General features: G+C 68.3%; 51 protein-coding genes (1 of these 51 running past the window's edge). 16 read left to right on the top strand and 35 right to left on the bottom strand.

Annotated elements, in window-relative coordinates; all coding sequences use genetic code 11:
• The 4 genes from F8M74_RS08070 to F8M74_RS08055 form a co-directional block, all read right to left on the bottom strand.
• Positions 1–565 carry the 5' portion of a hypothetical protein gene (locus F8M74_RS08070; protein ID WP_141252999.1) on the bottom strand. The gene continues 320 nt to the left of window position 1, outside the view, so only the first 565 of its 885 coding nucleotides appear in the window; its start codon is at positions 563–565; the stop codon falls past the left edge of the window.
• Positions 541–1059 (bottom strand): NUDIX domain-containing protein, encoded by a 519-nt coding sequence (locus tag F8M74_RS08065; protein ID WP_141253000.1) that lies wholly within the window; start codon positions 1057–1059, stop codon positions 541–543. The genes F8M74_RS08070 and F8M74_RS08065 overlap by 25 nt, the downstream gene beginning before the upstream one ends.
• A 12-nt stretch (positions 1060–1071) precedes the next feature.
• Positions 1072–2070, bottom strand: coding sequence for a radical SAM protein (locus tag F8M74_RS08060; protein WP_141253001.1), 999 nt, complete (start codon positions 2068–2070; stop codon positions 1072–1074).
• A 511-nt stretch (positions 2071–2581) separates the two neighbouring features.
• Positions 2582–3163, bottom strand: a complete 582-nt coding sequence (locus tag F8M74_RS08055) for a tRNA-uridine aminocarboxypropyltransferase (RefSeq protein ID WP_141253002.1) — start codon at positions 3161–3163, stop codon at positions 2582–2584.
• Between the two features lie 116 nt (positions 3164–3279).
• On the opposite strand from F8M74_RS08055, the gene F8M74_RS08050 reads away from it, so the two are divergent.
• Positions 3280–3951: a hypothetical protein gene (locus tag F8M74_RS08050; protein WP_141253003.1), complete on the top strand. Its 672-nt coding sequence runs from the start codon at positions 3280–3282 to the stop codon at positions 3949–3951.
• 98 nt (positions 3952–4049) lie between these two features.
• Positions 4050–4577: a signal peptidase II gene (gene lspA / locus F8M74_RS08045; RefSeq protein ID WP_141253004.1), complete on the top strand. Its 528-nt coding sequence runs from the start codon at positions 4050–4052 to the stop codon at positions 4575–4577.
• A gap of 73 nt (positions 4578–4650) precedes the next feature.
• Here the strand turns inward: lspA (F8M74_RS08045) and F8M74_RS08040 are convergent, their stop codons facing one another.
• The 20 genes from F8M74_RS08040 to F8M74_RS07945 form a co-directional block, all read right to left on the bottom strand.
• Positions 4651–5556, bottom strand: coding sequence for a class I SAM-dependent methyltransferase (locus F8M74_RS08040; RefSeq protein ID WP_141253005.1), 906 nt, complete (start codon positions 5554–5556; stop codon positions 4651–4653).
• A gap of 22 nt (positions 5557–5578) precedes the next feature.
• Positions 5579–14692 (bottom strand): SDR family NAD(P)-dependent oxidoreductase, encoded by a 9114-nt coding sequence (locus F8M74_RS08035; protein ID WP_141253006.1) that lies wholly within the window; start codon positions 14690–14692, stop codon positions 5579–5581.
• Complete coding sequence (locus tag F8M74_RS08030) at positions 14689–30003, bottom strand: SDR family NAD(P)-dependent oxidoreductase (RefSeq protein ID WP_216619756.1); 15315 nt, start codon at positions 30001–30003, stop codon at positions 14689–14691. The genes F8M74_RS08035 and F8M74_RS08030 overlap by 4 nt, the downstream gene beginning before the upstream one ends.
• Complete coding sequence (locus tag F8M74_RS08025; RefSeq protein WP_141253008.1) at positions 30000–31403, bottom strand: PfaD family polyunsaturated fatty acid/polyketide biosynthesis protein; 1404 nt, start codon at positions 31401–31403, stop codon at positions 30000–30002. Before F8M74_RS08025 ends, F8M74_RS08030 begins: the two co-directional genes overlap by 4 nt.
• Before the next feature lie 111 nt (positions 31404–31514).
• Entirely contained in the window at positions 31515–58466 is a 26952-nt protein-coding gene (locus F8M74_RS08020; RefSeq protein ID WP_141253009.1) for a non-ribosomal peptide synthetase, read from the bottom strand.
• Entirely contained in the window at positions 58453–65001 is a 6549-nt protein-coding gene (locus F8M74_RS08015) for a beta-ketoacyl synthase N-terminal-like domain-containing protein (protein WP_141253010.1), read from the bottom strand. Before F8M74_RS08015 ends, F8M74_RS08020 begins: the two co-directional genes overlap by 14 nt.
• 3 nt (positions 65002–65004) lie before the next feature.
• On the bottom strand, positions 65005–66111 hold the full coding sequence (locus F8M74_RS08010; protein ID WP_141253011.1) for an LLM class flavin-dependent oxidoreductase: 1107 nt from the start codon (positions 66109–66111) through the stop codon (positions 65005–65007).
• Positions 66108–72374 carry a GNAT family N-acetyltransferase gene (locus tag F8M74_RS08005; RefSeq protein ID WP_141253012.1) on the bottom strand — a complete coding sequence of 2089 codons (6267 nt, stop codon included), beginning with the start codon at positions 72372–72374 and terminating at the stop codon, positions 66108–66110. The genes F8M74_RS08010 and F8M74_RS08005 overlap by 4 nt, the downstream gene beginning before the upstream one ends.
• A gap of 11 nt (positions 72375–72385) precedes the next feature.
• Positions 72386–73129: a polyketide synthase gene (locus F8M74_RS08000; RefSeq protein WP_141253030.1), complete on the bottom strand. Its 744-nt coding sequence runs from the start codon at positions 73127–73129 to the stop codon at positions 72386–72388.
• A gap of 14 nt (positions 73130–73143) precedes the next feature.
• Positions 73144–73932, bottom strand: coding sequence for an enoyl-CoA hydratase/isomerase (locus F8M74_RS07995; protein WP_141253013.1), 789 nt, complete (start codon positions 73930–73932; stop codon positions 73144–73146).
• Between the two features lie 7 nt (positions 73933–73939).
• Entirely contained in the window at positions 73940–75193 is a 1254-nt protein-coding gene (locus F8M74_RS07990) for a beta-ketoacyl synthase N-terminal-like domain-containing protein (protein ID WP_141253014.1), read from the bottom strand.
• Between the two features lie 61 nt (positions 75194–75254).
• Positions 75255–77216 carry an ACP S-malonyltransferase gene (gene fabD, locus F8M74_RS07985; protein ID WP_216619757.1) on the bottom strand — a complete coding sequence of 654 codons (1962 nt, stop codon included), beginning with the start codon at positions 77214–77216 and terminating at the stop codon, positions 75255–75257.
• A gap of 37 nt (positions 77217–77253) precedes the next feature.
• On the bottom strand, positions 77254–78585 hold the full coding sequence (locus F8M74_RS07980; protein ID WP_141253016.1) for a cytochrome P450: 1332 nt from the start codon (positions 78583–78585) through the stop codon (positions 77254–77256).
• A gap of 144 nt (positions 78586–78729) precedes the next feature.
• Positions 78730–79230: a signal peptidase II gene (gene lspA, locus F8M74_RS07975; RefSeq protein WP_228559562.1), complete on the bottom strand. Its 501-nt coding sequence runs from the start codon at positions 79228–79230 to the stop codon at positions 78730–78732.
• A gap of 42 nt (positions 79231–79272) precedes the next feature.
• Positions 79273–80523, bottom strand: a complete 1251-nt coding sequence (locus F8M74_RS07970) for a hydroxymethylglutaryl-CoA synthase family protein (RefSeq protein WP_011553955.1) — start codon at positions 80521–80523, stop codon at positions 79273–79275.
• Entirely contained in the window at positions 80516–80767 is a 252-nt protein-coding gene (locus F8M74_RS07965) for a phosphopantetheine-binding protein (protein WP_141253031.1), read from the bottom strand. Before F8M74_RS07965 ends, F8M74_RS07970 begins: the two co-directional genes overlap by 8 nt.
• Positions 80768–80771: 4 nt before the next feature.
• Positions 80772–81749: an LnmK family bifunctional acyltransferase/decarboxylase gene (locus tag F8M74_RS07960; protein WP_141253018.1), complete on the bottom strand. Its 978-nt coding sequence runs from the start codon at positions 81747–81749 to the stop codon at positions 80772–80774.
• Positions 81750–81771: 22 nt separating this feature from the next.
• Positions 81772–83010: a hydroxymethylglutaryl-CoA synthase family protein gene (locus tag F8M74_RS07955; RefSeq protein ID WP_141253019.1), complete on the bottom strand. Its 1239-nt coding sequence runs from the start codon at positions 83008–83010 to the stop codon at positions 81772–81774.
• 33 nt (positions 83011–83043) lie between these two features.
• Entirely contained in the window at positions 83044–83295 is a 252-nt protein-coding gene (locus F8M74_RS07950) for an acyl carrier protein (protein ID WP_228559566.1), read from the bottom strand.
• 61 nt (positions 83296–83356) lie between these two features.
• Positions 83357–83863: a transcription termination/antitermination NusG family protein gene (locus tag F8M74_RS07945; RefSeq protein ID WP_141253020.1), complete on the bottom strand. Its 507-nt coding sequence runs from the start codon at positions 83861–83863 to the stop codon at positions 83357–83359.
• 741 nt (positions 83864–84604) lie between these two features.
• Here F8M74_RS07945 and F8M74_RS07940 point away from each other — a divergent pair.
• The 3 genes from F8M74_RS07940 (at position 84605) to F8M74_RS07930 (ending at position 89565) form a co-directional block, all read left to right on the top strand.
• Positions 84605–85438 (top strand): MBL fold metallo-hydrolase, encoded by an 834-nt coding sequence (locus F8M74_RS07940; RefSeq protein ID WP_141253021.1) that lies wholly within the window; start codon positions 84605–84607, stop codon positions 85436–85438.
• Positions 85439–85451: 13 nt separating this feature from the next.
• Complete coding sequence (locus tag F8M74_RS07935; protein ID WP_141253022.1) at positions 85452–87041, top strand: sigma-54-dependent Fis family transcriptional regulator; 1590 nt, start codon at positions 85452–85454, stop codon at positions 87039–87041.
• A gap of 157 nt (positions 87042–87198) precedes the next feature.
• Complete coding sequence (locus F8M74_RS07930; protein ID WP_228559568.1) at positions 87199–89565, top strand: hypothetical protein; 2367 nt, start codon at positions 87199–87201, stop codon at positions 89563–89565.
• A gap of 95 nt (positions 89566–89660) precedes the next feature.
• Here the strand turns inward: F8M74_RS07930 and F8M74_RS07925 are convergent, their stop codons facing one another.
• The 4 genes from F8M74_RS07925 to F8M74_RS07910 all read right to left on the bottom strand — a co-directional run bounded on the left by F8M74_RS07925 (position 89661) and on the right by F8M74_RS07910 (position 95724).
• The gene (locus F8M74_RS07925) at positions 89661–90695 is read right to left on the bottom strand and encodes a hypothetical protein (protein ID WP_141253024.1); all 1035 of its coding nucleotides are present in this window, start codon (positions 90693–90695) and stop codon (positions 89661–89663) included.
• A 105-nt stretch (positions 90696–90800) separates the two neighbouring features.
• Positions 90801–93044: a serine/threonine-protein kinase gene (locus tag F8M74_RS07920; protein ID WP_141253025.1), complete on the bottom strand. Its 2244-nt coding sequence runs from the start codon at positions 93042–93044 to the stop codon at positions 90801–90803.
• Positions 93041–94705: an adenylate/guanylate cyclase domain-containing protein gene (locus F8M74_RS07915; protein ID WP_171410135.1), complete on the bottom strand. Its 1665-nt coding sequence runs from the start codon at positions 94703–94705 to the stop codon at positions 93041–93043. Before F8M74_RS07915 ends, F8M74_RS07920 begins: the two co-directional genes overlap by 4 nt.
• A gap of 107 nt (positions 94706–94812) precedes the next feature.
• Positions 94813–95724 (bottom strand): hypothetical protein, encoded by a 912-nt coding sequence (locus F8M74_RS07910; protein WP_141279469.1) that lies wholly within the window; start codon positions 95722–95724, stop codon positions 94813–94815.
• A gap of 70 nt (positions 95725–95794) precedes the next feature.
• Here F8M74_RS07910 and truD point away from each other — a divergent pair, with 70 nt between their 5' ends.
• The 7 genes from truD to F8M74_RS07875 all read left to right on the top strand — a co-directional run bounded on the left by truD (position 95795) and on the right by F8M74_RS07875 (position 104304).
• Positions 95795–97432, top strand: a complete 1638-nt coding sequence (gene truD, locus F8M74_RS07905) for a tRNA pseudouridine(13) synthase TruD (protein ID WP_141259137.1) — start codon at positions 95795–95797, stop codon at positions 97430–97432.
• Positions 97433–97543: 111 nt separating this feature from the next.
• On the top strand, positions 97544–98113 hold the full coding sequence (locus F8M74_RS07900) for an RNA polymerase sigma factor (protein WP_225909977.1): 570 nt from the start codon (positions 97544–97546) through the stop codon (positions 98111–98113).
• A complete protein-coding gene (locus F8M74_RS07895) occupies positions 98110–98613 on the top strand; it encodes a hypothetical protein (protein WP_141279471.1) in 504 nt (167 codons plus the stop codon). Before F8M74_RS07900 ends, F8M74_RS07895 begins: the two co-directional genes overlap by 4 nt.
• A gap of 7 nt (positions 98614–98620) precedes the next feature.
• The gene (locus tag F8M74_RS07890; RefSeq protein WP_171410136.1) at positions 98621–100066 is read left to right on the top strand and encodes a polymer-forming cytoskeletal protein; all 1446 of its coding nucleotides are present in this window, start codon (positions 98621–98623) and stop codon (positions 100064–100066) included.
• 233 nt (positions 100067–100299) lie between these two features.
• Complete coding sequence (locus F8M74_RS07885; RefSeq protein ID WP_141258249.1) at positions 100300–101646, top strand: 2Fe-2S iron-sulfur cluster-binding protein; 1347 nt, start codon at positions 100300–100302, stop codon at positions 101644–101646.
• On the top strand, positions 101643–103160 hold the full coding sequence (locus F8M74_RS07880) for an FAD-dependent oxidoreductase (protein WP_141258250.1): 1518 nt from the start codon (positions 101643–101645) through the stop codon (positions 103158–103160). Before F8M74_RS07885 ends, F8M74_RS07880 begins: the two co-directional genes overlap by 4 nt.
• Positions 103161–103509: 349 nt before the next feature.
• Positions 103510–104304 (top strand): serine protease, encoded by a 795-nt coding sequence (locus F8M74_RS07875; protein ID WP_140792189.1) that lies wholly within the window; start codon positions 103510–103512, stop codon positions 104302–104304.
• Positions 104305–104319: 15 nt separating this feature from the next.
• On the opposite strand, the gene F8M74_RS07870 is transcribed toward F8M74_RS07875, so the two are convergent.
• Complete coding sequence (locus tag F8M74_RS07870) at positions 104320–105180, bottom strand: SDR family oxidoreductase (protein ID WP_141258251.1); 861 nt, start codon at positions 105178–105180, stop codon at positions 104320–104322.
• A 155-nt stretch (positions 105181–105335) separates the two neighbouring features.
• On the opposite strand from F8M74_RS07870, the gene F8M74_RS07865 reads away from it, so the two are divergent.
• Positions 105336–105797 (top strand): universal stress protein, encoded by a 462-nt coding sequence (locus F8M74_RS07865; protein ID WP_141258252.1) that lies wholly within the window; start codon positions 105336–105338, stop codon positions 105795–105797.
• 12 nt (positions 105798–105809) lie between these two features.
• Here the strand turns inward: F8M74_RS07865 and F8M74_RS07860 are convergent, their stop codons facing one another.
• Positions 105810–106928 carry a hypothetical protein gene (locus F8M74_RS07860; protein ID WP_228559572.1) on the bottom strand — a complete coding sequence of 373 codons (1119 nt, stop codon included), beginning with the start codon at positions 106926–106928 and terminating at the stop codon, positions 105810–105812.
• Positions 106929–107015: 87 nt separating this feature from the next.
• Between F8M74_RS07860 and F8M74_RS07855 the strand changes: the two genes are divergently transcribed.
• Positions 107016–107540, top strand: coding sequence for a polymer-forming cytoskeletal protein (locus tag F8M74_RS07855; protein WP_141258253.1), 525 nt, complete (start codon positions 107016–107018; stop codon positions 107538–107540).
• Between the two features lies 1 nt (position 107541).
• Here F8M74_RS07855 and F8M74_RS07850 read toward each other — a convergent pair whose 3' ends face one another.
• From F8M74_RS07850 to F8M74_RS07835, 4 genes are all read right to left on the bottom strand, one after another.
• The gene (locus tag F8M74_RS07850; RefSeq protein ID WP_171410137.1) at positions 107542–108324 is read right to left on the bottom strand and encodes a 1-acyl-sn-glycerol-3-phosphate acyltransferase; all 783 of its coding nucleotides are present in this window, start codon (positions 108322–108324) and stop codon (positions 107542–107544) included.
• Positions 108325–108342: 18 nt separating this feature from the next.
• Positions 108343–109125, bottom strand: a complete 783-nt coding sequence (locus tag F8M74_RS07845; protein WP_090495363.1) for an exodeoxyribonuclease III — start codon at positions 109123–109125, stop codon at positions 108343–108345.
• Positions 109126–109206: 81 nt separating this feature from the next.
• A complete protein-coding gene (locus F8M74_RS07840; RefSeq protein WP_171410138.1) occupies positions 109207–110946 on the bottom strand; it encodes a lamin tail domain-containing protein in 1740 nt (579 codons plus the stop codon).
• Positions 110947–111077: 131 nt separating this feature from the next.
• Positions 111078–112046 carry an alpha/beta fold hydrolase gene (locus F8M74_RS07835; RefSeq protein WP_141258254.1) on the bottom strand — a complete coding sequence of 323 codons (969 nt, stop codon included), beginning with the start codon at positions 112044–112046 and terminating at the stop codon, positions 111078–111080.
• An 87-nt stretch (positions 112047–112133) separates the two neighbouring features.
• Here F8M74_RS07835 and F8M74_RS07830 point away from each other — a divergent pair, with 87 nt between their 5' ends.
• Positions 112134–112916, top strand: a complete 783-nt coding sequence (locus tag F8M74_RS07830) for a phytanoyl-CoA dioxygenase family protein (RefSeq protein WP_141258255.1) — start codon at positions 112134–112136, stop codon at positions 112914–112916.
• A 2-nt stretch (positions 112917–112918) separates the two neighbouring features.
• On the opposite strand, the gene F8M74_RS07825 is transcribed toward F8M74_RS07830, so the two are convergent.
• Positions 112919–114991 (bottom strand): ATP-binding protein, encoded by a 2073-nt coding sequence (locus F8M74_RS07825; protein ID WP_141258256.1) that lies wholly within the window; start codon positions 114989–114991, stop codon positions 112919–112921.
• 185 nt (positions 114992–115176) lie between these two features.
• On the opposite strand from F8M74_RS07825, the gene F8M74_RS07820 reads away from it, so the two are divergent.
• Positions 115177–115343 (top strand): WbqC family protein (locus tag F8M74_RS07820; RefSeq protein ID WP_240462280.1); only part of this gene is annotated, 167 nt, incomplete at its 3' end.

Here is a 115343-nt window from a genome sequence, read left to right as displayed (position 1 = left end):
AGAACATCAAGGCGGTGCTCACCTCCAGGTTGGACGCCACGCCCGAAGGCTGGCCCTGGAAGAAGAGTTCCCCGCAGAGGCTCTGCACGAGGACGGCCACGGTAATGAAGAACGCCGGCAGCCACAGAGCGCGGCGGCTGTCCGAGGCACCTCCCGCGGCCAGCAACGAGCAGCCGGACACGGCGAGGGCGAACAGATACTCGGTCCAGTGCACCGTGCGGCCGGACAGCATGAGCGCCAGGGGGATGAGCACATCCCCGATGCGCGAGGCGATGTTCACCCGGGCGACCGTGAGGTGCCGGAAGCCGTAGGAGAAGGCGAAGGCCACCCCCTGGACGCTCACCGCGAACAGCGCGAGCCTCGCGTTGCCATAGAGCGCCCACCCCGCCCTGTCCGTCATGGGCAGCAGCGGCGTCAGCGCCGCCAGCAAGAGGAACGGGACGAAGTTGTTGGCGAAGTTGAGGACGAGGATGGACTGGCGGCGGAGCCCGTAGCTGAGCCGGTCGAAGACGCTGTTTCCCGACCGCAACAGGACGGACGTCAGCGAGTAGAGGACGGTTTCCATCGCGTCCGCGCGTCGGCGCTCGGCTCGGGGAAGAGGCGCTCCAAACAGGGCCACAACTGGGGATGACAGGGCTCATCCAGCAGGCGCCCCAACTCCTCCGGCGCCAGGAACATGCCCCCATCCACCTCCCGCTCGGAGAAGCGCAGCGGGCCTTCCATTCGGGCGCGGTAGAGGAAGATGCGCCGGTGGTGCCCATCGTCAAAGACGAACTCGGCCACGGGCACCAGTGGCCCCTCCAAGCCCAGCTCCTCTAGGAGCTCCCGCTGGGCGGCCTCCAGGGGCGCCTCGCCCGCGCTCACGTGGCCTCCCGCGGACGTGCACAGGTGGCCGGGCATGAAGGTCATGTGCCGGGAGCGCCGCTGCAGGAAGACCTTGCCGTCGCGCTCCACCATCACATGCACGATGCGATGGGGCAGCTTCTGGCCGTAGATCTGGTCGCGGGGCGCGCTCCCCACCACCTGCCCCTGGGTGTCGATGACGTCAATCAGCTCCATGTCACGGACATCCTATGCGACCAGGGGCTTCCGGCCTTCCATGGGAATGACCTCGATGCGGTCCCCCACCCACTTCCGGAAGTGTGCGTCCAGGTCGTAGTTCTCTTGCTTCCAACCGTCCTGGACGGAGCCCGTCACCAACGAGCTGAAGAAGAGCTTCTTGCCGGTGACGATTTCCTCGGTGCCCATGATGCCGTCTGGCCAGATGAGGAAGTAGTAGCGGCTGTAGTTGACGGTGCGGTCCGACAGGCGAATCTGCATGTCCGGGTAGCGCTCCCGCAGCCGCTCCACGGCCGCGGTGACATGCGACGTCTCCTCGGGCATCAACTCGCCGTAGATGTGATAGGCGCGACCGGCGGAGAGCGTCCAGGAGATGGCCCAGTCGCGGATGCCCCGCTCGTAGATGAACTGGGCCAGTTCCTCGACATGCTGGCTGTTGTGGCGGTTGAGACAGGTCAGGATTCGCGGCGCCACGCCATTGTCCACGCACAGGCCCATGGCCCGGAGCGTCTCCTGGTAGGTGTTACCCTTGGCGTTGCGGCTGGGGCGAATCTCGTTGTTGACCCGCTCGTCCATGGAATCGAGGCTGATTTCCACGCGCGTGCAGCGAGACACCGTCTTCATCATCTGTGGCGTCAGGAAGGTGCCGTTGGTGCCGAGGATGGTGGCGACACCATGGTCCGTGAGCTTGTCGATGACGTTCAGCGTGTCTCGACGCATCAACGGCTCACCGCCGGAGAGAATCTGTCGCATGATTCCCGCGCGAATGATCTCATCGGCCACCTTGAGCTGCTGGGGCGTGGAGAGCCGCTTCGACGGCAGGTCCTCGACGTTCCCGTAGCAGTGGATACACTTGAGGTTGCACGGCGCGGTGACCAGCCATCCACAACCGATGGGACTCCGCGGCACAGGCACGCAGCCCTCGAACACCTTCGCCGAGAACTCATCGCGGAGGTTGTCGTAGATGATGGTGCCCCAGCTCTCCTGACGCTCTCTGATGCGTGCGGACATGGCGAAGAATTAAGAACAGCCCCGCAGCCGGCAATGGGCCGCAGAGCCTTGGTTGATGAATCTGAGCCGCCCAATCGAAAGACACACCACACCCAGGAGGACGCCCATGCCGCCTTGGGCACGGGTACAGTCACATCCACCCAGCAGTGCCCCCGAATCTCCCGGGGATCTCCCTCATGACTTCTTGAAATAGAAGAGCCAGCCTACGCTGACGTCACAGGGATGTTACGTGGGTTTCATTTTATCCGCAAGAGCGAGTTTTTCTGTTTCTTCACGAGGTCCCTGGAAGAGGCTCATCTGCCGCGACATTCTCTTTAACTCACGCCACTGACATCGCGGTGTCGGGCGCCGCCGCGAACCAGCGTCGGCTCCGCGCTCCGCCCGCATCGCTGCCGGGGGAAGCGGTGAATCCCCCTGGCAACGCAATCACAGACATCTCGAATCCATCAAGACCGGCTCAAGCGCGTGTCAACTCACGAAGACACGAAGCTGCGCACGGGCACCGGGGGACTCAATACAAGGTCCCACACTCGGCGATCCGTTGGACCCGGAGCGCGGCGAGCCGCGCCAGGGGCTGGGCCACGTCGGCCCCTTCCAACGCGGCCACCGCACGAGCCACGGCATCCAGGGTGGACATCCCGGAGGGGTGCGAGGGTTCGCGGAGCCGGAGCAGTCCTTGCTCCGGTGGCGGCAGCGCCAGGCGAGGCAGCGTCCGTAGCGCGGCGACCCGTTGTGTCATCCGCCGCGCCTGGGACCAGCTCGCATCCAGCACCACCAGCTGCCGCGGTGGCGGTGCATCGGGCGGCGCGCGCGGCCCATCGGGATAGAGCAGCCACGTCCCGGGCTCGGAGAGCAGTTCCAGCTCCGCGCTCCCGCTGGGGGATCCGTGGATGAGGCGCTTCGAGTTCACCAGCGCCAGCGCGGCCACGCCGCCGGTGTTGCTCTTCTTCGCGATCTCCATCACGTGCTGCAGGAGGAGGATTCGCGTCCGCGTGTGGACCTGGGGAATCTCGTCACACAGGCACAGGTGAAGCGCCAGGTTGCAGCGGGAACAACGCGGGCGACTGGCGAGACGGGAAGACACTGCCCCCATCTTGGTCCGGCCCTTGGACGAACAGAAGCACTCGTTTCCCCCTGGCCCTCGTGCTGGGATGCTTCGCCATGGGTGATTGGGCGGTGACGACGCACTGGGCCTGGACACGGCCGCGAATGCCTGAAGCCAGGGACTTTCCGAGCGACCGCTGGGCCGCCCGCCTTGGCCGGGTGGGCCCGGGGCTCTGGCAGTTGGAAACGCTCCAGAAGTACGGCTACTACCGTGCCCCCGAAGGGACGGCCGCCGTGGGGGTCCAAGCTCCCGACGGCTATCTGGTGGAACACGGCGGCGGCCCCTTCTCCGCGGCCTGGAACTATCTCGTCGCGACAGAGCCCGCCGATGCAAGCCGCTTCGCGCGAGCCGCGGCGCTGCTGGGTGAAGACGCCTCCCTCCCGCCCGCGGTTCAACACGCGGTGCTGTGCCTGCGCACCCCCATCCGCTTCGAGCGCCCTCTTGCATCCTGGAGTCTGAGCGAGAGCCATCTGGACTCAGCCCCCGCCGCCCGCGTCGCCGAGGCGCTCATCGCCGGAGGCCCCTCTCCTCGCCGGGGGCGGATGGAATGCGTGGTGGGACTCTTCACTTTCGAGTTCGGCTGGGTCCACACAGGCGTCCTGACGCTGTTCATCGACAATTCGATGGAGCGAAGTGGGGCCGAACTCGAAATGACAGGCCGGTTCAACGCACTCTCCGAGACAAAGGAGGTCGGCCCGTTCGCGCACTCCCTGTACATGGAGCGGCCCACACCGGTACCGGTGCCCCTCGTCGCTTGGCCCTTCCCCACGCGGTAACTCGGTCTGCCAGTGGCCCTGCGAGCACGATGAGCATCCGCTCGCTGACACTCCCGGTGGTTGTCCGGCCACCTCATTTGTAGGAGGCTGCGCCGCAAATGACTCCGGAGCGTCGAAAGTACCTTGTCGTGGGCGGGCTGGCCACGCTGTTGCTCATCCTCGACCAATGGACGAAGGTCCTGGTCCGCGAGCACGTGAAGCCCCTGGGCTACACCGGCATGAGCGTCTTCGGCGACGTCATCCGCTTCCAGTACGTGGAGAACACCGGCATCACCTTCGGCATGTTCCGGTCGCTGCCCTACGCCCAGCTCATCCTCAGCGCGGTGGCCATCCCCGTCTTCCTGCTGGTCATCCACCTGGTCCGCCAGACGCCCGCGGACCACTACCGGCTGCACGTCGCGCTCGGCCTCGTCGGCGCCGGCATCGGCAACCTGATTGACCGCGTCCGCCTGGGCAGCGTGACGGACTTCGTCGTCGCTGACTTCGGGTTCTGGCCGCTGAACCCCTGGTATGCCTTCAACGTCGCGGACGCCGCGCTCGTCGTCGGCGCCATCTTGATGGCCTTCGACTCCCGTCGTCCGCAACCGGCCCCTGCGCCCGTGCCCGCGCCGGGCCAGGGCGACTAGCCAGGGCGACTAGCCAGGGCGTGGGCGCGAGAGCGGGCCACCGCTCGCGCGCCCCCTTGGCGCACCATCCGCATCACGCCATGGCAGCGGCGGCCCGCGCCTGCTCGCCAGCAACCGGGCGCTCGGTCGCCTCCTCGCGGCGCACCACCCAGCGCTGGTACTCCTTGCCCGAGTTCAGGTCCTTCAGCGTCCCGTTGATGACCATCAAGGGGACCTTCATGTTGCCCTTCTTGTTCGGCGACTCCCAGCGCTCGAAGGCCTCGGTGAACTGAGGCGTTTCCTTCACCACGTTCAACGCCTTCACCACGTTCGCCGTGATGTTCTCATGGTGGACCACCGTGAAGCCCAGCGCCTTGAACTCTTCGTTGATGCGGGCGGTGTGCTCGGCGGACTCGGTGATGTCCGCGAAGCAGAAAGCGCCCCCGGGCTTGAGCACCCGCTTGACCTCCTCGAAGAACGTCAACTGCGAGGGGTAGCAGTGCGACGACTCGATATTCACCACCACGTCGAAGCGCCTGTCCTCGAACGGGAGCGCGCAGGCATTGCCCACCTGGAAGGACAGCCCGTCCAGCCGGTAGTTCTCCTTGCAGCGCGCGATGGCCACGTCGGAGAGGTCCACCGCCGTCAGTGAGCGAGGCTTCAGCCGCGTCATCAGGTATTCACTGCCACCGCCGCGGCCGCAGCCGACCTCCAGCACTTCGCGACCGGCAAGCTCCGCCTGCCCCACCACGCGCTGGTACAGGCTTTCCCACAACACATACACATTCTCCGGCCGGTTGAAATCCACCGCCTTGTGGTCGCCCTCCATGTCCGCGTAGCCACAGTTGATGAACTTGTAGCCCTGGTGTGAGTACATCTTCGACGCCATGTTGTATTGGAACCGGGCGACCGCCAGACGGAATGATGGCACCACTTTGTGGATGACGATGCCCACCGACCGCGTCACCGCCGCCTGAACCTGAACCAGTGTCTTCTTCACTTCGAACGCCCTTTCGTAGCAACTATTTCCCGTAGAACCGGGCACAGAACCCGGCAATCACCCGTTGAACAGCGGGCTCCGCGAGCAACATGAGATGGTTTGACGAAGCGACTTCCAGAATCTGCATCCGGGGCAGGAACCGCTCCCACTCCGCCCAGTAGTTGGTTCCGTCGAACGTCAACTCGCCGGGCATCAGGGTGAGATACGGCTCCAGGTTGCCGAAGAAGCTGCAACTGCCATTGCGCAGATAGAACACCGCCACCTCCTCCGGACGAAGCAGGGGCTTGAGCCGGAACCGGCCCACGTCGTACGCCGCATGGACCCGAGCGTTCTGCTCGACCATGAAACGCACCTGGTTCTCGTCCTTGCTCAGGCCTCGGGACTGCGCGAGCCCCATCAACTGATGCAACAGGGCCGCATCATCCAGGTCCGCCTCCACCTCATCGCGGTGGATGAGCGTCTGCTCCAGCCGTTCCGGGTGATGGGCAATGGAGGCGAACAGGGCCGTGTTGACTGCCTGGAACGTCGCCGTGCGCCGTGAGAACTGGAACACATCCAGATGGGTGCTGTCGGGTGCATCCAGCATGACGATGGATGCCACCCGCGCCCCGCGCTCCTGCAACTGGCGAGTCACCTCGTAGGCCAGCATTCCGCCCAGGGAGTAGCCCCCCAGCTCATAGGGCCCCTCGGGCTGGGCCGCCAGGAGGATGTCCACGTAGTAGGACGCCATGGCCTCGATGCCGGCGATGGGCGCCTCTTGGCTCATCCAGCCGCGCGCTTGAATCCCCAGGAAGGGACGGCGGATCTCCTGGGACAGGGCGCGGTAGACCTCGACGCCGCCCATGCCGCCGTGGAACCAGAAGATGGGCCGGCCCTCGGTGCTGCCGTTGAGACGGACCAGTTCCTGGAAGCGGGTGAACGCGCCGAGGTCCAGGGGCTCCGTCGAACGGCCCACCGCGGCCGGCGCGCTCACGTCCTGTGTATCCAGATGCGGCGGGTCGATGGTGACGACAATCTTCCCGATGTTCTTCCGGTCCTCCAGGGCCTTGTACGCGCTCTGCACGTCGCTGAAGGGGAACGTGCGGTGAATGGTCGCCCGGAGCTTGCCCTCCTCCACCAGTCTGACGAACTCCTGTTGATGCCGGGCAATGACATCCGGCCGCGAGCGCGCCAGCTTCCTCAGGTCGAGACTGAAGAACGTCTGATTGTCATTGAGCACGGACAAGTCGAACGACTTCTCGGACTTGAGCGCGGTCATCGCCAGCTCGATGTACCGGCCTCCCGGCCGCAGGCACCTCACGCCCTTCTGGATGGCGGCCCCCGACAGGGTGTTGATGACCACGTCCACCCCCTCGCCATGGGTGAGTTGCTTCACCGCCGCCTCGAAGTCCTCCTCCAGGTAGTTGATGCAGTGAGGGACGCCCAGACGCTTCAAGTACTCGAGCTTCTCGGCCGAGCCCGCGGTGGCGAAGATCTCCGCGCCCTGAAGCTGCGCGAGCTGGACGGCAATCAAGCCCGTGCCGCCCGTGGCCGTCTGAATCAGGATGCGCTCGCCCGGCTGGAGGTCCGCCTTCTTGAAGGCGTCAATCATGGTGATCGACACGGCGGGCAACGCGCACGCTTCCTCGAAGCTCAGGTTCGCGGGCTTGAGGAACACCCGCGACTCGGAGCACACGATGGACGTGGCATGCGCGCCCAGCACCTCTCCCATGCCGGCGACCACCGCGTCTCCCGGCTTGAGCGAGCGCACCGCCGCCCCTATCTCCACCACCACGCCGCTCGCATCGAAGCCCGGGGTGAAGGGATAGGGAGGCATCGTGGGATAGAGGCCCTTGATGCACAGCAGGTCGCCGAAGTTGAGCGAGAACGCCCTCACCGCCACGCGGACCTCGCGGTCTCCCAGTGGCTGCGCGGTGTTCATGATGCGCTTGACGTCATCCACCTGCCCCGGCCGCTCCAACAGCACCCTGCACACCAGGGGCGCCTCGGCGGAGGGCGTGAGCCCCGGCGCCGCGGGAACCTCAGGCCGCGGCGCGGGCGCCGCCTGCTTCGCCAGGGGACGCGACACCTGGAGCTGAGCGCCATACCGGGCCACCAGCGCGTCCGCGAGCTCGTCGACGGTGCCGTGGTCGAACAGCAGCGTGGTCTCCAGCACCAGTCCCAGCCGCTGGCCAATCGCGTTGACCAGCTTGACGGCGATGATGGAGTCCACGCCGTATTCGGTGAACTTGCGGTCGTTCGCAACCGCCGCTGGCGCCATCTCCACGCACGCGGCCAGGCAGTCCCGGATGACTGCCCGCAGCTCGCCTCCCGACATGCCCGAGGACTTCGGCGACGCGACGGCCGGCGCGGCCACGGTGTGACGCGCGCCTTCCACCCGCCCGGCGAGTGCCTTCGTCGGAGCGGCCCGAGGCTGCCGGACGACGCCGTCGCTCTCCGCCAGGACAATCTGCTGCCCCAGGTGATGCGCGTCCTCCACGGGGAACGCGACCGAGCGGTAGCCCTCGCGCTCCAGTGCGCGCTTCCACAGCGAAGGAGAGAGCGCCGGTCCGCCTGGCAGCCGCGAGGCCTTGTCCGCGAACGCCCACCACCCGTCGAGCAACCCGAACGTGAGGTGCGCCATCAACGTGTTGGCCGTGAGTTCGTTGAGTGCCAGCACGCCACCCTGGGCCAGCGCCGCCTTTGCGTTCCGCAGGCTCTCCCGGACATCGGAAGTGGCGTGAATCACGTTGCTGGCAATCACGATGTCGTAGGCGCCCTGCTCCAGGTCCTGCGCCGCCAGCGGACGAGACACGTCGAACAACTGGAACCGCATGAACGAATGGGCCGCGCCATAGGCTTCTCGCGCGTGCAGCAGGAAGGCCTTCGACACGTCCGTGAAGCAATACTCCGCGACGTGCGTCCGGTATGGCGCCAGCGCCGCCAGCACCGAGGCCGTCGTGCTGCCCGTGCCCGCGCCGATTTCGAGCACGCGAAGCCCAGCGGAAGGCGCGCTCCGCACGCGCTCGGCGACGCAGTCAGCGACGGCCGCCGACGTCGCCTGGTTGAAGAAGTCGGAGACGGGGTTGTGCTTGTAGAGGTCCTCGACCAACGTCATCCGGCCGCCCGGGAAAATCACGTCCGTGGTGCGGCGCTTGCCGGTGATGATGTCAGGGAGCGCCCGCAGTGCCGGTTCGAGCAGCCCGACGACGGCTCGCAACGTGGGTACCTGCCGCCACTCGGCACTCGACTGCGTCCACCGTGCCCACGCCTGTTCCCGGTCCGGCACCTTTCCTTCGAGGAAGCGGGTGCCGTCAGCGGCCACGTAGCCACGACGCGCCAGGATGGCCATGCTTTCGTCGAACCAGTGGCGATGGCTGGAGGCCACACCGGGCCCCATGTCGTGCAACTGGGCGGCCAGCAGGTCCACCAGAAGCGACTCGACCGCCGCCAGCCGTTCTGCCTCGAGCCCCACCGCGGCCTTCGTCTCCGCGATTCCCGCGGCGCGGGCGGCGGCGCCCCGGGTCGCCGATGCGACGAGTGACGCGCGCGCAGGGCCACGCTGAACACTGAGCCGGTCATCCGTGCTGACGCCAGCCAGCGCCGTGGGCCGGGTGGTCTTCAGCATCCCCACCTGCTCCAGCGGCGAGCACAGATGGGTTTCCAGCGCCTTCATCGCCTCGGCGGGAGCCAGGGAGCCGATGCCGAACTGCTCCATCCGGCGGCGATACTCCTCCGTGGCCACGATGCCCACGTTGCCCCAGTAGCCCCAGTTGAGCGTCTTGACCGCGCACCGCGACGTCTGCGCCATGTGCGAAGCCAACGCGTCAACGAAGGTGCACCCGGCCGCGTAGTTGCTCTGCCCCGGCGCCTTCGTGAAGCTGTTGATGGATGAGAAGAACACGATGAAGTCCAGCGGCTCCTGCTGGAACACCCGGGCCATATGGATGCTGGTCTCCACCTTGGCGGCCAGGCTCGCGCGGAAGCGGTCCTCGTCCATCGCCGCCAGGCTCTGGTCCCTCAAGACGATGGCCGAGTGCACGACGCCATGGATGGCGGAGTGCTGCTCCCGAATCTTCCGGTAGGCCTCTCGCAGCGCGCCTTCGTCCGCGGCATCCGCGCAGAGGTACGTCGGCCGAGGGCCCAGTGCCCCCAACTCTCGCAGCCTGGCTTCGATGTCCGCATCCACCGGCCGCCGGCCCAGCCAATAGACGTGGGCCCGGTGCTTGCGAATCATGAACTCGGTCCACACGCCGCCGAGTCCGCCCGCCCCGCCAATGACGACGTACACGCCGCCATCCCGGTAGACGGAGGGCGTGCTCGCGGCGAACGCGTCCCAGTCGACCGGTAGCAGCTTCTGCCGGTGCCACTGCCCCTGCCGGTACACGACGGCATTGCCCTGGGCATCGAACGGGAGATCCCAGAGCGCGGCGTCCCGCCAGGCGCCCGCATCTGGCAGGTCGACGAGCCGGACCTTCCAATGCCCGTACTCCTTGGCCATCGAGCCGATCAGCCCGTGCACCGCGGCATGCGTGGGGTCCACCTCATCGCCCCGGCCCGTGGACTGCGCGCGATACGTCACCACCGTCCACTCCAGGCGTGAGCTTCCGTGCCCAGCGCTTAGGAGTGCCTTCACCAAGCGGAACAGCGACAGCACGCCCTTCGACTGCCGGGGAGCCACCTCGTTGAACGCCAGGGGTTCCTCGGGCGCGACCCACACCACGTGGTCGATTCGAGCCAGCCCGCGCAGCCGGTCGCGGATGCGCTCGATGCTGTCACCTTCGTCGATGACCAGGCGTTCGACACGTCCACACCGGCCTGCGAGACCTGCCGCGATTTCATCCGTGGCACCAACGGCCAGCACGTGCTGCGTGGCAGAAGGCGTGGCCACTTCCGGCTCGATGACAGCGGCCTCCCACACCGGGGCGACCAGGACATCGCCGACCAGGGTGTCGACACTGTCGCGCGCTGGCGCCGCCAGCACGGGCCGCGTCGAGAACCCCCGCAGCACCACCGCGACGCGGCCCTGGTCATCACAGAGGTCCAGGTCATAGCGCTGCGTCATGCCTTCCCGTCGTCCGGAAGGGGCCTCGTTGTCGGGGCTGCGGCGAATCCAGGCCCAGGTGGGTCTGGCGCATGCGGAGAAGACCTGGAGTTCCTTCAGAGCGAAGGGCAGCTCACCGCGGTCACCGCCAGGATGCAGGCACATGATGGCCTGCAGCGCCCCGTCGAGCACACTGGGATGCAGGATGTAGGCGTCGCTCTCCGCCACGCCGTCGGGCAGCACGACCTCCGCGAGCACCTGCCCGTCACCGACGTACACCTGACGAACGCTCTGATGCGCGGGACCGTACTGCAGGCCCAGCCGCTGGTAGTTCGTGTAGAGGGTGCCGCCCGCGACGACCTTGCGGCCGCACGCCGCCCGAAGGGCACCGAGGTCGACACGCTGTGGACGTGGCAACGCTATGCGCTGCGCCTGCCCCTGGCTGTGGAGCACCGCCCTGTTGCCCTGTCCCGCGCCTGCCGTCTGCACTTCGAAGGAGAACGCACCGCCGCCCTCACTGGTTCCGTCGAGCGTGAGGTGGACCTCCTGGTTGACGCCGTTGACGACGATGGGCTGCGACCAGACGACGTTGCTCAGGCGGATGTCGCCCGTGCTCGTGGCGCCCGTCCGGTGGACGACGGCGGCCCGGGCCATCTCCAGATAGGCGACGGCGGGGAGCACCCTGTTGCCGTTGACCTGGTGATCGGCCAGGAACGGCTCGTTTCCGCTCAGCGTGGAGACGTACCCCGTTCCATCCCGTCCGGCCCCGTTCCGATGGAGCATGGGATGCAGCCGCTGCGGCGCTGGTGGAGGCTGGCGCTCGGCGAGCGGGGTTTCACCCGCCACCCAATACGACTCACGCGCAAAGGGGTAGCTCGGCAGGGGAACCCGCCGCGAGCGGCCAGCGCGGAACAATCCCTCCAGCTCCAAGGTGTACCCCTGGAGATGAAGGTCCGCGATGGCGGCCAGCTTCTCCAGGTACTCGGCGGTGGGAGCGCCTTCCGCGCACTGCTGGATGCATGCATTGCCGTACCGCCGGAATTCGGCCTGCTCCCGCCGGGTGTTCTCGTTGACCTCCGAGACGTGCACCCCGGTCGCCCTCCCCTTCGCCAGCCACGTCTCCAACGCGGCCGACAACTCCCGCTCATCACGGACCACACACGCCAGACGGTGGGCCAGGTGGCGCCGTCCCAGCAGCAGCGTCTGGCTGATGTCACCGCAGTCGATCCGCTCGGACTTGAGGTGCGCGGCGAGCCGCTCCACCAACGCCTTCAGCTGGGCCGCGGTGTGCGCCGACAAGGCGATGAGGTATCCCGGCGCCTGTCCCGAGATGCGTCGTTCCTGAAAGGGCGCCTCTTCGAGGATGACGTGCCCGTTGGTGCCACTGAATCCGAACGAGCTCACCGCCGCGCAACGCGGCTTTCCCGGCTCCACGTCCCAGCTCCGGGTCTGGGTGTTGACGAAGAACGGACTGCGCTCGAGGTCGATCGCCGGGTTGGTCGCATTGCAGTGCAGCGACGCGGGGATCTTCCGGTGCTGCATCGACAGCAGCACCTTGATGATGCCCGCCACGCCCGCGGCGGTCGCGGTGTGGCCCAGGTTCGTCTTGATGGAACCCAAGGCGCAGTAGCCCCGCTTGCGGGTATAGGCGCCGAAGGACTTCGTCAGCGCATCGAACTCGATGGGGTCGCCCAGCCGGGTGCCCGTCCCATGGGCCTCCACCATCTGGATGTCCTCCGGGTTCACCCCGAAGCGCTCGTAGACCTCCCGCTCCAGCCGCTCCTGTGACTTGCCGCTGGGCGCGGTGAGCCCATTGGTGGTGCCGTCCTGGTTGACGCCGGTGCCACGAATCACGCCGCGGACGTGGTCTCCATCCGCGATGGCATCCGACAGCCGCTTCAGCACCACCACGCCCACGCCCTCCCCTGGCACGAAGCCGTCGGCCTCGTCGGAGAAGGTGCCGCAGCGCCCCTTGCGCGACAGCATGCCGCCTCGGCTGGAGAGCACGTAGAACGTGGGCGTCGAGTTCAGATGGACGCCACCGGCCAGCGCCATGTTCGTCTCCCGCCGCCACAGGCCCTGGCATGCCAGGTGGATGGCGATGAGAGAACTGGAGCAGGCGGTGTCCACGGCCAGCGCCGGGCCCTGCAGATTCAGGAAGTAGGCGATGCGTGCGGGGATGACGGAGCTGGCATTGCCCCAGAACGCCTGCGCCGGAGCCTGACGTGGGAGCAGCGTCGCGTAGTCACCGTTCGCGCACCCGACGTACACGCCGCAGCGCTGATGGTACGGCGTGCTCCCCGCGTACCCGGCATCCTCCAGCGCCTTGTAGGACTCCTCCAGGAACAGCCGCTGCTGCGGGTCCATGCATCGGGCCTCCAGCGCGGAGATGTTGAAGAAGGACGGGTCGAAGTGGTCGATGCCTTCGATGAAGCTGCCCCGCATGCACCGGTCGCCCTCGCCCGACAGCGTGGAGGCGTAGTGGCTCGCCAGGTCCCAGCGGCGCACGTCCTCCACCAGGTCGCGTCCCGCCTCCAGGTGCCGCCACAGCGCCTCCACGGAGTCGGACTGGGCGAAGCGGGCGCTCATTCCCACGATGGCGATGGGCTCCTCCGCCGTCGCGACCGCCACCGTCTTCCGGAGGGAACTCACGGCGGCGGGCAGCGGCGCCTCCCTGTCATCACGAAGGACTTCGCGCGGGGGCACGGGCGCCTCTCGCGGCTTGTCGTCCAACAGCCGCGACGCCTCGGCGCCGTGATTCTGGGCAATGAACTGACTCAGCGCCGCGACGCTGTTGTAGTCGAAAAGCGTCGTCGTCGGCAGCGACGTGCCACAGGCGTCGTTGATCGCGTTGCTCAGGTTCACGGCGATGATCGAATCCACGCCGTAGTCCGCGAAGCTGTAGTCGACCTGGATCTGCGACTCCGGAACCTTGAGGGATTTCGCGACGCACGCCTTGATGACGTCCCGGACCCGCTCCTCGATGGACGTGGCATCCGTGATGACGGGTCGAGGCTCCGGGGCCCGCTGTCGCTGGGCGCGTGGGCTGATGGGCTGGATGACGCCATCGCTCTCCGCGATGATGACCTGCTGGCCACGCTCGTGAGCATCGGCCGCCGGGAAGAAGACCGAGCTGAATCCTTCCGATTCGAGCACTGCCTTCCACGTCTCGGGAGCCAGCGCCGGGCAGCCAGGAATCCGCAGGTCCTCGTCCTCGTAGCTCCACCATCCGTCGAGCAACCCGAAGGTGAGATGCGCGAAGAGGGTGTTGTGGCTGATCTCATTGAGGATGAGCAGCCCGTTCTGGGCCAGCGCGGCCTTGGCGTTGCGCAGGGTCCGGCGGATGTCCGGCGTTGCGTGCAACACGTTGCTGGCCAGGACGATGTCGAAGTGCGCGCGGGGAATCCCCTGCGCCTCCAGAGGGACATCGATGTCCAGCAGCCGGCGCGTCAGGAACGGGTTACCGGGGCTGTACGTCTTCTCCGCGTGCTGGAGGAACGCCGGTGAGACGTCGGTGAAGCAGTACTCCTCGACGTCCAGCGCGCAGGTGCGAAGCATGGCCAGGACGTGCGCGGTGGCGCCGCCCGTGCCCGCCCCGATCTCCAGGATGCGGACGCGTGCCCCCGGGGACTGTTCGCGCAGGAGCTCGGCGTACGCCACCACACTCCGGGCGAGCGCGTCGTTGAAGAAGTCGGCCACCGGGTTGTGCTTGTAGACCCCCTCGACCAGGCTCATCGAGCCACGCGAGAAGAGCACATCCGTGGCCAGCTGCCTGCCCACGAGGATGTCGGGGAGCGCCTTGATGGTGGTCTCCGCCAACGTGGTCAGCGCGCGCGTGTTCGGGTCCTGCGTCCACCGCGAGCGCGCCCCTTCCCACTCCTGCCAGACCTCATCGGGCCGCGACGGAGGTCCGGACCGGGTGTACGTCTTTCCATCACGCGTGGAGAGGACGCCGTGCCGGACCAGCGCCGCGACACTCTCACTGAACCAGCGCGCGTACCGCGGCGAAATTCCAGACGAGGCCTGCATCTCGTCGAGGCGCGCGGGCAGCCGCGTGAAGCAGCCCATGGCTTCGAGCTGCGCTCCGAGGAGGCGCGGAAGCGACTCAATCATTGACGGTTTTCTCCCTCGATAGCGGACGCGCCGATGCGCGTCCGCAGCTGTCCGATCAGCGATGGGCGTGTCTGAGCAACCGGCTTTTCAAACGTCTGTGTTTCCTGCGGGGGCGCGGGGGCAATCCAGTAACGCTCCCGCGCGAACGGGTACGCGGGGACGTGGGCGCGGCTCAACGGCGCCGCGTAGAGCTGTGTCCAGTCAACCGTCGTACCTGTTGACCACAGCTTGAGCAGCGGAGATGCGTCCCCCGCCTTCCACGCCGTCACCGCGTCTCGTACGGCGGCTTCTACCTCGGCCGAGCCTTTCCCGGACGGGTGCGCCCTGCTTGCGCGGCCCCCCACGAAGAGCCCCTCCCCACCTCCCGTGAGGAACACCTGCAGCCGGGCCTCCAGCGCCGCCAGGGAGTCGACCACCATGGCCAACCGCTCCTCCATGGCCTCGCGCCCGACCTGGAGCGTGTAGGCCAGCGAGGGAAGCTCCGCGTCCGACCAGCGCCCGCTCCGAGCCGCCTCCAGCAACTGCGCGGCCTGCTCCCGAAGCCGCTCGGCGTTCTTCGCGGAGAGGACGATGGCCGCAGGCCCTCGGGGTACATCCGTCCCGGCCGCCTTGGCCCGAGCGTTCCCCTGGTACTCCTCCATGACGACGTGTGCATTGACGCCACCGAAGCCGAACGAGCTGACGCCCGCGCGCCGGGGCAGCGGCTGCCCGCGCTCGTCCATCATGGCCGGCCAGTCCTGCGTCTGCTGCACGATGAAGAACGGGCTGTCCTCCAGCTTGATGTACGGGTTCAAGCGCTCGCAGTGCAGCGTCTTGACCAGCTTCCGGTGCTTCATCTGGAGCAGCACCTTGATGACGCCCGCCATGCCAGCGGCCAGCTCCAGGTGCCCGATGTTGCTCTTCACCGAGCCGAGCCCACAGTGCTTCTCGAGGCTCGTGCCGCCACCCCGGGCCTCGATTTGCGCCGCGAAGGCGTTCTTCAGGCCATTCACCTCCACCGGGTCTCCGAGCTCCGTCCCGGTGCCGTGCGCCTCCACGTAGCCGATGGTGCGCGGATCGATGTCCGCCTTCCGGTAGGCGTCCTGGAGGAGCTGCGACTGGGCGTTGGGGTTCGGCGCCGTCAGCGAGTTGGCCCGGCCGCCATGGTTCTCCGCACTGCTGCGGATGACGCCGTAGATGGGGTCACCATCCCGCTCCGCGTCCGCCAGCCGCTTGAGGAAGACGACGCCGACGCCTTCACCCCGGACGTAGCCGTTGGCCGCGGCTGAGAATGTCTTGCAGCGGCCGTCCTCGCTGAGCATGCCGGCCTTGTCGAACGCGATGTGTCCCCCGGGCGTGACAATCGTGTTCACGCCACCCGCGAGCGCCATGTCGCAGCTTCCGCTGTCGATGGCCTCCATCGCCCGGTGCAGAGCCACCAGCGAACTGGAGCAGGCGGTCTCCACGGGCTCGCTCGGTCCATGGAGGTTGAGCAGGTAGCTCATCCGGTTGGGACCAATCGAGGGGACGACCGCCGTGGACGAATACCCCTGGATGGCGAGGTTCGCCCGCTCGACCAGGCTGTTGTAGCCGGTGATGCCGGTGCCCACGAAGATGCCCGTCCGCGTCCCCGACAGGCTGTGTGGGGCGTAGCCGGCGTCTTCGATGGCCCGCCAGACATGCATCATCAGCAGCCGCTGCTGCGGGTCCATGACCTCGGCCTCGACGGGTGAGATGCCGAAGAAGAGTGGATCGAACTCCTCGACTCCTTCGATGAAGCCGCCCCACTTCACCTTCGTCTTGTTCCCCTCCTTGCGTGGGTCTCCGTAGAGCTCGCGCCAATCCCAGCGCGACGGAGGGACCTCGGTGATGGAGTCGACACCACCGGCCAGGTTGGTCCAGAACTGCTCCAGGTCACGGGCCCCGGGGAAGCAGCCGCTCATCCCGACCACGGCCAGGGGCGTGGGTCCCCGGCGGGCCGGCGTGGACGTCGACGGCGCGTCAGTCCGCGCCGGTTCAACGGAACGTCCGCGCGAGCCACCCCTCCGCTCACGCGTCCTCAACGCGGAGGTCACAGGCTCGGCCGCGGGCATCCGTTCGGCCAGGCTGACGACTTCCGGCGTGGCGCCGCGTTCCTGCTCACCGAAGTGGCGCACCATTGACTCGCGGTGTGCACGCAGCAGGTAGCCCGCCAGCGTATCGACGCTCGGGTACTCGAAGAGCACGGGCGGCGTCAGGTCGAGCTCGTAGGCCCGGTTCAGCCTGTTCGCGAACTCGGTGAAAGTAATGGAGTCGAACCCGTACTCACTCAGCTCGCTGTCCGCGTCCACGGCGGCGGCATCCACCTTGAGGACCGCTGCGATCTCCGAGCACAACATCGCCGAGACGCGGGCACGCACTTCATCCCCCGGCTCCGCGGTGCTCGAGGTGGCGCTGGCCGCCGGGCTCGGGCTCACCGACGTTCCTTCCAGCAGCCCGCCGCGGCCCAGCCACTTGCGGATCCGCTCGGCCTGTCCCGCCAGGATCATGACCTGGCTCTGCGCGTGCGCCAGGGCGTGCTGGAAGGCTTGCACGCCCGCGGTCGTCTCCAGGACCGCCATGCCGGTGGCATGGGTCATCATCTGTTCGGTCGCGGCGTCGACATGCATGCCGCCCTCGCGCCACAGCGGCCAATTGATCGACAGCGTCTTTCCGAAGCGCTCGCCCCGGGCCACTCGCGCTTCCCGCTGGCGGGCATACGCATCCATGTAGGCGTTCGCGGCCGCGTAGTCCGACTGCCCCGGGTTGCCGATGGCCCCCGCGAAGGACGAGAACATCACGAAGAAGTCGAGCCGTTCGCTACGGCTGGCCTCGTCCAGACAGGTGAGCCCCTGGACCTTGGGTGCCAGCACCCGATCCCAGGCCTCCCAGTCCTTGTTCTTGAGCAGGCTGTCCTCAATCACGCCCGCCGCGTGGAGGATGCCATTGAGTCCGCCGAAGGTGTCCCGCACCCAGGCGATGAGCGCCTGACAGTCCTCGGCACGGGTGACGTCACAGGGGCGGTACTCCACGCGCACACCGGGCCGCCGCAGGGACTCCATGAATGCCCGCTGCGCATCCCCCGCCGGCGAACGGCCCGTGAGCACGATGGAGGCTTGCTCCGTGGCCTCGACGATGGTCTGCGCGAACCGCTTGCCCAGACCGCCCGCGCCACCGGTGATGAGGTAGGTGCCCCCCTTCCGCCAGAGTGGTGCCTCAGGGGCCGGCGATGCCAACTCCCGCCACCGGGTCACCAGCACCTTCTCGTCCTGGAACAGGAGGTGCGGAAGCTCCGGCGCCGTGCTGCTGGACTGGAGCCGCGCGACCACTCGGTCGACGTCCGTGGGCGCGTCGACCTCCACCAACTGGAGCTGCAAGGTCGGGTGCTCCAGTCGCGCCGTCTTGAAGAGACCGAGCAAGCCCCTCAGAGAGTCCCGCTCCGTGTCCTGCGTGGACACCACACACTGGAGCAGCGTCGCCTCGCGGCCTGCTTGCAACGCCATTCCCTTGATGGCCTCGAACAGCTTCTGAACCAGCTCACGGAAGCGCTCCGGCGCGCTGGCGGCCGACGTCCCCATGACCACCTTCTGCGCCCCCTGAATCCGGGCCGCGGCGGCCTCGGCCACGGCGCTGGTGGCGCCACAGAAGACGAGCACCCGGCGCCGCGCTGCGGTGATAGGCGCGCTCGCGAGCGCCTTCTCCTCCCAGATGGGCGCGAACAGGAGGACGTGATTCTCGGCGCCAACGCGCACACCGGCCGCGGGCACGGGCCGCGTGGAGAATCCCTTCAGGCGGACCCAGACCTTGCCGTCGCGGTCACAGAGGGAGATGGAAATCTTCTGCCGGTTCGTACCCGCGGCGCCGTCCGTCTCATCGCTCAGGTGAATCCAGACGTCCGAGGGAGCAGGCCCGTCCCACACCTCCAGCGCATCGAGCGCGAACGGAAGCGAGAGCTGTCCCCCCTCGTCCGAGTGCAGACCGAGGGCGGCCTGCAACGCGGCATCCAGCAAGCTCGGATGCAGGACGAACTGCCCCTGGCTGCTCAACACCTGCTCGGGGAGCACGGCCCGCGCCAGCACCTGACCACGACCCATCGAGAGCTCTTGGAGCGCACGAAGCGTGGGTCCGTAGGTCAGCCCGGCCGACGCGAACGTCTGGTAGACGGCCGCGCCGCTCTGTCGCCGGTCCTGACAACCGGATTGGAGGACCGACAGGTCCACGCGAGGTGCAGTGGCCTCCTCGTCGGTCCCAGCGCCGACGCGCGCCCGCCCCTGACAGAAGAGCAGCGGCGCCTCGTCGGTGCCTCCGTAGATTTCGAAGACGACGCTGCCGTCCTGCTCCGCCTCCAGACCGATGTGCACCTGCACCGGGGCGTCGGTCACGATGATGGGCCGTGACCAGACGACGTTCCGCAGTGTCACCTTGCCGGGAGGCGTCGGGCCACTGGCGTTCACCACCGCAGCGCGCGCCATCTCCAGGAAGGCCACGCCGGGCAGCACCTTGTCCTGGCCCACGACATGGTCTCGGAGGAAGAACTCCTCTCCCGTGAGGTGGGCGCTGTAGCGCTGCCCCCGCAGGTCGGACGAGTTCTCATGCACCAGAGGATGCAGGGCCGCCCGGCTGCCGGCCCGGACGCGGTTCTCCGCGCGCGCCGGCTTCGCTACCCAGTACTTCTCCTTCGCGAAGGGATAGGTGGGCAGGCTCCGGCGCCGGAGCTGCGCGCCGCCGTGCAGCTTCGCCCAGTCGACGGGCATGCCACGCGTCCAGACCTCCAGGACCTTCGACAGCTTGCCCCGGGCCATCCACTTGGCCACCGCCTCCTGCATCTCCGCGTCATCCGCGAAGACGGACAGGAACTCCTTATGCCGCTTCACGTGGCCCCGGAACACGCCGTCCGCCAGCCCCCTGCCTTCGGTGAACTCGAGGAGCTTCTCCTTCAGCTCCTCCAACGAGCGCGCGAGTAGCCCCAGCCGTTCCTCCATCGCATCGCGGCCGACTTGCAGGGTGTACGCCACCGACGGCAGGTCCGCCTGCGACACCTCGCCTTGCTCCACGGCATGCAGCAACTGCCGCGCGCGCTCGATGAGGCGGGCCTCGTTCTTCGCCGACAGCACGATGAGGTGCGGCGCGTCTTGCGGAACCTCCGCGGCGGGCGCACTCGATGGCAGGTACTCCTCCACGACCACGTGGGCATTCACACCGCCGATGCCAAACGAGCTGACGCCGGCCCGGCGCGGAACCACGTTGCCGGCGCCGTCCTCCAACGCGGGCCATGGCTGCGTCTCGCGCACGATGAAGAAAGGTGAACCGTCCAGACGGATGTGCCGGTTCAACTGCTGGCTGTGCAGGCTCTTGGCCAACGTCTTGTGCTTCATCTGCAGCAGCACCTTGATGACGCCGGCGACGCCGGCCGCCAGCTCCAGGTGGCCGATGTTCGTCTTCACGGAGCCCAGGCCGCAGAAGGCGCGGTCCACGGGGCCCGCGCCGAGCGTCGGGTCCAGCGCGGTGAAGGCGCTCTTGAGCCCGTCGATTTCGATGGGGTCTCCCAGCGAGGTTCCCGTGCCGTGCGCCTCGATGAACGTGACGGTTCGCGGGTCGATGCCGGCTTGCATGTAGGTCGCATGCAGCAGCTCGGCCTGGGACTTGGGGCTGGGCGCGGTGGGCGAGTTCGTCCGCCCGCCATGCCCGGCGGCGCTTCCCCGGATGACGCCATAGATGTGGTCGCCATCCGCCTCGGCGAGGGAGAGGCGCTTCAGCATCAACATGCCCACGCCTTCACCGCGCACGTACCCGTTCGCCTGGTCCGAGAACGTCTTGCAGCGCCCATCCGGGCTCAACATCCCGGCCTTGTCGAAGCCGATGTGCCCCGCGGGCGTCGGGAGCGTGTTGACGCCACCGACGATGGCCGTGTCGCACTCGCCCCGGTGGATGGCCAACATCGCCTTGTGCACCGCCACCAGCGAGCTGGAGCAGGCCGTCTCAATGGGTTCGCTCGGGCCCTTGATGTTGAGGAAGTAGCTCATCCGGTTCGGGCCCACAGAGGGCACCGCGGCCGTCGACGCGTAGCTCTTGATTTCGGCGTTCGCCTGCTCGATGAGCGATCCGTACCCGGCCTGTCCCGTGCCGATGAACAGCGCGGTCCGGGTGCCCGACAGCGAGCTGGCGGAGTAGCCCGCGTCTTCCATCGCCAGCCAGACGTAGGTCATCAACAGGCGCTGCTGGGGGTCCATCAGCTCCGCCTCGGAAGGCGAGACGCCGAAGAAGAGCGGGTCGAACTCGTCGATGCCGTCGATGAACCCGCCCCACTTGATGAGCGTCTTCCCGGGCTCCTGATTCGCGTCGCCGTAGATCTCCCGCCAGTCCCAGCGGGACGCGGGAATCTCCTGGATGCAGTCGACACCGTCCCGCAGGTTCCGCCAGTACGCCTCCAAGTCCTCGGCCATGGGGAAGCGGCCACTCATGCCGATGACGGCCAGTGGCTCGGCATTGCCATACGTGCTCGGTTCCGCGCTCGGAGACGGCCGAGGCATGCGTCGCAGCCGCCGTGCCTCCGCCTTCGGTCCCACCGCTTTCGTCGGCGCTGGCGTGTTCCCCGAATCGGCGCCTCGCTTGGCGACGACCATGTACCGGTCGAAGTTCTGCCGGTACTTCTCAGCGAGGTGCTCGGACAACGCGGCGATGGTGGGCAGCTCGAAGAACAGCGTCGGCGTGAGCGACAGGCCATACCCGTGGTTCAGCCGGCTGGCGAACTCCGTCAGGCTGATGGAGTCGAAGCCATACTCACTGAACTCCGTGTTGATCTCGATGTCACCCGCGCTGACCTTGACGGCCCGCGCGACCTCCGTGATGAGGACGCTGCGAATCTGGTCCCGCACCGAGCTCGTGTCCCCCACGGGACCGGCATCCACCGGCGAGACGTCCACCTCTTCTTCCGGTGCCAGGTTTCGAGGCACGGGCGCGGCGCGCAGCTCCTTCACCGGCCGCATCAGGAAGCCCTTGAGCCGAATGCACACCTGTCCATCGTCCGCGAGCAGGTCCAGGTCCAGCTTCCGCACAGCCCCTCCCGCAGTGCTTCCCGCTGCGTTCCGGATCCAGACCCACAGCTGGGGCGGACAAGGCGCCAGGACCTCCACCGCATCCACCGAGAACGGCAACCCGACGGGAGCCGGCGACTCCTGCGCGCTCAGGCCGATGGTCGCCTGCAATGCCGCATCCATCAGCGAGGGGTGCAGGACGTAGGGCGCCACCGTCGAACCGAGGCCCTCCGGAAGGACGAGCCTCGCCAGGACCTGGTCAACGCCCTGATAGACGGCGCGGAGCGCCCGGTGCCCCGGTCCATAAGCGGCCCCCAGTGAAGCAAAGGCCTGGTAGCACTGCTCGGCGGACAGCTCACCGCGCTGGCACTGCGACTTCAGGGCCGCCACATCCACCGCCGCCGCGGGCTTCGGCTCGAAGGAAGTCACCAGGCCCTGGCTGTGGCAGACGTGCGTATCGTCGGAGCCGCTGTGGATGTCGAAGCGCACGCGCCCATCGTCCTCGGGGAACAGCGACACGCGCAGCTCGGTCGTGGGCCCCTCCACCACCTGCGGCTGGGGCCACGTCACGTTCGTCACGCGAACGGGCCGGACGACCGCCGCATCCTCCCCTTCGGCGAGCTGGAGCGCGGCACGCGCCATCTCCAAGTAGACGACGCCGGGCACCACCCGCTTGCCGAGAATCACGTGGTCCGCGAGGAAGAACTGGTCCGCGCTGAACACGGCCTCGTAACCCTGCTGGCGGAGGTCGGAGACATTCCGCCGCAGCAGCGGATGCAGGGCGTCCACACCACCAGCCCGCACCGAGCCCCACATGGACCCAGCGGAAGACTGTCCACCTTCCGGGACCCAGTAACGCGTCCGGGAGAACGGGTACGTGGGCAGGCTCAGCCGCTGCGGCCGCTGGGCCCCGTACAGCCGGTTCCAGTCGAACGACAGCCCCTTGGTCCAGAGGTCGAGCAGCTTGTGGTACTTGCCCTTGCTCAACCACGACGCAATGGCCTCCTGGAGGTCGTCGTCGCCCGTGAACACGGACAGCGCGTCCTTGCTCCGCTTCACGTGACCGCGGAACACCGCGTCGCCCACGCCCGCGCCGTCCACGAAGGCACGGAGCTTCTCCTGGAGCCCGGCGATGGAGTCCACCAACAGGGCCAGGCGCTCCTCCATGGCGTCACGCCCCACCTGAAGCGTGTAGGCAAGCGCGGACAGGTGTTCGTCCCGGTATCCTTCCCGCTCCACCGCTTCGAGCAGCTGGCGGGCCTGCTGCCTCAACTGCTCTTCCGTCCGAGCGGAGAGCACGCAGATGGCCGGCCCACGCAGCGGCGTCGGAGTCGCTTCGTAGCTTGGTACGTACTCCTCCACGACGACGTGAGCGTTGACGCCGCCAAAGCCAAAGGAGCTGACGCCCGCGCGCCGTGGCAACGGACGGCCGCTGGCATCCTTCAGCGCGAGCCAGGGACGGCCTTCCTGCACCACGTAGAAGGGCGACCCCTTGAGTTCGATGTAGGGATTCAGCTCCTCACAATGGAGGCTCTTCGCGATCGCCCCGTGCCGCATCTGCAACAGCACCTTGATGAGCCCCGCCACACCGGCGGCCAGCTCCAGGTGTCCGATGTTGCTCTTCACCGAGCCAATGCCGATGTGCGCGCCGGCGCCTTCAGCCGCCCCCGTCTTCTCGTAGAGGGAGTGGAAGGCGCTCTTGAGTCCGTTGATTTCGACCGGGTCTCCCAGCGACGTCCCCGTGCCGTGAGCCTCGATGTAGCCCGCCGTGCGTGGGTCCACGCCCGCGCGCAGCCAGGCGGCCTCGATGAGGTCAGCCTGGGCCTTGGGGTTGGGCGCCGTGAGTGAGTTCGCCCGGCCGCCGTGGTTCTCGGCGCTGCCCAGCAACAATCCGTAGATGTGGTCCCCGTCGCGCTCGGCCAGACTGAGGCGCTTGAGGTACAGCACGCCCACGCCCTCGCCTCGCACGTAGCCGTCCGCGCCGCGAGCGAAGGTCTTGCAGCGCCCGTCCTCACTCAGCATCCCGGCCTTGCCGAAGCCGATGTGCGCGTCCGGGGTGACGATGGTGTTCACCCCGCCGACCAGGGCCGCGTCACACAGCCCCAGCTCGATGGCGAGGAGCGCGCGGTGCACCGCGACCAGGGAGCTGGAGCAGGCGGTCTCGATGGGCTCGCTGGGGCCATGGAGGTCCAGCAGGTAGCTCAGCCGGTTCGGTCCCACGGAAGGCACGGAGCCGGTGGCGGTGCTTCCCTTGATGGCGACCCGAGAACGCTCCAGCAGTGACGCATAGCCGGTGTTGCCCGTTCCCACGAAGATGGCGGTGTTGCTGCCAGCCAGGCTCTGCGGCGCGTGACCAGCGTCCTCGATGGCGCGCCAGACGTGCGTCATCAAGAGCCGCTGCTGCGGGTCCATGATCTCGGCTTCCGACGGGGAGATGCCGAAGAACAGGGGGTCGAACTCGCCAACGCCTTCGATGAAGCCGCCGTGCCGGATGCGGGTCTTGTTGTCCTCCGCCGCCGGGTCGCCGAAGTAGTCGCGCCAGTTCCAGCGGTCCGCGGGGATCTCCTCGATGCAGTCACGTCCCGCCGCGAGGTTCCGCCAGAAGGCCGCCAGATCGGGGGCACCGGGGAACGCGCCACTCATGCCGACCACCGCGACCGGCTCCCGCTGTCCCGGCACCTTCGCGACCGCCGCCGGACTGAAGCCTGGTGAACGACGCCCTGAACGCCGGCTGACGGGAGGCGTCGGCAGCGTGTCTTCGGGCGACGTGTCGGCCACGGGGCCCGCCACACCGCGATGCCTTTCGGCCAGCAGTGGCCGGTGCTCGCTGACCAGCCGTCCCACCAGGGCGTTGATGGTCGGGTGCTCGAAGAACACGGTGGGAGCCAGGTCCAGCCGGTACTCCCCAGCGAGCTGGTGCGCGAGGTCGGTCAGCGAGATGGAGTCGAAGCCCATCTCCTTGAGCTCGGCGTCAGCGTCGAGCTCCTCGAACGGAATCTTGAGGACCTTCGACACGACCGACATGAGGACCTGGCGGACCTGCGTCCTCAGGGTGTCGTCATCAATCGTCACGGCGCGCGCCGCGCCAGTCGCCGCGCGACGTGCCCCGCCCTCCTCCGACAATGTCAGTCGGCGCTGGATGGCCTCCAGGTGCCCCGAGAGCACCATCAACTGGGCCGCATCCGTGCGCAGGCCGCGATAGAGCGCGTCGAAGGCCTGGGTGCTCGACAGCGCCGCCAGCCCCCACTCACGGACCATGCGCTTCGCCGTGGCGGCATCGACCTGCATGCCGCCCTCCTCCCAGAAGGGCCAGTTGACCGACAGCGTGCGCCCGGCACGTTCGCCAGTCCGAACCAGTGCGTCCCGGTGCGCGGCATAGCCATCCATGAAGGCGTTGGCCGCCGCGTAGTCCGCCTGACCGATGTTGCCGATGGCGCCGGCAATCGACGAGAACACCAGGAACAGTTCCAGCGGCTCTTCGCGCGTCGCCAGGTCCAGGTTCACGATGCCCCGGACCTTGGGCCACGCCACTGCCTGCAGTTCCTCGGAGGTCTTATCCCGGAGGTAACGGTCACGCAGGAGGCCCGCCGCATGCACCACGGCCTTGATGGGGCCGAAGGCGCTCCGGACCTCTCGCACCAGGGCATCGACCGCGGTCAGGTCTCCTACGTCCGCCTGGCGGTACACCACCTGCGTCCCTGTACCGGCAATGTGCTTGATTCGCGCCGTCACCTCGGACGTTGGTGCCGAACGCCCTACCAGCACGATGCTCGCTCCACGCGCGCGCTGAGCAATCTCCTCTGCGACCCGCAAGCCGAGGCGACCCGCCCCGCCGCTGATGACGTAGACGCCACTGTTCGGCCAGGAAGCCGTGGCGACCGCGTCGGTGGACCGGGCCTTCCAGGTCGCGAGCAACCGGCGGCCCTCGTCGTAGCGCACGGAGTTCGAACCAGTCGCCCGCGCCTCGTTCCGCAACACCTCGACCAGCTGGTCCATCGAAGGAGCGGACTGAGCGAGCAGCACCGTCTGGCCCACGACCTTGTCGTCCTCGAGCGCCGCGGTCTTGAGCATCCCACTCAGGCCATGCAGCAGCAGGTCGGCCCCTGAAGCGGCCACCAGTTGGACCAGCGCCTTGCCCACGAGCCTTGATGTCGTGACTCGCTGAAGCACACCCAGCAGCTGCTCGCTCGCATGGAGGAATCGGTCCGCGACGGAGGCATGCGACGCGTCCACCGCCACGCACTCCGCACCGTCGAGCCGCGATGACAGCTGCGCCACGTCCACGCCCTGCATGCCGCACAGGACGACAACCCGGTGTTCGAACGTCCCCGCGTCGCCAGCGGGCAGCTCGCGAGGCACCCACTCCATCTGGAACAGTCCCGTGGCCACAGAGGCCGTCGGCTGATCGGGAAGAGGCCGCAGGGACAGTGCGCGGATGGAGACACGGACAGCGCCCTGTTCGTCGCACAAGTCGACGTCGAGCTTCCGTGCCATCCCCTCCCCGGTCCCGCTCCGCACGACCGCCCACATTCTTGGGATGCACGGGCCATGGACCACGACCTCTTCCACTGCGAACGGCAGCGCGGGCGCGGTGCCACCTTCGTCACCCAACACACCGACCACCGCTTGCAGCGCGGAGTCGACCAGCGCGGGGTGCAGCACGAACGATCGGCCGTCGCCCACCAGGTGCTCGGGCAGCTCGACCTCGCCCAGCGCCTGGCCGTGCCCCACCCGCACCCGGACAATTGCACGGTGGCCGGGCCCATAGTTCAGGCCAAGCCGGGCGAAGGTCTCGTAACACTGCTCCCGACTCAGGACGCGCAGGGTGCAGTCCGCTTCCAGCCGCCGGAGGTCATGGCGCGGCGCCACGCGCTCCTGCAACTCAGCCAGGCCACGACAATGGACGGTGCGCTCCCCCGCCGCGTCGGGCGCGGAATGAACCTCGAACGTCAGCCGCCCCGCATCCTGCGCATGAAGCGCGACTCCGACCTCCGCCGCGTCATCCACCACCAAGGGCGAGGTCCAGACCACGTTCCTGAGGACCGGTATCCGGCCCACCGCTTCGTCCGCCCATGCGTCACTGGCCGCGAAGCGAGCCATCTCCAGATAGGCCGCGGCGGGCAGGACTTTGCGCCCGTTGACCTGATGGTCCGCCAGGAAGAAGGCGTCGCCTCGGAACGTGCTGCGGTAGCGCTGCTCAGCCAGAACGGAGCTGTTGCGGTGGACGAGGGGGTGAAGCACCGCGCCGCCTCTCACCGTGGAGACTGCCTGCGCCTCCACCACGGGCGGGGAGTAACGCTTCTTCGAGAACGGGTACCCCGGGAGGCGCAGCCGACGAGGCGTGTGCGTCGCGTACAGCCGCCGCCAGTCGACATCCACTCCCTGCGTCCAGAGGTCCGCGACCCTCCGGAGCTTCCCCTTCTGCAGCCAGCTTTCGAAGAGGACCCGTCCGTCCTCGTCAGCGGCCAGGGCGGAGATGCTCGCTGCCGTGCGCTTCGCCTGCCCCGACAGCACGGCCGCCGACGGCCGGCCGGCGAGATACGCGGCCAGCGCCTCCTGCAAGACTTCCCGCGAGCCCGCCAGGATGGCCAACCGGTGCTCCAGCATCTCGCGGCCGACTTGCAGGGTGTACGTCAGGTCTCGAAGGTCCACGTCCGGCGTGGCCGAGATGAACGCCGCCATCGAGCGAGCCAGCTCCTTGAGCTGCACCTCCGTCCGGGCCGACAGCGTGAACACCACGGGCGCCGCCGGTGACACGGCGTCCCCCGCGACGGTCCGCGGATGGGACGGTGCCTCCTCCAGCACGACGTGCGCGTTGGTGCCGCTGAAACCGAACGAGCTCACACAGGCGCGTCTGACGGGGACGCCGGTCCAGGGCTTCAGCTCCGTGTTGACGTAGAACGGCGAGCCTTCGAGCGCGAGGTGCGGATTGACGGCCTCGAAGTGGAGGGTCGGCGGCAGGGACTGATGCCGCATGGACATCAGCACCTTGAGCACACCGGACACGCCGGCAGCCGTCATGAGGTGGCCGATGTTGCTCTTCACCGAGCCCAGCGCGCAGTAGTACTTCCGCGCCGAGTGCTCCCGGAAGGACTCGACCAGGGCCTCGACCTCGATGGGGTCGCCCAGCCGAGTGCCGGTACCGTGCGCCTCCACCAGGGAAATGGTGTCCGCGTCGATGCCAAAGCGGCGATACACCTCGCGCTCGAGCGCGGCCTGCGACTTCGCACTGGGCGCGGTGATGCCATTCGTCTTCCCGTCTTGATTGACGCCCCACCCCCGGATGACGCCGGCAATCGGGTCGTCGTCGCGCACGGCATCCGACAGCCGCTTGAGCAGGAGTACGCCCACACCCTCGCCAGGGACGAAGCCGTTCGCGCGCGCATCGAAGGTGAAGCAGCGGCCATCCTTCGACAGCATGCCGGCGTCGCTGCTCATGATGTGCATCGCCGGTCCGAAGGCGACGTTCACACCACCCGCCAAGGCCATGTCGCAGTTCCGCAGGGCGAGGCTGTCACACGCCTGCGAGATGGCCACCAGGGAAGACGAGCAGGCCGTCTCAATGGCCAGGCAGGGGCCCTTGAGATTCAGCAGGTAGGAGATGCGGGCGGCGAGGATGGACGTCGCGCCTCCCATCAGCGCCTGGGCGTTGAGGTCACCGCCACGCAGGTCACGCCCGTAGTCCGTGGGCCCGCAGCCCACGAAGACGCCGCAGCGCGTGTCCGACAACGAGGAGGGCCGGATGGCCGCGTCCTCGATGCAGTGCCAGCACGCCTCGAGGAACAGCCGCTGCTGCGGGTCCATCCGCTCGGCTTCCGCCGGGGAGATGCCGAAGAAGAGCGGGTCGAAGCTCTCCGCATCCTCCAGCACGCCCAGCCACTTGCTGTAGCTCTTCCCCGGCGTGTTCCCGTCGGCGTCGTAGTGCTCCGCCACCGACCAGCGCCCGGCGGGCACCTCCGAGATGCAGTCCACGCCCCGGGCGATGTTCTGCCAGAACTGCGCAAGATCACTCGCGCGTGGGAACTTGCCCGCCATCCCAATCACCGCCACCGGCTCCATGTCCTGGGTCACCGGGCGCTCCGTCCGAAGATCAGGTGGGGACACCGGCACGGTGGGCTTCGAAGGCGCGGAAGACTCGAAGCGCTTGCGGTGGCGAACCATCGCCTCGATGCACGCCTCCGTGCGGTCGACGACCTCCGCCGCCGTGTGGCTGAGGACCACCTTGCCAATGTGCTTGCCCTCGCTCACGTACTGGAGGGCGTCCTGAAGCTTCCGGACCGGGTAGACGCGCGAGACAATGGGAACGATCTCCCCCGCGCTCGCCATGGCGGCCATCTCATCCAGCAGGCGGTGCGCCCCCAGTCGCCCGGCGAACCCGACCCTGCGCAGGTCGATGCTGTGGAGGGTCTGGTTCTGCACCAGCCGGGACAGGTCCAGCTTCGGGCTGGTCTTCAGGGCGTGCACCGCGATTTCGAGGTAGCGCCCGAAAGGAGCCAGGGAGTCGATCCCCTTCTGGATCGCCTCGCCGGACACCATGTTGAGCACCACGTCCACGCCTCGCCCACCGGTCTGATTCCGAATCTCCGGCGCGAAGTTACCGGTGTAGTCGATGACGTGTGGAACGCCGATGCGCTCGAGCACCTTGCGCTTGTCATCACGGCTGGAGCTGCCGTGACAGATGCACCGCTTCAGGTGGGCCAACTGCAAGGCCATGAGCCCACAGCCACCGGTCGCGGTCTGCACCAGCACGTGCTCGCCCTCGGCGAGCTTGCCCATCTCAAAGGCGTAATAGACGGTCGAAAAGACCACCGGCAGGCTGCAAGCCTCCTCGAACGTCAACGTCGCGGGCTTCCGCACGGCGTTGTCCGTCGGCACGTTGACCTTGGAGGCGTGTCCGCCCAGGAGCGGTCCCGTGACGGCGATGACCTCGTCGCCCACCGCGAAGCGGGCGACGCCGGGCCCCACGGCGGAGACCACACCCGCCACCTCGAAGCCCGGCACGAACGGGTATTCGGGCATGGTGGGGTACAGCCCCCGGACACACATCACGTCGGGGTAGTTGAGGGCGGACGCGCGCACCTGGATGGTGATGTCCCCGGGCGATGGCGGCGCCACAGTCCAGGGTGACAGGCGCGCGGCCTCCACGCCGCCCACGCCCGCGACCACCAGCCCGAAGTCCTCCGGCTGCACCTGCGCCTCGATGGCGGCCAACGCCTTCTTGGCGTCCTCCAAGGCCATCCGTCCCGACTGGAGCGCCTGCAAGATTTCGAGACGCGTCATGACTGCCCCCCTTCCTGGCCGGCCAACCTGGGGTACTGGCGGTTGAGGTATTCGGCGGCTTCCGTCATCAGCTTCATGGCAATCACGTCCGCGTGGCGGTTGCTGAAGGACTCCAATTCGGTGCCCTTCACCCACTGGTTGAAGGCCCCGAGCGCGGGCCCGGTGTGCACCTGGTAGTTCACGCGATCCTCGCCGGTGCCAGCGAAGGCGAGCCGGGTCGAGTAACCGAAGTACCACCTGAAGATCAGGGCCAGCTTCTGCTTGGGATGGGCCTCTGCCTTGTCAATCGTGGCCTGCTGGCCCTTGCGCCGCAGGTACACCTTGGTGTCTTCCCAGACCTGCGAAAGGCTCTTCTTGAAGAAGCTGCTCTCAAGCTGCTTGCGCACCTTCTCCGGAATGTCATCCACGCTGTCGTAGTGCGTGTAGAGCGAATAGAGCTTGTTCGCGCGCGCCGGGAAGAAGACGCCTTTCTTGAGCACCTGTACCTTGGCGCCCATCTCGAACATGTCGCCCGCGGGCGCATAGTCCGTGTCCTGCACGCCCATCTCCTGGAGGAGCAGCTTCGCATCCGTGCTCATCCCGGACTCCACCGTGCACTGATTGATGGAGCCGGTGAGGATGAAGTCCGCGCCCATGATGAACGCCGCCGCGGCGGCCTCCGGCGTGCCGATGCCACCCCCCTGGCCCATGCAGATGGGCTCTTCGTAGCCGTACCGGCTCACCAGTCGGTCGCGAAGCCGCAGCAGCGTCGGCAGGATGATGGTGGGAATCGCGCCGTCGGTGTGGCCACCGGAGTCGGCCTCCACGCAGATGTCGTGGCTGAGCGGAACGCGCTCCGCCATCGCGGCCTGCTCCGGCGTAATCATCGCGTCGCGGAGCAACTGCTCCACCAGCTGCCGAGGCGGCGGAGACATGAAGACCTCGGCCACTTCCGGACGGGAGATCTTGGCCATGATGCGGTTGTCACAGACGACGCGGCCCTGGGCATCCTGCCGCAGTCCCTTGACGCGGTAGAACACCAGGGACGGCGTCGCCTGGGTGAACGCGGCGGCCTCGACGTTGCGGACACCTCGGGCCAGGTAGAGCTTGACGGTCTCCAGCTCCAGGGACGATTCGCCATGACTGGCCAGCAGGTTCATGCCGAAGGGCTCACCCTTCGTCAGCTGGGATTGAATCTCATCAATCGCCCGGCCGATCTCCTCCACCGAGCAGCCGCCCGTGCCGAAGAAGCCCATGAAGCCGGCCTTCCCCATCCGCGCCACCAACGGAGCGGAGGCGATGCCCCGGTACATGGCACCCGAGACATAGGAATAGGCCAGACCAAACCGGCGCCGGAACGTCGAGTTCCCCAGCGATTGCGCGGTGATTGTCAAACCAACATTGAGCGTGGGCGTATTCATGAAATGTGCGTGCAGCGTCAATCCGCGCAAGCAATCACTTGCGCGTTCGGACACGATCAGAGGACCCGATTCAAGCCGCCTTGCCGCGAAGCCGAGGCAGCTTGAACGTTGTCAGGATTGGCTGTTCGTCAGGAACTGCTGAGCGACGGAGGGATCCAGCTCGCCGGCTTCCACCTGGCGAAGCAGCTCATCTAACGAAGGCGGCTCACCCTGAGCCGGAGCGCCCGCGCTGACCGTTTTTTGAATCTCGTTGCCCAGGTACTTCGAGAACTCGCGGATGTTCGGATAGTCATACACCCGCGTCGCCGCGACGTTGATGCCGTAGCTCTTGTTGACGGACTGGATCCACTCCACGCTGATGATGGAGTCCAGCCCGATGTGGCGGAACCCGACGTCCAGGTCCACCTCGGAGGGTTGCAGGAAAAGCGCGCGAGCCAGGCTGACGGTCAACTCCGCTTGCAACTGTTCGAGCGTGACGCCAGCGGGTGCGGGCGTGCGAGGCGCAACAGGTGCCGGGCGCTTCGGTGCGAGCACCGGTGGCTCCGAGACAGGCTGCACGGGCGCGCGCACAGGCTCGCGGACTTCCGCCACCACCGGAGGCGCGTCCTCGGGCGAGCGCGTCGGAGTCAGGACCTTGGGCATCGGCGGGAGGCGACGCGCCTCGACGCCGTTCCCCACGGAGACCTGGCCCACGGGCTCCAACTTGATCCGAGCGCGTGGCGGGACCGGCGCGGGAATCTCGCGGGGGAAGCTCGGCACCGGGGGGAGCTCCACTTGATGCTTGGGTTCCGGAGTCGAACGCTCGTCGAACCGCGGCACCCAGTAGCGCTCCCGGGCGAACGGGTACGTCGGCAGAGACACCTTCCTAGGCTTCGAGCCGCCATGGAGACGGCTCCAGTCTATGGATACCCCGGCGGTCCAGAGGTCCAGCAGCTTGTCGAACTTCCGCTTGGCGACCCAGGCGTCGACAGTCTGCTGCATGTCCTCGTCAACGAGGACGTCCGTCAGTCCATTCGACACCCGCTCGACCCGTCCGCGCCACACGCGCTTGCCCTTGGACTTCGGCTGCGAGCCATCCGCCGCCAGGAAGTCGTCCAAGGCCGCCTCCAGTTCCGCGAACGTGCTGACGACGAAGGCCAGCCGCTCGACCATGTGCTCGCGGCCGATCTGCAGCGTATGGGCCACGTCCTCCAGCGAGCCCTGACGCAGCTCGGGGTCGCGCACCCAGTCCAGCAGCTGGCGGGCCCGAGCCTGGAGCCCGGCCTCCAGCGTGGCGGACAGGAGAATGACCACCGGTGCCTGGCTTTCGCGAGCCGTGGCCCTCGGATTCGTCTCCTCTACGTACTCCTCGAACACCACGTGTGCGTTCGCGCCCCCGGCGCCGAACGACGACAGCGCGGCGCGCCGAGGCTGCGTGACGCGGCGGCCCTCGTGCTCCTGCACCGGGCTCTTCCACTCCGTCAGCCGCTGTTGCACGACGAAGGCCGTTCCATCGAAGTCGATGTGCGGGTTGAGCACCTGGGAGTGGAGCGACGGCACCAGCTGGCGGTGCTTCATCTGGAGCAGCACCTTGGTCAGCCCAGCAATGCCCGCAGCGCTCTCACAGTGGCCAATGTTCGACTTCACCGAGCCAATGGCGCAGAACGCCTTGTCGGAGGTGAACTCGGAGAACGCCTTCTGGAGGCCCGCGATCTCCACCGGGTCGCCCAGGGACGTGCCCGTACCGTGCGCCTCCACGTAACCCACCGTGCGAGCATCCACACCCGCGCGGCGAAGGGCGCGTCCAATCACCTGGGCCTGCGCGTTCGGGTTCGGCACGCTGAAGCCCGCCGTCCGGCCTCCGTGATTGACCGCCGTGGCCTTGATGACACCGTAGATGCGGTCACCATCCGCCTTCGCCCGCTCCAGCGGCTTGAGCAGGACAGCGCCCACACCTTCCGCGGGCACGTAGCCATCACCACCAGCGCCGAAGCTCTCACAGCGCCCCTTGCTGGAGACGAACCGCCCCTGGCTGAGACCCAGGTACTTGTTCGGATGCACCGACAGGTTCACCCCGCCCACCAGGGCCGCCTCGCAGTCTCCGTTCGCGAGGCTCTGCATCGCCAGGTGAAGCGCCGTGAGCGACGAGGAACACATCGTGTCCACCGCCATGCTCGGCCCGTGGAAGTCGAACCAGTAGGAGACCCGGTTGGCGATGGACGACGAGTTGCCCGGCAGCGACAGGGGCCGTCCCTGAATCGTCTCCTGCGCCCCGTACAACTGATACTCCTGGTACATCACGCCCACGAAGACGCCCACGCTTCCGCCGGCACGGTCCCCGCCGAGCTTCGCCAGGGAATCCCGCGTGTAGCCCGCGTCCTCACAGCAGGCATAGGCGCACTCCAGGAAGAGGCGCTCCTGCGGGTCGATGAAGTGGGCCTCCTTGGGAGGGATGTTGAAGAAGCGGGGGTCGAACTCCGCCGCGCCTTCGATGAAGCCGCCCCACTTGCTGTACGTCTTTCCCGGCCGAGACTTGTCCGGGTCGAAGATGGCGCTGTGATCCCAGCGGTCCTGCGGAACCTCTCCGATGCTGTCCACGCCCTCACGCAGGTTCCGCCAGAAGGCGTTGAGGTCCCTCGCGCCCGGGTAGCGGCCCGCAAGACCGATGATGGCCACGTCCGTGGGGCTGCCTCCGTCACTCACCCGGGGCGCCGGTTCACGCTCGGCCGGACGCGTGGCCTCCTCTCGATGTTCGACCGATGGGGCAAGGCCGAAGATGTCCGCCAGGCGGTCAGCGAAAGCATCTGCCAGGTGTGCGGTCAGCTCCCCAAGCGTCCGATGCTCGAACAGCAACGTCTTTGACAGGGGCCCGAAGTCGCGTTCGAGCTCGCTGATGACCTGCAGCATGTTGATGGAGTCGATGCCGTAGTTGCCCAGCGACACGTCGTCGTGCAGGCGCTGCCGGGGAACCTTCAGGACCCGGCCGAACACCGTCTTCAAGTGGTCGCTCACGGCGTCCTGACCCGCGCGGCCCGTCATCACCGGCGTACGCGCGGCGGGCACCGCGTCGCTCACGCCGCGCTCCTGCCCGACATGCTCGCGCAAGCGTGCCGGCTCTCCCACCAGCACCAGCACCTGTGGCTGCCCCGTCTCCCAGGCGCGATAGAACGCCTGCATTCCCTCCTTGGCGCGCAGTGACGCCAGCCCGGAGCGCTGCTCCGCCAGCTCCCGAAGCTCGGGGCCCACGCTCATCCCACCGTCACTCCAGAGTGGCCAGTTGATGGACAACGTCCGGCCCGACCGCTGCCCCGCCGCCACCAGCCCTGCGCGGTAGTGCGCGTACGCATCGAGGTACGCATTGGCCGTGGCGTAATCCGCTTGCCCCACGCCGCCCAGCGCCCCCGCGATGGAGGAGAACGAGATGAACAACTCCAGCGGCAGGTCCTTGCTCGCCTCGTCAAGGTTCGACACGCCGAGCACCTTCGGCTCCATCACCTCGCTCAGTTCGGCGTCGCTCTTGTGGCGAATGAAGCCATCCCGAAGGATGCCCGCGGCGTGGATGATGCCGGTCAGCGCGCCGTGCTTCTCACGGATGCCAACAATCAACCGCCGGACTTCGTCCAACTGGCTGACGTCGGCGCGCAGGTATTCGACAGTGACGCCGGAACGACGGAGCGTCGCCAACCGGGGCTCCATCTGACGAGGAGACGAGCGGCCACAGAGAATCAGCGTCGCACCAGACGCACGGGCTGCAATCTCCTGGGCGAAGATCATCCCCAGCCCCCCCACTCCGCCCGTCACGAGATACACGCCGCCCCGGCGCCAGACGGACTCGCTGTGCGGAGTGCTCGACGCTCGCTGTGCCACTTCCTGCCACCGCTGCTCCTGCCAGCCTCCGCGTGTGTACCGCAGCGGAGCCTGTCCACCCGGCGTCGCGGCGAACAGCAACGACGCCAGCGAAGCGCCCTCCGGCTCATGCACCTCGATGAGCCGAGTCTTCAATCTGGGCTCCTCGGCGTGCGCGGTCTTCAACAGGCCGTCGAGCGCGGTGAGCAACTGCTGCTCCCTCTTGGCTGGGATGACCAGATGGCAGAGGACGTCCCCCTGCGGCCCGGACTTCAAGACGCGCTTGAACGTGGAGAGCAGCCGGCCCGCGTACTCCTGGACGCGGTCTCCCATCCGGTCATGAGAGGACTCCAACCGGATGAGTTCGGCATCCCCAGCGTGAGGCCGCAGCGCCGCCTCCAGTGCCCTGCCCGTCTCGCACAGGAACACGATGTGGCGGCCGGGCTTCGCGGGACTCGTGCCATCCACTCGCGGAGAAGACACGGTCCACGCGGGCGTCATGAGCAGGACTTCCCGGCCGTGCTCAGCCGGCTCACGGGACGCCTCCGGTGTCCGCGTGACAAAGCCCTTGAGCTCGACACACAGCGTGCCCTGCGCATCGTAGATGGCGATGTCGACGCAAGGCATGGCCGAGTCCGGTCCACTCGCGGCTGGCCGCGTGATGTGCGCCCAGGCCTCGGAGGGACACGGCCGATACACGTCCAGGCGCTCCAGACCGAACGGCAGGGCCGCTGGCGCGTCGTCCTTGCCGCGCGCCAGACCGACCACGGCTTGCAACGCCGAATCCAGGATGCCCGGAGGCAGCGCGTAGGACGCCGCCGCACGGGCGTGGGATGCCGGCAGGGACAGGTCCGCCACCACCTGCTCCCGGCCTACGTGAATCCGCCGCAGCGCTTGGAACGAAGGACCATGCTCCAGGCCCGCGGCGCGGAAACGGCGGTAGCACGCCTCGCCATCCAGGCTGTCGACGCCACACTCACGCAGCAGCGTGTTCCGTTCGACGCGCGACCGCTCCGCCGCACCGGGCCTGTCGGCGGTCTTCAGTCGCGCCGTTCCCTGGCAGAACAGCACGGCCGTCCCGCTGTCGTCCTCTGGCGAACTGTAGATCCGGAACGACAGGTCACCGTCGGGCTGCGGCTTGAGCCCGATGTGGATGTCGGTGGCACCCGTCTCGACCACCAGGGCTCTCGGCCAGACGACGTTCGCCAACTGCACGCGCTTCGTCCGCTCACCCGCACCGAGCAACGCCACCACCGCCGCCCGCGCCATCTCCAACTGGGCGGCAGCCGGCATCACCCTCCGGCCAGCGACACGATGCTCGGCCAGGAACGGCTCATCTCCGGTGAACGTGGACGTGAACCGCAGCTCGGACAGTGTCGATGTATTCCGCTGGACGAGCGGATGACCAGCGTCCGTGATGGCATGCGCCACGGGCGCCGCGGCCTCGGGTGCATGCTCAGGCAGCCAGCACCGCTCCTTGGCGAACGGATAGGTCGGCGCGCTGATTCTGCGAGGGCCCTGTCCGCCGTGGAGCGCGGCCCAGTCCACGCGTGCGCCCTGGACCCAGGCGGCCGCGATCTTCGCGTAGCTGTGACTCTGTCTCCAGACACCCACGAGGACGTTGAGGTCGTCGGTGGACGGCGCCTGACCGCTGGCCAGCCCAGCCCCGAGCGCGGTGCCCACGAGAACATCCTTCCCCGGCGAACCGTGGAGGAAACCCTCCAGCGAGCGACTCAGCTCCGAAGCGCTACCGGCCACCACGGCCAGCCGATGCTCCATGGCCGCGCGCCCGACTTGCAGTGTGAACGCCAGGTGGGCCAGCTTGCCGTCATCCAGCGTCTGCACGAATCGGCGAAGCTCGGCCGCGGAGCTGGCCAGTTGCTCCGGCGTCTTCGCCGAGAGCACGAACACCGACGCTGGCCCCACCGCGCTCACGGTCGGCGGCCTGGGCGCCGCGGGATACTCTTCGAGCACCAGGTGCGCGTTCGTTCCACTGAAGCCAAACGAGCTGATGGCGGCCCGGCGGAGCGCATCGCCGTTCGGCTTCCAGGGCTTGTGCTCGGTGTTGACGTAGAACGGTGACCGCTGGAAGTCGAAGTGCTGGTTCGGCTCGGAGTAGTTCAGGGACGGAACGAGCGAGCCATGCTGCATCGCGAGGAGCACCTTGTGGATGCTCGCCACCCCCGCCGCCGCGGAGGTATGCCCGATGCTGCTCTTGACCGAGCCGATGGCGCAGAACTGCGTCCGGTCCGTGCGCTCCTTGAAGACGGACGACAAGGCCTCCAGCTCAATCGGGTCGCCGAGCCGGGTGCCGGTGCCGTGCATCTCCACGTAGCCAATCGTGGCTGGGTCGACCTCGAACCGCCGGTAGACCTCGCGCTCCAGCTCCATCTGGCTGGCCGCGCTGGGTGCGGTGATGCCGTTCGTCTTGCCGTCCTGGTTCGTGCCCGAGCCGATGATGACGCCCAGGATGGCGTCCCGGTCACGCTCGGCATCCTCCAGCCGCTTGAGGACGATGGCACCCACGCCCTCGCCGGGGATGAAGCCGTCCGCGCCATTGTCGAAGGGCCGGCATGCGCCCCCCGTCGACAGCATGCCCGCGTCGCACATGGCCAGATATGACTCGGGCGCCAGGTACAGCGTGACGCCGCCCACCAGGGCCATGTCGATTTCACGGCTGGTCAGCGCCTGACAGGCCATGTGCGTGGCCACCAGCGACGACGAACACGCCGTGTCGATGGCGATGGCCGGGCCCTTCAGGTTGAGGTGGTACGCCAGCCGTGCCGCCGCGATGGCGTAGCTGTTGCCCGTGGTGTTGATGGCCTGGGCCCCACGCCGCTGCAACAGCGTGGCGTACTCACTGCCCATGATGCCCAGGTAGACGCCACACCGGCGGCCATCCAGGGCCTCACCGGCGTACCCCGCGTCCTCGAACGCCCGGTAGCCTTCCTGCCAGAACAGCCGGTGCTGCGGGTCCGTCACTTCGGCTTCGGCCGGCGACATACGGAAGAAGAGCGGGTCAAAAGACTCGACGTCCGAGAGCGCGCCCATCCGGTGGCAATAGTTCCGGTCCTGCCGGAACTGCTTCGCGGTGGCCTCGTCCCATCGGGTGTACGGCAGCTCGGAGATTCCGCTGACCCCGTCCCGGAGGTTGTCCCAGTACTGCCGAAGGTTCTCCGCACCAGGGTAGCGCCCCGACATGCCGATGACGGCGATTCGCACGGTGCCGCTCGTCGTGGCCTCCTTCTTCACGCTCGCCGGCACCGGTGCGGCCTGCACGCTGGGTGGCGGACTCACAATGACGGGCGCGACCGGCACCGTCTTCGCCTCTACCTGTGGCGGCGGCTGCGCTGGAGGCGGTGCGGCCTGCCCCAGCTGCCGGGCCAGGTAGTCCGCGAACAGTGAGAGGTTCGGGTGGTCGTAGACCTTGGTCACCGGGAGTGACAGGCCGTATTGCTTGTTGATGGCGTGGATCCACTCCACCCCGACAATCGAATCCAGCCCGAGTTCGACGAAGGTGGACTCCGCATTGACCTGCGCGCGGTCGATGTAGAGCGCCTGGGCGAGGCTGGTCGCCAGCTCCTCGCGCAGCTTGCTCGACGCAGCCGCGCTCGGTGGCGGGGGTGCTGCAGGAGGAGCGACGGGCGCCGGACGCTCCGGCTCGGGTAGCTCGACCACGGTATTGCGCTTCGGAGTTGCAGCGTCCATCAACTCGGCCTCCAGGTCGCTAGGGTCTCGCAGCACGATGGGTGCCCTCCTGTTCGCGGTGGCGCGTGTCACCACGCGACCGGCACGGAGGGGTTGCGCGGGTGTCTTCGTGTCCAAGACCCAATGTCTTTCTCTGCTGAACGGATACGTAGGCAGGCGGATGCGCTGGGCGCGGCCAGCCGCATGGAGTTCGTGCCAGCGAACCTTCCCGCCGCGAACCCACGACTCCAGCACGGGCCCGCTCTCCCCCCGTGCAATCCGCTCGGCGAGCCCACTCGTCGGCTCCTCAGGGGCAGTCGCGCCGCCACGGCTTCCGGCGGTACCACGGTAGAGGCTCGACTCGAGCTCGGTTCCCTCGACGAACGCCGTCAACTTGCGCTCGAGCATGGCCAGGGAGTCGGCGGTGAATGCCAGCCGCTCCTTCATCTCGTCCCGGCCCACCTGCAACGTGTAGGCGATGCGCGCCAGCTCCCCGTCCTGATACCGGCCTTGCCGGAGGGCGTCGCGCAGTTGCTGGGCCTGGACCTTCAGGCGCTCGGCCGTCTTCGCCGACAGCACGATGATGGCTGGCGTACCGGGCGCCGCCTGGGCGCTCGCCGTCTCTCGTCGCGGTGCCACGTACTCCTCGAGCACCACGTGCGCATTGACGCCACCGAAGCCGAACGAGCTCACGCCCGCGCGCAGCGGCAGTTCCGCTCCTCGCCGGTCCGTGAGGCGCTGCCAGGGCGCCATCTCCCGAACGACGTAGAACGGCGTGTCGTCCAGCCGGATGTGCGGATTCAAGGTCTCGCAGCCCAGACTCTTCACCAGCGTGGCGTGCTTCATCTGAAGCAGCACCTTGATGACGCCGGCGATACCGGCCGCCAGCTCAAGGTGTCCGATGTTGGTCTTCACCGACCCGATGCCACAGCGAGGCTGCGCACTGGCGGCGTCCCCGTCCGCCTTCGCGAGCGTCTGGTACGCGCTCGTCAACGCCGTGACCTCCACGGGGTCGCCCAGCGCGGTGCCCGTGCCGTGAGCCTCGATGAAGCCCACCGTGCTCATGGGGACTCCGGCCTTCCGGTAGGCCGCCATGAGGACTTCCGCCTGCGAAGCTGGATTGGGAGACGTCAGCGAGTTCGCATGGCCGCCGTGATTCTCCGCGCTCCCCAGGATGAGGCCATGAATCGTGTCCCCGTCCGCCTCCGCTCGGCTGAGCGTCTTGAGGACCACGAAGCCGGCCCCTTCGCCCCGGCCGTAGCCGTCCGCCCGGTCGGAGAAGGTCTTGCAGCGGCCATCCCGGCTCAACATGCCGGCCTTGCTGAAGCAGATGTGCCCGTCCGGCGTGACGATGGTGTTGACGCCACCCACGATGGCCAGGTCACACGTGCCGTCCCCCAGTGACGTCATCGCGCGGTGCAGGGCCACCAACGAGCTGGAGCAGGCCGTCTCCACCGGCTCGCTGGGCCCGTGAAGGTCGAGCAGATAGCTGAGCCGGTTGGGCCCCATCGACGGCACCAGGCCCGCGGACGTGTAGCCCTCGATGGGGATGCCGGCTTCCTTGATGAGGTCGCCGTAGCCGAAATGGCCCGTCCCGACGTAGATGGCCGTGTTCGAACCCGCGAGGCTTGACGGCGCATAACCCGCGTCCTCAATGGCCTTCCACGCGTACATCATCAGCAGCCGCTGCTGTGGGTCGATGAGCCGGGCCTCGCGTGGAGAGATGCCGAAGAACGCGGGGTCGAACTCGTCGATGCCGTCGATGAAGCCGCCCCACTTCACGTCCGTCTTGTTCGGTTCGCGGATGGGGTCACCGTCATAGGCCCGCCAATCCCATCGCGAGCTCGGCACCTCTCGGATGCAGTCCTTCCCGGCGACGAGGTTCCCCCAGAACGCATCGAGGTCATCCGCACTGGGGAAGCGCCCCGCCATGCCAATCACGGCGATGGGCTCTCTCGCGCGCGGTTGCGCGGGCGCGGCCCGTTCCTCGCTCCTTACAGGCTCGACCGGCATGGGGGCCGTCGGCGGTGAAGCAGGCTCGAACGCAACGGCCTCCGCGCCCAGTTGGGCCAGCAACCGCGGGCCGTGGCTCTCACACAGGTACCCCGCGAGCGCATTCGCGGTGGTGAACTCGAAGAAGATGACCGGAGACAAGCCCAGCGAAAGCTGTCGATTGAGGAGGTTGGCAAACTCCGTGAAGGTGATGGAGTCGAAGCCGTAGTCACTGAGCTTGGTGTCGGCGTCCAACTCCTCGCGCGGCACCTTGAGCAGCGCTGACACGCCCTCCAGCAACACCGCCTCGACGCGCGCTTGCAGGTCTCCCGCGTTCGGGGTCTCAGGGGCTTGCTCGCGACGCGACACGGGCTCCTGGCCCACCAACTTCCGAATCGACTCGACCCGCCCCACCGTGACCAGGACCCGCGACGCGCTCCCGGTCAGCACCCGGTAGAGCGCCGTCATGGCGGTCCCCGTCGGCATGGGCACCATCCCCGTGCCCAGCGTCATGGCCTCTTCCGTCGCCGCGTCCATGCGCATGCCGCCGTCGCGCCAGAACGGCCAGTTGAGGGCCCGGCTCACGCCGCTCCGGTGGCCAGCGGCCACCTGCGTCTGGCGGTGCACCATGTACGCGTCCATGAACGCGTTGGCAGCCGCATAGTCCGCCTGCCCCGCGTTCCCCAGGGCGCCTGCAATTGAAGAGAACGCCACGAAGAAATCGAGGGACAGGCCTCGCGTTGCCTCGTCGAGCACCACCAGTCCGCTGACCTTGGGCGCGAACACCCGGACCAACTCCGCCTCGGACTTCCGGGCGAGCAGGTTGTCCTCGATGACGCCGGCCGTGTGGATGACGCCGTGGACCGTTCCGAACTCCCGGCAGACTTCCGCGACCACCTCCGCCATCCGAGCCATGTCGACAACGTCCGCGACGAAGTACCGCACCCGCGCACCGGACGCCTCCCACTCACGAAACGCGGCGAGCAGCGATTCCTTCGCGTCCGAGCGCCCCACCAGGACCAGTGTCGGCCGCTCACACCGCCGGACAATCTCCTGGGCCATCAGCCGAGCCACACCGCCACCACCACCCGTGATGACGTAGACGCCCCCGGCCCGCCAGGGTACCGCTCCGGCCGTGTCCGCCTCGCACGCCACCGGGAGACGGGAGCGCTCATGCCAACGAGTGACGAACCGCGAGGCGCCTTCGTAGTCGACCTCACGCTCCCCGGGCGTCCGGGCGTTCTCCAGCAAGGCCTTCGCCAACTGCTCCGCCGACACCGGACCGTCGAAACCGATGCTCTGGCAACTCAGCCGCGTATTCTCAAGCGCCGCCGACTTCAACATGCCGCCGAGGCCCGCGACGACCTTGTCCGCTCCCGCGTAGGCCAGCTGGACCAGCAGCTTGCCCTTCATCCCGGCCAACGTCTCGCGCAGGCGTTCAAGCGTCTGGCGGGCGAAGTCGAGGTAACGCAGGTCCAGCCGCTCCTGACGGGATTGCAGCTCGCGGCAAGAGACCGACGTGGAGCCACGGCCGTCCCGAACCGCGCGCTCGACGTCCGAAGCCGTCAGCCCCGACATGCCGCAGGTGAGCACCAGGTGATGGTCGAAGGACGGCGCTGGGCTTTCCGGTGCTGGCTCGCGCACACGCTCCGGGGACCAAAGCAGCGTCGCCTGCTCGTCCGCGGGCGCCTGCGCCGTTGTGCCATCGATGGGCCGCGCGTTGAAGCCTTCGATCACGACACACGGCTCGCCGGCCTCGCCGGTGATGCGTATCGCGCACACGATGGGGCCATTCGCTCCGCCTCGCGGTTCACGCTCGACCACCACCCAGGCCTTGTCTGGGCAGGGACGGAGAATCCGCAGGGCGTCCAGGGAGAACGGAAGCGCCGTTCTCAGCGCGCCCTGTCCCATCGCCAGGCCCAGCGTGGCCTGGAGGGCCCCATCGAGCAGGCTGGGCGGCAACGTGTATGCAGCGCGGTCTGCGAGGCTCGTCCCACGCAGCGACACCTTCGCGACCACCCGGTTCTCCCCTACCGCCAGTTCATCAATCACCCGGTGCGCGGGTCCGTAATCGATGCCAATGGACTGGAAGACGTCGTACAGCGCCTCGCCGTTCAGCACCTTTCGTGTGCAGCCCGCCAGCGCGCCTGGAATGTCCACGCGCTCCGCAATCACGCCACCCGGGCCACGGCGCGCGCGACCCTGGGCGTGCAGCATCGTCTCTCCGGACCTGCCGGTGCTGGTGATCCGGAAGGACAGGCTCTCGTCGGCCTCAAGCGACAGTCGGACGGTCAGCGACGCATTCTCCGCCGAGTAGACGAAGGGACGCAGCCACACGACCTGCTCCAGACGGATGGCCGTCGAGCCGCGTTCCGCCGGTTCCAATGAGCGCAGCACCGCCTCGTGCGCCAGTTCGAGGTAGCCGACCCCAGGCAGCACCTTCTGGCTCCGGACCACGTGGTCCGCGAGGAAGGGCTCGTCCCCGCTGAAGTGCGTGACGAAGCACGGACCGGTCAGCGTCGACTGGTTCTCGTGCAACAGCGGGTGCAGGCGCGCCGGAGTCACGGCCGATACGGCGGTTGGCGTGGCCGGTAGCGCGTAGCGCTGCTTCGCGAACGGATACAGGGGCAAGCTGAGGCGTCGCCTGCGCTTCCCCTCGTGCAGACTCCGCCAGTCGACGTGGCCGCCCTTCACCCACCGCGCGCCCAGCTCAGAGAGCGCGCCTGTCCTCATGGCTTCGCCGCCGTCCTGCGAGGCCAGACCCTCGGGGTTCTTCCGGATGTTCGCCGTAAGCAACTCGGGCGTGGACCGTCCCTGCGCGAAGTCGCTCAGCCGCTCCCTCAGTTCGCGGATGGAACCGACCTGGCAGACCAGCCGGCAGTCCATCGCCTCGCGTCCCGCCTGGAGCGTGTAGCAGAGGTCTTGCAGTGGCAGCGCGGGCGCCTGCGCCAGGAAGGCGTCGAACGACGCGGCATACGTGCGCAGCTGCTCCTCCGTCCGGGCGGACAGGACAAAGAGCGCGGCCCCGTCTACGAGCGCCTGAGGGTCTTGCGTCATGGCTTCCGCCGGGGCCTCCTCGATGATGAGGTGGGCGTTGCTGCCCCCCGCGCCAAAGGAGGAGATGCAGGCAATGCGGGGGATGGACTGTCCCTGCGCGTTGCAGGGCAGCCAGTCCTCGCAGGTTTGCTGAACGACGAACGGCGTCTTGCCGAAGTCGATATGGGGATTCAGCGTGCTCGAGTGCAGGGACGGCACGTACTTGCGGTGCTGTCCCTGGAGCAGGATCTTGGACAGCCCCGCGATGCCAGCGGCGGCCTCCAGGTGCCCGATGTTCGTCTTCACCGAGCCGATGCGGCAGTACGCGAGGTCTGGCGTCTGCGCGGCGAAGGCCTCCGTCAGCCCCCGAATCTCAATGGGGTCTCCCAGGTCCGTGCCTGTGCCGTGCGCCTCAACGTAGGTGATGTGCCGGGCAGGCACCTTCGCTCGCGCCAGGGCCCGCGTGATGACCTCCGCCTGGGCCCGTGGGTTCGGCACCGTGAACCCGTTGGTCTTCCCTCCGTGGTTGATTTCCGAGCCCCGGATGACGCCGTAGATGTGGTCGCCATCCCGCAGCGCGCGTCCCAGGGGCTTGAGCAGCACGGCGCCCACGCCCTCCCCGGGCACGAATCCATTGGCCCCCGCGCCGAACGCCTTCGACCGCCCTTCCGTCGACAGCATCTGCAGCTTGGAGAGGTCCGCGAAGTGGTAGGGGTGGGTATAGGTGTTGACCCCGCCCGCGATGGCCAGCGTGCAGTCACCAGACTGGAGCTGCTGGCACGCCAGGTGGATGGCCACCAGCGATGACGAACAGGCCGTGTCGATGGCGAGGCTGGGCCCCTTCAAGTTCAGGGCGTAGGAGACGCGGTTGGGGATGGTGAAGAAGGTGTGGTGCTGCTCGGCCACGCCCACCTTCGATGCGCCGACGAACACGCCCACCCGCTCCGATGCCAGCGCCGTCGGCGTATAGCCCGCGTCCTCCACGACGTGCCAGGCACACTGGAGAAACAGCCGGGACTCCGGGTGGATGATCTCCACTTCGCGCGGAGAGATTCGGAAGAACAGCGGATCGAAGTCGTAGAGGCCTTCAAGGAACCCGCCCCACTTGCTGTAGCTCTTGCCACTCGCGATGGCTGCGTCCTTGTCGGCGTCGAAGAAGACATCCAGCGGCCAGCGGTCGGATGGCAGCTCGCTGATGCAGTCCGCCCCGCGCGCCAGGTTTGACCAGAATGCCGTCAGGTCGTGTGCCTCGGGATAGCGCCCGCTCAGGCCGATGATGGCAATCGGCTCTTCGGTGTTTCGCGGAGCCGTGGCCTCTCCGTGAGTCAGGAGGTCCGAAGCCGGTGACGGTGGTGCCGCATCCCGCGCCAGTTGGTCACTCACGTGCTGGATGAGCTGCGCGGGCGTTGAGTACTCGAAGAAGGCCGCAGGCTCGACCACCAAGCCATGCCCCTGGCGAAGCGCGGCGGCCAGCTTGATGACCAGGATGGAGTCGAAGCCCAGCTCGCTGAACTCCGCCTCCAGGTCGAGCTGCTCCGGGGGCACGCGCAAGAAGGGACTGAGCGTCGTGCGAATCATCGACTCGGCCCGCGCTCGGAACCGGGTGTCATCCCCCGGCCTGGATGCAGGGTGTTCCGCAATGGGCATCGTGCCCTCCCGGGGCTGCCGCGGCGCTGCATCCACCCAGAGCCGTTGCGTCTTGAATGCATAGACGGGCAGCCGCACGCGCTGGGGCTTCGCCTCCAGTGGCCATTGCCAATCGACCACGGCGCCCCGGCACCACGCGGCCGCAGTCTCCTGAGCCTCCCGCTGACTTGCCTGGAGATTGGGGTGCGCAGCTGAGTCCCGCTGCCCTTTGCTCTTCTCAGCGCTCCCTTCGAAGACGCCTTCCGAGCGCTCGCCCGCGACGTACCGATCGAGCTGATGCAGCAACCGCGTCCGGTCCTCGGCCAGGAAGGCCACGCGGTGCTTCATCGCGTCCCGGCCGAGTTGCAGCGTCAACGCCACGGCGTCCAGGTCCAACTCCGGCTCCGCCCTGAGCGTGGCCGCCAGCCGCGCGACCCTGTCGACCCGCTGCTCCACGCTGCTCGCCGACACCGGAACGACATGCCACTGACGCGAGGGCGGCCCGCCCGCGGACGGCCGCGATTCCAGCCGGGGCACGTATTCCTCCACGAGGAGGTGCGCGTTGTTCCCGCCGGCGCCGAACGAATGCAGGCCCGCCAGCCGTGGCTTTCCATTGCGCCGCCAGGGCTCCGTCCGGGTCGCGAGTCGCGCGGGCTGACGGTCGAGCTCCAGATACGAGTTGGCGGATTCGAAGCCGGCGATGCCGTAGACCTTGTCGCGGCGGAAGCTGTGGATGACCTTGAACAGCGCGCCGAGCGCCGACGCCGACTCCATGTGGCCGGTCAGCGACTTGAGGCTGCTCACCCGGCAGTGGCCCGGCCCCACGTCCACGCCCTGCGCCGTGGCAAGCCGCTTCAGCGCGTCATTGATGGCCTCCCACTCCGCGATGTCGGCGACGGGGTTGGCCATGCCCTGCGCCTCGATGTACTCGACGTCCCGCACGTCGATGCCCGCCGAGCGATAACAAGACTGAATCAGCTCGCTGTGGCTCTGACGGCTCGGCGCGGCAATCGATACGCCCGAGCGACCGTTGTAGTTGACCGCGCTGCCCCTCAGCACCGCGTGGATGGGGTGCCCCTCACGCTCGGCCTGCTCCAAGGGCATGAGCAGCACGGAGGCCACACCCTCCGCGCGTTGGTGCCCGCTGGCGTCCTTGCCAAACGACTGCACGCGGACGCTCGGGCTCAACTGCTGCAATTGGGAGAGCTTGATGAACCCATCGGGCCGCAGGATGACGTTCGCGGCGGCGACAATGGCACGGTCAATCTCACCCGACCGGATCGCCAGCACCGCGCGGTGGATGGCCACAGCAGCGCTCGAGCACATCGTATTCACCAGCTCGCTCGGCCCGCTCAGGTCGAAGAAGTACGACAGCCGGTTGGCCACCATGCTGGCCGCCTGGTCGAAGCCAGACGCGGTATCGACGCCTTGCTCGCGCAGGTGCAGCAGGTACTCATTCTCCTCCGCGCCTACGAAGACGCCCGTGCGGCTGCCCTTGAGCTTCTCCGGGGCCTGCCCCGCGTCTTCGAGGCAGTGGTAGACCGCCATGAGCAGCAGGCGCTGCCGGGGGTCCAGGGTCTCCGCTTCGGCCGGGAGGATGTTGAAGAACCCCGGGTCGAACGACGCGACGTCGGGAATGAAGCCGCCCCACTTGCTCCGGCTCTTGTCCGGGAAGAGAGGCCGGTAGTCGAACCGGTTGGGAGGGATTTCCTCCAGGAGCGTCTGCTCGGCGTCGAGCGCATCCCAGAAGGCCTGGAGCGACTGGCAGCCCGGAAAGAAACCCGCCGCGCCCACGATGGCCACGGCCTGAGCGTCCTTGCCCCCGCGTGTCTGCGAACGAGGCGCGGGCGCGTCATGCTCAGGCACGGGAACCACGGAGGGCAGCGGCGGTGCCACGTCCAACTGCGTTCCCAGGTACTCGGAGAGGCTACGGACCGAGGGATGCTCGATGAACTCGCGGGGGGAGACATCGCTCCCGAGCCGCCGCTTCAAGCAGACCGAGAGCTGGACCGCCGAGATGGAGTCGAGGCCATAGCGCTGGAAGGCCCGGTCGTCGTCCAGTGTGTCGACTGGCAACTGGAGGACCTCGCAGACCGCGTCACGAATCGCGGCCTTCACCCCGGAGCTGTCCACTGCTGGCGCCGCCTCTGGGGTCTCCACCGTGCGCCGTTGGGTCGTCATGGGCGACTCCGCGAGCAGAGGGTTGCCCTCGGCCCAGGACGTCTCCGGATGGAGGTAGGCCAGCAACACCCAGCTCCTCGCCCCCAGGCGCATCGACTGCTCGAACAGGGCACGGCCCTCTTCGTTGGTGAAGCTCCGCATCCCGAGCGAGCCCAGGGCCTGGTCGAGCCGTGCCTTGTCCTCGGGTGAAAGGCGGGCGCCCGCGCCGGTCTCGTTCCAATCCACCCAGGTGATGGTCCGGTAGCAGGTCCGCTTCCGGCCTTGGTGTTGATAGGCCGTGAAGTGGTCCAGGAACGCGTTGGCCATCGCGTAGTCGCTCAGGCCCCGCGCGAGCCTCGGTATCACGCCCGTCAGCGACGAGAACGAGACGAAGAAGTCGAGGTCCGCGCCTTCGAGGACGTCGCTCAGGCACTCGATGCCCCGAACCTTGGGAGCGAGCACCCGTTCGATGTCCGCGGCCTTCTTGTCGACGAAGGCTGGCGTCTTGATGTCGGAGTAAGCCCCCGCGCTGTGAATCACGCCTCGGATGGGGCCTCGCTCGCGCTGGATCCTGGTGAACAGCGCAGCGAGCGCGGTCCGGTCGTCCAGCGGGCCAATGTGGATGTCCAGTGAGTCCACTCGGCGTTCAAGCGCCGCGAGCTTCTCCAGCCTGAGCGTGTCCTGCGGGGAACGACCTCCCGCGTCTGGCCCGAGCCTCGACGGCAACGGCGTCGCACCCATCAACACCAGCCGACGCGCACCTCGGGAGACCAGATGCTCCGCGATCTCCAGCCCGATGCCGCGAGTGCCTCCCGTCACCACATAGACGCCTGTTGCGTGCAGGTCGAACGGCTGGCGCTCCAGGCCATCCGCGTCAGTGCGTTCCACCCGCCTTTTTTCGAGCAGCGGTGCGAAGCGAAGGCCGCGCCGGTAGCACACCTCGGACTGTTCTCTTGGAGCCGCCAGCTCCCGGCCCAAGAGTTCCACGATCGCCTCAGCACCGACGTCGATGTCGATGCTCTTCGCGACCACGTGGGGGTACTCCGCGCTGAGCATCTTCATGAGGCCCACGAGCTTGGCCCCCGCCAGACTCGGCTGGGCGCACTCGAACGGCTGCAGGCCCCGCGTGACATGCAGGATGGACAGTGCGGAGAACTCGCGAATCAGTCGCTGGAGGAAGGAGACCCTGCCCAGCTTGTCGTCATCCACGCTCCTGGGCTGCGCGTAGAGGTCAGACACATCGATCACCACATCGACGTGTCCCACTTCGCGCAGAAGCTCGGACGCCAGTGCCTGCCCCGCTTCTGGAGAGAAGAGCGCTCCGGCAGTGACGACGCGCACCTCCGCGGGTGCCAGAGCCTGCCGCAATTCACGAACGAGCTGCGCCGTCTCGGGGTTGACCAGGACGACCACCCGGCTCCCGGCTTGCCAGCGCGAACCGGTCGAACCCTCAGCCGTCGACACGGAGACAGGCTGGCGCCGCCATACCTTCTCCAGCAGGTAGACGGGTTCCATGGCTTGAACCACGGGAACCTGCCCCACCGACTGGGAGCTCATGGCGCCCCACTGGAGCAACCGCCTCCGCTCACCCGTGTAACGCACCAGGATCCGCGCTGGCCGGCCTTCTTCGACAATCCACTCACGCAGGAAGCGCTGCAAGCTGGGGAGTGAATGAGCGTCATCCTCTATGAACACGCAGCGCCACGAGTCCTGGGGCCGTGCCATGGTCGACAGCGCGGCATCGAGGCCACCAATGTCGCCCTCCAGCGTCGCAGCCGTGCCACCGCCCAGGCAGTACACGGTGACACCCGCGCCCCGCGATACCCATCGCTCGAATTCAGGCAGCGCTGCGCGCAACCACCCTGCCGTGTCCCCCACCGCTCGCGGGAGCAACCAGAACACGGTCGCCCGAGCCTCGTGGCCCACGTCGATGCGCGGTCCCTCAACCGCTGCACCACGAATGAAGCGGTGCATGTGGATCTGAAGCGCTGATGACACCCCGCCGGACGCGCTCACCTGCTCCAGCAGCGCCACGAATCGCCGGGCATCGGACTCTTCGTCGTAGACGACCCAGACAGTGCCGCCGAGCTTGGAGAGCAGCCGCTCCCGCCAGGGCAGCGTCTCGGGCACGGGTGCGTCGATCCACTCCACCTTCGTCTTCAGCACGGACGGCGGCACTGTTCGCACGCCCTGGCCCTTGAGTGCCGGCCAGTAGGTCCTCCGCTCGAACGGGTACGTCGGCAGGCTCACCCGGCGCGGCGCCGGTGCCTCGCCACCGTAGAGCCCGTCCCAGTCGATATCCCGGCCCTGGACCCACGCCGCCAGCAGCTCACGGCCCCTGCTTTCGTCCAACGGCTGCGCGAGCGTTTGCGAGGCCGCGCTCCGGGCACGGCCGAAGGCACAGGCATCGTCGTCCACCTCTCCCAGCAGGACATCGGCGCCCGCATCCCCGCGGAGGAAGGCCTCCAGCTTCTCCCGTGCTTCGTCGGCCGATCGAGCCGTGAAAGCCAGGCGCGCGTTCATCGCTTCGCGCCCGACCTGAAGCGTGTACCCCAGGGCGCGCAGGTGCTCGGCATCGACGTGCCGAGCCCGGACCAGGTAGCCGCACAAACGGCGGCCCACCTCGCGCAGCCGGTCGGGATTCTTCGCCGAGAGTGGGAACAGGACCGGAGTGCCCGGACGCATGGGAGTCTTCTCCGGGCCCATCTCGAACTCCTCCACCAGGACGTGTGCATTCGCCCCACCGGCGCCAAACGACGACACCCCGGCAAGGCGCGGCCGCTCCGAGAACACGCCGTCAACCTCGACTCGAGGCCGAGCCCAGTCCTCGAAGCCGCGCTGCACCACGAAGGGCGTCTCACCAAAGGCGATGTTCGCGTTGAGCGACTCCGCATGGAGGCTGGGCACCAATCGCTTGTGGCGGAGCTGGAGAATGACCTTGGTCAGACCCGCGATGCCCGCGGCGGCCTCCAGGTGGCCGATGTTCGACTTGAGTGACCCGATGCGGCAGTACGCTCGGGCATCCGTGTCGCGGCGAAACGCCTGCGTGAGTCCCGCGACTTCAATCGGGTCCCCAAGCTCGGTCCCCGTCCCGTGCGCTTCCAGGTAGCTCACATCGCGCGCGGAGAGTCCCGCCCTGTCCAGGGCGCTGCGAATCAACGCCGCCTGCGCCTGCGGGTCGGGAACGGTGTAGCCGTTCGTCTTCCCACCGTGGTTCACGCTGGTTGACCGGATGACGGCGTAGATGGAGTCGCCGTCAGCGATGGCCTTCGACAGCGGCTTGAGAAGCACCGCTCCAACACCCTCGCCGGGAACGAAGCCGTTCCCCCCTGCTCCGAAGCTGCGGCACCGGCCGTCCGTCGACAGCATCTGCTGCCCGGACAGGCTGACGTAGCTCGACGGGTGGACGTAGAGATTCACTCCACCCGCGATGGCCATGACACAGGCGCCTCGTTGCAGCGCCTCGCAAGCCATGTGGACGGCCGTCAGCGAGGCCGAGCACATGGTGTCCACGGGCATGCTCGGCCCCTTCAGGTCGAGCAGATACGAGACGCGGTTGGCAACGGACGCAAACGACGTATAGGGCCGGACCGAGGCGTCTCGTCCTTCCAGCTCCGCGCCGTAGAGTTCGTAGCCCGTCTTCGTGATTCCCGCGAAGACGCCCACCGCGCTGCCAAAGCGCCGGGCCAGGCTGTCCCGGGTGTACCCCGCGTCCTCCAGGACTTCCCAGCAGCTCTGCAGGAACAAGCGCTCCTGCGGGTCCATGCTCGTCGCTTCACGCGGCGAGATGTTGAAGAACAGCGGGTCAAAGTCAGCGAAGCCGCCGAGGAAGCCGCCCCACTTGCTGTAGCTCATCCCCCGCGCGGCGGCGTGCTTCTTGTCCGGGTAGAAGAACCCGTCCAACGCCCAGCGCTCGGGCGGAATCTCGGTGATGCAGTCGTCACCGCGGCTCAGGCGCTCCCAGAACTCCGTCAGGTTCTCCGCCCCGGGATAACGGCCGCTCATGCCAATGACTGCGATGGGCTCGTCGGCGCGGGGCTCCCGCTGCGTCGCATCCGCACGTGGCGGCCTGGCCTCCTGGATGACGGAAGACGAATTCTCTCCAGGTGCCGCCACCCACTTCGCGCTCTCTTCCGCGCGGTGCTCGGCCAGATACCCGCTGACTTCCGCGAGCGTCCGGTATTCGAAGAACAGCGTCTTCGAGAGAGCGCTGTACGGCCCTTCGAGGGCCTGGTTCACCTGCGTGATGATGATGGAGTCGATGCCATAGCGCTCCATCGGCTGGCGGGCATCGATGCGGCGCTCTTCGTATCGCGTGACCTCGCTGAAGAGCGCCTTCAGCTTCGCCTCGACCTTCTCTGTGATGGACACCACGGAGTCCGGCACCACCTGATGCGGAGGCGGTGCGGGCGAAAAACTCACGGAGAGTTCACGAAACTTCTGGGCCTCCCCCGTCCACACCGCGACACCAGGGGCTCCCAGTTCCAGCGCCCGGTAGAACGCCCCCAGCCCCGCTTCATCTCCCAGCGCGGCCATCCCCGTCCGCTGCATCAAGACCTCACGGCTCCGTGAGTCGAGCTGCATCCCGCCGTTCTCCCAGAGCGGCCAACGGATGGACATCGTCCGGCCCTGCCGCTGTCCGACGTTCACGAGCGCCGCGCGGGACTCCGCGAATCCGTCCATGAAACCATTGGCCGCCGCGTAGTCCGACTGACCGGCGTTTCCAAACGCGGCCAGGGACGAGAACGTGACGAAGAAATCCAGGGGCAATTCGCGGGTGGCGTGGTCCAGGTTGACGAGCCCCGCCACCTTGGGCGCGAGCACCGCCTGCATTTCCGCCACCGGCTTGTTGAGCAGGTAGTTGTCACGGCGGATGCCCGCCGCATGGATGACACCGTCGATGCGCCCGTGTTCGCGCAGCACCGTAGCGATGAAGGCGTTCACCTCGTTCGGCTGGGTGACATCCACGGGAAGGTGCCGCACGCGCAGCCCGTTCCCACCGTCCACCGCCTCCGCCGAGGATGCGCGGGCAGCCAGAATGACGGTGGCCCGCGTCACGCGCTTCCCGATTTCGGCGACGAACAGCCGGGCCAGGGCGCCGGTTCCTCCTGAAATCACATAGACGCCGTCTTCGCGCCAGACGCGGGATGCGTCCCCCTTGGCGACACGTGCCTCGCGCCACTCACTGCGAGAAAGCTGGCCCGCGTGGTACCGCGAATCGGTGACGTCACCAGCGCGCGCGGACTTCACCAGAACGTCCACCAGCACCGATGCGGAGACGCTCCCCTGGACGCGGATGAGCTGCCCCCGGACCAACGGATTCTCCTGCGACACCGAACGCAGCAGGCTCCCCAGGCCACTCAGTGCCAGCGCATCCCGCTCCTCTGGCACCAGCACCTGCAATGTCACAGGAGCGGTCAGACGCTCCGACAGCAGCGCCTTGACGCGTTCGAAGACCGCCGAGGCATGCGCCATGAACCGCGCGTCCAGCCGCGCACTTGGGCTGGACGTCCTGACCACTTCGATGCGCCTGTCCGCGAGCTTGCTCGCCAGCGTGGAGGCACCTTCAACCCCTAGAGCCTCAAGGGGCTCGCACAGCACCACCAGGTGCCGGTGCGTCAACGAGGCATTCGACGCGCCCTCCGACCACGGCTGCCAGGTCGGAACGAAGAGCACGACCCCCGCCTCAGGATGCGCCTTTGAGGATGCCGCCACGGAGTGCGCAGGCGACAACCCGTAGCGCTCCTTCGCGAACTGATACGTGGGCAGGCTGACACGGACGGGCTTCAAGTCTCCGTGCAGCGCATCCCAGTCAATCGAGTCGCCCTTCGCCCACGCCTCCGCAACTGCCCGAGCATCGACATCCACGTTGGGTGACGTATCGACCACCGCTCCCGCGTGGGCACCGCCCACCGTCGCAAGGCCTCGCCGCAGTCCCTCCACCAATTCGTCGCGCGTCGACGCAGTCACCACCATCCGCTCAGGCATCGCCACCCGGCCGACCTGCAGCGTGTAGGTGATGTCCGCGAGCGCCATCTCCGCGGACGCCGGATCCTCCAGGAAGTCGAGCAGCGCGCGGAGGTTGTCCTTCAGCGCCTCCAAGGTGCGCGCCGAGAACGGAGCCACCGCACGGACGGCGTTCGATCGCTGACTCTCCTCCCGTGGGCGGGATTCGCGCGGGTGGTGTTCAAGAATGGCGTGGGTATTGGTCCCGCCAAGGCCGAACGCACTCACGGCCGCCCGCCTCGGTCCAGGCAGGGACGGCCACGGCGCCAAACGGTCGGCGATGACGAACGGCGAATCTGTCAGCTCAAGCTTCGGATTCACCTGGGTCACATGGATCGTCGGAGGAACCTCGCCCTGCCGCAGGCTCAGCGCCGTCTTGATGAGCCCAGCCAGTCCAGCCACCGTGTCCAGGTGGCCCAGGTTCGACTTCACCGAACCCATCCGGCAGTACCCGCGCCGGTCGGTGAAGGTCCGGAAGGCTTCGCTCAGCGCGGAGACCTCGACAGGGTCACCCAGCAGGGTTCCGGTGCCATGGGCCTCGACGTAGCCAATCGACGCAGGGTCGATGCCGGTCCGGTCGAACAGACGCCGGATGACGTCCGCCTGCCCGGTGGCGCTCGGGGCGTAGAAGCCCACCTTGTCCTGGCCGTCGTTGTTGATCCCCACCTTCCGCACGAGGCAGTAGATGGGGTCGCCATCGCGCACCGCCGCGGCGGCGTCCTTCACCACCAGCACGGCGACACCTTCACCGGCAATCATGCCGTCCGCCGCGGCGTCGAAGGCCTTGACCCGCCCCGCGCTGGAGAAGTTGAGACCTCGCTGGTGCAGATAGCCCAGGTTCGCCGAAGGGAAGACCGTGGCGGCCCCCACCAGCGCCGTCTCGCAGTCTCCCGCGGCGATGGCCTGCTGCGCCACGTACAGCGCGGACAAGGACGACGAGCAGTTGGTGTGGACAAACAGGCTCGGCCCCTTCAAGCCGAGCTTGTAGGAAACCATCGTCGGGATGGAGCCTGCCTGGGCCAGCACCCACAGCACGTATTCGTCGGCGGTGCGGAGGACCGGCTGCCCGTCCGCAGGAAATTGCGGCGAGCCCTGGTGATAAAAGCTGTTGCTCGCCGTCATGAAGACGCCGCACTGGCCCAGGCGCTCGGGCGTCGTCGCCGCGTCTTCCACCGCCTTCCAGGCGTGCATCAGCAACAGTCGGAACTGCGGGTCCATGAAGGACGCGTCCCGCGCCGTCAGGCCGAAGAACTGCGGGTCGAAGCACTCCTTGTCTTCGATGGACGACCGGACCGCGACGTAACGGGAATCGCGGATGACCTCTTCGGGCACGCCCAGCTCGCGCAGTTCCTCATGGCGGTACGCCACCACGCTGTCCCTGCCCTCTCGCAGGTTCTTCCAGAAGCGCCGGTGGTCCTCGGCTCCGGGCAACTGACAGGAGATGCCGATGATGGCCAGGCTGCCCGCGTAGTCACGATCCGACGCGGTGTCCTCGCGACCCGGCTCGGTGGCCCCAGGACGGGCTTTCGCCGTCGCGCCTTCCAGGTGGCGCGCCATGTCGCGAATATGGACGTACTTGAACAGGTCGGTGACGGCGAGCCGCGTGTCGAAGTGCCGGTTCATCGCCTCCACCAGCACGGCGGCCAGCACGGAGTCACCCCCCACTTCGAAGAAGCGATCCTCGACACCCACCTCGTTGACCTGGAGCACCTTCTTCCACAGCTCGACGAGGGTGGCCTCAACGGGCGAACGGGCATGGACCGCGGATGTCTTCCGCCGGGTGACCACCGGCCTGGCCATCAGCTGGCCCCGGTCCACCTTGCCATTGCCCGACAGCGGAATCGCATCCACCGCGACGACGTGCGCGGGGACCATGTAGTCGGGGAGGAACTTCCGCAGGTGCGCGCGGATGGCTTCCTCATCGAAGCTCGCACCCGCGGGCTGGCAGTAGGCAACGAGCTGCGAGGTGCCGTTCAGCTCCTTGGCCACCACGGCACAGTTCTTCACGCTGGGATGCCCGGCCAGCTGCGCTTCAATCTCCCCCATCTCGATGCGGAAGCCCCGCACCTTCACCTGGTGGTCGAGCCGCCCCAGGTACTCAACCTCACCGTCAGCGCGCCAGCGCGCCAGGTCCCCCGTCCGGTAGAGCGTCGTGCCCGGCGTGAACGGATTGGAAACGAAGCGCTCGGCGGTCAGCGCCGGCCGGTTGAGGTAACCACAGGCCACGCCCGCGCCCGCGATCCACAGTTCGCCCGGCACACCGATGGGCGCCGGCTGCATCCGGTCGTCCAGCACGTAGACCTGCGTGTTGTCGATCGGCTTTCCAATGGTGACCGGACGCGAGGCAGAGACCTTCGCCATCGTCGACCAGATGGTCGTCTCGGTGGGCCCGAACATGTTCCACACGTCGCTCGCGGTGCGCACGAAGTGGGCCTTGAGCGACTCCGGCAGCGCTTCTCCACCGCAGAGGATTCGAACCCGCTCGGCGTTCTCCCAGCCGGACTGGAACAAAAGCGTCCAGGTCGCGGGCGTCGCCTGCATCAACGTGGGCCGATGGGTGCACAGCGCCCGCTTCAACGCCTGCGCATCCCGAACCGTCTCCGCCGACGCGATGATGACCTGCGCCCCCGCACACAGCGGAAGCAGGAGCTCGAGCACCGCGATGTCGAAGCAGTACGTCGTGACCGCCAACAGCGAATCCGTGCGCTTCAGGCCCAGCGTCCTGCGCATGCACAGGAGGAAGTTGACCACCCCGCGATGGGGAATCATCACGCCCTTGGGCCGGCCCGTGCTCCCGGACGTGTAGATGACGTAGGCAAGTCCGTTCGGTGAGGTTCCCGCCGGCGCGGACGTGGCTCCAGCCTTGACGTCCTCCAGCACGCACACCTTGCAGGAGGCTCCGGCAATGGCGGCGACCTTGTCCCGCGAGGCCTGACGGGCCAGCACGACCACCACGCCACTGTCCTCCAGCATGTACCGCAGCCGGTCCTCGGGGTGCACAGGGTCCAGGGGTACGTAGGCCGCGCCAGCGGACAGCACACCCAGCATCGCCGCCACCAGCTCCGCGGACCGGTCCAGGCAGATGCCCACGAGCGCCCCAGGCTTGACGCCGAGGCTCTTCAGGTGCGCCGCAATCTCGCGGCTCCGCGTATCCAGCGCCTGATAGCTGAGCGAGTGCCCCTCGTAGCTCACAGCCGTGGCGTCCGGGGTCTCCCGGGCCTGCCGCTGGAAGAGCTCGTGAACGCCCAAGTCCTCGGGGAACGGCGTAGCCGTGGCATTCCAGTCGCGAAGGAGCGTGTGGCGCTCTTCGTCGTCGAGCCACGACAGTGCGCTCAGCGGAGACTCCACCCCATCCGCGACCTGGTCCGCGGCGCGCAACAACTGACGCGCCATCCGTTCGACCGTGTCCGCCTCGTACAGCCGCGCGTCGTACTTGAAATGCAGCGTGAGGCCCTTGGCGCCCTCCACCACTTCAAGCTCCAGCGGGTAGGCGCCTTCCTGATGGACGCAGTCGAGCGGCTCAAGCTCCGGCAGCCCGCCCGACCTGGACTCCGGCCTTGGCGGAGCGCTCGTCAGTTGCAGGCTCTGGAAGGTGAACATCGTCTGGAAGCCAGGCGCCTCCTCGGGCCCATTCGACAGCCGGAGGTCCTTCACCACTCGCGGGAAGGGATAGTGGGCATGCTCCAGGCCATCGATGACCGAGTCGTGGAGGTGGCGCAGCAGCGAGCCGAACGAGTGCTGCCCCAGGCCCCGCGCGCGCACGGCCATCACGTTGACGAAGTACCCAATCGCCGTCGCCAGTTCCGCCCGGGGCCGCCCCATGGTGGGGATGCCGACCACCACGTCGTCCTGGCGCGTGTGCCGATGAAGCAAGGCGTAGTAGAGCCCGAGCAGGACGGTCGGCAGGCTCACTTGCTGTGCCCGAGCGAACTCGCGCAGTCGCAATGCTTGCTCGGTGGGCACCCTCTGCGAGTGCGTTGCTCCCTCCGCGTCCAGCCCCGTGGCGGAGCGAGGCCGGTCCGTTGGAAGATTCAACGGCGGAGGAACGGGCGTGGCCAACACCTGCCGCCAGTAGTCGAGGTGGCGCCGTCCCTCATCCCCTCCAATGGCGAGTTGCTCCCACTCCACGGCGGCGCGGTAAGGAGCGACGAGCGGAACCTCGAGCAGCCCCGTCTTCGCCTCGGGCCCGGCGTAACGATCCCGGAGGGCGTCGAGCAAGGGCGCCACGGAGGCGCCATCGAGCACCAGGTGGTGGAAGCACAGCAGCAGGACATGCTCGTGCTCCGACCGCGAGTACAGGTGCAGCCGAGCGAGCGGTCCACGGGCGAGATCGAATGGCACCTTCGCGGAGGTGCGCAGGGTCGCCACCAGTGCTGAATCGGAAACCGATGGAACCTCGTGGACCTCGGCGGAGACCTGCCCACTGGGGACGATGACCGGCTCCGTGCCTTCGACGCGAATCGCGCCAGCGAGCAGCGGATACCGTTCGAGCAGCCCTTCCCAGGCCCGGGTCAGCCTCGCCGGGTCGACCTTGCCGCGCAGGCGGTAGGCGAGCGGCACGTTGTAGGCCGACGATTCGGGACGGGCCCGCTGCATCGCCCAGAGGCCTTTCTGGCCTTCGCTGAGCGGCAACCGGATGCTCGCCGCCCGCAGTGCGGCAAGCCGCCGCCGTGCCTCGGCCTTGGACAGCCTGCCTTCCACGAAGGCGGCCAGAACCTCACGCGTTGTCATGAGCGTCGTTCTCCAGCCGGGCCGCGACGTCCTCGATGGACAGAAGCCCTTCCTTGAGCATGTCCAGGGCGTCCTGAACAGGTGGCGCCGTGGACACCGCGTCTTCCACTCTCGGCTCGCGCCCGCGCACCAACGTCGCGACATGGGCTGCAATCGCCGCGATGGTCGACCGGTCGACCAGGTCACGGAGCCGCACGTCGACGCCCAGGGTTCGTGCCAGCACCTGCGCCAGCCGCATCATCGTGATGGAGTCCGCCCCCAGGTCTCTCGCGTTGACGTTGTCGCCCAGCTGCGCCCGAGGCACGCTCAGCGCCAAGGAGAGCTGCTCGCGAATCGCCTCCGAGATGGCCTCCACGCCGCGGCTCTTCGGCGACAGCGGGACCTCATGGGCACTCGCCTGCGAATCGGCGCCGCCAGACGCGAGCCAATACCGCTCCCTGGCAAAGGGATACGTCGGCAACGGGATGCGTTTGACGTCCGCCCCCTCGTGCAGCCGCGCCCACGGGACGTGGCCCCCCAGCACCCAGTACTCAGCGAGCCGCTCCAGCCCCCGCTCAGCGAGCAGTGACTCCGCCAGTGACGCTCCCGCGGCCTCCGACAGGAACTTCCCCAGTCGAGTCGAGCCATCCACCTCGCCCACATGGATGGGGGTACCGGCCCACGACGTCCGCTCCGGCGAGGCCAGGTACGTGCTCAGTGCGGCGGCCAGCTCGTTCCGGTCGCGAGCGACCACGGCCAACCGGCAGCTGAAGGCGTGACGTCCGGTCTGCAGGGTGTAGGCGAGGTCTGCCATGACGATGTCGCTGTTGGACGCCAGGAAGGACGAGAGCCGCCGCGCCACCTCCTGCAATCGGTCCGCTGTCCGGGCCGAGAACACGAACAACCGCGGCCCCTCGCGGCCCCCCGCCAGCCGCGTGTCCGCGGCGAACGACTCCAAGAGGACGTGCGCATTCACCCCGCCGAACCCGAAGCTGTTGACGCCGGCGCGACGCGGGGACGGCTCAGCGCCTGCCAGCGTCCGCCACGGCTGGCTGTCCGACGACACCTTCAAGGGCGAGTCCGCCACTGAGATGTCCTCGTGCCACTGCGTGAAGCCCGGCAGGCCCGGGAGCACTGCATGGCGGAGTGCCATGAGCGCTTTGATCAACGCCGCCATGCCCGAGACCAGCTCTCCATGACCGATGCAGGGCTTCAGGCTGCTCAAGTGGCAGACGTGAGGATCGCCGTCGCGCGCGCGCTCATCAACCTCGCGAAACGCAGCCTTGATGGCTTCCACTTCCGCGCCATCCGCTAGAGGCGCTCCGACGCCGTGCGCCTCCACGTAGGAGACAGTCCGCGCGCTCACGCCCGCGGCGCGGTACGCGGAGACAATCGCGTCCTTCATGCCCAGAGGGTTGACCGCCGTCAGCGAAAGTCCCCGGCCGCCATGCGCAACGCCACTGCCACGCACCAGGCCGTAGATGATGTCTCCGTCAGCCACCGCCCGCGACAGAGGCTTGAGGACGAGCGTCCCTACCCCTTCACTGCGAACGAAGCCGCGAGCCTCGGGCTGGAAGGGGCGGCATGAACCGTCGACGCTCAGGTACTCCATGGCCTCGAAGCCGGTGAAGGTCGTCGGCGACAGGAGCAGGTTGATGGCGCTCACCACGGCCTGCTCGCACTCACCGGAGCGAATCGCCTGGCATGCCCGGTGGACCGCCGTCAGCGCCGACGAACAGGCGGTGTCGCAGTACTCGCTGGGCCCCTTGAAGTTGAAGACGTGGGAGATGCGGTTGGGAGCAATGGACGCCGTGACGGCGGTCGTGCCCAACGGATGGCTCGCGGGAATGGAGACGACGCGCGGGTACTCCCCTGGCGCGGCGGCCACGAAGACGCCCGTGGAGGTCCGGGCGAACTGCTCCGGGATGAGGCCCCCGTTCTCCAAGGCCAACCAGACAGAGGCCAGCAGCAGGCGCTGCTGGGGGTCCATCAGCTCGGCCTCTTGCGGCGAGATGGAGAAGAACCGTGGGTCGAACTCGTCGACCCCCTCGATGAAGCCTCCCCACCGAGGCCGCGTCACATCCGAGCCGTCTCCTGCCAGTGCCAGGAGCGCCTCCTGCCGCGACGCGGGTACCTCGGAGAGGCAGCGCTTGCCCTCGACGATGTTGCGCCAGAACACATCGACATCCTCGGCGCCTGGGAAGCGCGCATGGATGCCCACGACCGCGATGGGCTCGGTGCGCTCGCGAGGGGCCGCACGGGCGCGTGACTCCGGCGCAGCGACTTGAGCGTGAGCAGGCGACGCACGCTTCGACAATTCCTGGGCGACGAAGTCCCGGAGTTGCGATGGCGTCGTGTACTGGAAGAAGCGCGCGGGCTGCACCCGGATGCCGTGCCGCCGATGGAGGGCCAGGCCCAACTCCACGATGGCCAGGGAGGTCACGCCCAGGGCCGACAGCTCCGCCTCCATGTCCAGCGCATGCGCGGGCTGGCCCAGGTAGCTTCCCACGACGTCCCTGACCGTCTGCTCCGCCTTCGCCCGAGCGTCAGCATCGACCGCCTGGGCCGGAACAACCGCCTCCTTCCGAGGCTGCTCCGACAGGCGATACTGGATGGCGACATGGCGCATGCCACTGCGGACGACCTCGCGCAGTGCCGTGAACCCCACCTGGTTGGGCATGGGGATGAGGCCTTGCGAAGAGGCGAGCAACTCCGAGAGTTCGCGGGAGAGACGCATGCTGCCATCGCGCCACTGAGGCCAGCTCAGCGAGATCACGGACAGGGGCTCGCCCAGGCGATTCGTGAACCGCGGCGCCCCTTCCGCCCCGAAGCCGTCCGCCAGCCCGTTCAGGAAGCCATTCGCGGCGGCGTAGTCACTGTGCTGGTACTCCCCCCTGCTCGCCTGGGACGAGAACAGCGCGACGAACCGGCACGGGAGACGGTGACACTGTTCGAGCAGGTTGAGCGCGCCCAGGCACTTGGGTGCCAGCGTGCGGCGAAGTTCACGGTCCGTCTTCGCCAACGCGGGCCCGGGCTCGACGTGCCCCGCCGTGAAGAAGAGACCTTCCAGCCGTGCTTCCCGCGCCCACTCCTCCACCGCTTGCTCGACGTCGCGAGGATCCGTCACATCGAGCTTGCACCAGCGCAGCCGGGACGATGCCTGCGGGCCTGCACTGAGCGGCCGTCCAGAGCGGCTGGCGATGATGACGTCGGCATCACACTGCTCGACCAACCAGTGCGCCAGCGCGAGTCCCAGCGCGCCACCACCCACGACACCGTAGGTCTTCCGGCCCTGGGCCAGTAGCTCCGGCCGGGAAGCAGGCACGGGCCAGGGAACGCGAACCGCGGTACGGACGAACCGCTTCCGATCACGATAGGTCACGGCGGAATCGCCCCGGCCCTGCCGCCGCTCCCGTTCAACGACTTCCTCGACCCAGTGCCGCCCACCGACATCGTCGAGCCGCACCACCTGCCCCTCGACGTTGCGGTGCTCCAACTGCAGCGACTGGAGAAAGCTCCAGAGGCCTTCACAGACCGCGGCAGGACTACCGCGGTCACACCAGATTTCGACCCGGCAAGGCGCCCGGGGTCCCGAGTGCTCCAGCGCACGCAGCCGCTGAAGGACGGCGTCCATGGCACGCAGCAGGACCTCCGCCGGATTCAAGCCGTCGACGGAAAGCGTTTCGCTCCCTGGGATGTCGAGGTCACGACCGAGCCGCAGGGAGATGCGGTGAACCGGATCCAGGGCGCCATTCGCAGTGGCGTCCACTTCGCGTTCACGCCACACATACTGCTCGGCCTCGATGCGTCCGGCCTCCTTCGCGGCCTGGGGGCTGGGGCGGAAGCAAACTCCCTGGAGGGTCACGAGGGCTTCGCCGTCCTCAGTAAGCAGCACCGTGTCGAACGAGGGTGCCGACTCCGATCCGGCAGGAACGAACCGGCTATGCACGACCATCATGCGAGGAAGCGCGCGGTGGACCGTGACGCGGCTCAGTGAGAAGGGAACGATTGCTGGCGCGGAAGCGACCTCCGGCATGCGCTCATCACGCCGCCGTCGCGCGAGCTGCAACAGGACGCAGGTCTGCAGCGCGGAGTCCAGCAACGACGGATGCAGGACAACGTTGTTCCCAGCGTCGGCGCCGGCCGGCAACACCACTGTCGCGACGACCTCTCCCTCTCCGAACCGGCAGTGCTGGATGCCCCGGAAGCCAGGGCCGTACTCCAGCCCTGCCTGTGTCAGCCACTGGTACGCGGCATCCCCGTCCAGGCGCTCCGGGCATCGCCCCTCCAGTTCGGGCAACCGTCGGGGCGCCTCGCGAGGATGGGATGAGGACGCCAGCTGACCACGGACATGGACCGTCTCCCCGCCCACGGTTCCGTGGCTTTGGGACACGACCTGGAAGCTGGCCTGCCCCGTCCCTGCCTCGGAGAACACGACGCGCACGTCCCCGCGTGCGTCTTCGCGGAGCGGATGCTGCCAGACGACGTCCGTGAGTTCAGAAGGACGGGTGAAGTCGCACGCCACCGCCGCCGCGCGAGCCAGCTCCAGGTACGCAGCGCCTGGAAGTATCGGTGTCGTCGCGACCTGGTGGTCCCGGAACAAGAACTCGCCACCGTCGAACGACACACGCACCTGGTGCCGCTCGCCGTTCATGCGCTTCAGCTGGAACAGGACGCCCGTGGACGCATGGACCGGTGCCGCGGTATCGCGGCCTTCAACCCAGCAGCGCCGGAGCGCGAAGGGATAGCCGGGGAGACGCATCCGCTCGAACGCGTCTGCTCCGCCCGAACGACTCCACCGCACCGCCCCGCCCTGCACCCATCGTTGCGCCGCGCTGCGCGGTTCGGTGTCGCCCTCCCCATTCGGACGGTCCTCTACCCCGGGCTCCGCGATACCTTCCAAGGCCGTGGAGGAGTGTCGGCCTTCTTCATATGCCTGTAGTTGAGCCTGGAGGTCCGCGACCGACTCAGCCACGAAGGCCACTCGGAATCGGAGGGCATCGCGTCCCTGCTGGAGAGTCCGAGCCACGGCGTGCACCGAACCCGAAGGCTGCGCATCCAGCGCCTGTCGCAGGCTCCGGGCCATCCCGGGGAGCAGGTCCGGCGCTCCCGCCGACAGCGGCACCACCTGCGGTCCATGGCCCTCCGGTGGTCGCGCGTCACGCCGAGGCAGATACTCCTCGATGAGCAGGTGGGCGTTGACGCCTCCGGACCCGTACGAATGCACACCAGCCAATCGAGGCTGACCCTTCCGTCGCCACGCGGAACTCTCACGCGCCAGACGGCAGGGCTGCGCATCCTGGTCAAGGAACCGATTCGGCTGATCGAACCCGATGATTCCGCGAACCGTGTCGGTCTCCAGGCTGCGGATGACCTTGAACAACGCCCCCAGCGCAGATGCCGAGTGCATGTGCCCCATCATCGGTTTGAGCGTGCTGATGCGACACTGCCCCGCCTCCAACGAGACACCCTGCCGCTGCGCGAGTTCCCGCAGCGCCCTGTTGCAGGCATCCCACTCGGCGATGTCCGCCACGGGGGTGCCCATCCCCTGCGCCTCGATGTACTCCACGGCGCGCGCGTCAACGCCCGCCGTCTGGTAGCACTCCTGGATCAGCGCCGCATGGCTGGCCGCGCTGGGAGACGCGATGGACGTGCCGCCCCGCCCGTTGAAAGCGACCGCGCTGTTCCGGATGACGGCGTAGATGGCGTCGCCATCCCGTTCGGCGCGGTCAAGCGGCTTGAGCAGGACGCTGGCCACGCCTTCCGCGCGCAGATAGCCGGAGGCGCACTCACCAAAGGACCAGACCTCCTTGCCTCGACTCAACTGTCCCAGCCGGGACAGCGACACGAAGAGCTCCGGACGCAAAAGCAGGTTCGCCGCACCGACCAACGCCTGCTCGACCTCGCCGTTTCGCAGCGCCACCACGGCGCGGTGGAGAGCCACCGCCGCTCCGGAGCACATCGTGTTGATGACCTCGCTCGGGCCTCGCAGGTCGAAGAAGTACGACAGGCGGCTGGCGACCATGCTCGGGGCATGGCCGAAGGGGTCCGCCATCTCCACTCCAGCGGACTGGAGATGCGCCAGGTACTCGTTGTCCTCGACGGCGACGAAGACGCCGGTGCGGCTCTCCCGCAGCGTCGCCGGGGCGTACCCCGCGTTCTCGAAGGTGTTGTACGCCGACATCAGCAGCAGGCGCTGCCGGGGGTCCATGCGAGCGGCCTCGCCGTGCGAGACGCCGAAGAACTCCGGGTCGAAGTCCTCGATGCGCGGGATGAAGCCACCCCATCCGCTGTGGCTCTTGCTCGGGTCGCTGCCTTCGGGGTCGAAGTGAGCGTCGATGTCGAACCGCGCGCGAGGAATCTCCTGGAGCAGCGGCTGGTCGCGGTCCAAGGCCCGCCAGAACGCCTCGACCGACATGCAGCCAGGCAGGTAGCCGGACAACCCCACGATGGCCACGGGCTGCGCCGCCGTCGCGGGCTCCGCGCGGACCGCGGGAGGCGCCTGCCGCCGATGCGCCTCCACTGCCGCGAGCAACTGTCGACGTTTCGCGTCCATGGCTCAGCAGTAGTCCGCCACGAGTTTTTCCAGGTACGGCAGCGACTCCATGACCAGCGGGTAGTCGACGCCGAAGTCCACGAGGCACGCGATGTCGTTCACGCCCGCGGCGATGGTCTTCTCCACCATCCGCCGCGCGTCGCCGACGTCACCGAACAAGGCCCCGGTGGAGAAGTAGCGCTCGTAGGCGTACTCCAGGATCTTGTTCTTCTCCGCTTCGCCAATCTCCTTCAGGCTCACCTTCCCCGCAGAGCCCAGCCCCGCGGCGAGATGGGCATCCAGGGAGCTCCGGATGTACTCCTTGAATGGCGCCTCCACCGCCCGGCGGACCAACGCCATGTCGCGATGGACCAGCGTGTGGAGCATCAGGGAGACAACGCCGGTCTCCGGGTCATGGCCCGCTTCCTTCCGAGCCTGGCGGTAGAGGGCGATCCGGTCACGAAGGACGTCCAGGTCACAGCCATACAGCATGGTGAAGACGTTGAAGCCGAGCCGCCCCGCTTGCGCGAAGGCATCCGCGTTCTGGGTGATGAGCAACCAGACATTCAGTTCCTTCTGCACCGGCCGGGGATAGACGGTGATGGGGATGTCCACACCGCCCGGGCCCGGAAAGGGTACCGTCTCGCCACGCCAGAGCCGCCGCACGATGTCGATGCGCTCCGCGCAGATGGCCCGCCGTTTCTCGTAGGCGTCGGGGGCGTAGATGAAGTCCGGCTTGGCCCAACCGGAGCCGAAGCCCAGGTCCACGCGTCCACCGGACAGGTTGTCGTTCATGGCCCACCACTCGACAACCTCGGCCGGATGGTGCAGCGGCAGGCTGATGCCCGCCGTCCGGAACCGGATGCGCTTCGTCTGGGCAATCAGGTACGAGGCCATCACCGCCGAGTTCGCGTAGATGGAGCCGAACTCACTGAAATGCCGCTCGGGGATGTAGACGGCGGTGAAGCCCTTCGCGTCCCCGAACAAGGTGACGTCGCGCATGAAGCGGTACTTCTCCGCGCTGGAGATGTCCTTGCGCACGTCCGAGAAGAACAAGAAGCTGAAGCTCACCTGCGAGCGCCGCTGGCTGGGAGGCCGAACGCCCAGGAGCTCTTCGAGCGACATCGTCATGATTGCCTCTGGGGGGATTGAGCGGCCAGGTGGCGAATCAGCGCCCGGGCCGTGGAGAACTCCAGGAACCACCGAGGCAGGATGGGCATCGCCAGCTTCTTCTCCAGCCGCGTGGCCAACTGGGTCGCGGAGATGGAGTCCATCCCGAAGCTCTGGAACGTCTGGTCGTCCGAGTAGTCACCGCGCAGCTTCAGCACTTCCGTGAGCGCATCCCGGACCGCGCGTTCGAGCGCTTCGCCACCGGTCGCCAGGCGACGAGGAGCCCGCTCCACGGGCGCGGAGAACATCAGCCTGTGCGCTCGCTCAACCAACGCTGTCGGCACCTGCTCCAGGTCGTAGTCCGCCAGGAACGCCGCCACGGCCGCGGGCGCGGGAGCCCCACCCGCTTCGAAACGCCGCAGCCCCTCTTCCAGCCCAGCCCACTGGGATGAGGCGCTCGGTTGTGTGTCGTTGCTTCGCGCAAGGCCGAAGACACGTCGAGCCAGTTCCAACGAGGGAGTCCTGACCAGCGCCACCACCGGCTCGGAGAGCTGAAGGCTCTGGTCAATGGCCTCCAGCGCCTGCGACGGCTCAATCAGGCCCCAGCCCATGGCCGCGAACCGTTCATCGCGCCGCTCCGGCATGTAGCTGTCCACCGTCCAAGGCCCCCAACATTGGGAGACCGTCCGGCCAGAGCGCTCCCCACGCTTCACCTGCTCGTTCCGATGGCGCGCGAAGGCGTTCTGATAGGCCGTCGCGTAGCCGTAGTCGGACGAGCCTCGGATGCCGAAGGCGGCCACGGACGAGAACAGCAGGAAGAGTTCCAGCGGTTCGTTCGCGGAGACTTCGTCGAGCAGCACCGTTCCCCGGGCCTTGGCTGCTACCACCCGTTCGAAGGACGCCCAGCGCTTGGAGTAGATGGGGCCGTCCTCGACCAGCCGGGCCAGGTGGAGGATGCCGTGGAAGACGCCCACCCGCGCCTTGGCCTCCGCCCACGCGCTTCGCAAGGCGGCCGGGTCGGTGATGTCGACCGGGTGGTACTCGACCTTCGCCCCAAGGGAGCGAAGCGTCTCCAGCTGCGCCTCCCGGACCGGGTCCAGGGAGCTTCGGGAGAAGAACACCAGCGTGGGCTGGTACCGGCGGGCCATCTGTCTGCAGACCTGCTCGCCCACCGGCCCCAGGCCTCCCGTCACCAGGTACGTGCCTCCCTGCCGCAGCTTCGGGAAGTCCGTCCGTGCCTGCTCGGGTGACACCTCCACGAACGTCGCCAGGGCCCGCTGCGCCTGTGCATGGCGGACCTCGCACGGCGTGGCACAGACGTGGCTGCCAACGATTTCTGGCGGCGCTTCCGGGTCGGAGAGCCATTCCTGCAACAGCGCCTGATGAGGAGACAGTGCCGCTCCGTCCGCGCTGAAGCCCACCACCTTCCAGACATGGGCCGCGTTCTCCAGCATGGCGGACCGGATGAACCCGCCAAGCGCCTCGGCGTCGATGGCCGACTGCGACGGGCTCACTTCATGGAGGTGATAGAGGCGGACAGCACGGTCCCCCGCCGCGCGCATCAGCGTCTGGCTGATTCGAAACACGGTCTGCGCCGCGCGCAGGGCGCCCTGTCCCTCCGGCTCCGAGGCCCCCAGCGAGAACACCACGTCGGGAAGCACCGGGAACGGGTTGCCGTCGAGCCCATCGCCGAAGTCGCGGGCGTCCACGGAATGGACTCTTGGAGCACGGTCTCCCAGCCCCGCACACGCCGCTGACAGCAGTACCTTGAAGGACGCCAGGTCGTCCGCCTCCTGGTAGACGATGGCGAGTTCCTTTCCCGCGTAGCGCTCCAGACGGACGCGCCAGTCGATGCCATCCTCCAGCGCCGTGGGCACCCACTTCTGGGCCACGCACAACCAGGAACCGGCACCCGCCTGCGATTCGCGGACAGGCGCCTTCACCACGGCGGGAATGCCGTCAGCAGCCTCCTTCGGGTGCAACCAGTACGAGTCACGCTCGAAGGGGTACGCCGGCAGCCGCAGCCGACGGGTCAGGAGCGCACTGAACATCGGCTGCCAGTCGAACTCGGAACCCAGCAGGTAGAGGTCTGCGAGCGCGCAGAGGTCGTCATGGAACCCAGCCCCCTCGCGCGCGGCTCTCAGCAACACGTCGTGTGGGAAGACCTGCTGCAGGCGCTGGAGGAAGCGCTGCTTGCGCAGACTGTCGAACTTGGTCGCTCCCACAGTGGAGGCCCGGCGCCGCTCGGCCAAGGACAGTTGCTCACACAGGTCCCCATGCCTCGACACCACGTAGGCGGAGCGATGTCCCCAGTGCGCGCGCCCCATGGCCAGACTGGCGCTGACGTCGCCCAGGTCCTCCAGGGGATTCGCCTGGAGCCAGGTGAGCAGGTCCGCCTCACGCCGCTCCAGCGCCCGTTCGGTCCGAGCCGACAACAGGACGAGATACCGCCCCCCAGCCCCCACGCCATTGCTGACGGGCCTTGTCGCCACGTGCTCCCGCACCAGGACGTGCGCGTTCGTGCCACCCGACCCGAAGCTGCTCACGCCCGCCACGCGACGGGCCTGTCCCTCCGACAGCTCCCAGGGATGCTCCTCGTGGCTCACGTAGAACGGGGTGCCCGTGAAGCCAATCCGCGGGTTCATCTGTTTGAAGTGGAGGTTCGCGGGAATCCGCTTGTGGCCCAGGCACAGGAGCGCCTTGAGCAGGCCCGCCGCGCCCGCTGCCGCTTCGAGGTGCCCGATGTTCGTCTTCACCGAGCCCACCGCACACCGCCCGGTGGAACGCGCCCCCTTCGCCCGAGACATCCGGTCGAAAGCGGTGACCAGCCCCTTGGTCTCCACCGGGTCGCCGAGCGAAGTGCCCGTGCCGTGCGCTTCGATGTAGCCGACTTCCTCGGGCGCCACGTTCGCGGCCTGGAGCGCCTTGCACACCAGCTCCGCCTGCTTCTGCGGGTTGGGCGCCGTGAGCCCCGCGGTCCGTCCACCATGGTTGACGGCCGAGCCCATCACGACGCCGTAGACCGGGTCCTTGTCCGCCAGGGCCTTCTTCAGCGGCTTGAGGAGGAAGACCACCGCCCCTTCCCCACGGACGTAGCCGTTGGCGCTCGCATCGAACGTCTTGCACCGCCCGTCCTCGGACAGCATGCCTGCGCGCTGGTAGCAGACCGTGTTGCTCGGCTCGCAGATGAGGCTGACGGCGCCGACCAGTGCCTGACCGCACTCGCCGCTCCGCAGTGCTCGCAGCGCCTGGTCGAGTGCCACCAGCGAGCTGGAGCACGCAGTGTCCACCTGCACGCTGGGACCGCTGAAGTCGAAGAAGTAGGAGATACGGTTGGGGATGACGGACGTGGACGTGGCCACCGCGTATTGCGGAGCGATGTCCCGCCCGTACTTGTCCTGGAGCGTCTTGTAGTCGGAGCCACTCGCGCCGACGAAGACGCCGGTGTCGCTTCCCGCCAGACGCAAGGGATCGTGCCCCGCGTCCTCGATGCACTGCCAGCTGAGTTCGAGCAGCAGTCGCTGCTGCGGGTCCATCAACTCGGCTTCCGCCGGGGAGATGTTGAAGAAGGCCGCGTCGAACCGGTCCACGTCACTGGCATGCGCGACATGGCCCGAAGCGGCCGCATGTCCCAGGCCGGACCAGCGCCAGCGGATGTCCTCGAGCGTCCCGACGAGGGACTGACGAGCAATCAGCGTGTCCCACAGTTGCCGCGGCGTCTGGACACCGCCGGGCAGGCGGCAGGCCACGCCCACGACGGCAATCTCCTGGTCACTCACCTCGCCCGAGGGAGCCGGCACCGGCTCGGGACGCACGGGCGCGGACACGGGCTGCGCCACCACCGGCTGGCTCCGGCCGGCGAGGAACGCGCCAATCCGGTCCAGGGTGTTGTGCTCGAAGAAGAAGGTCTCCTCCAGCTTCAGCTCGAAGCGCCGGCCGATGTGCTCGGCGAGCTCCATCAGCCCCACCGAGTCGACGCCCAGTTCCATCAGCGGAAGGTCCAGCCGAACCGCCGCCGTGTCGCATTCGACAATCCGTGCGACCACCTGACGCAGGTAGTGCTCGGTCTCCGTGGACGCCACGCCACGGGCCGTCACCGCTGGAGCAGGACTCGCAATCTCGGCGTCTTCGACCGGGGCATCCCGGCGAACACGGTTGTGCACGTCATAGCGCACCATCACGCCATGGCCGTGGTTGTCCGCATCGCGAACCCGGTAGCCCACGACCAACTCGCCCAGCTCTGCGCCGTGAATCTGGTGGAAGCGGAGCACGGGGTCCACGGACAAGCCGTGCTCATCGCGCACGGCGACGTACTGTTCGAGGGACAGGTGCGCGTGGCGGCCATACGCCTTGCAGCGAGTCACCCCCACCACCGCGGCCACGTCATTCGACAGTGCGCAGTACTGCAGCATGAACTCGAGCAGCCGGTCTCCCAGCCGCGAATGCTGCGCGCTCGGCGAGACGTTGACGCCCAGGAGCTGGACCACTGGCCCCGTGTCCGTGTGGAGCGTGTCGACCGTCTCAGCCGTGGAGCCCTGGAGCACGCCGTCATCGCGGATGCGCTGGGAGTAGATGGCCCCGACGACCTGTCCCTCCAGCTCCAGCACCAGTTGGCCCTGAGGGTACTTCTCGACGCGGGCTTTCAGCACGGCGTCCGACGCGCGCAGCTCCGCGTCCCAGCACTCGCGCTCCAGCCGCTCCAGTGCCGGCAGGTCTCCGAGTCGCGCCCACCGGATGCGATAGGACCGCTTCTCGAACTGCGTCAGCGTCATCCGGGTGAAGGACAGCGTCCGGGGGAAGCGGCGGATGACGTCATCCCTGGCGAACAGCCCCGCCTGCGCGGCCGCGAGCAGGAAGTGGTTCGCCTCCACCAACATCTGATGAGAGAAACGGTGGTAGGCGTCGAAGTGGAGGCTCTCACTCTGACTGAGGTTGCCGCGCACCACCGGCGCCGGCAGGCAGTGAACCTCCAGGATGACCAGGGGATGCCGGTGCAGGATGGCGGCCCAGCGCTCGAGGTGCTCCACCAGGCTGTGGAACACCTCCGCCGGAACCACCTCCTGGCCTTCCTTGCCCACGAACACCGAATCGAACGGAATCCGGGCGTGGAGCCCCGCCCTGTCCGCGGGAGGCTGGTAGGGACGGTCGTGGTCGAGGAACGAGCGGATGTGCAGCGTATTCTCAGGCTCGGCGAGCCCGCGCGCCCGCAGGTCCTCGATGAGGCGGTCCGGCCGCGCCACGTCCGCACGCAAGGCAACGTGCTCCAACCCGGCCAGCGTCCGCCCAGCGGCTTCGAGCGCCTTCTCGTTGAAGTCCGCGGCAATGAGCGTGAGCGGAAACCGGTCGAGCGCCCTTCCCCGCCGCGTGTGCCGAATCACCGTTTCATACACCCGCTTCAGGAGCGTGCCGTCACCGCACCCCATGTCCGCGATGTAGCGCGGCTGTGCCGACAGGTTCTCGGCATCGAAGATGGTGATGATGAGCTTCTCCAGCTCCGCGAAGTACTTCCGGTGCTGGTGGCCGCTCCCAATCACGTTGAGGGTCCGGTCCAGGTGCAGCTCGTGGCCGGCTTCGTCCCGCCCGAAAACCTGCTCGCAGTCACCGAAGAGCAGCTGCGGCATGCTGGCCAGCATCGGCCGGTACGAGCCGACGATGGCGAAGAGCAATGCCCGCTCGAAGATGAAGGCGCCCTTGGGCGTGAGCTCCGCGTCGACGGTGGCCTCACGCGTCCACTTCTGCGCGAAGAAGAACCCGGCCAGCTCGTGTTGGACGTGCTCGGGGACGGACAAGTCCCGCCCTTCCGGCCTGGACCACAGGTCGGACAGACGCCTGGCCTCCTTGAGGCCCCCACGCTGCTCCAGCGCGAGCATCAGCGGCGTGATGATGGCGCCGTCGAGCAGCTCGCGAACCAGTGTGTCATCGGTATCCCACGACGCCCGAGAGCGCTCGAACCACGGCGCCAGGGACAGGCCGTCCTCCCCGCGCAGGTACCGGTCCATGGGCAGCGCGAAGAGCGACTGCGCCTCGCGGGGGAAGGACCGATGCGCGGCCGCTGCCTCCGTCACCGCGTACACGTCATCGGCGTCGCGGCGAACCCAGCCGAGCGATTCGAACATCCTCATCGCGACGCGCAGATGTCCCCGGTTGGCACGCAATGCCTCCGCCAACCGGTCGAAGTCCTTCGGTCCCTGCCGCAGGAGTTCGAACAGGCCAGCGTCGTTGCAGGCCAGGACCACGGGCGTGACCACATAACCGTGGGCGTGGTTGTTGATCAGGTTCAACATAGGGGCGCGCCTCAGAGGAACAGCTGCTCGATGCGCCTCCTCACGTCGTCGTGATGGAAGGTGATGCCGTGCATCTCCAGCTCACGTTCGATGACGTCTGGAAGCTCTCGGCGGATGTCGCGAACCAGGTGCCGCTTGAGCGTCACGAGCGACAGCCGAGGTTTCGCGGCCAGGTCCCTCGCAATCTCGTAGGCGTGGGGCAGGACTTCCTTGCGCGGCAACACCGGAAAGGGCACGCCCCGCTTCTCCAGGTCGGCGCCGCGGTAGTTCCTGGCGTTGAGCAGGAGCTCATGCCCGAGCGAGTACCCCAGCCGCTTAGGCACGATGTACGTGGCGCCCATCCCCGGCGTGAAGCCGTAGCGCATGAAGTTCGTCGTGTAGACGCTCTCCCGGCTCAGGACCACGAAGTCCGCGAACAGCCCCATCGCGAACCCACCGCCCACGCCATGTCCCTGCATGGCGGAAATCACCGGGATGTCGCACTCCAGTGCGAGGCTGTAGAAGTTGGTGGCGTTGAAGGAGCCGATGCCGTCGCAGATGGACAGCAGGCCGGCCTTGGTCCCGCCGAGCGCGAAGTAGGTGTCGTAGCCGGTGAGCACCACCGCGCGGTAGCGCTCGTTCCCATTCACCTTACCGAACACGGTGATGAGCTCGCGCACGAGCTGCTCGCTGAACATGTTCTTGTTCTCGCGATCCACCAGGGTGATTTGCGCCACCCCATCCTCCACCTCATGGAGCGTGACCACCGGCGCCATTGGCGTTCCTTCCGTCATGTTTCCCATGGGAGTCGGCCTGTCTCCACGTAGCGATGGATGGCTTCCAGCGTGGCGCGGTCGGAGAACATCGTCTCGTTGGCGGAGATGGCCCGGGGCATGGCCGCGAGCAGCTGGCCGCCCAGCTCGGAGGCGTACTTCTTGTACTGGGCCACCGCTGGCTTCGACAGGCACCGCAGCCTGCGCAGGTGGAGCCGCAACAGCTTCTCGCTATCAGCGTCCACCGCGTCCGCCAGCCCCCAGCTCAGCGCCTGGGCCGCGTCGATGGGCCGCGTCATCAGCGTCAGGTAGTGCGCCCTCTGGATGCCGATTCGCCGGGCGAGGAACGGCATCACGCAGGCGGGGAACAGCCCGAACAGCAGCTCCGAGAGACTGAACTGGACCTCCGCCTTCGCCAGCACGATGTCGCACGCGGCGACGAAGCCCAGGCCGCCCGCGTTGGCCTTGCCCTGCACATGGGCGACCGTCACGTAGGGGCCTGTCGCCAGTTGCAGCCACAGCCGGTACAGCTGCTCCGCGTTGCCTTGCTCCCGGCGGCCGTCGTCGACCCGGTCGTGAATGGCTCGAAAATCCGCGCCCATGCAGAACACGTGTGGCAGGCCTTCGAGCACCACCGTGGTGGCGTGCTCCTCACATAACGTGAGCACCTGCTGGCACTCGTCAATCAGCGTGCGGCTGATGGTGTTGTCCGCATCCGGCCGGTGGAGCTGGAGGAAACAGGTCTGCGCCTCGAAGCGGACCCGGAGCGTCTGGTAGTCGCGGTGCGGAGGGGAAGCGGCTTGCATGGGCGTGTCAGCTCTCCGTGGCGATCCGGCGCACGGCGACAGCGGTGTTGATGCCGCCGAAGCCGTAGGCGAGCACCAGCGCGTTCTGGAGGGACTGGGCCTCCGCGGTGGCCCCCACCCAGCGGAACGATGAATCAATCGGGTCCACCAGGTTCAAGGACGGGTGCAGCCGGCCCTGCTCCAGTTGGACCAGCGTGGCGATGAGCCCCACGGTACCCGCCGAGGCCAGGCCGTGCCCGGTGATGGACTTCGTGGTGTTGACCCGGGCGTGCGTCAGGCCGCACGCCTTCAAGGCCCCCAGCTCGATGGCATCCCCCTGACGCGAACCGCTGCCGTGAGGATTCACGTAGTCCACCCGCTCCGGCGCGAGGTCCGCGTGCCGCAGCGCAGCCCCAATCACCTGCGTCTCCCCTTCGATGGACGACAACGGGCCGCGGCTCGCGTCCAACTGCATGGCCCAGCCCGACAGGACGCCGCGCGGAGTCACCCCGCGTCGCCGAGCGTGCTCCGCAGACTCAACCACCACGGCGCCGCACGCCTCTCCAAAAATGAAGCCATCACTCTCCCGGTCGAAGGGCCGGCATGCACGCTCCGGCTCCCGCGCGAACCGGTCGGTGCCCATCGCGCCCATGGCCCGCAGGCCCTGGCATTCCCAGTAGGAGACGTCCATCAGCGCCCCCACGGCGATGCACACGTCCACCCTTCTTGAGAGCACCGCCTCCGCGGCCTGGATGATCGCCAGCAGGCCACTGGCCGATGCGCCTCCCACCGTGAAGGACATCCCGTGGATGGCGAACTGCTGCGTGCAGAGGCCCACGAGGTCGGTGTCCATGAAGGTCGACCCGTAGGCCGCCCGCAGAAAGGGCACCCGCTCGCGATAGGCGTCTTGCATCAGCACCAGGTCGCGCTGCTGCACGTTGGTGCCCCCCACCACCAATCCAATCCGGTGTCCGGGGACGGCCTGGAGGCGCGCCGCGTTCCAGGCCTCGTGGACCGCCACCAGGGTGGCCTGTCCCGAAAACGTGGCCGAGCGCCACAGCTGCGGGGTGACGCCTTCAGGTACGGCCAGCGAGGGGATTTCCGCCCCCAGGTGAGCTGTCGTCTGCCCGTTGGACTGGTGCTGGCGGCCCGGCCGCTCCATCACCCGGAACCGCGCGGCGCCCTCCATCAGCGCCGAGGTGAAAGCCGCGGCCCCCTGGCCAATGGCGGAGGTGACCCCGAACCCGGAGACAACCAGCTCCTGCACAGGTGAGGTGGACATTCAGTGGTCTCAGCAACCGGACGGCACACCGGCTGAGGCTCTCAACGACGCCCCGGAGAGATCAGGCATTCGCCCACGTCGCGGGCGCGGCGGTGGCCGGTGCGGGGGCGCCCCGCTTGTTCGCGGTGATGAGGCGGGTCAGCACGCGGCCGGGGCCCAGCTCCTCGAAATCCTCCACGCCCTGCTCCAGGAGGTAGCGGACGGTGGCCGTCCACTGCACCGGGCTGCGCAGTTGCAGAGCCAACCCCTGCACCACGTTGTCATGAGCGTAAGGTCGGCCCGTGACGTTGGAGATGACCACGCACCGGAGCGGCGCGTACTGGAACTGAGACAGGAAGCGCTCGAACTCGCTGGCGGCCGGCTGCATGTAGCGCGAGTGAAACGGCGCCCGCACGTTGAGCGGAACGTACCGCGCGCCACGGTCCACGAAGCACTGCCGTGCCCGCTCGATGTCCTGCGCCGGTCCGGAGACCACAATCTGGTCGGGCGAGTTGATGTTGGCGATGTCCAGGCTGGTCAGCTGATGGTCTCGAAGGACCTGTTCCACGGCCACGGCATCACAGCCCACCACCGCGGCCATGGTCCCTCCGGACGCGCCGCTCATGAGCTCGCCCCGCCGCTTCACCAGCCGCAGTCCTGTCTCGAAGTCGAAGGCCCCCGCGACCAGCAGCGCGTTGTACTCGCCCAGGCTGTGGCCCGCGACGAAGGCCGGCTGCTCCGCGCCCTCGCGCACCCGCTTCAGGTAGCTGAGCGCGTTCACCACGTACAACGCCGGCTGGGTGAACTGCGTCTGCGCCAGCTCCTTGCCTGGGTCCTCCAGGCAGAGGCGCTTGATGGAGTAACCCAGGATGGCGTCGGCGATGTCCGTCAGGCCCGGGAACTCGTCGAAGAGCGCGGCCCCCATGCCGCGCTCCTGCGAACCCTGCCCCGGGAAGAGCGCGGCCTTGCGGGCATTCACCGGCGCGCTCGCCGCTCCTCGGGTGTGCAGCGCCCAGGGCGAGCTCGGCGGCGGCACCTGCGCGGGCGCCCTGGGTGCGGGCGCCTCCGTCATCGCGCAGCTTCGCGTCACCCCATCGAGCTCCCGGTCGATGCGGGAGAAGGGGCTGAGCAGCGGGAAGAGCCGTGACGTGGAGTCCCGCGCGAGGATGCGCTTGATGATGGTCGCGAAGGACGCGGCGGGGCCGACGTCGATGAAGTCGCAGCCGCCCTGCCCCTCCAGTTGCAGGACGGTGTCGTACAGCCGGATGGGCGCGCGGACCACGTTCCAGAAGTGGTCGCTGCGCAGGTCCTGTACCCGGTTCGCGGTGGTGCACGAGTACATGGGGATTCGCGGCCACGTCAGCGAATCCGCGCGGACGCGGCTTCGGTACTCCTCCCTCAGCGGGTCCAGGTGCGAGGAATGGAAGGGGTAGCGCACCGGCAACCGGTGGAACGCCACCGAGCGTTGGGAGAGTTCCTGCTGAATCCGTCCCAGGCCCGCCTCATCCGCCGCCAGGACGAAGTTCGACGGGTAGTTGATGGCTGCAACCTCGCCATCCCGCGCGACAGACGTGAAGCCCCGGCAGGCTTCCAGTTCGTGAAGCACCGCGAGCATGCCGCCCCGCGGCGCCGTACGGGCAAAGAGCTGGGCCTGCGCCGCCACCAGGGCCACGGCCGCGTCCACTGAGATTGCGCCCGCAATCGCCGCCGCCGCCACCTCGCCCATGCTGGCGCCCACGACTGCGTCCGGCTGGATACCCCGGTCAATGAGCAGCCGCGCCAGTGCATGCTCAATCATGAAGATGGCGGGAAAGGACACCAGGACGTCGTCGAGCGGATCCAACCGCGCGGCGCGCGCGTCATAGATTCGCTCGAGAATCGAGTGCCCCAGCCGCTGCTTGAATTGCTCGTCCAGCTCCAGCAGCTGCCGCTTGAACCCCGCCTGGGTGTCAAACAGCTCCTTGGCCATGAAGTACGACTGGGTGCCCTGGCCGGAAAAAAGAAACACCTTCCGCCGTGCCTGTTTCGACACTGAATCGACCATGATGTTCACCGCGCTGGAGATGGTGGGGCCAAGCGGTTCAGCTCGGCAGCCGCGACTCGACGATGATGGGCACGCCCTGGGACGGCGCCAGCGTGTTGCTCCGGCGCACCACCTTCGCGTGGTAGCCGGGCCTGGTATCGAAGCGCATGCGGCGCACCGTCTCCGAGACGAAGATCTTCATCTCGTAGTAGGCGAAGCTCGTCCCGATGCACTTCCGGATGCCTCCTCCGAAGGGGAAGTAGTGGAACGGGTTCACCCGCTCCTCCAGGAAACGCTCTGGCCGAAAGACCTTCGGGTCTCCCCACAGGTCCGCACGATGGTGCGTGCCGTAGATGTTGGGCGACAGCACCACGTTCGCCGGGTACGTCGTGCCGCCAATGGTCTGCGGCTCCTTGAGCACGCGAGCCACCAGACTGAAGACAGGCGTGATGCGCATCGTCTCCTTGACCACGGCATCCAGGAACTTCAGCTCGTTGATCTTCGCCAGCGGCAGCACGCCGTCCACCGTGTGGGCCGCGATCTCCTCGCGCAGCTTGCCCATCGCATCCGGGTGACGGCAGAGGTGGTAGACGCACCACGCGGCGATGGTCGCGCTCGTCTCGTGGCCCGCCATCAGCAGCGTCATCAGCTCGTCGCGCAGCTCCTGGGGCGTCATCACGGTGCCGTCGTCGTAGTGCGACTGCATCATCAGCGAGAGCACGTCCTGCCGTCCGCTGATGTCCTGACTTCGGCGGTCCTGAATCTCCTGGTAGATGATGTCGTCAATCGCCTTCAACGACGCGAACACGTCCAGGGAGGGAAACGCCTTGCCCACGGCCCGCGCGAAGCCCTCGGCGGCGGGCTTGCCCTCCCCGTTCGGGAACAGGAACAGGGCCAGCTTGAGCACCTGGTGCACGTGGTGCCGGAACTGGGCAATGGTCCGGGCGTCCTCCAGGCCGAAAATCACCCGGAGAATCACCTCCAGCATGATCTGCTGCGTCTCTTCATGGACCGCGAACGGCTTTCCAACGGGCCACCGGTCAAGCGCCGCATTGACGATGTCCCGGATGACCGAGCCATACGCATGCATCCGCTCACCCAGGAAGGTGGGCATGATGAGCTTGCGATCACGCCGGTGCCGCTTCCCATCCAGCACCAGCAGCGAGTTCTCGCCCACCACCGGCTTCAAGCCGTTGTTCGCCTTTCCTCCGAGGAAGAGGTCGGGGTCACCCTTGAAGATGACCTCGATCAAGGCGGGATCGCTGGTCTGGATGAACGGCGGCGTCCCCGGAATCTTGAGGGTGAAGGTGTCACCGTACCGGGCGGCGCAGCGGTCCAGGAACTCCGTGGGCCGCAGGAACAACATCATCAACTGCGCGATGCCGGGCATTGCCGGACCGCGAGGCAGTGCCTGGGCGCCGACGGGCGCGGCAGGCGGTGGTTTTGACAAGGCGCGGTCCGACTCAACTGGCTCTGAGGTCCCCATGAACTCCAGTCCTTGGCCCGGCGGCCGACCGCACACCCATGGCGGGGCCTATCCGGGAGACAACTGCTGACGCGGCTCGCGGAACGACTCCAGGATCATCAGGGCGGCCCCTACGACTACCGCTGTGTCCGCGATGTTGAAGGAGGGCCAGTAGAAGCGGTCCCCCACGTGCCATGACACGAAATCCACCACGTAGCGCAGGCGCACCCGGTCCACGTAGTTGCCAAACGCGCCGCCAATCATCGTCGCCAGCGACCAGCGCTGGAGCTTCATCGTCGGCGGCGTGTAGAAGTAGTAGCCAATCAGCAACACGATGCAGATGGCGCCCACGACGTAGAAGAAAGGCATGCGCCATTCTTCGCCGAAGCTGGAGAACAGACCGAACGCGCCCGCTCGGTTCTCCACGTAGTGGAAGTGCCACCAGCTATCAAAGACCGCGACGGGCCTTTTCGCCCCATCGCGCGCCATCTGTTTGGTGACTTGATCGGCCGCGAACCATGCGCCGCCAACGGCAAGCAGATAGCCCAGGCGGGCAGGCCAGTTCGTCAAGGAAGGAGTGTTCATTCGTCGGAATTGGAGGTGGCGTATGAGCTACACCCACTCGTACTGACGATGATAGTCCACCACCCTCCTCAAGGCGAGCATGCGCGGGCGGCTCGCCGTCCGCGTCACCAGCGGGAGATAGCGCTCCACGTCCACGTCCCGGTTCTTCGTTGGAACCAGGCAGCGCAGGTTCTCTTTTAGCAATTCGACATATTGGTCGAACGTGAGCTGGCGGCGCCCCCGGAGGTGGCCACCGATGTCCAACCCAGCCAGCGCGGACACGGACTCCGGGCCGATGACGCCGCTGAAGAACTCCGACGAGCAACCCGACCCATAGGAGAACATTCCCACCCGAGCGGACCGCTCGGGCTTGATGGTGTCGATGATGCTGCACAGGCTCAGGTACACGGAGCCGGAGCACAGGTTCCCGACCAGGCTCGGGTACTGCAGTGACGGCTTCACGCGCCGGCCGAAGTCCGCTTCGATTTCGTCCACGTCGCACGGGGTGAGCTCGCGCATCATCTTGCGGTGCCCGGCCTTCACCAGTCCGGCGAACGGCGTGTGCATCGCCAGGTAGTCGAACGTCGACACGAAGTCCACGCCGTCCACCCGGCGGCCATACGCGGCGAAGCTGTGCTTGAGGCAGTCCAGGTACGTGAAGAGCGACCGGTCCACGTCGCCAATGTCAATCTCCGGTGAGGGCCGCGCGGTGTCGAAGACGTCATAGCTGTAGTTGCCGAACGCCCCCAGGTCCATCTTCATCACGCGAGGCTCGTCGCCCAGCAGCACGGCGACGCCGCCGGTGCCCATCGCCGGCTCTGAGTACAGGCCGCTCTCGTCCACCAGCGTCACGTCCGTGGCGATCACCAGGGCCTTGGCCCCCGGTGACACGCCCGACGCGATGTAGCCCAGCGCCAGTTGGAGCGCTCCGGTGGCGGCGTAACACGCCTGCTTCACCTCCAGGAACCGGCAGTGGCGGCTCAGCCCCAGGTGCTCGTGCGCATACGAGGAGATGGACTTGCTGAAGTCCACGCCGGACTCGCTCGAGGTGACCAGGAGCTCGATGCGCTCCCGGGCCTCGGGCGACATCGCGTCCAGGATGGGCCGCGCCGCGTTGACCGCGTTGGTGACGGGGTCCTCGAACGGCAGCGCGACGCCGCGCTCCTGCATCATCAGGTTGGAGAAGCGCTCGGGGTCCAGCCGCCGGCCCCGGAACAAGTCCAACACCGGAATGGAGGCGGCGCCGCCGTAGGCGTTGATGGCCTCGATGCCGACTCCGCCGGGAACCCGCTCAGCCACGCGCGACCTCACCGGCCAGGAACGCCACCAGCGCGTCGATGTTGCGGATGTCGGCGAACTTCGCCAGGGGCGTCTTTTGCAGCCGCAGGCTGTCCAGGATGGACGTGAGAATCTCGACCCGGTCCACGGAGTCCGCGCCCAGCTCGCGGAGGTTCAGGTGGCCCGCAATCTCGTTGGAGCGCACGCGGGGCAGGACGCGCACGATGGCCTGATGCACGACTCCGCGGATTCGTTCGTCTGTCATCGGCTCACCCACGGCGGCCTCCTTCCGAAGCGGCGTCGAAGCGCACCTTGACCGTCGCCACGGCGATGTCCCGGCCCTGCGCGCCCTCGCGCATCTTCACGTTGAACAGCTCTTCCCCGCCGCCCACCCGCTCCCAGTGCCGCACGTCGATGTCGAAGGTGGTGTCCAGCGCCGCGTTGCCGAGGAAGCACAGCTGCTGGTCCAGCACCACGCGCGACAGGAAGGCCTGCTCGCTGCGGCCCTGATGCCTCGCCAACTGCCAGATGGCCCAGTCCACGATCGAGAAGTACGAAGCGAAGTAGATGAGCCCCACCCCATTGACGTCCCGGATGACGTCCACCGCGTAGCGCAGCGGGAAGCGGTCCACGGTCAGCCGATACTCCGCGGAGTCCACATCGTGGAAGGTGCCCCGCGCCCGGGCATCCCCATATGCCCGCCGCGGCGAGTACTCGTCCGGAAGGAGCGGCAGGTGTGCGTACTGGAACCCCACGGGAGAGGACTTGATCAGGCTCTCGTTCGACTTGCCGTCCGATCGCGTGATCCACCGGTTGAAGGTCTCCGCGTAGATGCAGCCCGGCTGGGGCCGATCGTACAGCTCTTCATGGCCGAAGGCGTCCGCCTCCGGGGCGCGGCCCTCCGCCGCCTTGCAGATGCGGTGCACCGTCAGGACGGACTCACTGCCGAAGTTGTACGCCTTCGACGTGACGTCCAGCGTGTCGCCAAAGCGCAGCGCGCCGGGATGCAGCGCGGGGGTACCCCGGATGCGGAAGTAATAGAAGGCCAGGTAGGTGGGCGAGCCGGCGTCGTTGGTGGCGGTCAGCACGTCCGTGCCACACAGTCGGCTGACGGTGTCCCAGGCCCAGTCGCCAATCTGCCCGGCGAACAAGGACGTCTGGCCGCACATGCTGGGGGTGATTCGCAGCCGGCGGCTCACCGCGCTGTCACTGGTCGTCAGGGGGACGGCCGTCGCTACGCTGGACATGGCTTTGCTCGAGTCCCCGAGACTAGGAAATCCATTGGTAGTCGCGGTGGAAGTCGCGAATCGCCGACAGGAAGAGCAAGGGCCTGCCCCACCCGCCCGGCCGGATGCTGCTGACGACACCGAAGTCCAGCTCGGCGTTCCGGGTCCCGAAGCGCACCAGGCCATTCCCCTTCAGCAGCGCGTCGTAATCCGGCATGGAGAGCTGCTGCCGGCGACCCAGCGCCTCTCCCAGCCCCAGGGCGCGCTGCCGCTGCTGCCCTTCCTGCGTCACCACGCCGCTGAAGAACTCCGAGCTGCACCCCGAGCCATACGAGAAGCAGCCAATCCGCTGCGCGGTGGCGAAGTCGCCATGGTCGATGGTCCCGAGGAGCGAGAGCGCCATCGTCGCGCCCATGATGTTCCCCACGCGCTGGCAGTAGCTCAGCCCGGGGGCCACCCGCCGCTGGAAGTCCGCTTCGATGTCCCCGCGGTTCTTGCCGGAGAACTTGCGCATCATCGTGCGGTGGGCGCCCTTCACCATGCCGCCAAACGGCGTGTGGAAGGCGAGGTAGCCGAAGCTCTCCGCGTAGTTCGCCGCGGGGACGCGGCGGGTGTACTCCCGGAAGGCGTTCTCACAACAGTCCAGGTACGAGAGGAGCGACAGGTCCGCGTCTCCCGCTTCGCTGTCCGCCACCGGGCGGCAGGTGTCCATCACCTCGTAGCCGTAGTAGCCGTTCGCCCCCACGTCGACGCGGAACACCCGGGGCGTGTCGCTCACCAGCATGGCCACCGCGCCCGCACCCGAGCTCGGCTCCGCGAAGGACCAGTCCTCCGTGGAGGCATCTCCCCCTTCGGCGATGGAGAAGCGCGACAGGTCGGAGGCCACCACCAGGGCCTTGGCCCCCGGCGACACGCCGGACAGGATGAAGTTGACGGCCATCTGCAGCCCGGCGACCCCGGAGTAGCAGGCGCTCTTGAGCTCGATGAGCCGGCAGTTACGGCTCAACCCCAGGTGCTGGTGCAGGTAGGTGCTCATGGCCTTGCCGAAGTCGAACGACGACTCCGTGCAGGCCACCAGCAGCTCGATGCTGTCCCGCTCCGCCGCGGTCAACTGGTCCAGGATGGGCCGTGCGGCATTCACGCCGTAGGTGACGGGGTCCTCATAGGGGAGCGGAACGGTCTTCTCCTCCATGAGCAGGTTCGCGAAGCGGGAGGTGTCCAGGCCCCGGTGGGTCGCCAGCTGCAACACATCCAACCTGGCGATGCCACAGAAGGCATTCATGGCTTCAATCCCGACCGGCCCCATGGTTTCGCCTCACAGCCTCGAGTGAAGGACGTCCACCAATCCGCCAATGGTCTTCGCGTCAATCAGCTCGACCCGGGGGATGTTGAGCGCCAGCTTCTCCAGCGTGAGGTTGACGATTTCGGCGCGGTCGAGCGAGTTCGCCCCCAGGCCGACCAGATCATCTTCGGACTCGAACGGATGTGATTCGAGTTCGGGAACCACCTCCCGAACACTGCTGGTGACGATGTCGAAAAGAATCTTCTTGTCCATGGAACGACTCACGGCCCCTGAAGCCTTGCTGCGGGTCGGGGTGACGGGGGAATGTAAAGGGATGTCCGCGGAATCAGTCGGTGATCGGTTCCAGCTGCTCAGCGCTCACCTCCACGGACACCGAGCGCTGTAGCAGCCCCACGGAGACGATGAACCGGAGCTGGCTCTTGCTCGTCACCAGACTTCCTTCCAGACCTGTCAGGGGCCCTTCGACAATGCGCACGCGCTGCCCCGCCCGCAGATAGTCACAGGGATTGGAAGAGACACCCGAATCCGCGACCCGGCGGATGGCCGCCAATTCCTGTTCGGGAACGGCTTCCGGCCCCGCTTCGCCCCCGAGCAGCCGGATGACCCCGGGCGCCCGAACGATGCGGTACGGATTGAGCGGCTGGTAACGACAGAAAAGGTACCCGGGGAAGAGCGGAAGCTTCGCCTTTACACCCGAGGACTTGGGAGGCGTGTACGTCGGCAGGAAGAACTCGTAGCCGTGTTTCCCCAACTGAGCGGCAGCCACTTTCTCGTGATTGACGCGGACGAGCAATGCAACCCAATCGTTCTCAGCACACCGCGGCCCAGGCATTGCAACTTTCCCCCAGCCTGCTATTTCTCAGAACCTGGCAATAATTGATACGCCGACCGAATTCTGGTCAGGCTGCCGCCACAACCCCCGCCCCATCCTTGCGTTCAAACCGCTGACAGCCCCGTCTCAAATTCCGGCTGTCTGGGTCCGCGAGGATGGCGTTCTGGAGGCCCTAAGGCTCGGCAACGACACCGTTTTCATTGTTTTGCATACGCTTCCATGAGGCAGCGTGTCAAGCAAACCGCCCTGAAGGATAAACATCGTTGAAGCTGGAAACACTCCAAGCGTGACGAGAGCGTGACTGCCTTCAACGGCGTGGTTACGGCCCGAAGATTGCTAAAAACCTGCACTCGAGAGCCATTGAATTACTCTGGAGTGAACGGAAGCCGGCGCATTCCCAGAACCCAGACGGTTGTGTCCGAGGCTCCGACAAGACTTGAAACACACAGCCCCGCTCGATGCCGGGTGCAACCTCCTGGACGCCTTCCCGCATCGGGTGAGAATTGAAGACAGGACTGCCGTGGGCCGTTGGAAGACGTGCCCGCCGCCCTGTCCTGCGGGCCCCCTGCACCGGTTTGGATCGCCCGCACCAGGCGAGCGCGCTCCATTCTGGAGCACCGATGGGCGCACCGGAGGCCCGCGCTCCTGATTCCAGGCACTTGGGAATGGCACACCCCGTGCTCTGAGGCTCCGGGCATGAGGGCGTCCCAGGCGGAGGCCCCCCACTCAAGGAGACTCACGATGGAAGTCCGGTTTCATGGCGTTCGGGGGAGCATCGCGGTGTCGGGCTCGCGCATTGGTGGCAACACGGCCTGCGTGGAGGTGACCAGCCACGGCCACCGCCTCATCCTGGATGCGGGGACGGGCATCCGCGCACTGGGCGAAATCATGATGCGCGAGGGCGCGCCCCAGAAGGCCACGCTCTTCTTCTCGCATCTGCATTGGGACCACGTGCAGGGCTTCCCCTTCTTCACGCCGGCCTGGCTGCCTACGTCCGAGCTGACGCTCTACGGCCCGGGCGCGAATGGGGCCCAGGCGCTCCAGTCCGAGTTGGCCGCGCAGATGCAGCCGCCCCACTTCCCGGTGCCGCTGAGCACCATGCGCTCGCGGATGGACTTCCGCTCGGCGTTGCATGCCCGGCCCGTGGAGGTGGGCCCCTTCCGCGTCACGCCCATCGACGTGCCGCACCCGCAGGGGTGCCTGGCGTACCGCGTGGAGGCGGATGGTCACTCGTTCGTCTACGCCACGGACGTGGAGGTGCGGGTGCAGGAGCTCGCGCCGGAGGTGGGCCGCCTCTTCGAGGGCGCGGACGTCCTATGCCTGGACGCGCAGTACACCCCGGACGAATACGAGGGCCGCAAGGGCGTGGCGAAGAAGGGCTGGGGCCACTCCACCATGATGGATGCCGCGGGCGTGGCCGGGCTGGTGGGGGCGCGCCGGCTGTGCCTGTTCCACCATGACCCGGCGCACGGCGACGACATGCTCGAGGACATGGCGGAGCAGGCCCGCGCCCTCTTCCCCGTCTGCGAGCCCGCACGCGAAGGCCAGCGGCTGGTGCTGGGCCGCGCGGCCTGAGAGGGGCAGTCCCATGCCCTCTGGATGTTATGGTGCGGCCTCCGCCTTCGTCCTGCCGCCGTTGCCCGCCATGCCCCAAGCCCCCTCGGACGTCTCTCAGGTCCTCCTCCCCTTCGGAGGACTCGTTGGCAGGGAGGTGGACCTCGACGCGTTCCTCCAGACGTTGATGGACCGCATCGCCATCACCCTGCAAGCGGACCGCGGCACCCTCTGGCTGCTGGACCCGGCCCGCCGCGAGCTGTTCAGCCGCGCCGCGCACCTGCCCGAGGTGTCCCAGATTCGCGTCAAGCTGGGCCAGGGCGTCGCCGGCACCGTCGCCAAGGCGGGGCACGCCATCAACGTGCCGGACCCGCGCGGTGAGCAGCGCTTCTTCGCGGACATCGACCGGATGACGGGCTACCGCACCACCAGCCTGCTCGCCGTGCCACTGCGCGACGGGGACGGCGCCCTCTACGGCGTGCTCCAGGTCCTCAACCGCCGCGGCGAAGACCGCTTCACCGACGAGGACACGCAGCGGCTCACCGCCATCGCCTCGCAGGTGAGCACCGCCCTCCAGAGCACCAGCCTCTACCAGGAGCTCCAGCGCGCGAAGGACCAGCCCCAGGTACCGGTGGGCTACTTCTTCAACCGCATCATCGGCGAGTCCCCGCAGCTCCAGGCCATCTACCGACTGGTGCGCAAGGCCGCGCCCACCGACGCGACGGTGCTGCTGCGCGGCGAGAGCGGCAGCGGCAAGGAGCTGTTCGCCCGTGCCGTCCACGTGAATGGCCCCCGGAGGGACCAGCCCTTCATCAAGGTGGACTGCGCGGCGCTGCCCGCCACGCTCATCGAGAACGAGCTCTTCGGCCACGAACGCGGCGCCTTCACCGGCGCGGACCACCGCGTGCCCGGCAAGTTCGAGGCGGCCAGCGGCGGCACGGTGTTCATCGACGAGATTGGCGAGCTGCCCCTGCCGGTGCAGGGCAAGTTGCTGCGGGTCATCCAGGATCGCGAATTCGAGCGCGTGGGTGGCACCCAGGCCGTGAAGGTGGACGTGCGCATCGTCGCGGCCACCCACCGGGACCTGGCCCGCATGGTGGCCGAGGGCCGCTTCCGCGAGGACCTCTACTACCGCATCAAGGTGGTCGAGGTGGTGCTGCCGCCGCTGCGGGAGCGCGGCGCGGAGGACATCGAGCGGCTCGCCCGCCACTTCGTCGCCGCCGTCGCCCGGAGGCACCGGCTGACGCCGCCCCGCCTCAGCGCCGCCGCGGTGGAGCGCCTCAAGCGCTACCGCTGGCCCGGAAACGTGCGGGAGTTGGAGAACTGCATCGAAAGCGCCGTGGTGCTCTGTGAAGGGGAGATTCTCGAAGAGCACCTGCCCCTGCCCGATGTGGACCGGACCGCCCTGCCGCCTCCTGCAGCCTCTCAAGGTGTCAACGCGCCAGCTGCGCCTGCGCCCATGGAGGCGGGCCTGCTGCCATTGGCGGAGGTCGAACGCCGCCACATCCTGCGTGTGTTGGACGCCGTGAAGGGCAACCGCACCGCCGCGGCCCGCGTGCTGGAGATTGGCCGCAACACGCTCGCGCGGAAACTCAAGGAGTACGGACTGGGCGACGAGCCCTGACGCACCGCGCGGGGGCGGCTTCCACCCCACCCTCCAGGGCATCTGTCCGCTGACCACCGGTCTTTTCTGGTATCCGCCTTGTTCCGAGCTGAGCAACGGCGTACGACGAAGAGACCTCCGGCCCACGTGCAGGAGGCTTCAGCCCAGGGGGACGCGCATGAAAGTGGTCAACAAGCTGCTGGAGAAGCTTCCCGACGTCGTGGCGGGCAAGGTGCCCGACGTGAAGCTGCAGGACCAGGACATCAAGGTGCCGCTGGCCCAGGGGACCTTCACGGAAGAGAAAATCCTTCCGCCCAAGCTGGCCATGCACGGCTTCACCCTCTCCTTCGAAGCCACCGGCGAAGCGTCCATCCGCAACTTCAACTCGCTGGGCGACGTGGACGAAAACGGCATCGTCGGCGAGCCGAGCCCGGAGAGCGCCGAGCCAGGGCCCCGGCCCCAATTGCTGCTGGGCAGTGACATCGGGTGGATGCGCTACCAGGTGTCCGCGCGCGTGAAGGCCGCCGTGAGCGCCAGCCTGTCCTTCCTCGCCTCCGAGAACCAGACGGAGCTGTCCGTCACGCTCAGCGACTACCGCGCGCATCCGCTGGGCCAGAACATGCGCGAGGCGGTGCGCTCCGACCTGTCCGAGCTGCGGCTGATGCAGGCCACCGACCTGGCCAAGCTGACCACGGGAGACGCGGTGGCGTGGCAGGCCCGCGGCGCGCTCCACACACGGCTGGAGCTCAACTGGGCGGACATCTTCCCCACCAACCTCAACCGCCTGGGCTTCCTGCGAGGCAACGAGCTGCTCGCGCTGAAGACCAGCGCCAAGGCCGGCCTCTCCGCCCGGGTGTCCCTCACCGACGACTACCAGCTCAGCTTCTCCCGTCCCCGCGCCGGCCGCATCCAGGTCGCCGTGCGCAAGGTGAAGTCCCATGAGCAGGCGCTTTCCGCCGGCCTGGGCATCACCGTGGAGCTGCTGGACCCGGCGGCGGTGAAGGCCCAGCTGGGCCAGCTGCTGGAAGCGCTGCTGGGGCCCGTCCTTCGCGACCTCGTCAAGAAGGGCACCACCGCGGTGGAAATCATGGACGGCCTGGTGGACAAGGCCAGCAAGGCGAAGCTGGACGACAGCCAGAAGAAGGTGCTGGGCCTGGTGCTGGAGCGCCTTGGCATCGACCCGCAGCTGGCGGACCCGGCCAACCTTCCGCAGGCCTGGGCCGACTTCAAGGCCCGCGTCGCAGAGGCGCTGGAGAACGCCGTCCGCACACAGGTCGCCGAGGGCTTCGAGTACGAATACCTGCGCCTGTCGGAGACCTCCACACTGCTGGAGGTCGTCGTGGAGGACGTCACCGCGATGCGCTTCCACGAGTCCCTGCTCAAGGGCAACCTGGTGGAGCTGCTGAAGTGGATGAAGAGTCTCCCCGCCCAGCAGAGCGATTTCGAGCTGCGCAACTACCTCCACGCCACCACGCTCACGCGCCAGCAGGCCTACGGCTTCTCGCTGGGGGTTGGCTCGTTCGAGCTGCTCAAGGCGAAGAACGTCAGCAAGCAGTCCTGGGTGACGCAGGAGAACTTCCAGGGCGCCCGGCGCATGGCGTTCCTCGGACGCCGGGGCTACGAGGACAAGCTGCTGGGCACCCGCGGCCAGTGGGTGGTGGACCTGAAGGCGGACATGACGCGCTTCTCCCCCACCCCCGTGGCCTCTGACTTCGGCTACGGCCTGCACCTGATGCTGTGGGGACGACAGAAGAAGCTGTCGCGCAAGGACCTGCAGCAGGCGGTGGATGACGCCGTCGTCTGGGGCGTGCTGGACGCGAAGGACGCGGCCACCGTCATCAGCACCATGCAGGAGGACGTGGGCAAGCACCCCATCGAAACGCGGCTCGAGCTGAAGATGGCGGATGACTCGTTCCGCGCCCTGGTGCCCCGCATCCAGACGCTCGAGCTGTCCCGCATCTCACGCGCCCTGGCCCGCGCGCTGCCCTGGAGCGAGCAGCTTCCCCGCGCCTCCGCCGAGTTCCGGCGCGCGGTCTACGCCCCCATCTGGGAGGCCTACCTCCGCGAGGTGCAGGAGCAAGGCAGCCTCATGCTGAATGACTTGTCACCCAGCCGCGCCGCGCAGATCGCCAAGTGGTACTTCCAGAAGGACCCCACGGTGCGCGATCTGGGCAAGGACCTGCAACTCATCGAAAGCGAGTGGCGCCCGGGTGGCGGCAACTTCAGCTTCGCGGAGGTCATCTCGAAGAACCCCAACACGCTCATGCGGTGCAGGAACTTCGTGAGCGGCATGGTGCGCCTGAGCCGCGCCATTGACGAACGCAAGGCCCCAGACGAGCTGCGCACCGTGTTCGGCGAGCTGGAGGGCATGTGGACCACCGGCTTCCACCTGCGCGCCGCGGGCTCCCTGCTCTCGGACCTGGCGCAGTCCACGCCGCTAGGCCTCGCGGGCGTGGAGCGGACCCTCACCGTGCGAGTAGCGGACAGCGAGGAACAGCTCGTGTTCTCCACCACGCGAGGCACCGGAAGCACCGGAGCCGCCTGAGCGCGTCCCGAGCGGCCTGGGCGTCAGTGCTCGGACCGCGAGGCCTGGCGGCGCATTACGTTCCTGGCGCGGCGGTGCGGCCCCCGCCGCGCGTCTCACAGCGCCCGTGACAGGACGACGGCCGCTGCCATGGACAACACCCCGGCCGCCGCGAAGTGCCGCCAGGCCCGGCGCGCCAGCGTCTCACTGGTGGCCGGAGGCTGGGGTCCCAGCACCAACATCGCGGGGCCTCCCTCTCGACCGACCAGGGCGTAGCTGCCCTCGACAGGGCCCCTCCGGAGTTCACCCACCACGAGGCAGGATTCGCCCACCGCGCCCACGCGCTCCCAGGACAGGGCCTCGGGTTCGATGGTGGGCCTCGGGCTGGGGGCGTCCGTGGACGGAACGTTCATTCCACCCGGGGCTGGGCTCAGGCTGGCCGCAGACTCCTGCGCGCGCGCTATCACCGGCCGCGGCCCGGCGCCCGCTTCCAACGCGACCACCGGATGCGCCGTCCGATACCAGGACGCGGGCACCGTGCCTGGCAGGGCCTTGCACCGGCGGACCTCCACCGGGGCCATCAGCGACGCGGGCGAAAAGGACACCGAAGCACGGACGCGCTGGCCACGCAGCGCCAGCACCGGCGCATACGCGCGCTCACGCGACAACAGCGGCCCGCGCCGGCCGTCCGCCGCCACCTCGCGCACCTCCGCGTCAAAGAAGACACACGGCACGCCCCCCGGCGACGTCAACGTCGACTCCGAGTCCAGTACGCCGTGGTAGACGCCCCAGCCCGGGGACGCACCGGCACGCAGGGCCGCCACCGCTTCATCCAGCGGCACCGGTGCCGAACCCCGCAGCACGTTGGCCCGGGTCCGGGCCCAGGCGCCCCGCAGCGCCAACCCCGCGGCCAGCACCAGCAGGACAGAGCCCATGGCCTTCACGGCCGTCTCCGAGGCCAACACCGCCCCGGTCCCCTGGACGTGCCGCAGCACGACGAGCGACACCCCCGCCAGAAGTCCGAACCACAACAGGGGCACGCGGTAGGAACGGGACGCCACGTCCTTGCGCCCGTAGGCGAAGGCCGCCACCAACAGTCCCAACAGGCACGCCGCGTAGACCGGCGCCAGTGCCATGCGCCACAGCTCCATCCCATCCCCCCTGAAGGCTCGGCATGGACTCCCGCGTGGCGGAACATGCCGAGAGCAAGGTGGGGATGGAGCGGCGTCCGCGCAAGCCTTCGCCTGCCGCGAGGGCTACTCGGGGCCGGCGGCGACGCGGCGGACGGGCCGGGGCATCAGGTGCCCCCGGACCTTCAAGTCATCGAACGAGCAGAACAGGTTGCGGCAACCCAGGGCCACCTTGCCCACGCGGTCCTCCAGGCCCACCAGCAGCTTGCGGGCGAAGCGCTCGTTGTTGAGGAACGCCTCCACCAGCACACCCGAGTTGTTCCGGCGCAGCTGCAGCCGCACCTGGTAGGGGCCGTGCGCCGGCAGCGGCATCTCATCCTCGACGAGCGCCTCCGTGTCCTGCGCGCTGTTCCCCACCACTTCGCGCCCGTCCGGCATGAAGTAGCGCCACGACAGCCGCATGCCCACGTCCGGAATGGCGAACGCGGAGACCTGCAAGTCCTTGATGCGGAACGCCAGCTCGCCGTAGTGCTGCGCATCCGCTTCCTGGGCGTACTCCGGTCCCAGCCGCGCCACGTCCATCAACACTTCGGCCGTGAAATCGTTGGACGAGAAGTAACGCTGCGCGATGTACGCGCGCGGGATCAACCGCCGCCCATTGGTCTCCTTGCCCGCCTGCAAGGCCTGGAGCTCCCCATCCACCAGCCGCCATTGGCCGCTGTGGACGTTGACCTCCTCGTTGCCCTCGTTGAAGCCCAGCTCCAGGCGCGAAGTGCCCCCGGCCTTGGCAGGCGCCGCGAAGGAGAGCGATGAGAAGACCTCGCCGTAGGTGTTCGGCGGCAGCGCCCGGTTGCCGGGCTTCACCTGGATACCCTTCGTGCCGATGATGACGCCCTGGTCGTCGCCCAGGTGGAGGCTCACCGGCCCCACGAACCACCGGACCGCGAAGCCCAGCAGCGCCAGCCCGCCCACCACCGACAGGCCACCGCGCACGCGCCGCCAGCCCGAACGGAGCTGACGCGACAGCGCGGTCTGCCGCACCGGCCGGACCGACCGCGCGGCCGCGGGCACCATGCGCCCGTCCAGGTCGCTCTGCGAAATGCCCGGCGCGGAGCTGGTGGCAATCATCACCTCCAGCGCGGCGCACAGCTCGCTGGCCTTCTCGTAGCGCGCGGCCGGGTCCTGCTCCAACAGGCGGTCCACCACCGGGTCCACGCGCGGGTCCAGCCCCGGCACCTTCGAGGAGGGCAGCTTGAAGCGGCCCAGCGGCAGCTCCCCGGTGAGCACCTCGTAGAGGATGACACCCAGCGAGAAGAGGTCCGCGCGCCCGTCCACGTTCTTCGCGTCGCGTCGCTGCTCGGGAGCCATGTAGTTCAACGTGCCCATGGCCACCGACGTCGCGGTGAGCTGCAGGCGCGAGTCCGGCGCGCGGATGCCCGCGAGGCCGAAGTCCGCCACCTTCACGTGCCCCCGCCCGTCCAGCAGGATGTTCTCCGGCTTCAGGTCGCGGTGGATGATGCCCTTGTCGTGCGCGCACTCGATGGCGCGCGCCACCGCCAGGAGGAGCTTGATGCCCTTCTCCGGCGTGAGCCCGGCCGACATCGCCTCGCGCAGCGAGCGGCCTTCCACGTACTCCATGACGAAGTAGTAGTGCTCGCCCGCAACGCCCCGGTCGATGATCTGGATGATGTGCGGGTGGTTGAGCGCCGCCAGCGCCGTGGCTTCCTTCTCGAAGCGCGTGACGAACTCCGGGTCCTTCGCCAGCCGCGGCGGCAGCAGCTTCACCGCCACCGTGCGCCCCAGCGACTGCTGCCGCGCGAGCCACACCTCGCCCATGCCGCCGCGCCCGAGCATCTCCAGCAGCACCAAGCCCGGCAGGTCCACCTTGCCAGCGCCCACGAAGGTGCGGTCCTCGCGCGCGTTCAGCTCCGAGTGCGCACTGTCCGAGCCCGTCTTCGCGGACGAGCGCACCAGCGTCACGTCCACCGGCGCGTCCGAAGCTCCGTTGCTGGAGGGCACGGCCACACCGCTGGTCCCCGGCGCCGCCACGCTTGGCAGCTCGTTCACGCCGCCGCGAGGCCCGGAGCGCACGGGCTCCGGCGCACGCGAAAGGGAGATGTCGATGCCTGGCTCCGGCTCCGCGTGAGGAACCACCGTCACCACGCCGGAGGTCCCATTGGCCGGAGGGCGCTGCTCCTGGATGCCGCTGCCCGTGGGCACCATCGTGTTGCGCGCCACCTCGGCGGCCACGTCACCCCGGCGGGCCTCGAACCGGATGCCGCAGCGGCACTGGACACGCTGGCCGCTCACGTAGACGCGGATGTCGTGTGGATGGCCGCAGTTGGGGCAGGCCTGCGTCGTCGGGCTCATGCTCGGCGTGAGGAGGAAGCGGCGGTGGTGTATTCCAGCCCGTGGACGCGGTAGGTCGGCACGGCCTTCTCCTTGCCCTTCACCTGGAGGGCCGGCAGCCCCTCCACGTCGAAGCCGGCGCCCGCCCTGCGCACCGTGGACTCGGAGGCCAGCACCTCACCGCTCTTCGCCATGCCACACAGGCGCGAGGCCGTGTTCACCGTGTCGCCAATGGCGGTGAACTCGTGGCGCTCGGCGCTGCCCATGTAGCCGACAACGGCCTGCCCGGTGTTCACCCCGATGCCGACCTCGATGGGCTGCTTGCCCGCATCCACGCGGCGGCGGTTCAGCTCATGCACGGCGTCCTGCATCTCCAAGGCAGCCCGAAGCGCGCGGGCGGCATCGTCCGGGTGCGACAGCGGCGGCCCCCAGACGGCCATGACACAGTCCCCAATGAACTTGTCCAGGTTCCCCTCGTGGCGGAACACCACCCCGGCCATGGCGGTGAAGAATGCGTTGAGCATGTCTACCACCTCTTGCGGAGAATCGTTCTCCGAGATGGTGGTGAACCCGCGGATGTCCGCGAAGAGGCAGCTCACCTCCGCCAGCCGGCTCTGCGCCAGGTCTTCCGTCTCACCGGCGATCACCGCGTCGGCGACGGCCTTGGACAGGAAGCGGCTGAGCTCCGCGCGCGTCACGGCCTCGGCGCGGATCTGCTCGGCCAGCACCGCGTTCTCCAGCGCGATGCTCGCCTGCGAGGCGATGCCGGAGAGGATGGTCAGGTCCTTCTCCGAGAAGGCGTTTATCTGCTGCCGGCTGTCCAGGAAGAGCACCGCCTGAATCTTCCCGTTCACCTTCAGCGGCACCGCCATGGCGGACCGGATGCCCTGCGCGACGATGCTCTCCGCCGCGGAGAAGCGCTCGTCGATGATGGCGTCCGCCGTCAGCACCGCCTTGCCCGTCTCCACCACGCGCTTGAGCACGGTGTCGGACAGCATGACGTTGACGGCCTTGTCGGAGCGGTGGTGCACCGCCGACGGGATGAACTCGCCGTCCGCGGCCACCTTCAGGATGACGCCGTGGTCCGCGGCCAGCAGTTGGAAGGCCACCTTGAGGATCTGCTCGAAGAGCCCCGTCTGGCTGCCCTGCAGGCTCACCTGGCGGTGGAACTCATGGGCGATGCGCAGCTTCTCGTAGTCGCGGCGCAGCGCCTCTACGTCCGACACCTGTTCGGCGGGCCGGAAGTTCTGCGGCACCTGGTCCATCTGCGCCAGGAAGGCCGGCATGGAGATGGACTGCGCCACCACCGTCACGCCCGGCGCGGTGGGCGCGTTGGCCGGCACCACCGGCTCGCCGCTGTGGAAGATGAGCCGCGAGGCGCCCAGGGAGATTTCGTCCCCGTCGCGCAGCTTGAGCTCCTTCACCCGGCGGCCATTCACGAAGGTGCCGTTGGACGAGCCCAGGTCCTTGAGGATGAAGTCCTTGCCCACGCGCTCGATGACCGCGTGTTCCTTGGAGACCTCCCGGTCCACCAGCCGCAACGTGTTGGACGGATGCCGGCCCAGGGACGTCGCCGGCCCCAGGGGGAACTCTCCGAGCGTGCCATCCGCGAAGCGCCCTGTCAGTCGGGGGCCGCGAATCTGCCCGGGTTTGGGAGCGAACGGGACGGGGGACTGGCTCACGCGGAAATCCTCACCGGCCCGGACACTACCAGAGGCCATCGGCACCGGGGAACGCTCGGAAATCACCACTGCACGGCCGAGCAGCGTCCGCCTGGCGGGACGGCTCCTCAGCGACGGGCCGCCGGCTTCCTGTCCGCACCGCCCGCCCGGATGGCCAGGCCCACCGAAGGCATCACGGTAACGCCCCCCAGGTTCCGCTCCATCCCGAAGAGCTGCGGCCTGCTCCGGAAGTAGCCCCCCGTCACCTCGGCATAGAGGTGGACGTACCGGTAGCCCACGGCGATTCCCAGCGTGGAGCCCACGAAGTGGCTGCCCACCGTCGCGGGAAGCGTCGCGTCGAAGCCCGACACCGGCTTCCCCTGCTGGGAGTAGTCCACCAGCCGCGCGTCCAGCCGGGTGCGACTGTAGATGTACTTGGGCGCCGCGTAGAGCTTGAAGACGTCCCCCCAGTCCGCGCTGAGGTACAGGGGCACCTCCACGTCGTAGCGACTGAAGTCGTTCATCTCCACCACCTCCAGCACGTCCAGGACCGGACTGCTGAAGAAGTGCTTGGACACCCCCACCCCCAGGGACATGTCGAAGGAACGCTGGCCCAGCTCCAGATAGCGGCCCACCTCATCTCCGCCGTGGGCCAGTTGGAACTTCAGATCCCCTCGCAGGGAGATGCCGCTGTAGCGCAGGCCCACGTCCAGCCGGTCCACCACCCCCACCCGGACCATCAGCTCCGGATTGACGCCCGGCGGAGCCACCATCAGCGCCACGCCCGCCGTCAGCAGCTCCTGCTGGGCCTCCTCGCTCAGCGTGTAGGGACGGTCATTCGCCACCGCGTCCCGGGCCGCCTCACCTTGCTCGATGCCGGCGTCCACCACCCGGACCAGGGACCCCACCGGGATGAAGAACCCCGCCCCGCCCGTCACCTGGACCTGCCCCGGTGCCAACGTCCGGGCCGTCTGCTGCGTAGACAGCGTGGAGGCACACCCCGGAGTCAGGGCCAGGAGCAACAGGGGAAGAACTCGCATGGGGGGTCACGTTATCCCCTTTCTGGCGCAGATGCTTCATTCCGGGGCGCCGCGCTGGTAAGGGGGCGCCGTGCGAATCAAACAAAAGCCCGAGGACTTCTCCGTCAAGGAGTCATACCGTTTCGACGAAGTCGACTCGGGACGTCACCGCGTCTACCTGATGGACAAGCAGAAGCTGTCCACCTTCGACGCCGTGACCCGGCTGCGGGATGCGTTCGGGCTCAAGCCCGGCGCCATCAGCTACTGCGGCCTCAAGGACAAGCAGGGCCGGACCGAGCAAATCATCGCGGTGGACGGCGCCGACGTGGACATGCAGGAGCCTGACCTGCGGCTGAAGTACCTGGGCCGCACGGACAAGCCGCTGTCCGCCGCCAACATCACCTCCAACCGCTTCTCCGTCACGGTGCGCGCGCTCCAGCCGGAGTCGCTGGGGCCCCTCAACGTGGCCGCCGCCGAGGTCAACCGCCTGGGCGTCATCAACTACTTCGACAGCCAGCGCTTCGGCTCGCTGAAGCACGGCCAGGGCTTCATCGCCAAGGACCTCATCCGGGGCGACTTCGAGGCCGCGCTGCACAACTACATGGCCAAGCCGTCCGAGCTGGACCGGACGGAGGACGCCAAGATCAAGGCCTTCTGGAAGGAGAACTGGGGCCGCTGGGACGCCCGCGTCCCTTACGAGGGCACGCGCAAATACCACCGCGTCCTCAAGTCCCTGCGCGATCAGCCAGGTGACTACCTGCGCGCCTTCATGCAGATCGACGCGGACTACCGCGCGATGCTGATCTTCACCTACCAGAGCTTCCTCTGGAACGAGGGTGTGCGGCGCTACCTCCAGCTGATGCTGCCGCGCGAGCACCTCTTCCCCATGCGCTACCAGGCCGGCACGCTGCTGTTCCACCGCGACGCCAGCCCGGAGGTGCTCCGCACGCTGCGCGACGCCTCCTTCCCCCTGCTCGCGCCGAACTCGACGTTCAGCGACCCGAAGGTGGAGGAGGCCGTGCGCTGGGTGCTGGGCCGCGAGAAGCTCCAGCTGTCGGACCTGCAAGTCCCCGGCGCCGAGCGCAGGCTCTACTTCAAGCACGAGGAGCGGCCCCTGCTGTCGTTCCCGCACAAGCTCGTCGTGGGCCGTACGCAGGCGGACGAACTCAACCGCGACGACATCAAGGTCAACATCGCCTTCACCCTGCCGCCTGGCGCCTACGCCACCCTGGTCATCAAGCGGCTGTTCCACTTCGAGTACACCGAGGACAGCGCGGAGACCATCCGCGCCTCGCAGCGGCCGAAGCTGGTGGAGGCCGAAGCCGCCGCCGCCGCGCACGAGCCCTCCAGCCGCCGGGGCCCGCCCCGCCGTGACGCGGACGGCGCGCGCGCCGGAAGCCGTGGCGCTCCGGGTACGGAGACCCGCCGCCGTCCATCCGGAGACCGCGACACGCGCGCGCCCGCCGGCAACCGCGATGCCCGGGGCGCTGGCGCTCCGGGCCGCCGCCGCACCGGTCCGCGTGAGGTGGAGATCCTGGAGCCCGCCTCGGGCCGTGCCCGCACCCTGGCCGCCAAGGTCCCCGCGCCCGCCAAGGCCGCGGAGCCCGCCGCGCCACTGGGCTTCCGTGAGCGGCAGCGCCAGCGCAAGGACGCCCGCTCGGTCGCGCGCGCGGAGACCGAGGCCAAGCGTACAGCCAAGGCCAAGCCCCCGAAATCACGAAAGAAATAGAGATGTCTCTCCCGGATGCAATGGGCGGACGGGCGCGCCGTAGACCAAGGCGTGAACGCTCTTGCCCTCGACGACGCTCCCGGGACGCTCGCCCATGCCATCGGGATGCTGATGGCTGAGGAAGCCCCTCCGCTCCCCTGGAAAGCGGACGTGCAGGCCGCCCGCCGGGGTGACCCGTCCGCTTTCGAGGCCTTGGTTCGCAGCGTGCAGCGCCCTGTCTACGGCCTGGCGCTGCGGCTGCTCCAGAGCGAGGCCGAGGCCGCGGAAGTGGCGCAGGAAGCGCTGCTTCGCGCCTACCAGAACCTCCACCGCTACGACGACGCGCGCCCGTTCGACCTGTGGGTGCTCGCCATCACCCGCAACCTCTGCCTGGACCTGCTCCGCCGCCGCACCAAGGTGCGCACCGAGGAACTGGAGCCCATGAAGGAGGTGCTCCCCAGCGGCGAGGCGTCGCAGGAGGAAGGCGCCATCGCCCGCGAGGAGCGGCAGTCGCTGGAGGAGGCCATGGCCACCCTGTCCGTCGAGGACCGGGAGGTGCTCGCCCTCTATTACGTCCAGAAGCGCACGACGAAGGAGATCGCCCAGATCATGGGCTGTGCGCCTGGCACCATCATGGCCCGGCTCTTCCGGGCCCGTGAGAAGCTGCGCAAGAAGATGACGGCCGAGGAGGCTCCACGATGAATCCCCACCTGTGCCCGGACCTCGAAGTCCTCTTCACGGAGCTGGAAGCCGGTGAAGGCCCCGCGCTGGACCACGCCGCCGAGTGCGCCGCCTGCGCCGCCGTCCTGGAAGAGCACCGGCTGATGGAGCAGGACCTGTACCGGCTGGCGGATCCCCTTCCCCCGCCCACCCTGGTGGCCAGCGTCATGGCGCGCGTGTCCGCCGAACCCGTGCCCCGGCGCCGCGAGGTCTGGTCCGGGCTGGCCATCCTGCTGACGTCGATGCTGGGCGGGCTGGGCTACCTGGTGATGAGCGACCAGGCGCTCGGGCGGCTGGGAACCGGGCTGGCCTCCATACTGGTGCAGGGGCGCCCCTTCATTGAAGGCGTACTCAGTGGCGCCCACGCGTTGTGGTCCACCGCTGGCATGACGGTGGCCTGCTCTCTCGCCTTCCTCCTGCTGACGTCGCTGTACGGTCTCAAGCGGCTTGTCGGCACCGGGCCCACTCCTTCCGAAGCGTGAGCGAACCATGAAGCTCCTTCCTCGAATCCTCTTCCCCGCTCTGCTGCTCGGCGCCCCCCTGGCGCTTGCCCAGGACACGGCGCCCCAGGCCGGCGTGACGGCTCCCGCCGCGAGCACCATCGACATCAGCTTCCGCGGCACCCTGCGCGACGCCCTCAAGACGATCGCCGACAAGGGGGGCCTCAACCTGGTCGTCACCGGCGACCTGGACTCGCCCGCCGAGGTCCACCTGCGCGGCGTCACGGCGAACCAGGCCCTGCGCACCGTGGCCCGGGCGTACTCCCTGCGCCTGGACCAGGACGGCACCATCTTCACGCTGCGGCCCATGACGGCGCAGGAGAAGCACGCCGCCGAATCGGGTGAGTCCGAAGCCGACGCCGACGCCGCACCGATCGCGCCGTCCGTGGTCAGCGCTCCGCCGGTGATGGCGATTCCGCCCATCCCTCCGATTCCCGACCTCCCGAACGCGTTCTCCGAGGAGACGCGGAATGAGATGAAGCGCGCCCGGGACGAGATGAAGCAGGCCCGCGACGAGGTGCGGCGCAACATGCGCCGCAATGGCAGCCGCAACGTGGTGGCGCGCGGACAGAACCTGGAGGTGAAGGAGGGCCAGACGGTGGAGAGCGCCGTGGTGTACGGCGGCAACCTGGTGGTCCACGGCCACGTGAAGGATGACGCGGTCGCCTTCGGCGGCAACCTGGAGGTCCACGGCCGCGTGGACGGGGACGCGCATGCCTTCGGCGGCAACGTCATCCTGGGGCCGGACGCACACGTGGAGGGCGACGTGTCTGCCTTTGGCGGCTCGGTGGAGCGCGACGACGACGCCCAGGTGGAAGGCAGCATCGAGTCCTTCGGCGGCGCGGGCATTGGCCGCATGGTGGCCAGCGAAATCAAGAAGGGCGTGAAGGAAGCCAAGGACCCCTCCGAGAACCGGAGGGACCGCGACGATGACGGCGCGGGCCTGGCGGGCTTCATCCTCACCTTCGCGGTGCTCTTCGGGCTCGGCTTCCTGGGACAGATGTTCTTCCCCGCACGCATGAAGCAGTTGGGTGAGGAAGTGCGCCGCAAGCCGGTGCAGACGGGGCTCACCGGCTTCGTGGGACTGCTGGCGATGATTCCCCTCACGGTGGTGCTGTGCATCACCCTCATCGGCATCCCGGTGGCGCTGGTGCTGTGGATGGCGGCCCCCGTGGCGGCGGCGCTCGGCTACGCGGCGGTGGCGAGCGAGCTGGGCACGCGGCTGCCCATCCTCCGCGGCCGGAAGACGCAGGCGGTGGTGCTGGCCCTGGGGCTGCTGGTGCTGATGGTGGTGGGCTCGCTCCCCATCGTCGGCCCCCTCATCACCACGCTGGTCGGTCTGATGGCCCTGGGCGCGGTGGTCCGCACCCGCTTCGGGCACCGGCCGCAGGGCATGCCCGAGCCCGTCATCCCCTCGAGCGAGCAGCCTGTCTGACAGGGATTGCCGGGTGCTTTGCCCAGCGCGTCACGCAATGACGCGAGTCTTCAGGGGGACTGTCCCGGGCGCCACACGGCCCGAGACGGTCCCCTCTCGTTTTACGGTGTGCGCCTTAGCCAGGCTCGGGCGCGCCATCACCACGCCTATCGGCCAGGCGTGTTGGGCATGGCGCGTCATGCCGTCAGAGGCTTTGACCGCCCGGTCCGCGTGCGCCATTTTGCACGCACCCTATGCGACGCCTTCCCGACGTACCGCCGCGCGGCCGGGCCATCACCGTGGACCTCGAGGGCGAGAGCCTCCCCGCCATCGAAGGTGAGCCGGTGGCGTGCTCGCTGGTTGCCGCGGGTGAGCCCATGCTCGCCCGCTCCATCAAGTACCACCGGCCGCGAGGCCCCTACTGCTTCGCCGGGGCCTGCTCGCATTGCCTGATGCGGGTGGACGGCGTGCCCAATGTCTACGCGTGCCGCACGCCCGCGCGGGACGGCATGAAGCTGGAGCGGCAGAACGCCTACCCCTCCGCGAAGGTGGACATCTTCGAGAGCATCGACTGGTTCTTCCCCAAGGGCATGGACCACCACGAGATGTTCGCCGGCGTCCCGGTGGCCGAGCAGGTGATGGCCAAGGTGGCGCGGCAGCTCGCGGGGCTGGGCCTGCTGCCCAAGACGCCCGCGCCAGTGACGGCGCCCGCGCGCACGGTGCGCACCCGCGTGGCCGTGGTGGGCGGCGGCGCGGCGGGCCTTGCGGCGGCGCGCGTGTTGACCGAGCGGGACGTGGGCTTCCTCCTCATCGAGCGGGACGACGCGCTCGGTGGCCGGCTCGCGAACGGCACGCCGGAAGCCGGCGGCCCCAGCCTGGACGACATCCACCGCATCTCCCCCAGCAGCGTGCTCACGCGGGCCACCGCGCTGGGCCTGTATGACGACGAGGCGGGGCGCTTCCTCGCGGTGGGCACCTGGGAGGCGGATGCGCCGCGCCTGGTGAAGGTGTACTCGGAACGCTTCCTGCTCACGCCCGGCGGCCATCCGCCCACGCTCCCCTTCGAGAACAACGACTTGCCCGGCGTCTACGCGGGCCGCGCGGCCAGCCTGCTGCTGCGCCGCTACGACGTGGCGCCGGAGACAGCGGCCCTGGTGGGCTGGGGCGCGGAGCTGTACGCGCTGGCGAACCTGCTCCAGGAGCGCGGCACGAAGGTGGTGGCGGTGGTGGACCTGCGGGACACGCCGCCGGCGGGCGCCCATGCCACGGCGGTGCGAGGCAGCGAGCCCAAGGCCCATGGCCTGCGCGGCGTGAGCGCCTTCAGCTACACGCGCGAGGGCGGCGGACGCGAGAAGGTGTCGTGTGACGCGGCGTTGGTGTCCGTCCCCGTCAGCCCCAGCTTCGAGCTGGCGCGGCAGGGCGGCGCGAAGGTGCCGTTCGACGAGAAGCGCGGGCTCTTCGTGGTGGAGACGGACGCGGACGGGCGCACCCATGCGCCGGACGTGTACGCCGCGGGTGACGTCACGGGCGGAGGCACGGCGAAGGACGCGGCGGCGGCCGGACGGCGCGCGGCCCAGGCGCTGGTGGGAGGGCTGTCATGAGCAAGGCGATGATCTGCTCCTGTGAGGACGTCACCGTCGACGACATCCGTCACGCGGTGTCCCGGGGCTTCTGCGACGTGGAGTCGGTGAAGCGCTACACCGGCTTCGGCACCGGCATCTGCCAGGGCAAGAGCTGCACGGCGGCGGTGGCCGCGCTGCTGGAGAAGGAGAAGGCGCTCAAGCCCGCGGCCGTGGTGCCCTTCACGCCGCGCCCGCCGCTCTACCCCACCGAACTGCGGATGATGGCCTCCGTGCCCGTGGACGAGTCCCAGCCGCCCGTGGGTGGGCTGCCGCAGGAAGTGGACGCATTCCCCGCCGCGCTGCGCCCGGAGGGCCCGGTGCCCGCGAAGGCGAAGGTGGTCATCATCGGCGGCGGCATCATGGGCCTGGCGCTGGCGTACAACCTGGCGCGCGCCGGTGAGACGGACGTGGTGGTGCTGGAGCGTGGCTACCTGTGCGCGGGCGCGTCCGGCCGCAACGGCGGTGGCGTGCGCATGCAGTGGGGCACGCCCTCGCTGGTGGAGCTGGCCAAGCGCTCCATCGAGCTGATGAAGGGCTTCGCGCGCGATCTGGGCATCAACGTCTGGCTGCGCCAGGGGGGCTACATCTTCCTGGCGAAGACGAAGCCGGTGGCCCAGCGGCTGGAGCGCAACGTCTCGCTGCACAACCGCTTCGGCGTCCCCACCCGGCTCATCACCCCCGACGAGGCGCGCGACATCGTCCCCGGGCTCACGATGAAGGACTGCCTCATCGCGTCCTACAATCCCGAGGACGGCGTCATCTTCCCCTGGCCCTTCCTGTGGGGCTACGCGCAGGGCTGCCAGAAGCGCGGCGTCCGCGTGGAGACATACACGGACGTCACCGGCTTCGAGACCAGCGGCGGCCAGGTGCGCAAGGTGAAGACGACGCGCGGGGACATCGCCTGCGACACCGTGGTGCTGGCCGCCGGCGCCTGGAGTCCGCAGGTGGCGAAGCTGGCGGACGTGAAGCTGCCCAACGAGCCGCACCGCCACGAAATCCTCAGCACCGAACCGCTGAAGCCCTTCCTGGGGCCGCTGGTGTCCGTGCTCGACAGCGGGCTGTACTTCAGCCAGTCCATGCGCGGCGAAATCGTGGGCGGCATGGGCGACGCCAAGGAGCCCGCGGGCCTCAACATGGGCAGCACCCTGCGCTTCGTGTCGCGCTTCGCGCAGGCGCTGATGGAGCAGTTGCCCGAAGTGGGCCACGTCAAGGTGCTGCGCCAGTGGGCCGGCTGCTACGACGTGACGCCGGACAACAACCCGATTCTGGGCCGCACCCCGGGCCTGGACAACCTGCTCCAGATGTCCGGCTTCGTGGGCCACGGCTTCATGATGGCCCCCGCCGTCGCGGAGCGGATGGCGAAGTGGATGGCCACCGGCGAGTCCGACGAGCTCTTCACCCGCTTCAACCTCCGGCGCTACTCTGACGCGGCGGGCCATTCGCGTGATTTCGGCACCGGAACGCTGGAGCGCGAGGACATGGTCATCGGCTGAGCCCCTGGCCGCGCCGCTCCCGGGCCGCGCCTGGACCCCGTCTCCACCGGGTCCGGACGCGGCCCTTGTATTTTTCCGGAGCCTGTCCTGGCCGGAGACAACGGCTGGGGAGCGAATTGACCCGGAACGCACCAGCTCCGGACAATATCGTAAATCACGAAAACAACTGACAGCCGTCAGCGGGGTTGTGAAGCGCCTTTACATCAACAACTGAATTACCTGGACAGGGACGCACCAGTCGCGTGTGCCGGCGCGGTGCCCGCTCCGAGTAGAGACGCTCGGAGTGGAGACATGGCACGGCGCGTGCCTTGGCGCCTCGCCGCGCAATCCAGCGCGAGGAGGTGTTCCGATGTTCCCGAAGAGCGTTCGTGCGCTGTTCCTGGTGGGAGCCCTGTCTGCCTGCGGTACCGAAGCACCTCCCGACGTTCCCAACGCGGACGGCCAGGAGCCGCTGCAGTCGCAGGAGTCCAACGTCATCGTGGGCTCGGTGAACTGGGTGAGCGCCACGACGCTGTCGGGCACGCAGCGCACGCGCTCGCTCGCGGTGGGCTACTTGTCCATTCCGGCGGTGAGCTCGCGATGCACGGCGTGGCTGGTGTCGCGGGATGTCATCATCACCAACAACCACTGCGTCGGCAGCAGCTCCGAGGCCTCCGGTGCGCGCGTGTCCTTCAACTATGAGGACGGCGTCAGCTCTACCGCTCGCGTCTGGTACAACTGCGGCACGATGATCCGCACCTGGGCCGGCGACGACATGACGGCGCTGCGCTGCACGGCCACCAACGGCCAGCTCCCGGGTGACGTGTACGGCTGGTTGACGGTGGCCAGCGCCAACGCCGCCACCAACGCCAGCATCTACGTGGTCCACCAGAACTGCGACTACTACACGACGAGCGGCTGCACGCCGACGAAGAAGTCCTCGCCGGGCGTGGTGCGCAACGCGAACTACAGCACGACGGACCTGTCCTACGACGCGGACACGCTGGGCGGCTCGTCCGGCTCGCCCGTGCTGTCCTCGTCTTCGCACCAGGTGGTGGGCCTGCACCACATCGGCCTGGGCGGCAACTCGCAGGGCCGCGGCACGGCCAACACCGGCGTGAAGGCCACGCGCGTGAAGGCGCGCCTGGCCGAGATTGGCCTCTAGAGCCGAGCCCCCGCGTCACGCGGGTGATGGCTCGCCCGCCAGCGGCAGCGTCTGGGGGGCCTGCCGTGGTGGGAGCAGCAACTCCTCCCGCCGCAGGCCCCGCAGCGCCATCCGCCCCAGGCTCCGCTTGAGCCCGCGTGGCAGCAGTGGCAGCAGCCGCATCACCCACCGGTGCCCCAGGCCCGGGTACACCAGGGCCTCGCCGCGCTCGAAGCCGGCGAGCGCCTCGCGGGCACAGCGCGCCAGCGACAGATGGAAGAAGGGCGCCAGCGACTCCGCGCCCTCCCCCACCGCTTCCCACAGCGGCCCCGGAGCCACGCGCGTCACCGTGACGCCCTGCCCCTCCACTTCCAGGCGCAGTGCCTCCGTGAAGCCGTCCAGGAAGCGCTGGGTGGCGGAGAAGGTGGCCGAGCCCGGCAGGATGAGCTGCGCCGCGCCGGAGCCGATGTTGAGGATGCCGCCCCGTCCACGCTCCAACATGGGCTTGAGCAGCCGGTGCGTCAGCAGCGCGGGCACCCAGACATTGGCGCGCAACATGGCTTCCACACGCGCCCAGCCCTCCTGGGCATACAGCGCCTGGTCGCCTTCCGCGGCGTTGTTCACCAACACGTCCACGCGGACGAAGTGCTCCTCCAGCGAAGCGAGCAGCGCATCCACCTGCCGGGGATCGCACACGTCGCAGGATTCGACGAGCACGCCCAGCGTCGGGTAGTGCAGCAGGAGCTCCTCGCGCAGGGGCTCCAGGACCTGGGCCTGATGGTCCACGAGCACCAGGGTTCGAACGCGACGCGCGAGCAGCCGGGCAAGCTCCCGGCCAATCCCTCGGGCCGCGCCGATGATGAGCACGGTTCCTTGGTCGATGGGGAGAGGACGCATGACGAAATCCTCCGTTCGTTGAGGTGCCCATCGTGCGCACGCCATGCGCGGTCTGCCGCTCCCCCCGCAGGGTTTGCACGCCTGGGCAGCAAACGACCGGCGCGGCGCTGGCACGGCTCTTCCATCTGGGTCGTGCCATGCCCAGAAAAGAAGACATGGCGACTGTTTCCCGAATCCTCGTTCCCGTGGACCTGTCGGACGGCTCCCGAGAGGTCATCGACTATGCGGTGAGGCTCGCTCGGCCTTTCAAGGCATCGGTCGAGGTGGTCCATGCCTGGGAGCCACCCCAGTACGTGGCGCCCGACCTGCTGGTGGCCGCGCCGGGGTGGAACTCCCAGTCCCTGGAGCACGTCGCCGTGGAGGCAGCGACGAAGGAGCTGACGGCCCAGGTGAACCAGGGGGAGCCCCCGGGCGTCCCGGTGAGCCAGAAAATCGTCGTGGGTGAGGCGGCATCCACCATCCTCGACCTCGCCGAGCAGGACAAATGCGACCTCATCGTCATGGGCACCCACGGCCGGCGCGGCCTTCCCCGCCTGCTCTTGGGAAGCGTGGCGCAGAAGGTCGTCGCCCGCGCGTCCTGCCCGGTGCTCACCCTCCACCTGTCCGAGCATAAGTAGCGCGGACGCGCCTCACGGCCCCGGGGCGGGAGCCACCGGGGGAGCGGCCTGCTCCCCCGCCTTCCGCCGCGCGGCCAGCACCGTGGGCACGGCCAGCACCGCCATGGCGGCGACAACGAGCGCGGCGCCCACCAGCTCCAAGGCCCCCGCGCCCGGCTGGCCCAGGGCGACGGACATCACCACGGTCGCGACCACTCCGGCGAGCACGCTGGACGCGCGATTCACCGGCACGCAGAAGGCATTCTCCCGCCCGTCCAGGAGGATGAGGCCGCCGAAGATGCCGGTGGCCTGCGACAGCAGTCCCACGGCGATCTCGGAGGCCAGGTGGCCTCGCGACAGGGCCCCGGTGAAGCCGTCGCGGATGTCACCGAGCACGCCATCGCCGCCGATGAGGGCCAGCACCGCCAGGGTGCCCACCAGCACTGGCGTGGCCACCATCTGCTCCTCCACGAAGTAGCGGATGGAGACCTCACGCTCGCCGGACTTGGCCAGCTGGCTCATGGCGCGCAACCGGAAGAAATAGGCCGCCAGGTACACGCCCACGTCCACCGTGGCCAGGAGCGTCAGCGTGGGGCTGACCGACGAGCCCGCGGCCACCGCCACCGCCGAGAAGCTCAAGCCCAAGGCCACCCATGAGGGCCAGCGCACCCGCCGTCCACTGAGGACGTCCACCAGCGGCGCCAGGACGAGCACGCCGCCGCGCATCAACAGCATCATGAAAACGATGGACGCCCCCGGCAGGGTGTACGCCAGCGTCGTGGTGCCGATGATGGCCGCCGAGCAGAACCCCGACAGCAGCGTCCACCGCCCTGGTGCCGGCACCTGGAAGCCCCACACCTGGCGGTGCCCCGCGTAACGCCACCAGCGCATCCACGTGAGGAAGGCGAACATTCCCACCAGCGAGGCCGAGGTGCTCACCGGCAGGAGCGTGAAGCCGGAGATGCCCTCCCGCATGCCGGGCAAGGCGCCTCCGGACAGCGCCTTCGTCAGCGCGCTGTAGGGGGCATAGGCCACGAAGTAGCCCAGGGCGTACCCCCAGATGCTCAGGTCACGGACGTCATCATTTCGAAGGGGCGTGGCGGACAGGACGTGTTCCCGGGTGGGGTGTGGAGACAGGGTTGTGCAAGCCACACGCCGGGCAGGTGACGGGTGTAGGCACGCAATCGTTTCCGTGCGGGCGCGTATCCAGCGGTGTCACGGCTTTCACAGGAGCCTCGCATGCGCTCGTCCCCCATTGCCACTTTGGCCCTCGGGCTCGCCTTCGCCACCCCTTCCTTCGCCGAGGACGACGCGAAGCCGCCTCAGAAGTGGAAGGTGGTGTGCGCCACGCAGTCGAAGGACGGAAGCCGCGCCGTCCAGGGCACGGACCTGATCATTGAGGCCGGTGAGAAGGTGAAGGACGGCGTCGCCGTGGAGGGCAACGTCATCGTCCGCAAGGGCGCGGTGGTGGAGGACGTCGTCGCCATCCGGGGCCGCGTCATCGTTGAGTCCGGGGCTCGGGTGACGGGCAACGTGGTGTCCCTGGGCGGGGAGGTCCGCGTCCACAAGGGCGCCGCTGTCGAGGGGAACGCCATCGCCCTGGGGGGACGGCTGAAGGTGGATCAGGACGAGGCGGTGAAGGGCGACAAGGTCAGCCTGTCCTTCGAGATTGGCGGCCGGGACATCGTGCGCGGCTTCATCGAAGACGCGCTCGACGAGGAGACTGGCTGCCACATCGTCGATGAGAGCGACAAGGACGTCTGAGTCACGCGGCGCTGGCCGGCCCCGGCGGCACGGCCGGCTCGGTGCCGGTGCGCGTCAGCGGCATCAGCGAAGCCCGCAGCGACAGGATCTGATCGCGGGCCAGGTTCTTCAGCGTCTCCACGTCCGCCAGCGTCATCCCTTTGGTGGAGATGGGCGTGCCCACCGTCACCAAACCGCGCGAGGTGGCGAAGCGCCAGGAGTGCTTCGGCAGCGCCCGCCGCGTCCCGCTCACCGCCAGGGGCAGCACATCCGCCTGCGCCTCGATGGCCAGCCGGAACGCGCCGTCCTTGAAGGGCAGCAGGTCATCCGTCTTCGAGCGCGTCCCTTCCGGGAAGATCATCACCGGCATGCCCTTGGCCAGCCACTGGCGGCACTTCGCCATGGCGCCCGTCGCCGAGTCGCGGTCGCCGCGGTGCACGGGGACGTCCCCCGCCATCCACATGCTCCAGCCCACCACGGGAATCTTGAAGAGGCTGGCCTTGCCCAGCCACTTCATCTCCCACGGCAGGTGCGAGATGAGGAACGGGTCCGCGTTGGACTCGTGGTTGCTCACGACCACCGTGTTTGGCGCGAGCTTGTCCGGCACCGGGCCGTGCACACCGAAGCGCCAGAACGGCGTCAGCTTCGCCGCGGTGACGCCAATGAGCCGGAAGCAGCGCCCCGTCACGTGGCGCTTGTGGTCGAAGGCCCAGGTCAGGATGGCCAGCGACAGCTGCACACAGAAGCCAACCAGCGCCACCAGGCCAATCTCGATCCACGTCCAGATGGAGAGCAGTGCGTTCATGAGAGCCTCGAACAAGCGTCAGCGAACCGCGGGGTCCAGGTCCACGCTCACCGGACAGTGGTCCGAGCCGAGCACGTCCGGGTGGATGCCAGCCTTGCGCACGTAGGCCATGGCCGCTGGCGAGGCCAGGACATAGTCGATTCTCCAGCCGATATTCTTCTCCCGAACGCCGGCCCGCTGACTCCACCACGAATAGTTCCCCCCACCCTTGTTGAAGTGGCGGAAGGTGTCCACCCAGCCGGCACGAATCCACCGGTCGAACTCCTCGCGCTCCTCGGGCCGGAAGCCGCTCGTCTCCCGGTTCTCCTTGGGCCTCGCCAGGTCGATGTCTTGATGCGCTGTGTTGAAGTCCCCCATCACCAGCACCCGGCCACCATCGCGCAGGGGCTTCTCCAGCCGCTCGAAGAGGCGCCGGTAGAAGGTCAGCTTGTAGGGAATGCGGCTCAGGTCCCGGTCCTTCCCGTTGCCGTTGGGAAAGTAGCCGTTCACCACGGTGAGCTTGCCGAAGCGGGCAATCTGCAGGCGCCCTTCGACGTCCAGCTCCCCCACGCCGAGCACCGTCACGACTTCATCGGGCTCCAGGCGACTGTACAGTCCGACGCCGCTGTAGCCCGGCCGCTCCGCCGCCACGAAGTGCGTCTTCCACCGGGACGGTGAGCGCACCTCGTCGGGAAGCTGGTCGGCGCGCGCGCGGACCTCCTGCAGACCAACGACTTGCGCCCGGCACCCCGCGAGCCAGGGCAGGAAGCCCTTGCGGTGCACCGAGCGAAGTCCGTTCACGTTCCACGAAACGACTCGCACGGGGAAGGCTTATGGCCCGCCCCGTGCGGCATTACCAGCCCCTACCGCACACACAGGCGGTAGGGGCGAACAGGAGACCTGCTACGGCTCCACCGCGCTCGACGCGTTCTGCGGCTGACGCGTCGGACGGAGGATGAAGTCCGCCGAGTTGTCGTTCGAGTCGTGACCGTTGCCCTGCAGTTCGTCCGCGCCGCCGACAACCATCGTCTCCGCGGTCGACGCGGCCGAGGCCTTGCGCTCGTAGCTGCCCGCGACGGGCGGCACGGCGGCGATGCGCGTGCCCTCCGGCTGGTTGGCGTTGCTGCCGTAACCCACCGTGTCCACCACCAGCGGCGAGGTGATGGGGTCGTTCTGCGCCATCTCCGGGTAGCCCAGGCGCACATGGCCCGCGGAGCCGCCCATCGCGATGGTGCCACCCCAGTTCGCGTTACCCGTCACGGTGTTGCCCGACGAGCTCGCGTAGCCCGACGACACCACCAGGAAGTAGCTGCGCGGCGCGATGACCGAGCCGGCGGGCAGCGCGAAGCTGCTGTTGTAGCCGGTGGTGCCCGTGGCGGACTTGTACTGGAGCTTCCAGCCAGAGATGTCCACCGCGCTCGACGTCGGGTTGTAGAGTTCGATGAACTCGTCGCCGGCGCCACCGGGGCCCGCGGGCGCGAACTCGCTGATGACGACGTGGCCCGTGCTGCTGCCCGCGGTCACCTGCACCGCCGCCGCGATGGACTGACCGTTCAGCGCGGCCACCAGCTGACCCTCGCCGCCCGTGCTGCCCGCGGTGAAGTCGAACTTGGCGGACATGCTGTTGGCCGGCACCGTCACCGTGGCCGGCACCGTGCCCAACGACGCGGGCTCCAGCGCGAGCTGGATGACCGTGTCCTGCGCCGGGGGAACGTCCAGCTCCACCGTGAAGCCCTGCGTCTGGCCAGCGCCCACCGAGATGACCTCGGGCGACAGCGTGGCCAGCTCAGCGGCCTGATCCGCCGCCAGCACCCGGACCGTGGCCGCACGCGTGTCGTTGCCCAGCGTGGCCGTCAGCGTCGCCTTGTCCGTCTCCGGGTCCGCGGCCAGGTTCGCCGTCACCTGCACCGTGGCGGAGCGCTCACCCGGGGCGATGCGCACCAGCCCACCCTGCACGTTCAGCACGGCGCTGGACGAAGTAACCTCGACCCAGACCTCCGCCGGAGCGTCCTCACGCAGGCGCACCGTCAGCGCCTCGGGGAACGTCGCCCCTGTGGTGCCGGTGCGCGCGAAGGTGCCCGTCGGACCGAAGCTGTCCAGCGAGACCTGGACCGTGCCCGCGTCCGTACCGGCGTCAACGTCGGTGCCGGCGTCGTCCTCGCCCGTGCCCGCGTCGGTGCCGGCGTCGTCCTCGCCCGTGCCCGCGTCGGTGCCGGAATCCGGCTCGCCCGAACCACCATCCTCGGTGGTGCCAGCGTCGTCCTCACCGGTGCCCGCGTCCTCGGTGGTGCCAGCGTCGTCCTCACCGGTGCCCGCGTCCTCGGTGGTACCAGCGTCGTCCTCACCGGTGCCCGCGTCCTCGGTGGTGCCAGCGTCGTCCTCGACGATGCCGCCATCCTCTTCACCGGTGCCGGCGTCATCCTCGGTGCCGGCATCCTCCTCGGTGCCCGCATCCGGCGTGGGACGACGGCAGCTGTTGTCACAGCTGTCGTTGTTGTTTCGGTTGCCGTCGTCGCACGTCTCGCCAGCCTCGACGATGCCATTGCCGCAAACGGGCCTGACTTCAGGATCGTCGCCACATGCGGACATGAAAAGGAGCAGTGCGGACAGCGGCGCCAGCATCTGCCGGAAGGACCAGGGCATGGGTAAAGAGTCTCCGTTGAAACTTGAAGAGCCCCCTGCATCCCATATCTGTCACCCACGACGCAATCCAGGCGGCAGTTTCCGATTTCACTGGACTCAAGCCTGGGTTCTGATCCTCCCGGCCTCCCCTCTCAGGACGGAGGTACCGGAGCGTGCTCCCCGACCTCATGGGGCGGCTCCAAGCCGTGGTCCACGAGGAAGACACGCACGGCCTCGGCGATCTCCGACCCGGCCTCCAGCAGGCCGGCGTGCCCTGCGTCATCCACCCGCATCCAATGTGCGTGCGGCATTGCGTCACGCATTCGTTCCATCTCCCCCAGCGGAACGAGCAAATCGTTGCTGGCGGCGACGATGAGCGTGGGCACCTGCACCGTCCTGGCCACGTCCCAGGCATGGCCCTCCACCATGCCCCGGAGGGTGTACCAGTAGGCCCTGGGGCTCATCCGGCGCAGGGCGAGCATGAACTCGTCGATGTCCGCCCGAGGCGCCCGGGCCCGGAGCGCCCCCACCATCCGCGCCAGGGGATAGGCGAAGCGGCTGGCCATCACCGCGTGCGCCACGGGCACCGCCAGCGGCAGCGTGGGCGTGGCCAGCTTGAGCATGCCCCGGGTGGCGGCCAGGAACGCGCGGGCCCCCGCCGAGTCCACCCCCGAGCCAAACGCCCCCGGCGCCCCGGCGATGAGCGTCATGGAGGGAACCAGGTCCGGCCGTCGCCGGTACAGGTCCAGCAGAACGCGCACGCCCATGGAGAACGCCACATGGTGCGGCGGCCGCCCATCCCCCCGGGCCATCACCGCCTCGGTGATGCGCTCCAGGTCATCCACGTGCACGCGAATCTGGTACCCGTCCCCCACGGATTCATCGCTGCTGCCGTGGCCCCGGTAGTTCCAGTGCACCACCCGGTGGTCCTGCTCCAGGTTTCCCACCAGGTAGCGCCAGAAGTTCTCCGAGGAGCCAATCCCGTTCGTCAGCAGCACCGTGGGGCGGGCCACCAGCTCTGAGTCGGCGGTGGCCTCCCGGAGGTTGCCGAAGTGGGTATGCCAGGCGACCCGGGTACCATCCGGGGCAGTCACAAAGCGCGTGGTGCGACGGTAGGGCATGCCACCTCCCACGATGAGGCGCCCGGGCCGGGGGCGCAAGCATCAACCTGCCCTAACGGGCGCGTGCCGGGGTATGAGGGGGGCGCCATGCTTTGCGTCGACGTGGAACGGTTCGATATCCGCCCTGCCCTGGCCCACTACGCCGAGCACGGCTACGCGAAGCTGGGCCGTGTGCTGGGTGACGAGGGCCTGGACGCGCTCCGCGAGCGAGCCGACGACCTGATGCTGGGCCGGGTCGTCCACCCGGGCCTCTTCTTCCAGCCGGACGCCACCACCGGCCGCTACGAGGACGCCCCCCTGGGACTGGGCTGGCAGGGCCCCTCCCTGGACTACCGTAAGCTGGAGAAGCTGGAGAAGGACCCGCGCTTCCTGGCGTGGATGGAGAACCCGCTGTTCGAACGCATCGCCCGGGCGCTCATCCCCGGCGACATCGTCCTCTACCGCGCCATCCTCTTCCACAAGGGGCAGGCCGGCGGCAGCAACCTGCCATGGCACCAGGATGGCGGCCGGCTGTGGGGGCTCACCCACGAACCGGAGCTGCAGATCTGGACCGCGCTGGATGACGCCCCCGAGGACGGCGGCTGTCTGGAAGTCATCCCGGGCAGCCACCGCGGCGGCCTGGTGACGCCCCTGGGCGGGGTGATTCCTCCGGACGCGGTGGCGGCGGCCGACGCTGAATCCCGCGTCCTGTCCCTGCCGGTGCGCGCTGGCGAGGCCATCCTGGTCCACAACCACCTCTGGCACCGCTCCGGACGCGGGCGCCCCGGCTTGCGCCGCCGCGCCTTCTCCGCCTGCTACATGGACGCGGCCGTGCGCTGCCTGCGCAAGAAGAAGGCCCCCCGCGTCTTCCCGCCCATGTTCCGCCGCTGACCTCAGCCCACCAGGGGCATGCGCAGCGGCGGCTCCACCGGATCCTTCGCGCGCTGCGCCACAGGCAGGGAGACGCGGAAGGTGCTGCCCCGTCCCTCCTCGCTCTCCACCGAGATGTCTCCACCGAAGCCGGTGACGATGCCGTGGCAGATGGACAGGCCCAGCCCCGTGCCCTCGCCCACCGGTTTGGTGGTGAAGAAGGGGTCGAAGATGCGGGCGCGCACCTCCGGAGGCATGCCCACGCCCGTGTCGCGCACCTCGATGATGACGCGGTCCCCGGCGCTCCGCAGGCTCAGCCGGACCTCGTGCTGCTCCGACCGGCCCATCGGAATGGCCTGCGCGGCGTTGATGAGCAGGTTGAGGAATACCTGTCCGAAGCGGCCCTCGTTGCCCTCCACCAGCGGCACCTCGCGGTAGTCGCGGACCAGCTGCGCGCGCAGCTTCAGCTCGCTGCGCGCCAGGGTGATGGCCGACTCGAGCACCGCCTGCACGTTGACGGCGGTGGCCACCTCGTCGTCGCCCCGGGAGAAGGTCCTCAAGTCCCGGACGATCTGCCGCACGCGGTGCGCGCCGTCGGTGGCCTCGCGCAGCACCTCCTCCAGCTCCGCCATGCGGCCCGACGGCAACTCCGGCGCCAGGGCGTGCAGTTCGCCCGCGAGGAACGACAGGTTGGAGAGGACGAAGGCCAGCGGGTTGTTGATTTCGTGTGCCACGCCCGCCGCCAGCGTGCCCACCGCCGCCAGCCGGTCCGACACCACGAGCTGCGCCTGCATGGCCTTGCGGTCGGTGACGTCCACCGCTACGCCCGCCAGCAGCCGCCGCCCCGAGCGCTCCCGCACGATGAAGCGGTAGGTGAGCCAGTGGCGCTCGGTGCCGTCGCGCGCGGGAATCATCGTCTCGGTGATGCTCTGCTTGCCGGATGTCAACACCGCGTCGTCATCCCGGCGCGACTGTTCGGCGGAGGCCGCGGGCATCAACTCCATGTCGGACACGTTGGACATGTCCGCGCCCACCGGGTAGCCGAAGAACCGGCTGTAGCGCGCGTTCACCCAGATGCGGCGGCCCCGCTCGTCCTTCATGAAGGCCACCGCGGGGATGTTGTCCATGAAGGACGCGAACAGCTCCTGCGACTCCTCCAGCGCGCCCATCGCCAGCGTGTTCTGCACCATCAATTCCTGACGCGCCTGGGCCTCGGCCGCGTTGCCCATGGCCGCGCCGAGCAGGCCCGCCATCAGCTCCAGCGTGCGCACGTCCCGGTCCTCGAACGTGTTCGGCCGCCGGCTGGTGACGTTGAGCACGCCCACCGGGCGGCCCTCGCGCCACAGCGGCACGCAAATCATCGACCGCGCGCCCACGTGGCGCAGCGCCATCACGTTGACCCGGACGTCCGCCTCCGAGTCATCCGTGCGCATCACCTCGCCCCGCAACAGGCTGGCGCCCGTGAGGCTGCCCTCCACCTTCAGCTGGAAGCCGATGAAGGGCGCCAGGCTGCCGGTGGCCACCAGGTAGGTCACCTCCTCCTCGGTGTCCGCCCCCAGCAGCGCCACCGCCGCGCCGTCCGCGCCGCACAGCACCCGCGAGCGCTCGCACAGCAGCCGCATCAGCTCGTCGAGCCCGTAGCCCGCCATCGCCACGTCCGACTGCATCTGGATGATGGAGGCCAGCCGCGCCACCTCGCCCCGCGCCTCCGCCTCGGACGTCCGCCGCTGGCGCCGCGCCGCAACCCGCCGCTCCAGCAACAACCGCCGTGAGCGCACCTGCACCGGGGTGAAGGGCTCCACCAGGAACTCGTCCACGCCCGCGGCCAGCAGCGGCTCGAGCGCCGCGTCGGTGCCGTCCCGCGCCAACCCCAGCACCAACGGCTCCTCGGGACGGGCCTGCGTCCGCAGCGCGTCCAGCCAGAGCGCGTCCTCCACCAGGTCCGCCGCGTCCACCACCAGCACGTCCACGGGCCCGTGCCCCAGCGCCGCGCCGGCTTCCACCAGGTCGGCTGTGGTGAACACGGCCTGGCCCTGGCGCCGCAGCTCCTCCGCCACGGGGTGCCGGTCATCGGTGGTGAGACACAGGAACTTCATCCAGTCGCCTGCTCCGGGGCCCCAAACACACGGGGTGAAAAATACTATGATTCTGTAGCACGGCATTTCCAGCCGGGGGCGTCCTGACTGGCGGGGGTCAGGCGCACCCCATGTCCGGTGGAAACATTCCGGCCGGAGGGCAAACGGGTGGTCACCGGGTGGCGCCAGGACGCTATCCTCCGCGCGTGCCGGGCATCCCTGGAGTCGTCGTCGCCGAGCAGCCGCACTACCTGCCGTGGGTGGACTTCCACGAGCAGCTGGCCCGCGCGGGGACCTTCGTCGTACTGGACAACGTGCAGTGGCTGCGGCGCGGCTGGCAGCGGCGCACGCGGGTGGCCCTGCCCCACAACGT

The organism is Myxococcus sp. CA023 (genome assembly GCF_010998615.1).
Taxonomy (GTDB): domain Bacteria; phylum Myxococcota; class Myxococcia; order Myxococcales; family Myxococcaceae; genus Myxococcus.
The sequence above is the reverse complement of the archived record's forward strand: the minus strand, read 5'-3'. Positions and strand labels throughout refer to the sequence as shown.

Coding starts and splice junctions, on each gene's coding strand:
- F8M74_RS07940 (WP_141253021.1), top strand. CDS start 84,605: ATGGAAGTCCGGTTTCATGGCGTTCGGGGGAGCATCGCGGTGTCGGGC.
- F8M74_RS07945 (WP_141253020.1), bottom strand. CDS start 83,863: ATGCCTGGGCCGCGGTGTGCTGAGAACGATTGGGTTGCATTGCTCGTC.
- F8M74_RS08005 (WP_141253012.1), bottom strand. CDS start 72,374: ATGTTGAACCTGATCAACAACCACGCCCACGGTTATGTGGTCACGCCC.
- F8M74_RS07865 (WP_141258252.1), top strand. CDS start 105,336: ATGGCGACTGTTTCCCGAATCCTCGTTCCCGTGGACCTGTCGGACGGC.
- F8M74_RS08065 (WP_141253000.1), bottom strand. CDS start 1,059: ATGGAGCTGATTGACGTCATCGACACCCAGGGGCAGGTGGTGGGGAGC.
- F8M74_RS08035 (WP_141253006.1), bottom strand. CDS start 14,692: ATGATTGAGTCGCTTCCGCGCCTCCTCGGAGCGCAGCTCGAAGCCATG.
- F8M74_RS07830 (WP_141258255.1), top strand. CDS start 112,134: ATGCTTTGCGTCGACGTGGAACGGTTCGATATCCGCCCTGCCCTGGCC.
- F8M74_RS08025 (WP_141253008.1), bottom strand. CDS start 31,403: ATGAATACGCCCACGCTCAATGTTGGTTTGACAATCACCGCGCAATCG.
- F8M74_RS07900 (WP_225909977.1), top strand. CDS start 97,544: ATGGCTGAGGAAGCCCCTCCGCTCCCCTGGAAAGCGGACGTGCAGGCC.
- F8M74_RS08060 (WP_141253001.1), bottom strand. CDS start 2,070: ATGTCCGCACGCATCAGAGAGCGTCAGGAGAGCTGGGGCACCATCATC.
- F8M74_RS07850 (WP_171410137.1), bottom strand. CDS start 108,324: ATGAACGCACTGCTCTCCATCTGGACGTGGATCGAGATTGGCCTGGTG.
- F8M74_RS08010 (WP_141253011.1), bottom strand. CDS start 66,111: ATGACGATGTCGCTCGAAGAGCTCCTGGGCGTTCGGCCTCCCAGCCAG.
- F8M74_RS08030 (WP_216619756.1), bottom strand. CDS start 30,003: ATGACGCGTCTCGAAATCTTGCAGGCGCTCCAGTCGGGACGGATGGCC.
- F8M74_RS07960 (WP_141253018.1), bottom strand. CDS start 81,749: ATGTCCAGCGTAGCGACGGCCGTCCCCCTGACGACCAGTGACAGCGCG.
- F8M74_RS07955 (WP_141253019.1), bottom strand. CDS start 83,010: ATGAATGCCTTCTGTGGCATCGCCAGGTTGGATGTGTTGCAGCTGGCG.
- F8M74_RS07990 (WP_141253014.1), bottom strand. CDS start 75,193: ATGTCCACCTCACCTGTGCAGGAGCTGGTTGTCTCCGGGTTCGGGGTC.
- F8M74_RS07855 (WP_141258253.1), top strand. CDS start 107,016: ATGCGCTCGTCCCCCATTGCCACTTTGGCCCTCGGGCTCGCCTTCGCC.
- fabD (WP_216619757.1), bottom strand. CDS start 77,216: ATGGTCGATTCAGTGTCGAAACAGGCACGGCGGAAGGTGTTTCTTTTT.
- F8M74_RS08020 (WP_141253009.1), bottom strand. CDS start 58,466: ATGACAACGCGTGAGGTTCTGGCCGCCTTCGTGGAAGGCAGGCTGTCC.
- F8M74_RS07925 (WP_141253024.1), bottom strand. CDS start 90,695: ATGGAGCTGTGGCGCATGGCACTGGCGCCGGTCTACGCGGCGTGCCTG.
- F8M74_RS07880 (WP_141258250.1), top strand. CDS start 101,643: ATGAGCAAGGCGATGATCTGCTCCTGTGAGGACGTCACCGTCGACGAC.
- F8M74_RS07875 (WP_140792189.1), top strand. CDS start 103,510: ATGTTCCCGAAGAGCGTTCGTGCGCTGTTCCTGGTGGGAGCCCTGTCT.
- F8M74_RS07835 (WP_141258254.1), bottom strand. CDS start 112,046: ATGCCCTACCGTCGCACCACGCGCTTTGTGACTGCCCCGGATGGTACC.
- F8M74_RS07930 (WP_228559568.1), top strand. CDS start 87,199: ATGAAAGTGGTCAACAAGCTGCTGGAGAAGCTTCCCGACGTCGTGGCG.
- F8M74_RS07965 (WP_141253031.1), bottom strand. CDS start 80,767: ATGACAGACGAACGAATCCGCGGAGTCGTGCATCAGGCCATCGTGCGC.
- F8M74_RS07890 (WP_171410136.1), top strand. CDS start 98,621: ATGAAGCTCCTTCCTCGAATCCTCTTCCCCGCTCTGCTGCTCGGCGCC.
- F8M74_RS08000 (WP_141253030.1), bottom strand. CDS start 73,129: ATGGCGCCGGTGGTCACGCTCCATGAGGTGGAGGATGGGGTGGCGCAA.
- F8M74_RS07910 (WP_141279469.1), bottom strand. CDS start 95,724: ATGCGAGTTCTTCCCCTGTTGCTCCTGGCCCTGACTCCGGGGTGTGCC.
- F8M74_RS07895 (WP_141279471.1), top strand. CDS start 98,110: ATGAATCCCCACCTGTGCCCGGACCTCGAAGTCCTCTTCACGGAGCTG.
- F8M74_RS07935 (WP_141253022.1), top strand. CDS start 85,452: ATGCCCTCTGGATGTTATGGTGCGGCCTCCGCCTTCGTCCTGCCGCCG.
- F8M74_RS08055 (WP_141253002.1), bottom strand. CDS start 3,163: ATGGGGGCAGTGTCTTCCCGTCTCGCCAGTCGCCCGCGTTGTTCCCGC.
- F8M74_RS07995 (WP_141253013.1), bottom strand. CDS start 73,932: ATGCAAGCCGCTTCCCCTCCGCACCGCGACTACCAGACGCTCCGGGTC.
- F8M74_RS07980 (WP_141253016.1), bottom strand. CDS start 78,585: ATGCCCGGCATCGCGCAGTTGATGATGTTGTTCCTGCGGCCCACGGAG.
- F8M74_RS08050 (WP_141253003.1), top strand. CDS start 3,280: ATGCCTGAAGCCAGGGACTTTCCGAGCGACCGCTGGGCCGCCCGCCTT.
- F8M74_RS07870 (WP_141258251.1), bottom strand. CDS start 105,180: ATGCGTCCTCTCCCCATCGACCAAGGAACCGTGCTCATCATCGGCGCG.
- F8M74_RS07885 (WP_141258249.1), top strand. CDS start 100,300: ATGCGACGCCTTCCCGACGTACCGCCGCGCGGCCGGGCCATCACCGTG.
- lspA (WP_141253004.1), top strand. CDS start 4,050: ATGACTCCGGAGCGTCGAAAGTACCTTGTCGTGGGCGGGCTGGCCACG.
- F8M74_RS08015 (WP_141253010.1), bottom strand. CDS start 65,001: ATGGACGCGAAACGTCGACAGTTGCTCGCGGCAGTGGAGGCGCATCGG.
- F8M74_RS07920 (WP_141253025.1), bottom strand. CDS start 93,044: ATGAGCCCGACGACGCAGGCCTGCCCCAACTGCGGCCATCCACACGAC.
- F8M74_RS07825 (WP_141258256.1), bottom strand. CDS start 114,991: ATGAAGTTCCTGTGTCTCACCACCGATGACCGGCACCCCGTGGCGGAG.
- F8M74_RS07840 (WP_171410138.1), bottom strand. CDS start 110,946: ATGCCCTGGTCCTTCCGGCAGATGCTGGCGCCGCTGTCCGCACTGCTC.